The 115,343-nt window shown below is 66.4% G+C and carries 85 protein-coding genes, 2 tRNA genes and 3 rRNA genes (1 of these 90 running past the window's edge); 71 read left to right on the forward strand and 19 right to left on the reverse strand.

Translation table 11 applies throughout. The features are described from left to right. Nucleotides 1–357: 357 nt before the first annotated feature. From B5G20_RS05590 to B5G20_RS05635, 10 genes are all read left to right on the forward strand, one after another. A 16S ribosomal RNA gene (locus B5G20_RS05590) occupies nt 358–1,861 on the forward strand. 420 nt (nt 1,862–2,281) lie between these two features. Further along, nucleotides 2,282–5,255 (forward strand): 23S ribosomal RNA (locus B5G20_RS05595). A gap of 155 nt (nt 5,256–5,410) precedes the next feature. Continuing rightward, nucleotides 5,411–5,526, forward strand: a 5S ribosomal RNA gene (gene rrf / locus B5G20_RS05600). Together the 16S, 23S and 5S rRNA genes form the textbook arrangement of a ribosomal RNA operon. A 128-nt stretch (nt 5,527–5,654) precedes the next feature. Beyond that, nucleotides 5,655–6,299, forward strand: a complete 645-nt coding sequence (gene coaE / locus B5G20_RS05605; protein ID WP_087355823.1) for a dephospho-CoA kinase — start codon at nt 5,655–5,657, stop codon at nt 6,297–6,299. Continuing rightward, entirely contained in the window at nt 6,292–6,879 is a 588-nt protein-coding gene (locus tag B5G20_RS05610) for a lytic transglycosylase domain-containing protein (protein ID WP_087355824.1), read from the forward strand. The genes coaE and B5G20_RS05610 overlap by 8 nt, the downstream gene beginning before the upstream one ends. Nucleotides 6,880–7,027: 148 nt before the next feature. Further along, entirely contained in the window at nt 7,028–9,283 is a 2,256-nt protein-coding gene (uvrB, locus tag B5G20_RS05615) for an excinuclease ABC subunit UvrB (protein ID WP_087355825.1), read from the forward strand. A gap of 198 nt (nt 9,284–9,481) precedes the next feature. Beyond that, nucleotides 9,482–10,138, forward strand: coding sequence for a hypothetical protein (locus B5G20_RS05620; RefSeq protein ID WP_087355826.1), 657 nt, complete (start codon nt 9,482–9,484; stop codon nt 10,136–10,138). Nucleotides 10,139–10,227: 89 nt separating this feature from the next. Further along, nucleotides 10,228–11,076: an Mrp/NBP35 family ATP-binding protein gene (locus B5G20_RS05625; RefSeq protein WP_087355827.1), complete on the forward strand. Its 849-nt coding sequence runs from the start codon at nt 10,228–10,230 to the stop codon at nt 11,074–11,076. A 60-nt stretch (nt 11,077–11,136) separates the two neighbouring features. Next, on the forward strand, nt 11,137–12,441 hold the full coding sequence (locus B5G20_RS05630; RefSeq protein ID WP_087355828.1) for an FAD-dependent oxidoreductase: 1,305 nt from the start codon (nt 11,137–11,139) through the stop codon (nt 12,439–12,441). Between the two features lie 206 nt (nt 12,442–12,647). Beyond that, nucleotides 12,648–14,342: an FAD-dependent protein gene (locus B5G20_RS05635; protein WP_087355829.1), complete on the forward strand. Its 1,695-nt coding sequence runs from the start codon at nt 12,648–12,650 to the stop codon at nt 14,340–14,342. 68 nt (nt 14,343–14,410) lie between these two features. Here B5G20_RS05635 and B5G20_RS10340 read toward each other — a convergent pair whose 3' ends face one another. After that, nucleotides 14,411–14,566, reverse strand: coding sequence for a hypothetical protein (locus B5G20_RS10340; protein ID WP_158094401.1), 156 nt, complete (start codon nt 14,564–14,566; stop codon nt 14,411–14,413). 173 nt (nt 14,567–14,739) lie between these two features. Continuing rightward, complete coding sequence (locus tag B5G20_RS05640) at nt 14,740–17,334, reverse strand: FAD-dependent oxidoreductase (protein ID WP_087355830.1); 2,595 nt, start codon at nt 17,332–17,334, stop codon at nt 14,740–14,742. A gap of 285 nt (nt 17,335–17,619) precedes the next feature. Between B5G20_RS05640 and B5G20_RS05645 the strand changes: the two genes are divergently transcribed. The 33 genes from B5G20_RS05645 (at nt 17,620) to B5G20_RS05805 (ending at nt 64,753) form a co-directional block, all read left to right on the forward strand. After that, nucleotides 17,620–18,171: an NAD(P)H-dependent oxidoreductase gene (locus B5G20_RS05645; protein ID WP_087355831.1), complete on the forward strand. Its 552-nt coding sequence runs from the start codon at nt 17,620–17,622 to the stop codon at nt 18,169–18,171. A 204-nt stretch (nt 18,172–18,375) separates the two neighbouring features. Next, complete coding sequence (locus tag B5G20_RS05650; RefSeq protein ID WP_087355832.1) at nt 18,376–18,906, forward strand: flavin reductase family protein; 531 nt, start codon at nt 18,376–18,378, stop codon at nt 18,904–18,906. A gap of 172 nt (nt 18,907–19,078) precedes the next feature. Next, the gene (locus tag B5G20_RS05655) at nt 19,079–20,557 is read left to right on the forward strand and encodes an APC family permease (protein ID WP_158094402.1); all 1,479 of its coding nucleotides are present in this window, start codon (nt 19,079–19,081) and stop codon (nt 20,555–20,557) included. A gap of 3 nt (nt 20,558–20,560) precedes the next feature. Next, nucleotides 20,561–22,114 (forward strand): sirohydrochlorin cobaltochelatase, encoded by a 1,554-nt coding sequence (locus tag B5G20_RS05660; RefSeq protein ID WP_087355834.1) that lies wholly within the window; start codon nt 20,561–20,563, stop codon nt 22,112–22,114. Between the two features lie 79 nt (nt 22,115–22,193). Continuing rightward, entirely contained in the window at nt 22,194–23,222 is a 1,029-nt protein-coding gene (locus B5G20_RS05665) for a hydroxymethylbilane synthase (RefSeq protein WP_158094403.1), read from the forward strand. Nucleotides 23,223–23,406: 184 nt separating this feature from the next. Continuing rightward, nucleotides 23,407–25,008, forward strand: coding sequence for a uroporphyrinogen-III C-methyltransferase (gene cobA, locus B5G20_RS05670; RefSeq protein ID WP_204207684.1), 1,602 nt, complete (start codon nt 23,407–23,409; stop codon nt 25,006–25,008). 173 nt (nt 25,009–25,181) lie between these two features. Continuing rightward, on the forward strand, nt 25,182–28,052 hold the full coding sequence (gene uvrA, locus B5G20_RS05675) for an excinuclease ABC subunit UvrA (RefSeq protein ID WP_087355836.1): 2,871 nt from the start codon (nt 25,182–25,184) through the stop codon (nt 28,050–28,052). A gap of 561 nt (nt 28,053–28,613) precedes the next feature. Then, nucleotides 28,614–29,876 carry a C40 family peptidase gene (locus B5G20_RS05680; RefSeq protein ID WP_158094404.1) on the forward strand — a complete coding sequence of 421 codons (1,263 nt, stop codon included), beginning with the start codon at nt 28,614–28,616 and terminating at the stop codon, nt 29,874–29,876. Between the two features lie 10 nt (nt 29,877–29,886). Then, on the forward strand, nt 29,887–30,378 hold the full coding sequence (ybaK, locus tag B5G20_RS05685; protein ID WP_087355838.1) for a Cys-tRNA(Pro) deacylase: 492 nt from the start codon (nt 29,887–29,889) through the stop codon (nt 30,376–30,378). 2 nt (nt 30,379–30,380) lie between these two features. Continuing rightward, nucleotides 30,381–32,504, forward strand: coding sequence for a lipid II flippase MurJ (locus B5G20_RS05690; RefSeq protein ID WP_239286891.1), 2,124 nt, complete (start codon nt 30,381–30,383; stop codon nt 32,502–32,504). A 4-nt stretch (nt 32,505–32,508) separates the two neighbouring features. Continuing rightward, nucleotides 32,509–34,491 (forward strand): excinuclease ABC subunit UvrC, encoded by a 1,983-nt coding sequence (gene uvrC / locus B5G20_RS05695; RefSeq protein ID WP_087355839.1) that lies wholly within the window; start codon nt 32,509–32,511, stop codon nt 34,489–34,491. Nucleotides 34,492–34,696: 205 nt separating this feature from the next. Beyond that, nucleotides 34,697–35,632, forward strand: a complete 936-nt coding sequence (gene rapZ / locus B5G20_RS05700) for an RNase adapter RapZ (RefSeq protein WP_087355840.1) — start codon at nt 34,697–34,699, stop codon at nt 35,630–35,632. A gap of 75 nt (nt 35,633–35,707) precedes the next feature. Further along, nucleotides 35,708–36,634: a DNA-binding protein WhiA gene (gene whiA / locus B5G20_RS05705; protein WP_087355841.1), complete on the forward strand. Its 927-nt coding sequence runs from the start codon at nt 35,708–35,710 to the stop codon at nt 36,632–36,634. 197 nt (nt 36,635–36,831) lie between these two features. Continuing rightward, nucleotides 36,832–37,857 (forward strand): type I glyceraldehyde-3-phosphate dehydrogenase, encoded by a 1,026-nt coding sequence (gene gap, locus B5G20_RS05710; protein WP_087355842.1) that lies wholly within the window; start codon nt 36,832–36,834, stop codon nt 37,855–37,857. A 168-nt stretch (nt 37,858–38,025) separates the two neighbouring features. Further along, nucleotides 38,026–39,222: a phosphoglycerate kinase gene (locus tag B5G20_RS05715; RefSeq protein ID WP_087355843.1), complete on the forward strand. Its 1,197-nt coding sequence runs from the start codon at nt 38,026–38,028 to the stop codon at nt 39,220–39,222. After that, nucleotides 39,212–39,979 (forward strand): triose-phosphate isomerase, encoded by a 768-nt coding sequence (tpiA, locus tag B5G20_RS05720; protein WP_087355844.1) that lies wholly within the window; start codon nt 39,212–39,214, stop codon nt 39,977–39,979. Before B5G20_RS05715 ends, tpiA begins: the two co-directional genes overlap by 11 nt. Continuing rightward, nucleotides 39,979–41,547, forward strand: a complete 1,569-nt coding sequence (gene gpmI / locus B5G20_RS05725; protein WP_087355845.1) for a 2,3-bisphosphoglycerate-independent phosphoglycerate mutase — start codon at nt 39,979–39,981, stop codon at nt 41,545–41,547. Before tpiA ends, gpmI begins: the two co-directional genes overlap by 1 nt. Before the next feature lie 225 nt (nt 41,548–41,772). Beyond that, nucleotides 41,773–42,027: a preprotein translocase subunit SecG gene (secG, locus tag B5G20_RS05730; RefSeq protein WP_087355846.1), complete on the forward strand. Its 255-nt coding sequence runs from the start codon at nt 41,773–41,775 to the stop codon at nt 42,025–42,027. 451 nt (nt 42,028–42,478) lie between these two features. After that, entirely contained in the window at nt 42,479–44,143 is a 1,665-nt protein-coding gene (locus tag B5G20_RS05735) for an ABC transporter substrate-binding protein (RefSeq protein WP_087355847.1), read from the forward strand. A 301-nt stretch (nt 44,144–44,444) separates the two neighbouring features. Then, nucleotides 44,445–45,482 (forward strand): ABC transporter permease, encoded by a 1,038-nt coding sequence (locus B5G20_RS05740; protein ID WP_087355848.1) that lies wholly within the window; start codon nt 44,445–44,447, stop codon nt 45,480–45,482. A 12-nt stretch (nt 45,483–45,494) separates the two neighbouring features. Continuing rightward, entirely contained in the window at nt 45,495–46,445 is a 951-nt protein-coding gene (locus B5G20_RS05745) for an ABC transporter permease (RefSeq protein WP_087355849.1), read from the forward strand. Then, nucleotides 46,445–47,581 (forward strand): ABC transporter ATP-binding protein, encoded by a 1,137-nt coding sequence (locus B5G20_RS05750; protein WP_087355850.1) that lies wholly within the window; start codon nt 46,445–46,447, stop codon nt 47,579–47,581. Before B5G20_RS05745 ends, B5G20_RS05750 begins: the two co-directional genes overlap by 1 nt. After that, entirely contained in the window at nt 47,582–48,601 is a 1,020-nt protein-coding gene (locus B5G20_RS05755; protein ID WP_087355851.1) for a dipeptide ABC transporter ATP-binding protein, read from the forward strand. A 376-nt stretch (nt 48,602–48,977) separates the two neighbouring features. Next, nucleotides 48,978–50,666, forward strand: coding sequence for an ABC transporter substrate-binding protein (locus B5G20_RS05760; protein ID WP_158094405.1), 1,689 nt, complete (start codon nt 48,978–48,980; stop codon nt 50,664–50,666). A 405-nt stretch (nt 50,667–51,071) separates the two neighbouring features. Next, nucleotides 51,072–51,162 (forward strand) — tRNA-Leu (locus B5G20_RS05765). A gap of 101 nt (nt 51,163–51,263) precedes the next feature. Beyond that, complete coding sequence (locus B5G20_RS05770; RefSeq protein ID WP_087355853.1) at nt 51,264–53,675, forward strand: SpoIIE family protein phosphatase; 2,412 nt, start codon at nt 51,264–51,266, stop codon at nt 53,673–53,675. A 196-nt stretch (nt 53,676–53,871) separates the two neighbouring features. Next, nucleotides 53,872–54,555, forward strand: a complete 684-nt coding sequence (locus B5G20_RS05775) for a copper homeostasis protein CutC (protein ID WP_087355854.1) — start codon at nt 53,872–53,874, stop codon at nt 54,553–54,555. A gap of 3 nt (nt 54,556–54,558) precedes the next feature. Continuing rightward, nucleotides 54,559–55,842: a GNAT family N-acetyltransferase gene (locus B5G20_RS05780; protein WP_087355855.1), complete on the forward strand. Its 1,284-nt coding sequence runs from the start codon at nt 54,559–54,561 to the stop codon at nt 55,840–55,842. Between the two features lie 536 nt (nt 55,843–56,378). Further along, nucleotides 56,379–59,750: a single-stranded-DNA-specific exonuclease RecJ gene (recJ, locus tag B5G20_RS05785; protein WP_087355856.1), complete on the forward strand. Its 3,372-nt coding sequence runs from the start codon at nt 56,379–56,381 to the stop codon at nt 59,748–59,750. A gap of 30 nt (nt 59,751–59,780) precedes the next feature. Then, nucleotides 59,781–62,174, forward strand: coding sequence for a bifunctional (p)ppGpp synthetase/guanosine-3',5'-bis(diphosphate) 3'-pyrophosphohydrolase (locus B5G20_RS05790; protein ID WP_087355857.1), 2,394 nt, complete (start codon nt 59,781–59,783; stop codon nt 62,172–62,174). 371 nt (nt 62,175–62,545) lie between these two features. Next, the gene (locus B5G20_RS05795; RefSeq protein WP_087355858.1) at nt 62,546–63,223 is read left to right on the forward strand and encodes an MBL fold metallo-hydrolase; all 678 of its coding nucleotides are present in this window, start codon (nt 62,546–62,548) and stop codon (nt 63,221–63,223) included. Nucleotides 63,224–63,409: 186 nt separating this feature from the next. Further along, nucleotides 63,410–64,276 carry a class II fructose-1,6-bisphosphate aldolase gene (gene fba, locus B5G20_RS05800; RefSeq protein WP_087355859.1) on the forward strand — a complete coding sequence of 289 codons (867 nt, stop codon included), beginning with the start codon at nt 63,410–63,412 and terminating at the stop codon, nt 64,274–64,276. Between the two features lie 391 nt (nt 64,277–64,667). Beyond that, a tRNA-Leu gene (locus tag B5G20_RS05805) sits at nt 64,668–64,753 on the forward strand. Between the two features lie 116 nt (nt 64,754–64,869). Here the strand turns inward: B5G20_RS05805 and B5G20_RS05810 are convergent. Then, the gene (locus tag B5G20_RS05810; RefSeq protein WP_087355860.1) at nt 64,870–65,784 is read right to left on the reverse strand and encodes a diacylglycerol kinase family protein; all 915 of its coding nucleotides are present in this window, start codon (nt 65,782–65,784) and stop codon (nt 64,870–64,872) included. Nucleotides 65,785–65,875: 91 nt separating this feature from the next. On the opposite strand from B5G20_RS05810, the gene rnd reads away from it, so the two are divergent. The 6 genes from rnd (at nt 65,876) to B5G20_RS05840 (ending at nt 72,371) form a co-directional block, all read left to right on the forward strand. Beyond that, the gene (gene rnd, locus B5G20_RS05815; RefSeq protein ID WP_087355861.1) at nt 65,876–67,012 is read left to right on the forward strand and encodes a ribonuclease D; all 1,137 of its coding nucleotides are present in this window, start codon (nt 65,876–65,878) and stop codon (nt 67,010–67,012) included. A gap of 283 nt (nt 67,013–67,295) precedes the next feature. Then, nucleotides 67,296–68,819 carry an exodeoxyribonuclease VII large subunit gene (gene xseA / locus B5G20_RS05820; protein ID WP_239286892.1) on the forward strand — a complete coding sequence of 508 codons (1,524 nt, stop codon included), beginning with the start codon at nt 67,296–67,298 and terminating at the stop codon, nt 68,817–68,819. Between the two features lie 114 nt (nt 68,820–68,933). Beyond that, nucleotides 68,934–69,197: an exodeoxyribonuclease VII small subunit gene (xseB, locus tag B5G20_RS05825; RefSeq protein ID WP_087355863.1), complete on the forward strand. Its 264-nt coding sequence runs from the start codon at nt 68,934–68,936 to the stop codon at nt 69,195–69,197. 27 nt (nt 69,198–69,224) lie between these two features. Then, a complete protein-coding gene (locus B5G20_RS05830) occupies nt 69,225–69,560 on the forward strand; it encodes a histidine triad nucleotide-binding protein (protein ID WP_087355864.1) in 336 nt (111 codons plus the stop codon). A 291-nt stretch (nt 69,561–69,851) separates the two neighbouring features. After that, nucleotides 69,852–71,024 (forward strand): acetate kinase, encoded by a 1,173-nt coding sequence (locus B5G20_RS05835; RefSeq protein WP_087355865.1) that lies wholly within the window; start codon nt 69,852–69,854, stop codon nt 71,022–71,024. Nucleotides 71,025–71,192: 168 nt separating this feature from the next. Continuing rightward, entirely contained in the window at nt 71,193–72,371 is a 1,179-nt protein-coding gene (locus B5G20_RS05840) for an acetate kinase (RefSeq protein ID WP_087355866.1), read from the forward strand. Nucleotides 72,372–72,606: 235 nt separating this feature from the next. On the opposite strand, the gene pta is transcribed toward B5G20_RS05840, so the two are convergent. Then, nucleotides 72,607–73,590, reverse strand: a complete 984-nt coding sequence (gene pta / locus B5G20_RS05845; protein ID WP_087355867.1) for a phosphate acetyltransferase — start codon at nt 73,588–73,590, stop codon at nt 72,607–72,609. 225 nt (nt 73,591–73,815) lie between these two features. Here pta and glf point away from each other — a divergent pair, with 225 nt between their 5' ends. Both glf and B5G20_RS05855 read left to right on the forward strand, forming a co-directional pair. Next, entirely contained in the window at nt 73,816–75,018 is a 1,203-nt protein-coding gene (gene glf, locus B5G20_RS05850) for a UDP-galactopyranose mutase (protein WP_087355868.1), read from the forward strand. 67 nt (nt 75,019–75,085) lie between these two features. Next, complete coding sequence (locus B5G20_RS05855; RefSeq protein ID WP_087355869.1) at nt 75,086–76,117, forward strand: glycosyltransferase family 2 protein; 1,032 nt, start codon at nt 75,086–75,088, stop codon at nt 76,115–76,117. 595 nt (nt 76,118–76,712) lie between these two features. Here the strand turns inward: B5G20_RS05855 and B5G20_RS05860 are convergent. The 5 genes from B5G20_RS05860 to ppk1 form a co-directional block, all read right to left on the reverse strand. Then, on the reverse strand, nt 76,713–77,717 hold the full coding sequence (locus B5G20_RS05860; protein ID WP_087355870.1) for a P1 family peptidase: 1,005 nt from the start codon (nt 77,715–77,717) through the stop codon (nt 76,713–76,715). Nucleotides 77,718–77,836: 119 nt separating this feature from the next. Beyond that, nucleotides 77,837–78,433 (reverse strand): Maf family protein, encoded by a 597-nt coding sequence (locus B5G20_RS05865; RefSeq protein ID WP_087355871.1) that lies wholly within the window; start codon nt 78,431–78,433, stop codon nt 77,837–77,839. Nucleotides 78,434–78,445: 12 nt separating this feature from the next. Further along, entirely contained in the window at nt 78,446–78,991 is a 546-nt protein-coding gene (locus B5G20_RS05870) for a DJ-1 family glyoxalase III (protein WP_087355872.1), read from the reverse strand. A 247-nt stretch (nt 78,992–79,238) separates the two neighbouring features. Continuing rightward, on the reverse strand, nt 79,239–80,582 hold the full coding sequence (gene rlmD / locus B5G20_RS05875; protein WP_343283990.1) for a 23S rRNA (uracil(1939)-C(5))-methyltransferase RlmD: 1,344 nt from the start codon (nt 80,580–80,582) through the stop codon (nt 79,239–79,241). Nucleotides 80,583–81,142: 560 nt separating this feature from the next. Further along, the gene (ppk1, locus tag B5G20_RS05880; RefSeq protein ID WP_087355874.1) at nt 81,143–83,860 is read right to left on the reverse strand and encodes a polyphosphate kinase 1; all 2,718 of its coding nucleotides are present in this window, start codon (nt 83,858–83,860) and stop codon (nt 81,143–81,145) included. 310 nt (nt 83,861–84,170) lie between these two features. On the opposite strand from ppk1, the gene argF reads away from it, so the two are divergent. Then, nucleotides 84,171–85,166, forward strand: a complete 996-nt coding sequence (gene argF, locus B5G20_RS05885) for an ornithine carbamoyltransferase (protein WP_087355875.1) — start codon at nt 84,171–84,173, stop codon at nt 85,164–85,166. A 169-nt stretch (nt 85,167–85,335) separates the two neighbouring features. On the opposite strand, the gene B5G20_RS10345 is transcribed toward argF, so the two are convergent. Then, on the reverse strand, nt 85,336–85,491 hold the full coding sequence (locus tag B5G20_RS10345; protein ID WP_158094406.1) for an Ada metal-binding domain-containing protein: 156 nt from the start codon (nt 85,489–85,491) through the stop codon (nt 85,336–85,338). Between the two features lie 42 nt (nt 85,492–85,533). Between B5G20_RS10345 and B5G20_RS05890 the strand changes: the two genes are divergently transcribed. After that, nucleotides 85,534–85,761, forward strand: coding sequence for a hypothetical protein (locus B5G20_RS05890; protein WP_087355876.1), 228 nt, complete (start codon nt 85,534–85,536; stop codon nt 85,759–85,761). A 4-nt stretch (nt 85,762–85,765) separates the two neighbouring features. On the opposite strand, the gene B5G20_RS05895 is transcribed toward B5G20_RS05890, so the two are convergent. After that, entirely contained in the window at nt 85,766–86,101 is a 336-nt protein-coding gene (locus B5G20_RS05895; RefSeq protein ID WP_087355877.1) for a helix-turn-helix domain-containing protein, read from the reverse strand. Between the two features lie 155 nt (nt 86,102–86,256). On the opposite strand from B5G20_RS05895, the gene B5G20_RS05900 reads away from it, so the two are divergent. From B5G20_RS05900 to B5G20_RS10555, 4 genes are all read left to right on the forward strand, one after another. After that, complete coding sequence (locus tag B5G20_RS05900; RefSeq protein WP_087355878.1) at nt 86,257–86,817, forward strand: flavin reductase family protein; 561 nt, start codon at nt 86,257–86,259, stop codon at nt 86,815–86,817. Nucleotides 86,818–86,935: 118 nt separating this feature from the next. Then, the gene (locus B5G20_RS10550) at nt 86,936–87,109 is read left to right on the forward strand and encodes a helix-turn-helix domain-containing protein (RefSeq protein WP_239286893.1); all 174 of its coding nucleotides are present in this window, start codon (nt 86,936–86,938) and stop codon (nt 87,107–87,109) included. Nucleotides 87,110–87,349: 240 nt separating this feature from the next. Beyond that, nucleotides 87,350–88,333, forward strand: a complete 984-nt coding sequence (locus B5G20_RS05910; protein WP_239286894.1) for a phage terminase large subunit — start codon at nt 87,350–87,352, stop codon at nt 88,331–88,333. An 87-nt stretch (nt 88,334–88,420) separates the two neighbouring features. Next, entirely contained in the window at nt 88,421–88,627 is a 207-nt protein-coding gene (locus tag B5G20_RS10555; RefSeq protein ID WP_239286895.1) for a hypothetical protein, read from the forward strand. Between the two features lie 75 nt (nt 88,628–88,702). Here the strand turns inward: B5G20_RS10555 and B5G20_RS05915 are convergent, their stop codons facing one another. Next, nucleotides 88,703–89,440, reverse strand: a complete 738-nt coding sequence (locus B5G20_RS05915) for an alpha/beta hydrolase (RefSeq protein WP_087355879.1) — start codon at nt 89,438–89,440, stop codon at nt 88,703–88,705. A 381-nt stretch (nt 89,441–89,821) separates the two neighbouring features. Between B5G20_RS05915 and B5G20_RS05920 the strand changes: the two genes are divergently transcribed. Further along, complete coding sequence (locus B5G20_RS05920) at nt 89,822–91,336, forward strand: hypothetical protein (protein ID WP_239286896.1); 1,515 nt, start codon at nt 89,822–89,824, stop codon at nt 91,334–91,336. Between the two features lie 132 nt (nt 91,337–91,468). Here B5G20_RS05920 and B5G20_RS05925 read toward each other — a convergent pair whose 3' ends face one another. The 6 genes from B5G20_RS05925 to B5G20_RS05945 form a co-directional block, all read right to left on the reverse strand. Next, nucleotides 91,469–92,713 carry a hypothetical protein gene (locus B5G20_RS05925; RefSeq protein WP_087355880.1) on the reverse strand — a complete coding sequence of 415 codons (1,245 nt, stop codon included), beginning with the start codon at nt 92,711–92,713 and terminating at the stop codon, nt 91,469–91,471. A gap of 399 nt (nt 92,714–93,112) precedes the next feature. Next, a complete protein-coding gene (locus B5G20_RS05930; RefSeq protein WP_087355881.1) occupies nt 93,113–93,781 on the reverse strand; it encodes an SIMPL domain-containing protein in 669 nt (222 codons plus the stop codon). 25 nt (nt 93,782–93,806) lie between these two features. Next, on the reverse strand, nt 93,807–96,629 hold the full coding sequence (locus tag B5G20_RS05935) for a DEAD/DEAH box helicase family protein (protein WP_087355882.1): 2,823 nt from the start codon (nt 96,627–96,629) through the stop codon (nt 93,807–93,809). Between the two features lie 3 nt (nt 96,630–96,632). After that, nucleotides 96,633–98,786 carry a DNA methyltransferase gene (locus tag B5G20_RS05940; RefSeq protein ID WP_087355883.1) on the reverse strand — a complete coding sequence of 718 codons (2,154 nt, stop codon included), beginning with the start codon at nt 98,784–98,786 and terminating at the stop codon, nt 96,633–96,635. A gap of 2 nt (nt 98,787–98,788) precedes the next feature. Next, entirely contained in the window at nt 98,789–98,944 is a 156-nt protein-coding gene (locus tag B5G20_RS10350; protein WP_158094407.1) for a hypothetical protein, read from the reverse strand. A gap of 129 nt (nt 98,945–99,073) precedes the next feature. After that, on the reverse strand, nt 99,074–99,694 hold the full coding sequence (locus B5G20_RS05945; protein ID WP_087355884.1) for an SOS response-associated peptidase family protein: 621 nt from the start codon (nt 99,692–99,694) through the stop codon (nt 99,074–99,076). A 121-nt stretch (nt 99,695–99,815) separates the two neighbouring features. Between B5G20_RS05945 and B5G20_RS05950 the strand changes: the two genes are divergently transcribed. From B5G20_RS05950 to B5G20_RS05995, 10 genes are all read left to right on the forward strand, one after another. Further along, a complete protein-coding gene (locus tag B5G20_RS05950; RefSeq protein ID WP_087355885.1) occupies nt 99,816–100,331 on the forward strand; it encodes a hypothetical protein in 516 nt (171 codons plus the stop codon). Between the two features lie 3 nt (nt 100,332–100,334). Next, nucleotides 100,335–100,697 carry a hypothetical protein gene (locus tag B5G20_RS05955; protein WP_087355886.1) on the forward strand — a complete coding sequence of 121 codons (363 nt, stop codon included), beginning with the start codon at nt 100,335–100,337 and terminating at the stop codon, nt 100,695–100,697. 161 nt (nt 100,698–100,858) lie between these two features. Beyond that, nucleotides 100,859–101,872, forward strand: a complete 1,014-nt coding sequence (locus tag B5G20_RS05960) for an Abi family protein (protein ID WP_143750233.1) — start codon at nt 100,859–100,861, stop codon at nt 101,870–101,872. 323 nt (nt 101,873–102,195) lie between these two features. Further along, nucleotides 102,196–102,723, forward strand: coding sequence for a DUF4352 domain-containing protein (locus B5G20_RS05965; RefSeq protein WP_087355888.1), 528 nt, complete (start codon nt 102,196–102,198; stop codon nt 102,721–102,723). A gap of 60 nt (nt 102,724–102,783) precedes the next feature. After that, entirely contained in the window at nt 102,784–103,158 is a 375-nt protein-coding gene (locus tag B5G20_RS05970) for a hypothetical protein (protein WP_087355889.1), read from the forward strand. 143 nt (nt 103,159–103,301) lie between these two features. After that, nucleotides 103,302–103,913, forward strand: a complete 612-nt coding sequence (locus tag B5G20_RS05975; protein WP_239286897.1) for a hypothetical protein — start codon at nt 103,302–103,304, stop codon at nt 103,911–103,913. A gap of 144 nt (nt 103,914–104,057) precedes the next feature. Then, nucleotides 104,058–105,434: a protein kinase gene (locus tag B5G20_RS05980; protein WP_204207686.1), complete on the forward strand. Its 1,377-nt coding sequence runs from the start codon at nt 104,058–104,060 to the stop codon at nt 105,432–105,434. A gap of 173 nt (nt 105,435–105,607) precedes the next feature. Beyond that, nucleotides 105,608–106,606, forward strand: a complete 999-nt coding sequence (locus B5G20_RS05985; RefSeq protein ID WP_239286898.1) for an acyl-CoA dehydratase activase-related protein — start codon at nt 105,608–105,610, stop codon at nt 106,604–106,606. After that, nucleotides 106,599–107,816: a hypothetical protein gene (locus B5G20_RS05990; RefSeq protein ID WP_087355890.1), complete on the forward strand. Its 1,218-nt coding sequence runs from the start codon at nt 106,599–106,601 to the stop codon at nt 107,814–107,816. Before B5G20_RS05985 ends, B5G20_RS05990 begins: the two co-directional genes overlap by 8 nt. Beyond that, nucleotides 107,813–108,769 carry an acyl-CoA dehydratase activase gene (locus B5G20_RS05995; RefSeq protein ID WP_087355891.1) on the forward strand — a complete coding sequence of 319 codons (957 nt, stop codon included), beginning with the start codon at nt 107,813–107,815 and terminating at the stop codon, nt 108,767–108,769. The genes B5G20_RS05990 and B5G20_RS05995 overlap by 4 nt, the downstream gene beginning before the upstream one ends. A 196-nt stretch (nt 108,770–108,965) precedes the next feature. On the opposite strand, the gene B5G20_RS06000 is transcribed toward B5G20_RS05995, so the two are convergent. Continuing rightward, the gene (locus B5G20_RS06000; protein ID WP_204207688.1) at nt 108,966–110,099 is read right to left on the reverse strand and encodes a glucosaminidase domain-containing protein; all 1,134 of its coding nucleotides are present in this window, start codon (nt 110,097–110,099) and stop codon (nt 108,966–108,968) included. 492 nt (nt 110,100–110,591) lie between these two features. Here B5G20_RS06000 and B5G20_RS06005 point away from each other — a divergent pair, with 492 nt between their 5' ends. The 3 genes from B5G20_RS06005 to B5G20_RS06015 form a co-directional block, all read left to right on the forward strand. Further along, the gene (locus B5G20_RS06005; protein WP_087355892.1) at nt 110,592–111,845 is read left to right on the forward strand and encodes an ATP-grasp domain-containing protein; all 1,254 of its coding nucleotides are present in this window, start codon (nt 110,592–110,594) and stop codon (nt 111,843–111,845) included. Nucleotides 111,846–111,962: 117 nt separating this feature from the next. Further along, the gene (locus tag B5G20_RS06010; protein ID WP_087355893.1) at nt 111,963–112,715 is read left to right on the forward strand and encodes an aspartate/glutamate racemase family protein; all 753 of its coding nucleotides are present in this window, start codon (nt 111,963–111,965) and stop codon (nt 112,713–112,715) included. A gap of 384 nt (nt 112,716–113,099) precedes the next feature. Beyond that, on the forward strand, nt 113,100–115,343 hold the start of the coding sequence (locus tag B5G20_RS06015; protein WP_143750234.1) for a DUF4430 domain-containing protein. Its footprint extends 3,342 nt past the window's final position; 2,244 of the gene's 5,586 nt are visible here — the first part of the coding sequence; the start codon lies at nt 113,100–113,102; its stop codon lies off the right edge, out of view.

Raw genomic sequence — 115,343 nt, forward strand, 5'->3', positions numbered from 1 at the left:
AATTGTGTAGGAACTATGGAGCCCCGGATTCCCCCTTGCGCCCCGGGGGGAGGGCTGGCAATATATCTCCTTGCCGCGCGGCCCGGAGCCGAGAGCGAGGGGACGCGGCGGGCACCTTGAGAACCGGATATCGCGGGGGACACGGCCTCAGAGCAGGCCAGAGAGTGTCCCACAGGATGAGAGAAGAAGAACCATCTTCCAGACAGCAGTATAGCAGAGTGGTGAGGTTTTACCCAGATCCGCTCAGGCAGTCACGCGAACGATGGATCCGAGAGAGCACCGGCTTCAGGCCGGGCCACGGGCGGGCTCCCGCGCCGATAGGAACAGCAGCCGACCCTCGGGGTCGGCGGTCGATATTGGACGGAGAGTTCGATCCTGGCTCAGGATGAACGCTGGCGGCGCGCCTAACACATGCAAGTCGAACGGCACCCACCTCCGGGTGGAAGCGAGTGGCGAACGGCTGAGTAACACGTGGAGAACCCGCCCCCTCCACCGGGATAGCCCGGGGAAACCCGGGGTAATACCGGATGAGCCGGGAGGCCGCATGGCCCCCCGGTGAAAGCCCAGGCGGGAGGGGATGGCTCCGCGGCCCATCAGGTAGACGGCGGGGTGACGGCCCACCGTGCCGACGACGGGTAGCCGGGTTGAGAGACCGACCGGCCAGATTGGGACTGAGACACGGCCCAGACTCCTACGGGAGGCAGCAGTGGGGAATCTTGCGCAATGGGGGCAACCCTGACGCAGCGACGCCGCGTGCGGGATGGAGGCCTTCGGGTCGTAAACCGCTTTCAGCAGGGACGAGTCAAGACGGTACCTGCAGAAGAAGCCCCGGCTAACTACGTGCCAGCAGCCGCGGTAATACGTAGGGGGCGAGCGTTATCCGGATTCATTGGGCGTAAAGCGCGCGTAGGCGGCCGGGCAGGCGGGGCGTCAAATGGCGGGGCTCAACCCCGTCCCGCGCCCCGAACCGCCCGGCTCGGGTCCGGCAGGGGAGGGTGGAACGCCCGGTGTAGCGGTGGAATGCGCAGATATCGGGCGGAACACCGGTGGCGAAGGCGGCCCTCTGGGCCGGCACCGACGCTGAGGCGCGAAAGCTGGGGGAGCGAACAGGATTAGATACCCTGGTAGTCCCAGCCGTAAACGATGGACGCTAGGTGTGGGGGGACGATCCCCCCGTGCCGCAGCCAACGCATTAAGCGTCCCGCCTGGGGAGTACGGCCGCAAGGCTAAAACTCAAAGGAATTGACGGGGGCCCGCACAAGCAGCGGAGCATGTGGCTTAATTCGAAGCAACGCGAAGAACCTTACCCGCGCTTGACATGACCGTGAAGCCGCGGAGACGCGGTGGCCGAGAGGAGCGGTCACAGGTGGTGCATGGCTGTCGTCAGCTCGTGTCGTGAGATGTTGGGTTAAGTCCCGCAACGAGCGCAACCCCCGCCGCGTGTTGCCATCGGGTGATGCCGGGAACCCACGCGGGACCGCCGCCGCCAAGGCGGAGGAGGGCGGGGACGACGTCAAGTCATCATGCCCCTTATGCGCGGGGCTGCACACGTGCTACAATGGCCGGTACAGAGGGAGGCGACCCCGCGAGGGGGAGCGGATCCCGAAAGCCGGCCCCAGTTCGGATCGGGGGCTGCAACCCGCCCCCGTGAAGTCGGAGTTGCTAGTAATCGCGGATCAGCATGCCGCGGTGAATGCGTACCCGGGCCTTGTACACACCGCCCGTCACACCACCCGAGTCGTCTGCACCCGAAGCCGCCGGCCCAACCGCGAGGGGGGAGGCGTCGAAGGTGTGGAGGGCGAGGGGGGTGAAGTCGTAACAAGGTAGCCGTACGGGAACGTGCGGCTGGATCACCTCCTTTCTAGGGAGACACCTGGAGAGCTATGACTTTCAAACTTTGATATCCGGTTCGACCGGACCCCGGCGCGGAGCATCGAGCCCGCCCGACTCGAACCCTGTGGGCACCCCCTCCCCCGCGGTACCCGGTCCCCGGGGTTCGCCCCGCGTACCTTGAGAGCCGCATAGCGAGAAGGAGGCAGGAGCCCTTCGGCTCCTGTCGAGAGGAACGATTGAATTCGATTCTCCATCTACGACATCTTTTTTGTTGACGATTTATCTTTCCGATCCGATATACGCGGATATTGAGACAGATACCGAACGAGAGTGAACGTTCGGGGAGTACGACGGTGTCCCCCGCGTGGGGCGCGTCTCACTCCCGATCGCGACACCAACTTGTTAGAAGCACGGATTTACACGCATGGCGCCCCGCCCCGGGAGGGCGGGGGAAGATATGCAGGGCGCACGGCGGATGCCTTGGCGCAGGGAGACGACGAAGGGCGCGGCAAGCCGCGATAGTCCCTGGGGAGGCGCACACGGCCTGAGATCCAGGGGTACCCGAATGGGAGAACCCGGCGGGAGCAGTCCCGTCATCCCCCCTCTGAACTCATAGGAGGGGGGAGGGCAACCCGGGGAACTGAAACATCTAAGTACCCGGAGGAAGAGAAATCAACATCGAGATCCCCCGAGTAGCGGCGAGCGAAAGGGGGCCTAGGGCAAACCGGTGAGCGCACGCGGGCGGCAGCCTTCGCGCCACCGGGGTTGCGGGGCGGACCATCCGGGACCTGCCGGTCCCGGCGGCCGTCCGGCGAGGCGAGCGGAACGGCATGGGAAGGCCGGCCGCAGCGGGTTAGAGCCCCGTACGCGAAGCCTCGACCGGAGACCGGCGTCCGTTCCCCGAGTAGGGCCGGGCACGGGGTACCCGGTCCGAAGCTGGGTGGACCACCATCCAACCCTGAACACTCCCCTGCGACCGATAGCGCACTAGTACCGTGAGGGAAAGGTGAAAAGCACCCCGGGAGGGGAGTGAAACAGCACCTGAAACCGTGCGCCCGCGAGCAGTCGGAGCAGACTTGTTCTGTGACGGCGTGCCTTTTGTAGAATGAGCCAGCGAGCCACCGGTGCGGGGCGAGGTTAAGCTTGGAAGCGAGCCGCAGCGAAAGCGAGTCCGAACAGGGCGACGAGTCCCGCGCCGTGGGCGCGAAGCCGGGTGAGCTATCCCTGGGCAGGCTGAAGCGGGGGTAAGACCCCGTGGAGGGCCGAACGCACGTCGGTTGAAAACGGCGGCGATGACCTGGGGATAGGGGTGAAAGGCCAATCAAACCCGGAGATATCTCGTTCTCCCCGAAATAGCTTTAGGGCTAGCGTCGGGGGTTCACCGCAGGAGGTAGAGCACCGGACAGGTGAGGGGGCTTCGCCGCCTACCGATCCCGACCGAACTCCGAATGCCTGCGGCCCACACCCCGGCAGTCAGAGCATGTGGGCTAAGCTGTGTGCTCGAGAGGGGAACAGCCCAGACCGCCCTCTAAGGCCCCCAAGTCCATGTTGAGTGGCAAAGGATGTCCGTCTGCGCAGACAGCCAGGAGGTTGGCTTAGAAGCAGCCACCCCTTCAAAGAGTGCGTAACAGCTCACTGGCCGAGTGGACGGGCGCCGACAATACACGGGGCTAAACATGGCGCCGAAGAGGCGGATTCGCGCAGCACTGCGCGTCTGGTAGGGGAGCGTCCCGCGCGGGGCGAAGCGGAAGGGCGACCTTCCGTGGACCGCGCGGGAGCGAGGATGCTGGCATGAGTAGCGAGAGACGAGAGAGTAACTCGTCCGCCGTGAACCCGAGGTTTCCTGGGCGAGGCTAATCCCCCCAGGGTCAGTCGGGGGCTAAGGCGAGGCCGGCAGGCGTAGCCGAAGCGCAGCAGGTGGACATTCCTGCACCGCAGATGAGCGTCACGACCGACGCGGCGACGGATGGGGGTGGCTCGGCGGGGTTCTGGACGTCCCCGTGATGGAGCGCGGCCCGCAGGGGAGGGAAGTCCCCCCTGCACGAGGGTTAGGCTCCGGACGAAGCGACTGAGCGAAGCGAGTGAGCCCGAGGTCCCTAGAAAAACCGCTAGGCAGCGATTCTGCGCCCGTACCGCAAACCGACACAGGTGGGTGGGTAGAACATACCGAGGCGATCGGGTCAACCATGGTCAAGGAACTCGGCACAATGGCCCCGTAACCTAGGGAGAAGGGGTGCCCGCGCGTACGTGAACCGGCTTGCCCGGGGAGCGGAGGCGGGCCGCAGTGAAGAGGCCCAAGCGACTGTTTACCAAAAACACAGGACTCTGCAGAAGCCGCAAGGCGACGTATAGGGTCTGACGCCTGCCCGGTGCCGGAAGGTCACGGGGAGGGGTTAGCTTTCCGCGAAGCCCCGAACCCAAGCCCCGGTAAACGGCGGCCGTAACTATAACGGTCCTAAGGTAGCGAAATTCCTTGTCGGGTAAGTTCCGACCTGCACGAAAGGCGCAACGACTTGGGCGCTGTCTCGACCGTGGACCCGGTGAAATTGCACTGGTCGTGAAGATGCGACCTACCCGCGGGAGGACGGAAAGACCCCGTGAACCTTCACTGCAGCTTGGCATTGGCCGCTGCTCGGGAGTGTAGAGGATAGGCGGGAGGCTGCGATGCCGGGGCGCCAGCCCCGGCGGAGCCGACCTTGGAATACCGCCCTCTCCCGTGCGGCGTCCTAACCCCCGGCCGTGAGCCGGCGGGGGGACCGTGCCAGGCGGGCAGTTTGACTGGGGCGGTCGCCTCCTAAAGGGTAACGGAGGCGCGCGAAGGTCCGCTCGGGACGGTCGGCAACCGTCCTCAATGAGTGCAAGAGCGTAAGCGGGCTTGACTGCGAGGCCCACAAGCCGAGCAGGTGCGAAAGCAGGCTCTAGTGATCCGGCGGCTCCGCGTGGGCGGGCCGTCGCTCAACGGATAAAAGGTACTCCGGGGATAACAGGCTGATCTTGCCCAAGAGTCCACATCGACGGCAAGGTTTGGCACCTCGATGTCGGCTCATCGCATCCTGGGGCTGGAGCAGGTCCCAAGGGTACGGCTGTTCGCCGTTTAAAGCGGTACGCGAGCTGGGTTCAGAACGTCGTGAGACAGTTCGGTCCCTATCCCCCGCGGGCGCAGGAGAATCGAGGGAGGCTGCCCCTAGTACGAGAGGACCGGGGTGGACGGACCTCCGGTGCACCGGTTGTCGACCAACGGCATGGCCGGGTAGCCGCGTCCGGCGCGGATAACCGCTGAAGGCATCTAAGCGGGAAGCCGTTCCCGAGATCAGTTCTCCTTCCGGTAAGGGCCCAGGTAGAACACCTGGTCGACGGGCCGCAGGTGCAAGCCCCGCGAGGGGTTCAGCCGAGCGGTTCCGATAGCCCGAGCTCTTACCCACGCCATCCCGGACCGGGCGCCCTGCCCGTGCGGGTGGCGCGAGACGGAGAGAGACGAAGCGCCCCGTATCGAGACACCGTCCCCTCTCACCCCCTCCTTCCGCTGTGCGGCCCTCAGGGCACGCGGTCCCCCGGGGCCGGCGGGCGCCGCCCACCGGTCAGCGGCCAGAGCAGGGGTGGCACGCCCGGACCCGTTCCGAACCCGGAAGCTAAGACCCCTCGCGCCGATGGTACTGCGGGGTGAGCCCGTGGGAGAGCAGGGCGCCGCTGACCGGTGGACGGCACCGAGCCGTCCAATCGATTGCTAAGACCCTCTGTTTATCAGAGGGTCTTTTGCTATGTATTGAGTGTCTAACGTATGCTGGTATGTGTCTTTGAATCATGTCGCCAGGAGGTGGGTCGTGTTTACGCTCTTTGTGATTGGCAATCTTGCGTCTGGCAAGAGCACTGCCACACGCTACCTTGCCTCTCGTGGTGCTCGTCGGATCGACCTTGATCAGCTTGCGAAGGACCTCTATGTCCCTGGCTCTGACGTTGTTGCAGCACTTGCGGACGCTTTTGGTTCCGACATTCTCGATGAGAATGGCGCGGTGCGTCCCCGTGTTTTGGCTGAGCGGGCTTTTGCAACGCCGGAACAGACCCGCGCGCTGAACGACATTGTGCTGCCGCTTGTGTATGAGCGTCTCAACAATATGCTGCTTCCCTGTGCCTGCATGGCAACCGAGCGCAGCCTGCCCGCGTTAACTGTGGTTGAGGTCTCACTTGCGCGCGAGTTCTCGTATGCGTTCCCTCTCGCTGACGAGATTATGGCCATTACCGCTCCTCTTGAGGTGCGTATTGCGCGCGCCGTTGAGCGTGGGATGAGCGAGGACGATGCTGAGAATCGTGCCGCTCTGCAGCCTTCTGAAGAAGAGCTCTGTGGCCTGGCCAACACCGTGTTCGATAACACGGCAGGTGATGATTCGCTCTTCTTGGCTCTTGATGAATGGCTTGCCTGCCATGGGTTCGATAACCGACAGATGGCCTTGGAGTCTCTTGATGCGTAAGGGTCTGAGGCTCTTTGCCTGGTATCGGGTGGTGCCGATTGCGCTCATGTTTGCTGTCGGCGCCGTCTCGTTTGTCTACAGCTATGCTCCTGCGCCGCTTTTTGGCTTACTGTATCCTCTCGACTACGAGGATTACATTACGGATTCGAGCGAGCGTCATACCGTAGACCCGTTTCTCGTCGCCGCGGTGATCGAGACGGAGTCGAATTGGAACGCACAAGCGGTTTCCTCTAAAGAGGCCCAGGGTCTTATGCAGCTACTCCCCGAGACGGCGGAGGACATGGTCAAGATGGGCCTTGTCGATGGTGCGCGCTTTGATCCGGATGAGCTTGACGACCCTCGCACCAACATCGAGTTTGGCTGCGCCTACCTGTCGTACCTCATCGACTATTTCAACGGCTCGACCGATCGGGCCATCGCGGCGTATAATGCCGGTCTTTCGAACGTAAACGACTGGGCATCGGCAGATACGGTGCTGCATAACGCCATCACCTTCCCCGAGACACAGGCGTATCTTGTGCGGGTGAACAATGCATGGGCGCGCTATAAGGAGCTGTATTTGGACGCGTTCCTTGAGTAGCTAGGATCTCCTCGTGTGGCGGGAAGGTTGTGGGCTTTTCTGCAGCGTAGCGATCTCCCGCATCGCTTGTGCTGCCACCGCGTCCTTTTGGGTATAGGGCAGAGCGTGGGCTGATGGCGAGCGCACCGCGCCGATTGAGGAGGATGACGTGGAGAAGTTTGAAGTCGAGCGCGTCGGCGGCGAGCTCAAGCTCTTTGGCGTCGCGGGCGATCCGGTTGCCTTTGAGGTTGTCTCGCCTTTTGAGCCCGCGGGCGACCAGCCCCAGGCTATCGCCTCCCTCGTCCAAGGGGTTAAGGATGGGGACCGCTATCAGGTGCTGCTTGGCGTAACGGGCTCTGGCAAGACCTACACCATGGCAAAGACCATCGAGGCTCTGGGTAAGCCAACGCTCGTCATGGCGCCCAACAAGACGCTCGCCGCACAGCTTGCGAGCGAGCTCAAGGAGTTTTTCCCCCATAACGCAGTGGTGTACTTCGTCTCGTACTACGACTACTACCAGCCCGAGGCGTACGTGCCGCAGTCGGACACCTACATCGAGAAGGACGCCTCCATCAACGAGGAAGTCGAGATGCTGCGGCACCAGGCAACGGCCTCGCTGCTCAGCCGCCGGGACGTGATCGTGGTCGCCTCTGTCTCGTGCATCTACGGTATCGGTTCGCCCGAGGACTATGCCGGGCTCGCCCCCAACGTGGACAAGAAGGAGCCACTCGAGCGCGACGACTTTATCCACACGCTTATCGACATCCAATACGACCGCAACGACTTTGATCTGGCGCGTGGCACGTTCCGCGTGCGCGGCGACGTGGTGGATGTCTATCCGCCCTATGCGGAGCACCCGCTGCGCTTTGAGTTCTTTGGCGACGAGGTGGAGCTCATCGCCGAGACTGATGAGGTGACGGGCGAGATTCTGCGCGAGTACGACGCGATCCCCGTGTGGCCGGCCTCGCATTACGTGACCGAGAAACCCAAGGTCACCGCGGCCCTCAAGACCATCGAGGAGGAGCTGGAGCATCGCGTGGGCGAGCTCAAGGCGGCCGACAAACTGCTCGAGGCGCAGCGCTTGCAGCAGCGCACCGATTACGACCTCGAGATGCTCGAGACCATGGGCTACTGCAACGGCATCGAGAACTACTCGCGCCACCTCGACGGGCGCAAGCCGGGCGAGCCGCCCTTTACGCTCATCGACTACTTCCCCAAAGACATGCTCTGCATCATCGACGAGAGCCACGTTACCGTGCCGCAGATCCGCGGCATGCACGAGGGCGACCGCTCACGCAAGGTGACCCTCGTGGAGCACGGGTTTCGCCTGCCCTCGGCGCTGGACAACCGCCCGCTGCGCTTTGACGAGTTTGAGGCGCGGATTCCGCAGTTTATCTATGTGAGCGCCACCCCGGGCGACTACGAGTTGCGCGTGTCGCAGAACAACGTGGAGCAGATCATTCGCCCCACCGGTCTGTTGGACCCCAAGATCGACGTGCGCCCGGTGCGCGGGCAGATCGACGACCTCTTGGACGAGATCCGCGAGCGCACGGAACGCCACGAGCGTGTGCTGGTGACGACGCTCACCAAGCGCATGGCCGAGGACCTGACCGACCACCTGCTCGATGCGGGCGTGAAGGTCAACTACATGCACTCCGACACGGCCACGATGGACCGCGTGGATATCCTGCGCGACCTGCGCCAGGGAAAGATTGACGTGCTGGTGGGCATCAACCTGCTGCGCGAGGGCTTGGACCTGCCTGAGGTGTCGCTCGTGGCGATCCTCGACGCCGACAAAGAGGGCTTTTTGCGCAACCGCCGTTCGCTCATCCAGACAATCGGTCGCGCCGCGCGCAACGCCGACGGCGCGGTGGTGATGTACGCCGACACGATCACCGACTCCATGCGCGAGGCCATCGACGAGACGAACCGCCGCCGTGCGATCCAGATGAAGTTCAATGAGGAACATGGCATCGAACCGCGGACGGTGCGCAAGGCAATCAACGACATCTCGAGTTTTATCGCCGAGGCGGAGGAGAACGTGGGCAAGCGCGACCGCAGCCGTGGCGACTCGCTCGGGCACGGCGCGTTCTTTACCCCGGCAGGCACCGAGGGTGCCGACGAGGCGCCCGGCGTGGAGGTCTCCGACGGCCAGCAGCTTGCCGAGGAGCTGGCAAACCTGCCCAAGGACGAGCTCGCGCGCATCGTGGCCACCATGGAGGAGGACATGCGGAGCGCCTCGGAGGCGATGGACTTTGAGGAGGCCGCCCGCCTGCGCGACGCCATCGTGCACCTGCGCGCCGTCGCCGAGGGCACAAGCGAGGACGAGGTTATCGAGCTGCTGCGCCGCGATGCGCGAAAGGGGAGCGTATTCGCCGCAGGCCGCAAACGCCAGGGCACCCGAGCAAAACGCGCAAAGCACTAGGAGCGAGACCTGGTACGGCCCGGAGGCACCGTGGGGCGCGAGCCCAGGACTGTCTGAAGTTGGAATCCCGCGCCCCGCGGCCCGGTCAAGCGAGCCCTCAACATCGTCAGTGCGTAGTGGCGTATCCGTTGACGATGGTATACTCATGGGTTGAGGGAAGTCGCGGCCCATGAGGCTGCTGGTTTTTGAGGGGTTGCCATGACTGACGAGTACATGCTCGAGTATCGCCCGGTTGACGGGAAAGCGCTGCTGGCAAAGCTGGCGCGGGTTAAGTGGAGCTTCGTCATCATGGCGGTGCTCTGCTTCTTCTGGGCGGTCTACATGTATGTGACGGCGCCTCAGGGCGGTGCGGGCGGTCTGCTGCCCACGCCGGTCGAGGGCCCGGCGGGTCTTGTGGGGCTGCTGCCGTGGTGCGGCATCGTGGGCGGCCTCCTCGGGTTTGTGGGGACCGTCGTCTCGCGCTCGCCGTGGGCACTCGGCTGGGTCGAGCCGCTCGTGAGCATCGTGATGCTCCTCGCGGGCCTCTGGGGCATCTACTCGATCCCCGAGCTCGGGACGTTTGGCCAGACCTACACGCTCGCGGGCGTCTTTCTTGCACTCTATGTGGCCGTGATTGCGCTCGAGCTTTATCGTCGCGACGCGAGCTATTGGTACGTTGAGATGCTCGTCGCCGCGGCGGTTCTCGCAATCTCGCTCGCCGGCGGCGTCAACATGGCCTCCGATGCCGCGCTCGTGGGCTTCTACAGCCTTGCCTTCTTTGTGGCGGCGTGGGGCTTTGTCTACGGTGCCCTCAAGCTCGGTGGCTCCGACAAGGGCGCTGAGGCGTGCGAGACGGTAGTGGCTGCTGCCGAGTAGCCGACGCGCCCCGCGGGGGTATTATCAGAAACGGTGGCAATCGGTCGAGAGCGCTCGCGGGCGCTCTCGACGTGTATGAAAGGAAAACCATGGCAACGTGCGAGCATGCGCAGGCGGCAGGCGGGCAGACCGCGCCGCAGCAGTTTGAGGAGAACAACCTCTCGGAGGCCAAGCGAGTCATCGCCATCCTCTCGGGCAAGGGCGGCGTGGGCAAGTCGCTCGTCACCGGCTCGCTTGCGGTGGAGCTTGCCCGCCGCGGCAACAAGGTCGGCATTCTCGACGCGGACATCACCGGCCCCTCCATCCCCAAGATGCTCGGCATGAGCGGACGGCACGCCTCGGGTCTGGGCAACCTGCTGCTGCCCGAGATCTCGCAGACGGGGATCAAGGTCATGTCGTCCAACCTGCTGCTTGCCAACGAGACCGACCCCGTGCTCTGGCGCGGTCCGGTGATCGCCGGGGCCATCCGACAGTTCTGGAGCGATACCTCATGGGGCCCACTCGACTATCTGCTCGTGGACATGCCCCCGGGCACGGGCGACGTGGCGCTCACCGTATTCCAGTCGCTGCCGGTGGACGGTATCGTGGTCGTCACGAGTCCGCAGGACCTCGTGTCGATGATCGTGGCCAAGGCCGTCAACATGGCCGACAAGATGAACGTCCCGGTGCTTGGCATCGTGGAGAACATGAGCTACGTGACTTGCCCCGACTGCGGCAAGAAGATCGAGGTCTTTGGTCCGAGTAAGCTCGACGACGTGGCGGCAGAGTACGGTGTGAAGGTGCTCGGGCGCCTGCCGATCGACCCGACGCTCGCCGCCGCCTGCGATGCGGGCGCCCTCGAGGAGGCGCTGCCCGAGGGCTTTCTGCCCGAGGCACTCGCGGCTTGCGAGGCCGTGGCGCCACGCGAGGGCGAAGGCGCGCCTGACTCGGCTGAGTAGGTCTGCCTACGGGCTTGCGGTAGGGCGATGCGACGGAAGGCCACCGGCGAGGGAGGCGCTATGAAGGCTGCGGCGACTGCATACGACGTTGCCGTGATCGGCGGCGGGGCCTCGGGCCTTGCCGCCGCGTTTGCCGCCGCGTGGACAGGGGCTCGGGTCGTGGTGCTCGAGCGCGACGTGGCCTGCGGGCTTTCCATCCTCGCTACGGGGAACGGTCGCTGCAACCTCTCCAACGAGCGGCTGGACCCTGCGCGCTATCGGCACCCCGCAGCGGCCCGGGTCGTGATGGGCGAGGAGCCCGAGCGCTCCGTCGCTGCGTTCTTTGACCGCGTGGGTGTGTGGACCGCCGCCGAGGACGAGGGGAGGCTCTATCCCTACAGCCGTCGAGCCGCGTCGGTGCGCGACGCGCTTCTTGGTGCGTGTCTCCGTGCGGGGGTGGAGCTTCGCTGTGGCTGCACGCTAACTGCCGCACATGCGGACGCCGATGCCGCGGGCTGGGAGCTTGCACTGCGTGGGCCCGAGCGCCCCGTCCGCCTGCGCGGCGGGCGCGACGAGAAAGCTGCGCTCCGGGCGGCACGGCGGGCCCTCTCGGATGTCGCCCAGTGCGATGGGCGGCTGCACGCTCGTGCCGTGGTCCTGGCGCCCGGGGGGCGCTCCGAGGGCATCTGCGGTATCTTTGGGCTCCCGCACGTGCCGGAGCGGCCCGTTCTCTGCCCGATTGCGTGCGCGGTGCGCGACCTGCCCAAAGCAACGGCTGCGCTCGACGGCGTGCGGGTTCATGCCGCGCTTACGCTCCGGGGTCCTGATGGTCCGGCGTGGCGCGAGGCGGGGGAGGCTCTCTTTCGCCCATATGGCATCTCGGGCATCGCGGCCTTTAACCTGTCGCGTCGCATTCGCCCCGGCGACGAGATCGTGCTCGATCTTTTCCCCGAGATGGATGAGGAAAAGCTTGCGGCGGCGTTTGAGCGGCGTGCGGATTTGCGCGGCGACCTCGCGGGTGCGAAAGATGCGGACGCCTGGTTTGACGGAGTCCTCGACCGACGGGTTGGCAGCCTCGTGCGTGAGGTGGCGGAGCGGACGTCTGCCCGGGTTACGCCAGAGACACTTGCCCGCGCCGCAAAGGGCATTGAGCTTACGGTTGCCGGTACGGCGGGCGAACAAGCGGCGCAGGTGCGGCAGGGCGGTATCCCGTTTGATGCCGTCGACCTCGAGACGCTTGAGCTTGCGGGCGCTGGGGCACCGGGCGTCTTTGCGTGCGGCGAGGCGCTCGATATGGACGCCGACTGTGGTGGCTTTAACTTGGCGTGGGCATGGCTCTCGGGTCTGCGCGCGGGGTCGTCTGCCGCTGCGGCGGCGCGGAGGTAGCTGGATGCGCACGGCGGCGGCAGAGCAGGTGTGGGAGCGCATCTATGCCGGTACGGCTTACGTTTGATGTACGGTGGCCCGCGACGAGCCTTCACGTGGCACCATCGTGGACCAAGACGCATCAAAGGCTGAGGGGGAGAGGGCGCGCCTTGCCGAACGGCGGCGGGCGGCGGGCGGTGGCGGAGACGACTCGATGGGAGGGCGATATGCTCGAGATTTCCAACCTGCGGATTGCGCTCGATGACGGCGTGGACGAGAAAAACTGTCTTGCGGCCGCTCGGCGTGTCGCCGCAAAGCTGCTCCGCTGCGCCCCTTCTGAGCTTTCGGACTTGGAGCTCCGTCGGCGTTCGATCGATGCGCGCAAGAAGCGCGACGTGCACCTGGTCTGTACGGTCCGAGCGGGGGTGGGCGGTCCGTCTCGCGAGCGGGAGCTCATCGAGCGTCTCGCCCCGCAGGCGCGCCGCAACGTGCGCTCGGTCGAACCCGAGCGGGTGGCGTTTCCGAGCCCCGTGCCCTCAAAACTCCCGCACCGCCCCGTGGTTGTGGGCGCGGGTTGCGCCGGCCTCTTTGCGGCGCTCGCCCTTGCCGAGGCCGGGCTCGAGCCGCTTCTCATCGAGCGCGGCGACAACGCCACGCGCCGCGCCGACGCCATCGACCGCTTTGAGCGCACGCGCGCGCTCGATCCCGAGAGCAACATCCAGTTTGGCTTGGGCGGAGCGGGGACGTTCTCGGACGGCAAGCTCACCACGGGCACCAAGAATCCGGCGCACCGGCTCATCCTCGAGACCTTTGTGGCCGCAGGGGCGCCGCGCGCGATCCTTTGGGACGCCAAGCCGCATATCGGGTCGGATATCCTGCCGCGCGTGGTCACCTGGATTGTGGCGCGCATCCGCGAGCTGGGCGGCGAGGTGCGTTTTCGCACGAGGCTCGTCGACATCGAGCGCGATGGTGCAGGCGCCGTACGGGGGATAGAGATCGAGGCCACGGGGCCCGATGGCGAGCCGGCGCAGGACCAGGAGGGCTCCAGCGCAACAGCGGCACCGCGCGTCTCGCGCATCGCGTGCGAGCGGCTTGTCCTTGCCTGTGGGCACTCGGCACGCGATGTCTTTGAGCTGCTGGAACGGCGTGGGTTTGCCCTTGCCCGCAAGACCTTTGCCATGGGAGTGCGCATCGAGCACCGGCAGGCAATGATCGACCGGGCGCAGTACGGCCCCGCAGCCGGCCACCCTGCGCTCGGCGCGGCGCCCTACAAGCTCGTGGCGCATCCGCGCGATGCCCGCGCGGTCTTTAGCTTCTGCATGTGCCCGGGCGGTACGGTTGTGGCGGCAACGTCGGAGGAGGGCTGCGTCGTCACCAACGGGGCGAGCGAGCACGTCCGGGCGGGTGAGAACGCCAACGCGGCGCTCCTCGTCAACGTGCTGCCGGACGACCTGCCCGGCACCTCGCCCCTGGCGGGCGTGGAGCTTCAGCGCCAATGCGAGCGCGCTGCCTTTGCGGCGGGCGGCGGCGACTACCGCGCTCCGGCGCAGCTGCTCGGCGACTTCCTTGCCGGCAGGCCGAGCACGGGGCCCGGTGCGGTGCGGCCGACCTACCCGCTTGGCGTAACGTGGACGGCGCTCGACGCTCTGCTGCCCTGTTATGTCACCGAGGGGCTCCTGGCCGGTATTCCGCTCATGGAGCGCCAGCTCAGGGGCTTTACGGTGCCCGACGCGGTGCTCACCGGCGTGGAGACCCGCTCAAGCTCGCCTGTGACCGTCCGCCGCAGCCGCGCATGCGAGGCCGAGGGCGCGCCCGGTGTCTTTCCCTGCGGCGAGGGCGCGGGCTATGCGGGCGGCATCATGAGCGCCGCCACCGACGGCATCCGCTGCGCCGAGGCGCTGATCGCGAGCCTTGCGGACTAAAGCATCGCCGCCATGTGTCAAAGAAACCTGTCCCCACGGTCACGTGACAATGGGGACAGGTTTCTTTGTTACGCCGTGGGCGGTTGCCCGGGCGCGGTGAGCGGCAAGATGAGCGGCGCACCGCCCGCGGCGATGACGGCGTCGGCGTAGTTGGCTGCGAGGCGGATATCGCCCACGGCGGGCAGGTGCGTCGGCGCGATGCCGATGATGGGGCGCGTGCTCATAAGGGGAGTCTCCTGGGTATGCTCGATGCTCGGCTACATGCGGGGCGTTCTACCGAGGTTCTTCGCCGGAGCACCCCCCGCTGTTCAGAAAACGCGGTGCCCGGCGTGGGGCCCCGCAGCGCGTCGGCGGGCAACACACGCCGCCCGCCGACGTCAACCGGTCCAAAAGACGGCTAGCAGGTGGCGCCGCCCTTGACCTCCTTCTTGAGGATGGCCTCCTTATCGATGGGGGCCGTGAGGAGCTTCTCCTCCACGTAGTCAAAGCCGAGGCGCGCGATGGTGTCAGAGAAGCGCTCGCCGCTCAGCCCCTCGTCGCGGAAGAACAGGATGGCGCGCTCGACCACGTCCATGACCTCGTCCTCGTTGGTAAAGAGCTTGCCGAGCGGGATGCCGTGCGCCGTCTTCTTGCCCCAGCGCCCTCCGATGTAGACCTTGTAGCCCACCTGGTCCTCGGTCACCGCGCCAAAGGGGCAGGTGCCGATGCAGCGCCCGCAGCGATTGCAGACCTCCTCGTCGATGGCGATGCGGCCGTTCTCGGCAATGTGCGCGTCACCGAGCGGGCATGCCTCGACCACCTGGCAGACCTTGCAGCCGCGGCACTTGGCGGGGTCGATGGCGGGTACGCGCTGGCCCACGATGCCAAGGTCGTTGAGGTCGGGCTTGACGCACATGTTGGGGCAGCCGCCCACGGCGATTTTGAATTTGTGCGGCAGCTCGACGCCGTGGTAGCCCACGTAGAAGCGCTCGTGCAGCTTCTCGGAGAGAGCGAAGGTGTCGATGAGACCGTACTGGCAGGTCGTGCCCTTGCACGAGACTACGGGGCGCACCTTGGAGCCGGTGCCGCCCGCGTCGAGGCCCGCCTCCTGCAGATAGGCGATGCAGGGCTCGATCTGCCCGTAGTGCACGCCCTGGATCTCGAGCGTGAGGCGGGTCGTCATGGTCACCTCGCCCGAGCCGAACTTCTCGGCCGCCTCGGCAACCGTCTTCTGCTCGGCGGCGGTGAGCTTGCCGTTGCGGGTGATCACGCGCACGTTAAAGACGTCGTCGTAGCGCTTGTCCTGAAGGCATCCGAGGCCCTTCAGGCGCTTGATCTCGGCGGCGGGGAGCTTGTTGCCGGCCTTGCGCGGCACGTGCACCTCGTTAAAGGTCATGCCGCCCTCGAGCACGCGCGTGGCGGTGTAGCCCGCGGCCTTGAGACGGTTCTGCGTAAAGTAGCCGCGCTTGCCCTTGGCGCACACAAGCAGGAGCTTCTCGTCGCGTGCGTGCCCGGCGATGCCCTCCGGCCCCACTTGGGCGAGGTCCACCCACTCCGCGCCGGGGATGGTGGGCTCGGGCAGCACGTCGATCACGGTGTAGTCGCGCGCCTCACCCGCGGTGTATTGGGCGGGGGTGATGGTCTCGAGCTTGCCGTCGAGTTTGTTCTCGAGGATGTAGCAGGCCGTCACGAGTGGGTGGATGGCGGTGGAGAAGGGCGGCGCATAGGCAAAGTCCATGAGGTCAAGGTCGTCGACGGTGAGCTTCTGGTAGAGGGCCGCAACGGCGATATCGACCACCTTGTCGACTGCGCCCGCGCCAAAGACCTGCGCGCCGAGGAGCCGGCGCGTGGGGCGGTCGGCGATGAGCTTGAGGTAGAAGCTCGAGGCGCCGGGGTAGTAATGGGCCTTGTCGTCCACGATGCAGACGATGCTCTCGGGCTCAAAGCCGGCAGCGCGCGCCGCGGCCTCGGTCAGGCCGGTGCGCCCGCCGTTGAGGGAGGAGGTGAGCTTGACCACGCCGGTGCCGAGCACGCCGGGGTAGGGCGTCGGCGTGCCGGTAAGGGTCTTGGCGAGCGCGCGGGCGGCGATGTTGGCCGTCGAACCCATGGCGCTCCACTGGGGCGCCCCCGTGAGGGCGTTGCTCACCTCGGCGCAGTCGCCGGCGGCGTAGACGTCGGGCAGGTTGGTCGCGAGGTACTCGTCTACGAGGATGCAGCCCTTGAGTGTCTCGATGCCCGAGCCCTCGAGCCAGGCGGTGGCGGGGCGGATGCCGATGGCGAGCACCACGAGGTCGGCGGGGATGCTGCCGGTGGGCGTGGCGACGGCGCCGGCGCGGTCTGCGGCATCGCCCGTACCGGCGGTGATGCCCTCGAGCGGCGTGGAGAGGCGCACGCGCATCCCGGCGGCCTTGAGCTGACGGGTGGCCCAAGCGGCCATCTCGGGGTCAAAAACGTTGGGCATGATCTGGTCGGCCGCGTCGATCACGGTCACGTCGAGCCCGCGGGCGAGCAGGTTCTCGGCAACCTCGAGTCCGATAAAGCCGGCACCCACTACCACCGCGCGCCGGCAATCGCGGCGCTCGGCCCAGGCGCGGATGCCCTCGGCGTCGTCGGGCGTGCGCACGCAGAAGACGCCCTCGAGGTCGGTGCCGGGCACGGGCGGCACAAAGGGCGCGGCACCCGTGGCAATCACGAGCTTGTCGTAGGACTCGGTGTCCGTCGTGCCGTCGGAGCGGCGGACAGAGACCGTGTGCGCCGCGGCGTCGAGTCCGGTGGCCTCCACACCCGTCTCCACATGGACGCCGGTCAGGCCCTCGTACTTCTCGGGCGTGTTGACGATGAGCTCGTCGCGCGACTCGATGCCCCCGCCGATGTAGTAGGGCAGGCCGCAGCCGGCATAGGAGATGTCGGCATCGCGCGTGATGACGCGCACCTCGGCCGTGCGGTCGCAGCGCTTGATCTTGGCTGCCGCCTTGGTGCCGGCGGCCACACCGCCCACGATGAGAAAGCGCATAGGTCCCCTTTCGCTTGGATGACACACTCCATCATAGGTCGTTTTGACGGCGGCGACACGGAGGTGGTGCGCGCCGCGGGCGAGCGGTCGGCGCGTTGGGGCTGGCGGGTGGGCTGGATCGTCTGCCGCCCGCGCCGGTTCCCTCGGGGCGTTGTTGGCCCATACGACGTTGGCGTGGTTTTGCGCGGGCGCGCCTACTCCCGCTCTCGCGGGGACTGCGGTGTCCGCAGGGTGGGGTACCATGGAAAAAACGGGCGCGTTGCGCCTCAGACGAGAGGGGCCGATATGGCTAAGGTGCTCATCATCGCGGGATCGCTCCGCGAGAAGTCGTTCAACCGGCAGCTCGCTCGCGCGGCAGAGGCGCGCCTCGCCGGCCGCGCGGAGACCGAGATGCTCGAGTATGCAGATGTGCCATTCATGAATCAAGATGTGGAGTTTCCGCCGCCGGAGGCGGTCGAGCGCGTGCGCGCCGCCGTTCGTGCGGCCGATGCGCTCTGGATCTTTACGCCCGAGTACAACTACAGCTACCCCGGGGTGCTCAAGAACCTGCTCGATTGGCTGAGTCGCCCGGTCGTCCCCGGTGAGCGCGCCACGGCCGTCACGGCGGGCAAGCCCGTTGCCGTGAGCTCCTGCGCGGGTCGGTCCGCCGGTGCCGGGTCGCGCGCCAAGCTCACGGAGCTTTTGCGCGCCATGCAGGCGGTCCCGCTCGAGGAGCTACAAGTGGGCGTGAGCCTTGACGGCGCGGCGTTTGCGTCGGATGAGCTCCCCCTCACCGATGAGATACTCGCCGGGCTCGATGCGGAGGCGAGTGCGCTGCTCGCCGCGGTCGCGGCGTGACGCGGCACGGGGACGGTGCATTTGGGTGCATTTGGGGACGGGGTCGTTTTGACCCATTGCTGCTTGCGGGCGGCTCTCCCACGGGGTAGTTTGCGGAATACTGCCCCGGCCCGCGCCCGGCCTGCGCAAAAATGACCTGTAGATGGGGCGGTGCGCCGTGGCGCTGCCCGGAGGGCGGGCCGTTGACGGCGGAAAGGGGAGCGTATGAGAGAACATATCGACGTCATCGAGCGGGCGGGCGCCATCTTGGGCGCGCTGACGCCCGGGGCGCTGGTTACGGTCAAGGCGAACGGGCGCGTGAACCCCATGACGATCGGCTGGGGCATGCTCGGCATCGAATGGCGCCGGCCGATCTTTATCGCCTACGTCCGCTGCGACCGCTACACGCACGAGCTGCTTGAGGATGCTGACTGCTTTACCGTGAACGTTCCCGTGCCGACGGGCGACGCCGAGGCGGACCGCCGCGCGCGCCATGCGCTCGGTTTCTGCGGTTCCCACAGCGGCCGCGACGGCGATAAGGTGGCCGAGCTCGGCCTCACGCTCGTCCCGGGAGAGGAGGTCGACGCCCCGGCCATCCGCGAGTTGCCGCTCACCCTCGAGTGCCGGATCATCTACCGGCATGACCAGGACACCGCGCTCATGCCCGAGGAGCTCCGCGCGGGCACCTACGGCGACGCGCCCGTCTATCACACCGCCTACTACGGGGAGGTCGTGAGCGCCTACCTGCTGCGGTAAGGGCGCTGATATTCGGTCGATGCGCGTTCGGGGGTGCCCGGCATCCCCGAACGATCGGTGCAAAGGGGCAGGGCTTTGCGCCGGGGAGGGCCACGCCGCCCGAGTGCGCCGCCGCGCTGCCTCCTGTCGTACCATAGGGCGATGCAACGGACGACATCGACGAGAGGGCGGCATGGCTCAGGACGACAGCACAGACAAGGGGCGCACCGCACGGCGGGCGGGCTCCACCGAGCTCAAGCGCAACGCCCTGGGCGCGCCGAGCCTCGTCTTCATCGTCATCGCTGCCATCGCCCCGCTGGCGGCGTGCGCGGCCAACATCCCCCTCATCATCGGGCATGGCAACGGTATCGCTGCGCCCCTCGATTTTGTGCTCATGGGGGTCGTGCTCGCGCTCTTCTCCTGCGGCTACACTGCCATGAGCGAGCACATGGTCAACGCCGGCGCCTTCTGGGCCTACGTCTCCGAGGGTCTCGGGCGCGTCGCGGGCGCGGCGGCGGGCTACCTCGCGCTCGTGTCGTACAACGTGCTCACCGTATGCACCTCCGCCATGGGAGGCTACATCGTCTCGCGCAACCTCGGCTTTGAGCTGGGGATCGACCTGCCCTGGTGGGCGGTGTCCGCCGTGCTCTGGGTGGTCGTGTGGCTCCTCGGCGCCGCGGGGGTGGACGTGGGCGCGCGCTTTCTCGGGGTCTGCCTCGTCCTCGAGCTCGTCATCATCGTCGCGGCGGTGGGTGCGGTCGTGCTCGGTGAGGGGCTGGCGGCGTTTCTGGCGGCGTCGTTTGCGCCCGAGAGCTTCGTGCGCGGCTCGCCGGGGCTCGGGCTCGTCTTTGCCTTTGCGTGCTATCTGGGGTTTGAGGCCACGGCCGAGTACAGCGAGGAGGCGCGCGATGCCCGGCGCACCGTCCCGCGCGCGACCTTTGCCGCGCTGGCGCTCGTGGGCGCGCTTTTTGTAGCCGCGGCGTGGGCGATGCTCGCCGCGCTCGGGCCGGAGGCGGTGCGCCTCGCGCAGGGGGAGGATGCGGGGACGATCCTCTACCGCATCGTGGCGGCGCGCCTCGGCGCGGGCTTTGGTCACGTGTACAACTGGTTCTACATGCTGAGCTCGATTGCGTGCTGGGTGAGCGCGCACAACGCCGCCACGCGCTACCTGTACGCCTTCGGGCGCGCGGGGCTGCTCCCGCGGGTGCTCGCCCGCACGCACCCGCGGCGTCGGAGCCCCTACGTCGCCGGCCTCGCGCAGGCGGCCTTCGGTGGCGGGGTGCTCGCGCTGGCCGCGGCGGCGGGGCTCTCGCCCTACGCGCAGATCGGGGCGACGGCTTCGGCGCTCGCCTGCGTGGGCGTGATGCTGCTCGAGCTGCTGGCGTCGGTCGCCGCCTTCTGCTATCTGCGGCGGCATGCGGGCGAGCCGGGTTTTGAGTACGGGTTCTTGAGGGCTCGCGTTGCGCCGGTGCTCGCGGCGGTGGCGCTCGGCGCGGTGAGCGTACTCGTGATGGCGAACCTTTCCGCCCTGACCGAGCAGGAGTCGTTTGCGGTGAATCTGGTGCTCGGCTGCCTCATGCCGGCGGTGCTCGGCGCGGGCTGGCTGGTGGCGGCCCGCCGTGCGCGCCGGGGGACGCTCCCCGATCCCGCGGGCATCTCGGTGGAGGGCTGAGGCGTGGGCGAGGCGAGGGCCGGGGCGGTCCGCGGCCAAAATGCGCGCTACGGCCTGGTGGTCGCCTGCTACGGTGCGTCCGACCCGGCGTTTGTCGAGGGGTGGGCGGTACCGCTCATGTGGGAGGCTCGCGACGCCCTGACGGTGGCACGGGGCGTCTCGGCGGACGACCTTGCCTGCCGTATCGCCTTTACGAGCCCTGGGGTCCGCACTGCGCTTGCGGCGCGTGGTGTTGCCGTTGCAGACGTTGCCGGGGCGCTCGACGACCTCGCCCGCGCCGGGGTGTGCGAGGTGGCGGTGGCGTCGGCACATCTGGTGGCGGGCGGCTCGTACCGCGCGCTTGCGGATGCCGCGTCTTGGGCGGAGGCGCGCGGTTGCGCCGTGCGCGTGGCGGCGCCGCTGCTGGCAGATGCGGACGATGCGATCTGTCTGGCCCGGGCGCTGACGGACCGCTATCCCGCCGAGCCCGGCCGCGCCGTGGTGCTCGTGGGGCACGGCGCGGCCGGGGCGGCGCAGCTCTCCTACGCCGCGCTCCAGGCCTACCTTGCCGCGCAGGGCCGTGCCGATGTGCTGGTGGGTACGCTCCGCGGGCGACCGGGCGCGGAAGAGGTTATGGCCGAGCTCGCCGCCCTCGGGTGCCGACGCGTGCTGCTCGCGCCCCTCATGCTCGTGACGGGCGTGCACGCCGCGCGCGATATCGGCGGGACGGGAGCGGGAAGTTGGTGCGTGCGCCTTGCGGCGGCGGGTTATGAAGTGACGGTGGCGCCGGAAGGTCTGGCGGAGCTCCCCGCGGTGCGCGAGCTCGCGGTGCGCCATGTGCTGGCGGCCGTGTCGCAGCCGGCGGAGGACGCCGCGGACGTGCGGCCGCAGCTGCCGCCGCGGCACGCGGCGGGGGATGCGGTTGCGGGCTTCGGTGTGTCCCCGGGAGCGCGCTCGGAGGGTGCTGCCCGCCCGCCGCGCTTCCCGCTCTTCGTCTCGCTGGCGGGTGCGCGCTGCCTCGTTGCGGGATTTGGAGCGGTGGGGGAGCGCCGCGCTCGGGCGCTTGCGCGGTTTGGCGCGGAGGTGCTCGTCGTGGACCCACGCGGGGCGGCGTCCGTGGGTGCAGAGGCGGATGCGCCGCATGTCAACGACGCTGCAGGCGATGTCGGGCTCGCGGCAAAGGCCTCCCACGCCTCACGCGTTGCCGGGGGCGCGCCGCATGAGCCCGCTGCCGCGTGCGACGAGGGCGATGCGCCGTCGCGCCTCGTGCTCCCGGCATCTGGTGGCGGGCGCATCGTCGTGGCCGCGCGCGCCTACCGGGAGGGCGACGAGGAGGGCTGCGCGCTCGTCGTGGCGGCCACCAGCGACCGGGCCGTCAACCGCCACATCGGCGCGCGCTGCCGCGAGCGGGGCATCCCGGTCTCCGTTGCGGACGCCCCGGAGGAGGGCACGTTCTTCTTCCCGGCGCTTTGCGAGGGTGAGCGGCTCGTTGCGGGCATCGTCTCGCGCGACGGTGCGCACGCCGATCACGCGCTCGTTGCCCGGGCGGCACGCGACGTGCGCAGCATCCTGCCATAGCGTCCGCCCATCCGTGCGTGCTAGCATGTCGGGACGGTCAGCGCCGCCCTGCGGCGCGTTTTTGAGCAAAGGGGGTCCCATGGCGGAGCGGGTTCTGGTGCGCATCGGCACGCGGCGCTCCGTCCTTGCGCGGGAGCAGGCGCGCATCGTGGGCGCAGGTCTTGCGGCTGTGGCGCGCGCGGAGGGCATCGAGCTCACCTTTGAGCTCGTGGGCATCACCACCGCGGGCGACCGCATCCTGGACCGCCCGCTCGAGCAGATCGGCGGCAAGGGGCTCTTCATTCGCGAGCTGGACAGCGAGATGACCGAGGGGCGCATCGACATCGCCGTCCACAGCTGCAAAGACCTTCCCGTCGAGCTCGACCCGCGCGTCCGCATCGCGGCGATTCCCGCCCGCGGCGACGTGCGCGACGTGCTCGTGCTGCCCGTGCCGGGCGGTGAAGGTGCCGCAGTCGCGGACGTCCCGACGCCCGGCAGGAGCGCAGAGCCTTGCAGCGACCTTGCGGAGCTGGGTGCCCGCCTGGTGGCGACGGGGCTCCCCATCGGCTGCTCGAGCGCCCGACGTCGCGTGCAGCTGGGTGAGCTCTTTCCCGGTGTTCCCGTGGCGTCGATCCGCGGCAACGTGAACACGCGGCTCGAGAAGCTCGACGCGGGCTCGTATGCGGCGCTCACGCTCGTCGTGGCGGGCCTTGAGCGCCTTGGCTTAACTTCACGCCTCAGCCGCGTGTTCGAACCGCACGAGATGCTCCCCGCAGCGGGGCAGGGTGCGCTTGCGGTCACGGCGCTGCGCCGCGGCGGCACTCCCGACGGGCGGGTCGCGCTCATCGATCGGCTCCTCGAGCGCTATCACGATGTGCAGACGGGCCTGTGCGTTACGGCCGAGCGCGCCTTTACCCGCGCGCTCGGAGCCGATTGCGCCACACCCTGCGGGGCGTATGCGTGCGCAACGGACTCCGGTGCCATCGAGCTCGAAGGCCTTTTTGCGCCACCCGGCTGCGCGCCGCGACGCGGCAAGACGGTGGTCGAGCTTGCGGACGCCTCTGCCGACGTTGCGACCGCACGACTCACGGCTGCAGCGTCGAGCCTTGCGGAGCGGCTACTTGCGTGATGGCGGTTTTTGGTGCTGAAACCGGTGGTTTTCCGCGCAGTACACGACCTGCGGAAACAGAGCGTTTGAGCAGGTAGACGGCACATCCTCCTGAGGGGAAGAAGCATTAGATTTTGGCACGTAATCTGGGGACGGCGGAGTATAGGCCGCGGTGGGGCGGCGGCAAACGGGCAAGGAGGCGGCTATGGAAGACCAGGGGCAGCTAGCTGGGGGCCATATGGACGATCCAGCGACCTCGCGCGGGGTGCGCGCCGAGGGTGCTGCTCGCGTGGCGCTTGTGGGCGCGGGTCCGGGTGCGCCGGACCTCATCACGGTGCGCGGTCGGGAGTTCCTCGCGCGCGCCAACACCGTCTTGTACGACCGGCTCATCAGCCATGAGCTGCTCGGCCTCTGCCGTCCCGACGCCAAGCTCATCAACGTGGGCAAGCACGCGGGCGTGCATTCCGTACCACAGCAAGAGATTAACCGCCTGCTCATGGAGGAGGCGCTCTGCGTTGGGGCGGGCGGGCTCGTCGTGCGTCTCAAGGGCGGCGACCCGTACGTCTTTGGCCGTGGTGGCGAGGAGGCGTCGGCGCTTGCGGCGGCGGACATCCCCTTTGAGGTGGTGCCCGGGGTCTCGAGTGCTGTTGCGGCGCCGGCGTGGGCGGGCATCCCCGTCACCGATCGGCGCTTCGCATCGTCCTGTACTGTGGTGACGGGCCATCGCCGCACCGACGGCACGCTCGACATCGACTACGACGCGCTCGTGCGCACGCGCGGCACACTCGTCTTTCTGATGGGGGTCGCTACGATGCCCCAGATCTGCGCGGGGCTTCTTGCCGCCGGTGCTGCCGCTGACCTGCCGGCGGCCGTGGTCGAGCGGGGAACGAGCGCATCTCAGCGCCGCATCGACGGCACCCTTGGCGGTATCGCCGAGCGTGCCCGGGCGGTGGGCGTGGAGAGTCCGGCCGTGCTCGTGGTGGGGGCGGTGTGCGCGCTCGCGCCGGAGCTCGACTGGTACGACCGGCTGCCCCTGCGCGGCACCCGTGTGCTCGTGACGCGCCCGGTGGACCGCGCGGCGGGGCTTGTGCGGGCGCTCGCGGGCGAGGGCGCGGCGGTGGAGGAGTTTCCGTGCATCGAGACGCGTCCGCTCCCGTCTGCCGCCAAGATGCTCGGCCGCCTGCGAAACTTCACCTGGCTTGTGCTCACGAGCACGTTTGGCGTGCGCTGCCTTATGGACGTGATTGCGGCGGGCCCGCTCGACCTGCGGTGCCTCGGGCATCTGCGCATCGCGGCCATCGGCTCCGCCACTGCCGCGGCGCTCGCGGCCCATAGGATCACGGCCGATTACGTGCCCGAGGTCTACGACGGCGCGCACCTGGGAGCGGGGCTTGTCGAGCGCGCCGACGCAGCGTGCGACCGAGTGCTCATCTTTCGGGCGCGCGACTCGCTCACCGACCTGCCGGAGGCGCTCGAGCGCGCGGGCGTGCCCTTTGAGGACGTTGCCGCGTACGAGACCGTGCTCGCCCCCGTCTCGCCTGCGCCCGATCTTGCCCGGCGGCTTGCGGCGGGGGAGTTTGACGCCGTTACCTTTACGAGCGCGTCGACTGCGCGCGGGTTCGCCCGGGCGTTCCCGGATGTTGCACCGCGGGCCTTTACGGCGGTCTGCCTTGGCGAGACCACACGCCGCGCCGCCGCGGCGCTCGGCTATCGGTGCGTCGTCTCGCGCGCGGCTACGATTGAGAGCCTCGTCGAGCGGACCGTCGAGGCCATAGGGCGGGAGCGTGGCGCTCAGGGCGGAGCCTGAGCGGACGGCGCGGCGCAAGGGGCGCGCGGACAGCGGTACGGCGGCATCGAACAAAGCTTGAATATCCCGTGATGGCCGCACGCTCCGAACATATGTGCGCAGACGGCGCGCTACACTACCGTTGCCGGAGTATCATCAGCCGGCTGTTCACCTTCGGTCAGATTGGGATACCCATGTCCGATTCTTCCATCGTCATCCGCGGGGCGCGCGAGCACAACCTCAAGGATATCGACGTTACCATTCCGCGCGACAAGCTCGTGGTCATCACGGGCCTCTCGGGCTCGGGCAAGTCGAGCCTTGCCTTCGATACCATCTACGCCGAGGGCCAGCGCCGCTACGTGGAGAGCCTCTCGAGCTATGCGCGGCAGTTTCTCGGGCAGATGGACAAGCCCGACCTTGACTCCATCGACGGCCTCTCACCGGCCGTCTCCATCGACCAGAAGACGACCTCCAAAAACCCGCGCTCCACGGTGGGCACGGTGACCGAGATTTACGACTACCTGCGTCTGCTTTTTGCCCGCATCGGCACGCCGCACTGCCCCGAGTGCGGGCGCGAGATCGAGCGCCAGACAACCGACCAGGTTGCCGACAAGATCCTCGAGGCGGGGGAGGGCCGGCGCGCCTACATGCTCGCCCCCGTGGTGACCGACCGCAAGGGTGAGTTTGCCAAGCTCCTCGACGACCTGCGCCGCGAGGGCTTCAGCCGCGTGCGTATCGACGGCGAGGTGCGCTCGCTCGACGACCCCATCGAGCTCGACAAGAAGTTCCGCCATACCATCGAGGTCGTGGTAGACCGCATCGTCATCCGCGAGGGCTCGGTGGGGCGCATCGCCGAGGCGGTGGAGCAGGCCACCAAGCTTGCGCACGGGCGCGTGGGCGTGTACCTCCTGCCCGACCGCGACGCGCCGGAGGGCACGGAGGGTGAGCTTCTCATGTACTCGCTCGCGCTCGCCTGCCCCGAGCACGGACACTCCATCGACGACCTGCAGCCGCGCGATTTCTCGTTCAACGCGCCCTACGGAGCCTGCCCCGAGTGCGACGGCCTCGGCTTTAAGAAGGTCGTGGACGCCGAGGCGCTTATCGAGGACCCGTCGCTCTCCATCGAGGACGGGGTCTTCGGTAGCTTCTTTGGGCGGTCGAACTACTACCCGCAGATTTTCAGGGCGCTCTGCCGCCACCTCAAGGTGGACCCGACGACCCCGTGGCGCGACCTGCCGGCCCGCGCCCGCAAGGTGTTTCTCGACGGTCTGGGCGACAAGAAGATGCGTGTGGACTACCACACCCAGGACGGGCGCGACACGCATTGGTTTACCAAGTACTCGGGTGTGCGCAACATCCTCTACGAGCGCTACACCGAGACCACCAACGAGAACACCAGGGCACGTCTCGAGAAGTACATTCGCGAGGAGCCCTGCCGCGCTTGCCACGGCGCGCGCCTGCGTCCCGAGATGCTGGCCGTTACCGTGGGCGGCAAGTCCATCTACGACGTGTGCTGCCTTTCGTGCCGCGAGTCGCTCGAGTTCTTTGAGCACCTCGAGCTCAACGAGCGCCAGGAGTTCATCGGTGGGCGCATCGTAAAGGAGATCCTCGAGCGTCTCCGTTTTTTGGTGGACGTGGGCCTGGACTACCTCACGCTCGACCGCGCCTCGGCCACGCTCTCGGGCGGCGAGGCACAGCGCATCCGTCTTGCCACGCAGATCGGCGCGGGCCTCATGGGCGTGCTCTACATCTTGGACGAGCCCTCGATCGGTCTGCATCAGCGTGATAACGAGCGGCTCATCGGTACCCTTGAGCGCCTGCGCGATCTCGGCAACACGGTGATCGTGGTCGAGCATGACGAGGACACCATCCGTGCTGCCGATTACGTGGTCGACATGGGGCCGGGCGCGGGCGAGCACGGCGGCGAGGTGGTGTGCGCCGGCACCCCGGCAGAGATCATGGCCTGCCCTGACTCGCTCACCGGCCAGTACCTCACCGGTGCGCGCATGGTGCGTCTGCCCGACGAGCGGCGCCACCCCGGGCGCGGCTGCCTCACCATCACGGGGGCGCGCGCCAACAATCTCAAGAACGTGACGGCCAAGATCGAGTTCGGCACCTTTACGGTGGTGACGGGCGTGTCGGGCTCGGGCAAGTCGAGCCTGGTGACCGACACCATCGCGCCGGCGCTCGCCAACGCCGTCCACCATTCGGCGCGCCCCGTGGGGCCGTACCGCAAGATCGAGGGGCTCGACCAGATCGACAAGGTCATCGATATCGACCAGTCGCCTATCGGCCGCACCCCGCGCTCCAACCCCGCAACCTACATCGGCCTCTGGGACGACCTGCGCGCGCTCTTTGCGAGCGTGCCGGAGTCCAAGGCGCGCGGCTACTCGCCGGGGCGCTTCTCGTTCAACGTGTCGGGCGGCCGCTGCGAGGCGTGCAAGGGCGACGGCCAGATCAAGATCGAGATGCACTTCTTGCCCGATATCTACGTGCCGTGCGAGGTCTGCGGCGGCAAGCGCTACAACCGCGAGACGCTCGAGGTAACCTACCGCGGCAAGTCCATCGCCGACGTGCTCGACATGAGCGTGACCGAGGCGCTGGCCTTCTTTGGCAACATCCCGCAGATCAAGCGCAAGCTCCAGACGCTCTACGATGTGGGCCTGGGCTACGTGCGCCTGGGACAGCCCGCCACGACGCTCTCGGGCGGCGAGGCGCAGCGCGTCAAGCTCGCCAAGGAGCTGCACCGCAAGCAGACGGGCAAGACCTTCTACATCTTGGACGAGCCCACGACGGGTCTGCACTTTGAGGACGTGCGCCAGCTCATCGATGTGCTTCAGCGTCTGGTGGACGCAGGCAACACCGTGCTCGTGATCGAGCACAACCTCGACGTGATCAAGGTGGCCGACCGCATCATCGACCTCGGCCCCGAGGGCGGCTCGGGCGGCGGGCGCATCGTGGTCTCGGGCACCCCCGAGCAGGTGGCCGCCTGCCCCGAGAGCTATACCGGGCGCTTCCTCGGGCCCATCTTGGAGCGCGACCGCGCGCGCCAGGCCGCGGAGTAGCAAGTTTGCAAGATGCACGACCGGGGGCGGGCCGTTTTGCCGGGGGCGCGCGGCGCTTCCAGCAAGGCGACCCGCCTCCGGTTGCTTTGGTTGTGCTTCGGGCCGAGGGCGCGGCAACCGGCTCGCCGCGCTCGTCGGCGCCGCATTCGAGCTTGGCACGTCCGCCTGCTCCGCGGTCGGGCCCGGTCGGCACCCGGCCCGGGGCTCAGTCCGGGACTCGGTGGCCAGCTTGACGCGCGCATCGGCATCGAACTCCCAAAACGCGGTTCACTCATCGTTTGCGCATGTTCTCGTCCTAAAACGCCCAATAGGTGAGTGAACGACAAAACCAGAATGCACAAAAGGTGAGTGAACCGCAAAGTGCGGTTTCCGTCTGGCCCGCCGTCGGCTGCTGTGCGCGGGGCGGTCTCTGGTCGGGACCCACCGTCGGCCATCGGGCGGAACTCCCCGCCCTCAAGCCCGTCTGTCCCCCGTGTGGAGTGTTTCGAGGGCGATGCGCGCGCCTCCGGGCGGGCTGGTATGATGGTGACCATGCCTATCGAATCACCGGGAGGGCGCACCATGAAGCTCAACCATACCGTCGCATCCCCCGTGCACGCGCTCCGCGGCAGGCGCGCCGCGGTGGCCGCGCTGGCGCTCGCGCTCGCTGCCGGGCCGGCACTCGCGCCGGTTGCGACGTTTGCCGCAGAATCTGATGACCTTTCCAGCCAGCTCGCCGCAGCGCAGCAGGAGCTTGCCGACCTTACCAGCGAGCTCGAGCGTGCTCAGGCCGAGGTTGATACCACCGCTTTTGAGCTTGCCGACACGCAGGATCGCATCGCCACACTCGAGACGCAGGTCGCCGAGACCTCCGAGAAGCTCGCGAGCGCGCAGGAGGAGCTCTCGAGCCAGGCCGCGCAGACCTACAAGGCGGGGAGCGTCACGCTCTTTGATATCATCCTCTCCTCGTCGAGCTTTGACGAGCTGGCGAGCCGCTTCTACTACGCCAACAAGGTTGCCGACGCCGAGAGCTCGCAGGTAGAGAACGTTCGCGAGCTGCAGGAGAGTCTGAACGCCCAGCAGAGCGAGCTTACTACGCGCGAGGAGGAGCTGACCGGGCTCCTCGACCAGCAGACGGCGAGCGCCGACGCCCTCGCTTCGGCCCAAAGCGAGGCCTCAAGCTACGTGAACGGCCTCTCTTCCGAGCTGCAGGAGGCGCTTGCCGCCGAGCGTGCGGCAGCGGCTGCGGCCGCCGCCCAGCAGCAGCCCGCCACCGATACGGGCGCTACGGACAACGGTAACCAGGGCACGGCGGACACCACGCCCGCGCCGGAGACCCCTTCGGGCGGCAACAACACCCAGCAGCAGCCCTCTGCCCCCAGCGGCGGCGGCTCGACGAGCAACCCCTCGACCCCGTCGGGTGGCGGATCGGGCTCGGGCGGCTCCGCAAGCTCGGGCAACCTCTCGCAGTCCCAGCGCTCGACCATCGTCTCCACCGCGCGGAGCCAGCTCGGCTGCGCCTACAGCTGGGGCGCGTGCTCGCCGGGCGTGGCCTTTGACTGCTCGGGTCTTACCATGTACGCCTACCGCGCCGCGGGCATCTCGCTTTCGCACAGCTCGGCCGCTCAGTACCGCACCGTCAAGAACGCCGGCAACCTCAAGACCAACGCGAGTGACCTCGTGGCGGGCGACCTCGTCTTCTACCAGTCGGGCGGCGTGGTGGGCCACGTGGCCATCTACATCGGCGGCGGTCAGGTGATTCACGCGAGCGACTACAGTACGGGCGTCATCACCTCGAGCCTCTACTACAGTTCGGGCTTCTGCGGCGGCGGCAGCCCGGTGTAGGGCGGCGCGTATGGCCTCCGCACCCAAGAAGACTAACGCGATGCGCGAGCTCGAGCGCGCGGGCATCGCCTACTGCACGCACGTCTACGAGCACGTCGAGGGTGATTTCTCGGGCGTGCACGTGGCCGAGCAGCTCGGCGAGGACCCGGACCAGGTCTTTAAGACGCTTGTGACTGTGGCGCCAACGGGTGAGCACGTGGTGTGCTGCATCCCGGTGCGCTGCGAGCTCGACCTCAAGCGCGCGGCAAAGGCGGCGGGCGTCAAGTCACTTTCGATGTTGCATCTCCGCGACCTCACGGCCGTGACTGGTTATGTGCGAGGCGGCTGCTCGCCGGTGGGCATGAAGCGCGTCTTTCCAACGGTGATTGACGAGACCTGCCAGCTCTTCGACACCATCATGATCTCGGGCGGGCGGCGCGGTCTGCAGCTGGAGCTCGACCCGGCGGAGCTTGTGTCGTTCTGCCACGCTGCGCTCGCCGATATCGTTCAAGAGGGGATATGAGCATGACCGAAACGTACGGGGAACACCCCCGCGGCAAGCACTTCAAGGCCCCTGCGCCCGAGGCGCCCGGCGTGGCGCGCCCGGACGAGACGGCCGTTTTCATCACGGCGGCCGAGCGTGCGCGCGTGACCCCGCACCCCCGTACCAGTGCAGACGAGACCTCGGTCTTCCTCGCGATGGCCGAGCAGTCGGTGAACGCAACACCCGCACGCCCCGCCGTCACCGCCCCGACCCCCTCTCATCCTTTTTCTTCCATCAGCGAGGGCCCAGGCTCGACCGGCAACCTAGCAGCCGCCCAAGGCGGAGAGACGGGGCTCTTCCCGCCCCTCTACAACGGTGCGTCGGGCAGTTCCTCCGTGCCGGGCGCGGGCATCCCTTCGGACGTGGTCCTCGTGAATTCGAGCTCTTGCTCGAATTCCCTGCGGGAAACGTCCTGCGGGATGCCCGCGCCCGGCACGGAGGAACTGCCCGACGGCTCGGCTGCCGAGGCCGACGATGACGACTTCTCCGCCTCGGGCGACTACGAGAGCGTCGGCCGCTCGGCGGGCCTTATGACCTTGCTGATCGTCATCTCGCGCCTCACCGGCTTTGCCCGAACCTGGTTCATGGGCCTGGCCTTCGGCGTGTCGCTCCTCGCCTCGTCCTACAACATCGCCAACAACCTGCCCAACATGCTCTACGAGCTCGTGATGGGCGGCATGCTTGTCACGGCGTTTCTGCCCGTCTACATGGACGCGCGCCGGCTCGGCGGCAAGGAGGGCGCCAACGCCTACGTGGGGAACCTTCTCTCGATCCTGCTCGTCGTGCTCGGCGTGGCGTCGGTCGCGGCGTGCGTCTTTGCCCCGGCGCTCATCTGGACGCAGTCGTTCATGAGCTCGGGCGAGGAGATGGAGACGGCGGTCTACTTCTTCCGCATCTTTGCGTTCCAGATTCTGTTCTACGGGCTCGGCTCGGTCTTCTCGGGCGTGCTCAACGCGCACCGCGACTACTTCTGGAGCAACGTCGGCCCCATCCTCAACAACGTGGTCGTTATCGCGAGCTTTGTGGCATTTCCCTTCCTGCAGCAGGTGAGCGACGCCGTGGCCATCACCGTGCTCGCCGTGGGCACCACCGCGGGCGTGTTCGTGCAGATGGCCTGCCAGATTCCGGCGCTCGGACGCCATGGGATCCACCCGCGCCTGCACATCGACCTGCGCGACCCGCTTCTGCGCAAGACGGTCTCGCTCGGCGTGCCCACCATCATTGCCACCCTCTGCACGCTCGTCACGAGCTCGGTCATGAACTCCACCGCGCTCGCCGTGCAGCCCGGCACCGGCTCGTCTGTTATCGCCTACGCGCGCCTGTGGTACACACTGCCCTACGCGCTTCTGGCCGTTTCGCTCAACACGGCGCTCTACACCGAGCTCGCGCGCGACGCCACCCGCGGCGACGACGACGCGGTGCGCGCCGGCCTCTCGCGCGGCATTGCCCAGCAGTTCTTTGTGCTCATCCCCTTTGCGCTCTACCTCATGGTCTTCAGCTTCCCGCTCAACATGATCTACTGTGCGGGCAAGTTCGACCTCGAGGGCGTGGGGCTCGTTGCCGAGTACCTGCGCTTCCTGGCGCCGTCGCTGCCGCTCTACGGCGTGTGCATGCTCATGCAGAAGGGCTGCTCGGCGCTGCGCAACATGCACCCCTATGCCGCCTTTATCTTGGCGGGCGCCGTGGCCGAGATCGCCTGGTCGGTCACCTTTGCGCTCGGCCTCGGCGGCGGGATGCCCTTCATCGCGCTCTCCATGACGGCGAGCTACCTCGTCTCTGACATCGGCGCCTTCTGGTGGATGCGCCGTCGCCTGCACGGTCTCAGGGCCAAGCAGATTGTCCACGGCATTTTGGCGGGCCTCTTGCTCGGCGGCCTTGGAGCGGCGGCGGGCGCAGGTGTGCTCGCGCTGCTGGAGACCTTCGTGGCGCCGCTCGTCACCTACCTGCCCGACGGCACCGCCCAGACGGCCGGCATGCTCCAGACCGTCGCCTACCTGGCGGTGGCGGGTATCGTCTCGCTCGTGGTGACCTTTGGCCCGGCCATTGCGCTCAAGTTCCCCGAGGCCGATATGTTCCGCTCGATCCTCCGCCGCGTGAGGCGCTAGCCCTATGGCCGATACGCAGTGGCACGATGCCCCGGGTGATACCGACCGCACGGAGCACATCGACGAGACCCTCATCGCGCCGGCGCCGGGCATTGCCCCGAGCCTCGCCGAGCAGGTGGCGCGCGTTCCCACGAGCCCGGGGTGCTATCTCTGGAAGGACGCGGCCGGTACCGTTATCTACGTGGGCAAGGCCAAGAACCTGCGCGCCCGCATGCGCCAGTACGTGCAGCTCACCGATGAGCGGCAGAAGATTCCGCTCATGATGCAGCTCGTGGCGTCGTTTGACTATCTCGTGGTGGAGAGCGAGCACGAGGCGCTCGTGCTGGAGCGCAACCTCATCGGCCAATACCACCCCTACTTCAACGTCGACTTCAAGGACGACAAAAGCTATCCCTTTATCGCCCTCACCAAAGGGGACCTCTTTCCGGCCATCAAGTACACGCGCGAGCGGCACCGTCCGGGGACGCGCTATTTTGGACCCTATACCGACAGCCGCGCCGCCCGCGACACCATCGACACCATCCGTAAGGTCATCCCCATCTGCATCGCCAACTGCGCGGAGTGGAAACGCTGCCGACGCCTTGCCGAGGCGCACAAGGGCGACGAGGACATCCTCGGGCTCATCATGGCCGAGAAGGGGCGGCCCTGCTTTGACTACCACGTGGGCCGCGGCCCCGGGGCGTGCGTGGGCGCCATCACCCCCGAGGACTACGCCAAGAACGTCCGGCGCGTAGAGCGCTTTCTCTCGGGCAAGCGCAGCGAGGTGACGGGCGAGCTCAGGGCTGAGATGGCCGAGGCCGCCGCCGACCTCGACTTTGAGCGGGCGGCGCGCCTCAAGCGTCGGCTCGAGGTGATCGACGGGCTCGATGACCGCCAGCAGGTGGTCTTTCCCTCCCGCGTGGACCTCGACGTCATCGGGTTTTACCGCGAGGAGACGATTGCCGGTGCTTGCGTCTTTGCCGTGCGCGAGGGGCGCACGGTCAGAAGCTGCGAGTTCATTCTCGACAAGGGGCTCGACGTGGACGAGGAGGAGCTCGTCTCGGGCTTTGTGAAGCGCTACTACGACGAGACGGCCGATATCCCCGCCGAGGTCGACGTGGCGGTTGAGCTTGCCGACGCCGAGGTGCTGGGGGAGTGGCTCACCGAGAAGCGCGGGCACATCTGCCGACTGCATCGCCCGCAGCGCGGCGAGAAGCGCCACCTGCTCGAGACCTGCGAACGCAACGCCCGCCACGCCCTCATGCGCTACATGATGCGCACGGGCTACGCGGACGACCGGACCAACCAGGCGCTTCTTGAGCTCGAGAGCGCGCTGGCGCTGCCCGCGCCGCCACTGCGTATCGAGTGCTTCGATATCTCGACCATCCACGGACGCTTTACCGTGGCTTCGATGGTGGTCTTTACCAACGGGCGGCCCGACAAGAGCCAGTACCGGCGCTTCCGCGTGCGGAGCGTTACGGGGGAGGCCAACGACTTTCTCTCGATGCAGGAGGTGTTGGGCCGTCGTTACGCCTCGGAGCGCATGGCCGACGAGCGGTTTGGCAGCCGTCCCGACCTGCTCGTGGTCGACGGCGGCAAGCCGCAGCTCACCGCCGCGCTCACCCAGCTCTCGGAGCTCGGGCTCGACATCCCGGTCTGCGGCCTCGCCAAGGCCGACGAGGAGGTCTTTGTGCCCTGGGACGACACGCCCGTGGTGCTGCCCAACGGCTCGGCCTCGCTCTACCTCATCAAGCAGGTCCGCGACGAGGCGCACCGCTTTGCCATCACCTTCCACCGCGAGCTGCGCGACAAGGCCATGACCGTGAGTGTGCTCGACGAGGTGGAGGGCGTGGGCCCCACGCGCAAGAAGGCCATCATGCGGCACTTTGGCTCGATGAAGCGCCTGCGCGCGGCAAGTGTGGACGACATCGCAGCGGTCAAGGGCGTCCCGCGCCAGGTGGCCGAGGCGGTGTACGAGACGCTGCGGGCCTGGGAGAACGCCGACTAACTCTGCCGGCCCACTGCAGCACGACCTCGGCCCTCAATCGTCGGTCGCCGCGCGCAGGTCATTTGGGGACGTGTTCCGTTTGACCCATTTTCACGGGGCAGAGGGACAGGGGCTTTGTCCTACGAGGGGCGCGCGACCAAGTGTCTGTCCCCACCGCCGCACGGTTATACTTATCCACAGGCTTAACGTGTTGAGGAGGTAGACCATGCCGAGCGACGAGGCGATCCATAGCAAGGAGAACGCCGAGCGCGTGCCCGATATCGTGGTCATCACCGGTATGTCCGGTTCGGGCCGCACGCAGGCGATGCACGTCTTTGAGGACATGGGCTACTTCTGCATCGACAACCTGCCGCCCCGCCTCATCCAGCAGCTCGCCGAGCTCGTGGGCATCAACTCGGGCGTGGGGAGGCATCTCGCCGTTACCTGCGACCTGCGCAGTCAGGGTCTCTTTGACGAGCTTGTCGACGTGATCGAGGCGCTCGAGGAGCACGAGATGTCGGTCGAGGTCGTCTACCTCGAGGCGTCGGACGAGGTCCTCATGCGCCGCTATAACGAGAACCGCCGTCGGCACCCGCTCGCTGCCCCCGGTGAGAGCACCTCCGGCGCCATCGCGCGCGAGCGCCGGCAGCTCGCCGTGGTGCGCGACCGCGCCGACATGATCATCGACACCTCGCACCTCGCCACCTCCGCGCTGCGTGCCCGCCTGCGAGCTGCCTTCTCCGAGCTCACCGACCAGCAGCTCATGGAGGTGCACGTCTTCTCCTTCGGCTTTAAGCACGGCCTGCCCGCTGAGGCGGACATCATGATCGACGTGCGCTTTCTGCCCAACCCCTTCTACGACCCCGAGATGCGCAAGCTCACCGGCAAGGACGAGAAGGTCGCCTCCTTTGTGCTCGACCACCCCAAGACCCAGCAGTTCTGGCGCGCCTGGTGCCAGCTGCTCGATGCGGTCATGCCCGGGTACGTGGCCGAGGGCAAGCCGCAGCTCTCTATCGCGGTGGGGTGCACGGGCGGTCAGCACCGCTCGGTTGCGATCGCCGAGGCCACAGGGCGCTACCTCGCGGGGCAGCAGTACCACGTGACGGTCTCGCACCGCGATCTTGCCCGCGCCAACCGCACGGCCGAGGGCGAGATCCACTGAGCGTGCCGGGCGCGTGCGCGTGTCCGCGCGGCGTGAGGCGCCCCGCCCCAACCCGGCTCACAGGAGAGGAGGAGCATGTCGTTTACGGCCGAGGTGCGCGACGAGCTGTCGCGCTGTGAGCCCGTCTGCGAATACTGCAACCTGGCGACACTTGCGGCGCTCGTGCGCGTGACGGGCACGCTCTCGATTGCGGGCTCGGGCCGCCGGCTCACGGTGGCAACCGAGACGGGCGCGGTGGCGCGCACCATGATCAACCTCACCCACACGGTGCTCAAGCTCAAGACCGAGCTCACCCCGCGCCGCTCGGTGCTCCACAAGGTGCGCAACTACCTCATCACCCTCCCCGAGCAGCCGGGGCTCGACAAAGCGCTCGTGCTGCTCGGCGTGCTCGACCGCAAGGGCAACCTCGTGGCGGGGGTGCCCCGGCATGTGGTGGCTCGCCCGTGCTGCCGGCTCGCCTACTTGCGCGGCGCGCTCATCGCCGGGGGCTTTGTGGCCGACCCGCGGGGCGACTTTCACCTCGAGATCGCGGTCTCGGGCGAGGAGTTTGCCCGCGGGCTCGCAAAGCTCATCGAGCAGGAGGGGGTGCGCGCCCGCGTAAACCCGCGCCGCGGGGCCTACGCTGTCTACGTCAAGAGCGCCGAGGATATCTGCCGGCTCCTCACGGAGCTCGGTGCGACCCGGAGCGTGGCGGGGATCGAGGACGCGCGCGCGATGAAGCTCGTCAAGAACAACGTCAACCGCAAGGTCAACGCCGAGCTTGCCAACCAGACGCGCACCGCCGACGCCGCCCAGCACCAGGTTGAGCTCATCCGCCGTGTGGTGGACGAGGGGCTCTACGACACCCTGCCCGGGGCGCTGCGCACCTTCTGCGACCTGCGCCTGGCGCATCCGGACCTGTCGCTGAGGGACCTCGGGGCCCTCGCCGACCCGCCGCTCAGCAAGTCGGCGCTCTACCACCGGGTCCTGCGGCTCGAGAAGCTGGTAGGGGAGCGCGAATAGCGGCGGCAGGTCGGTTCTCGGGTGCTTGATGCGGGCCCGCGTGGATTTTGAGACCCACCGTCAACATCAGCGTTCGGTCAAAAAGTCCGTAATGACGCGACTGAGATTTTGAAAAAAAGGTATATTGGTTGAGTGGTTTGTTTGTGGGCCTCGACAGCGGGCACCCGCCCGCGGGGGTCTAACGAAAGGAGACACGCATGGCAGTAAAGGTTGCTATCAACGGCTTCGGTCGCATCGGCCGCCTGGCGTTCCGTCAGATGTTCGGTCACGAGGGCTCCGAGATCGTCGCCATTAACGACCTCACCTCCCCGGACATGCTCGCTTACCTGCTGAAGTACGACACCACGCAGGGCAACTACGCTCGCGACCACAAGGTCGAGGCCGGCGAGGACTCCATCACCGTCGACGGCAAGAAGATCACCATCTACAAGGAGGCCGACGCTAACAACCTCCCGTGGGGCGAGCTCGGCGTTGACGTCGTCCTCGAGTGCACCGGCTTCTACACCAGCAAGGAGAAGGCTCAGGCCCACATCAACGCTGGCGCCAAGAAGGTCGTCATCTCCGCTCCTGCGGGCAACGACCTCCCCACGATCGTCTACAACGTGAACCATGAGCAGCTCACGGCTGAGGACAACATCATCTCCGCCGCTTCCTGCACCACCAACTGCCTCGCCCCGATGGCCAAGGGTCTCAACGACTTCGCGCCCATCGTGTCCGGCATCATGACCACCATTCACGCCTACACCGGCGACCAGATGCCGCTCGACGGCCCGCAGCGCAAGGGCAACAAGCGCCGCAGCCGCGCTTGCGCTCAGAACATCGTCCCCAACAGCACCGGTGCCGCCAAGGCCATCGGTCTGGTGCTCCCCGAGCTCAACGGCAAGCTCATCGGTGCCGCCCAGCGCGTCCCGACCCCGACCGGCTCGATCACCAACCTCTACTGCGTGGTTGACAAGACCGTGACCGTCGACGAGGTCAACGCCGCCATGAAGGCCTACGCCGAGACCATCCCCGAGACCTTCGGCTACAACACCGACGACATCGTCTCCTCCGACATCATCGGCGAGACCCACGGCTCGATCTTCGACGCCACCCAGACCATGGTCCAGGACCTCGGCAACGGCCAGAGCCTCGTTCAGGTCACCTCTTGGTACGACAACGAGAACTCCTACACCTCGCAGATGGTCCGCACCATCAAGTACTTCGAGAAGTTCGTCGCCTAAGTGCCGACGCACGACTCTAAGCGCTTTTAGCGTCTGACAGGGGCGCGGCCTTTGGGTTTGGGCCCAGAAGCCGCGCCCCTTTTTCGATGGGCGCCCGGGAGGCGAGCCCGCTCGACCCGCGCCCTCGACAGATGGAAGTCCCACCAACCCGACGAAAGGCAGATGCACATGGCTTTCACCAAGAAGACCGTCCGCGACATCGATGTCGACGGCAAGCGCGTCCTCATGCGCGTTGACTTCAACGTGCCGCTCAAGGACGGCGTGGTGACCGATGACACGCGCGTGCGCGCCGCCATCCCCACCATCCAGTACCTCAAGGACCACAACGCCAAGATCATCCTCATGAGCCACCTCGGTCGCCCCAAGGGCGACGGCCCCGAGCCCGAGCTCTCGCTCAAGCCGGCCGCCGACAAGCTCGCCGAGCTCACCGGCTATGAGGTCAAGTTCGTCGACGATACCTATGGCGAGAAGGCCAAGGCTGCGGTCGACGCCCTCGAGCCGGGCGAGATCCTCGTGCTCGAGAACGTCCGCTTTGACAAGCGCGAGAAGAAGAACGACCCCGAGATTGCCAAGACCCTCGCTTCTTACGGCGACATCTTCGTGCTCGACGCCTTTGGCACCGCACACCGTGCTCAGGGCTCCGTGGTGGGCCCGGCCGAGTACCTGCCGGCCGTTGCGGGCTTCCTGCTCGAGAAGGAGGTCGACACCCTGACCAGCATCTTCGCTGAGCCGGCCCGTCCGTTTGTGGCCATCGTGGGCGGCTCCAAGGTGTCCTCCAAGATCGGCGTGCTCGATCACCTCATCGATTCCGCCGACACCCTCATCATCGGTGGCGGCATGGCCTACACCTTCTTCCTCGCCAAGGGCTACACCGTCGGTACCTCCCTCAAGGAGGAGGACTGGGTCGAGCGCGCGGGCGAGATGCTCAAGAAAGCCGAGGAGAAGGGCGTCAAGATCCTGCTCCCCGTCGACAACGTCGTGGCCGATCACTTTGGCGAGGACGCTGTGGGCGAGGTCGTCGACTCCGACAAGATCCCCGATGACCGCATGGGCATGGACATCGGCCCCAAGACCGAGAAGCTCTACGCCGACGCCATCGCTGGCGCCAAGACCATCTTCTGGAACGGCCCCATGGGCGTCTTTGAGATGGATCAGTTCGCGCACGGCACGCAGGCCGTCGCCGAGGCCGTGGCCGCCAACACCGACTGCACCTCCATCATCGGCGGTGGCGACTCCGTGGCCGCTGTGAACAAGTTCAACCTGGCCGACAAGATGTCCTGGATCTCCACGGGTGGCGGCGCCTCCATGGAGCTCGTCGAGGGCAAGGCCCTTCCTGGAGTGGAGGCTCTGAACGATGCCGAGTAAGCGCACCCGCCTCATCGCAGGCAACTGGAAGATGAACAACGACGTCCCGGCCGCTAAGGAGCTGGCCGAGGCGCTCGTGGAGAAGGTTCCGGCCTCCGATAGCGTCGAGGTGGTCATCTGCCCGCCGACGATCGATTTGGCCTGCACCTCGCACAAGATCGCCGAGTCCGCCATCAAGCTCGGTGGCCAGAACGTGTACTGGGAGGAGAAGGGCGCCTACACCGGCGAGACCTCCTGCGGCATGCTCAAGTCGGTGAACGCCGAGTACTGCATCATCGGTCACTCCGAGCGTCGCGACTACTTCCACGAGACCGACGAGGACATCAACAAGAAGGCCAAGGCGCTGATGGCCGCGGGCATCACCCCGATCAGCTGCTGCGGCGAGTCGCTCGAGGTCCGCGAGGCCGGCACGCACGTTGCCTTCGTGGTCGACCAGATCAAGAAGGACACCGAGGGCCTCACCATCACCGATCCCTCCAAGTACGTTGTGGCCTATGAGCCCATCTGGGCCATCGGCACCGGCAAGACCGCCACGGCCGCTGACGCCCAGGAGGTCTGCGGCGCCATCCGCGCGACCCTCGCCGAGATTTTCGGCCAGGAGACCGCCGACGGCATCCGCATCCTTTACGGTGGCTCCGCCAAGCCCGAGAACATCGCCGGCTTCCTCGCCGAGGAGGACGTGGACGGTGCCCTCGTGGGCGGCGCTTCGCTCAAGGCCGATGACTTTGCGGCCATGGTTGAGAAGGCGGCTGAGTAATGGCAGAGAACAAGCGCCATCTTCCGGCGCTCCTCGTGATCATGGACGGCTTTGGCCTGGCTCCGGCCGGCGACAACAACGCCGTCTTTAAGGCCGAGAAGCCCTATCTCGACAAGCTCTGGAACGAGTATCCGCACACCACGCTCGGCGCTTCGGGCGAGGACGTGGGCCTGCCTGCGGGTCAGATGGGCAACTCCGAGGTCGGGCACCTCAACATCGGTGCCGGCCGCATCGTGTTCCAAGAGCTCAGCCGCATCAACAACTCCATCATCGACGGCTCGATCGAGGAGAACCCCACGCTCGCCAAGGCGATGGAGGACACCGGCCGCCACGGCGGCACCGTCCACCTGCTCGGTCTTGTCTCGCCCGGTGGCGTGCACTCCATGCAGCGCCACGGCGAGGTCCTGTCGGTGCTCGCTGCCATGCACGGCGTGGAGAAGATTCGCTTCCACTGCTTCATGGACGGCCGCGACGTCGATCCGCACTCCGGCGCGGGTTACATCAAGACCCTCAAGGAGAACCTCGAGGCGCTCTCCAAGTACACCGGCGTCGACGCCCGCATCGCCACGGTCTCCGGCCGCTACTGGGCCATGGACCGCGACAACCGCTGGGAGCGCGTCGAGCGCGCCTACGACGTCATCACCCTGCCCCAGGAGGGCCCGGATGTCGATCCGGTCGAGGGTGTCGAGGCCTACTACGAGCGCGACGAGCGCGGCGACGAGTTCGTTGAGCCCTTCGCCTGCCATAACGAGGGCGTGCACGACGGCGACGCGATGGTGTTCTTCAACTTCCGTCCCGATCGCGCCCGCGAGATGACGCGCGCCTTTACCGAGCCCGATTTTGACGGCTTTGAGCGCAAGGTTGCCCCCAAGCTCTCGCACTTCGTCACCATGACGGAGTACGACGATACGTTCAAGAACGTCGAGGTGGCCTTCCCCAAGACGTTCCCCGAGAACGTGCTGGCCGACGTCATCGCGCAGAACGGCCTCAAGCAGCTGCACACCGCAGAGACCGAGAAGTACGCCCACGTGACGTTCTTCCTCAACGGCGGCGTCGAGGAGCCCAAGGAGGGGGAGGAGCGCGTGCTCGTTCCCTCGCCGAAGGTTGCCACCTACGACCTGCAGCCCGAGATGTCGGAGCCCGAGGTCACCGAGAAGCTCGTTGCCGCCATCGAGAACGATGAGGCCGACTTCTACATCGTGAACTATGCCAACTGCGACATGGTGGGTCACACCGGCGTCTTTGACGCTGCCGTCAAGGCCGTTGAGGCCGTGGACGATGGCCTCTCCAAGGTGATTCCCGCGATTCTCGCCAAGGGCGGTTTTGCGCTCATCACCGCCGACCACGGCAACGCCGACCACATGTACGACGTGGACGATGCAGGCGAGAAGCACCCCTTCACCGCCCATACCACCAACCGCGTGCCGTTTATCGTGGTCGACCCCAAGGCCAAGCTCACCGGGATCGAGAGCGGGCGCCTGTCGGACATCGCGCCGACGCTGCTCACTCTTGCCGGGCTCAAGCCCTCAGCCGAGATGACCGGTCGCGTCCTCGCCACCGAGGAGTAACCTGACTCATTTTGGGACGGGGTAATTTTCGTTCATAGGGAGGGCCGCCGCAGCCACCAGGTTGCGGCGGCCCTCCTTTTTGGGTCACGTGGGTCATTTGGGGACGTGTTCCATCTGACCCATTTTGGGAAGAAAAATGGGTCAGATGGAACACGTCCCCAACTGCACCAAACGGTGTGGTAGCATATTGAACGTTCTAGCAAGACACCGAAGGAGTCGTAACCTATGGGTCCGTTCCAGATCGTTATCTTTGCCGTGTGGGCGCTCTCCACGCTCGCGCTCATCGCGCTCGTGCTCATGCACTCCGGTAAGGGCACCGGCGTGTCCGACATGATCGCTAGCTCGCTCTATAACGCGAGCGCTGCGACCGGCGTTATGGAGAAGAACCTCGACCGTCTCACCATCATCGTCTCGGTGGTCTTTGCCGTGTGCGTGGTGCTCTGCATGTTCTTCTTCCCGCAGGGAATCGTGGGCATTTAAGCTGCGTTTAAAACTGCGCTCGAGCACTGCTCCCGGGGAGCCGCACGACCGCAAGCGCTAAAGCCCGCACCCCAGCGTAAGCCAAATCCAGCCGTATCGAGGGGCCGCTCGTAAGGGCGGCCCTCTTGTATACAGGCGCTTCGCACCCCGCTCTTCGCGATTCCCACACAAAGCTTGAGGTCCGAGTCAGCCTGAAGAAACAGCTTGGAAACAATCCGTTCACCGACCGCTCACGGCGGGCGGGCGAAACCAAAAATAGTGCAGATAAAGGAGCATATACTCCACTAAACCAGAGAGGGCCCAGCACGTTTGCCGAAAAACCATCCCGGATGCACGGTGAATCGGGTAAGGTAATCTGCAATGCCTTGATGCTGCCACCCTTGTGCGTGGCGTGCGTCACGGTTGCGTAAGGGGTGTGCAAAGAGCGCACCTAGCCTAAAGGAGGAAATGCATGGCACAGATCAACCTGAATCGTCGCCAGTTCGTGGGCAGCGCCCTTGCTGCGAGCGCGCTTGCCGCGCTGGCCGGCTGCACCAGCAACGGCGGCACCACCGCCGGTTCCGCGGGCAGCGCTCCGGCTGCGGCCCCCGAGGTCGGCGAGAACTATATCAGCTTCTACCTCTCCGAGCCGGCGTACATCGACCCGTACAACGCGCAGGAGAACCAGGGTACCGCGGTTGTCCGCGCTACCTTTGACGGCCTTGTGACTTGGGACTGGGCCGCCAACGACGTTGTGCCGCTGGCCGCCGCCGAGCTCCCGACCGTCTCCGAGGACGGCCTCACCTACACCTTCAAGCTGCGCGAGGGCATGAAGTTCCACAACGGCGACCCCGTGGACGCCGCTTCCTTCAAGCGCGGCTGGGAGCGCCTGGCCGACTCGACCATGAAGTCCCCGTCCGAGATCGGCTACCACCTCGCCCCCGTGGCCGGTTACGCCGAGATGGCCGCCGGCGACGCCGACGAGATTTCCGGCCTCGTCGCCGTTGACGACCTCACCTTCCAGGTGACCCTCACCGACCCGATGGCCGACTTCACCGCCGTGTGCTGCCACCCGGGCCTCGTGCCCGTTCCGCAGGCCGCCCTCGACGACCCGGCGGCGTTCCTCGAGCAGCCCATCGGCAACGGCCCCTTCAAGCTTGACGAGGCTTGGCAGCACAACCAGTACATCATCGCCTCCAAGTTTGAGGACTACTACGGTGAGGCCCCCAAGATCGATGGTGTGTACTTCTCCATCCAGGCCGACCCCGACACCGCCTACCGTGAGCTGCAGGCCGGTTCCATCGACTTTGCGATGATCCCGACCGGACAGATCCAGGAGGCCGTGGACCAGTACGGTCTCTCCGACGACGGCTTTACCGTCACCCCGGGCAAGCAGGTCCTCACGGGCACCGAGCTCTCGACCTACTACCTCGTCGTCAACCTCAACGACCCGGCGCTCTCCGATGTCAACGTGCGTCGCGCCATCTCGCTGGCCATCGACCGCCAGGCTATCGTCGATACCCTCTACGAGGGCTATCGTGAGCCGGCCACCTCGATCATGCCGCTCTCCATCGACGACAACGAGGAGAACGTCTGGGAGTACTGCAAGTACGACCCCGAGCAGGCCAAGCAGATTCTGGCCGACGCCGGCTACGCCGACGGCGACATCAAGGTGAGCCTGAGCTACAACGGCGACGGCGGCCACGAGGACCTCATGTCCAAGGTGCAGCAGGACCTCGAGGCGGTGGGCATCACCGTGACCCAGGACACCACCGAATGGGCCACCTACCTCAACAACCTGTCCGACGGTAACTATCAGCTCGCCCGCCTCGGCTGGACCGCTGACTACCCGACCATGGACAACTTCCTCTACCCGAACTTCTTCTCCACGGCCGACAACAACTACGGTGGTTACAACAACCCCGACGTTGACGCCGCTATGCTGGCCGCCCGCCAGATCCAGGACGAGGAGGAGCGCAAGGCTGCTTACCGTCAGATCTGCCACCAGGTGGGCGAGGACATGCCGGTCATCCCGATTATGTACTATGCGCACAACTATGTGGGCACCGATCGTCTCGCGAGCTTCTACTACGACTCGCAGACCATCCCGCACTTCGAGACCGCTGAACTCGCGTAAGGTACGGGTTTGCCGCATAACGGCTCGGTAGGGTCGTAGCCCAAGGGGCGTCGCTCGCGCGGCGCCCCTTTGCATGCGGGGCGCGGCGCGGCAGGGCGTCCTGGCCCGCGGCGCGCCGGGACCGTGCTCCCACAAAAATGTTGACAGTGTGTTACCGCGATATGGTGAAACGCATGAAATGGGGTGGGTGCATCTCGCTCATTCGCATATTTTTGATGAGGTACCGTGTTTTCCGGTATACTCACACTTTACGGCTCTAAAGCGCCGTAGTCGTATAAGCCAGACAAGGGAGGGTATCGCCGTGGTCAAGTACATTGCCAAGCGAATCCTACAGTTCATCCCTGTCTTCCTTGGCGTGACGCTGATCCTCTTCATCATGCAGAACGTGGTGCCGGGCGATCCCATCAAGCTGATCGCCGGCGAAAGGAAGCTCGACCCGCAGGTTGAACTGAATCTCCGTGCGACACACGGGTTCATCGAGACGGATGCCGACGGCAAGATCATCTACGATGAGAACGGCGACACGATCGAGACGCCGATGTGGAAGCGCTACGTCACCTATCTGTCGGACTTGCTCCACGGAGATCTCGGCACGTCGTACCAGCGCGGCACCCCGGTGTCTGAGATCATCGCGCAGAAGTACCCCTACACCGTTCAGCTCGCCTTGGTGGCCATTGTGATTGAGGCCGTGGTGGGTATCGGCGCGGGCATCATCTCGGCAATCAAGCGCTACTCGTTCTGGGATATCCTCGTTACCCTTGTGACCTCGCTTCTGGTGGCCATGCCGGCGTTCTGGTTCGGCATGCTCCTCCAGCTCATCTTTGGCGTGTGGCTCAAGGACCTCACCGGTGGCGCCCTGTCGCTGCCCATCTCCGGCGTGGCCGGCCCCATCGCCAAGTACCCCGCGTGGATGTACTACATCCTCCCGGCCGTGACCCTCGCCGCGGTTTCGACCGCCTACACCGCGCGCATCATGCGCTCGCAGCTTCTGGACGTTATGAACCAGGACTACATCCGTACCGCCAAGGCTAAGGGCCTCTCCAAGAGCGCGATCATCCGCAAGCACGCGCTCAAGAACGCGCTCATCCCCGTGGTGACCTACGTGGGTATGGACTTTGGCGCCATGCTCGCCGGCGCCATCCTGACCGAGACGGTCTTTAGCTGGCCCGGCATCGGTCGCGAGACCTATATCGCCATCACCCAGCGCGACTGGCCCATCGTTATGGGCACCGTGACGGTGATCGTGGTCGTGGTCATGATCATCAACCTTATCGTCGACGTGAGCTACGCCTTCCTCGACCCGCGCATCAGGCTCGGCAGCTCCAAGAACGAGGGCTAGGGGAGGAGCAGCATGAAATATCCTCACGCAATTCCTGCCGACGCGCACATCCAGACGCCCGCGCATGCCGCGAGCTCGAGCGACAGCGCTGCGTCGCGTACGCTCTGGGGCGACGCCTGGGGCCGTCTTAAGAAGAACAAGCTCGCCATCATCGCGGCGATCTGGATCGTGTTCATCGTGATCGTTGCCCTTTCGGCCGACTTGTGGGTGCCGCAGGTCCTCGGCGACCCCAACGCCACCGCTGCCGGCGTGAGCATGGCCGACGCCTCGCGCCTGCCGCCGTCGCTCCAGCACCCCTTCGGTACCGACACGCTCGGCCGTGACGTGCTCTCGCGCGTCATCTACGGTGCGCGCGTCTCGCTCACCGTCGGTGTGGTGGCCACGGGCATCTCCACGGCCATCGGTCTGGTGATGGGCGCCCTCGCTGCGTACTACGGCGGCATCTGGGACACCATCATCATGCGCCTTGCTGACATCTTCTTGGCGTTCCCCTACACGCTCTTTGTCATTGCCATGATCGCCGTGATCGGCAACGGCATCCAGAACGTGTTCATCGCCATCGGCATCCTCGGATGGCCGAGCATCGCCCGCGTCTTCCGCTCGGCGATCCTCTCGGTCAAGCAGAACGACTACGTGGACGCCGCACGCGCCATGGGTGCTTCCGACGCGCGCATCATCGTGCGCCACATCTTCCCTAACTCCGTGGCCTCCATCGTGGTCTACGCCACGATGAACATCGGCGGCGCCATCCTCACCGAGAGCGCTCTGTCGTTCCTCGGCATGGGCGTCGTGCCGCCCGATCCCTCGTGGGGCACGCTCATCCAGGACGGTCAGCAGTACCTGCAGACCCAGCCCTGGCTCATGATCCTGCCGGGTCTCGCGATCCTCTCCACGGTGCTCGCGTTCACCCTGCTGGGTGACGGTCTGCGCGACGCGCTCGACGTTAAGATGAAGGATGCATAATGGCTAAGCGTAACTCCAGCTACGTCGACCTTAAGGAGCAGCCCATTCCCGAGGGCTCGCACCTGCTCGAGGTCGACAACCTCAAGATGTACTTCCACACGCAGGACGGTATCGTGCATGCGGTCGACGGCGTGAGCTACACGCTCGACCGCGGCGAGACCCTCGGTGTGGTGGGCGAATCGGGCTCCGGCAAGTCGGTGACCCACATGACCATCATGGGCCTTATCGAGATGCCCCCGGGCAAGATCGAGGGCGGCGACATCCGCTACCGCGGTCACTCCATTTTGGAGATGACCGAGGAGGAGATGCAGCACATCCGCGGCAACGACATCGCCATGATCTTCCAGGACCCCATGACCTCCCTGAACCCGGTCTATAAGATCGGGCGCCAGGTGGGCGAGGGCCTGCGCCTGCACCGCGGCTACTCCAAGCAGGAGGCGCTCAAGCGCGCCACCGAGCTTCTGGACCTCGTGGGCATCCCCGAGCCCGAGAAGCGCGTGAACGAGTACCCGCACCAGTTTTCGGGCGGTATGCGCCAGCGCGTGATGATCGCCATGGCGCTCGCCTGCGACCCCGACATCCTCATCGCCGACGAGCCCACTACGGCTCTCGACGTAACGATCCAGGCGCAGATCATCGAGCTCATGCAGGAGATGCAGGAGAAGAACGGCAACGCGATCATCATGATCACGCACGACCTCGGCGTCGTGGCCGACATGGCCGATAAGATCATGGTCATGTACGCCGGCCGCCCCGTTGAGTTCGGTACGGCCGAGGAGATCTTCTACGAGCCGCGCCACCCCTACACCTGGGGCCTCATCCGCTCCATCCCCGAGCACGGGCTCGACGAGAAGAAGGAGCTCACGCCGATCGCGGGCAACCCGCCCTCGCTCGTGAACCTGCCCTCTGGCTGCCCGTTTGCCCCGCGCTGCCCGTACGCCGTGGACATCTGCCATGAGCAGGCGCCCGAGTACCTCACCACCGAGACGGGCCACTACGCGGCGTGCCACTTTGCCGACGACCCGGCGTTCCTTGCGGCAGCACCCGAGAACTCCCGTACCCGCGCCAAGCTCGACCAGCGCCGCGCCGCGGCCAAGGCCGAGCAGGCACCCTCGACCGAGACGAAGGAGGCATAAATGGCAGAGAACACCCCCCTGCTCAAGGTCGAGCACCTCTCCAAGGAGTTCCCGGCGGAGTCCGGCGTCTTTGCGAGCCGCTTTGCCAAGAAGGTCTCGGCTGTTAACGACGTGAGCTTTGAGATCAACGCGGGCGAGACCCTCGGCCTGGTGGGCGAGTCCGGTTGCGGCAAGTCCACGACGGGTCGCTCCATCATGCGCCTCACGCGCCCGACCGCCGGCCACGTATACTTTGAGGGCCGCGACGTTGCCAAGATGAACAAGAAGGAGCTCAAGGACCTTCGCCGCCAAATGCAGTTCATCTTCCAGGATCCGTACGCGAGCTTGAACCCGCGTATGACCATCGGCGAGATCATCTCGGAGCCGCTGCAGATCCATGGTGACGGCCGCAGCCAGGGCGAGCGCATGAAGTACGTGCGCGAGCTCCTCGACGTGGTGGGTCTTAACCCCGAGCACATCAACCGCTATCCGCACGAGTTCTCGGGCGGTCAGCGCCAGCGCATCGGTATCGCGCGCGCCTTTGCCCTGCACCCCAAGCTCATCATCTGCGACGAGCCGGTGTCGGCCCTCGACGTGTCGATCCAGGCGCAGGTGCTGAACCTCCTCAAGGAGCTGCAGAAGCAGTTTGGCACGGCCTATCTCTTCATCGCGCACGACCTCTCCGTCGTTCAGCACATCTCGGACCGCGTGGCCGTGATGTACCTCGGCAAGATCGTGGAGCTCTCCGACTGGAAGAGCCTCTACGCTCAGCCGAACCACCCTTACACGCAGTCTCTGCTCTCGGCCGCGCCCATTCCGGACCCGGACCTGCAGAAGAGCCGTCGACGCATCATCCTCGCCGGCGATCCGCCCTCGCCGCTCGACCCGCCGAGCGGGTGCCGCTTCCATACGCGCTGCCCGATCGCGCAGGCCAAGTGCGCCGAGGAGCAGCCGGAGTTCCGCGAGGTCGAGCCTGGGCACTTCTGCGCGTGCCACTTTGCGCAGCCGTTCCCGATCAAGGAATCGCATATTGACCTGTAGGTGAGGTGCTCCCGGCGGCGGGTGGGCTTGCCGTGTTTCCCTCTGGCGTGGTCCTCGTCCTTTGCGCGTCCGCGCGCAAAGGACTGCGGGAAACGCCGTCGGGAAACACGGCAAGCCCACCCGCCTGCGCGCCTGTGCCTACGAGGTTGAGAGTCTTGGGTTGAGGCTCTTACGTGGGGAGGGACCTCGTCCTGGTTGGGACGGGGTCCCTTCTTGCTGCAAAGGCGTGGTGCGCGCGATCTGTGGCAGTGTCCGCCGGGTTGTTGCGTTGGGCTGCAGATTCCGGGCTATCGGGCTTGCGTCTGTGGACGTTGTGGTGCGCATGCCCTATCGTCTTGGAGAGCAGGACCGACCGCACGTGCTTGTGAGGATGCCCATGGATCGCCGTAACCCCAACTTTGCCCCGCTCGTCTCTCGTCGCGCCCTTGTGGGTGGCGCGCTTGGCGCGGTAGCTCTCGCGGCGCTCTCGGGCTGCTCGGCTCCGGGTTCCTCTGCAGACGGCAGTGCGGCTGACGAGAGCTTTGGCGTCGCCATCTTGCGTCCCAAGAGCATCGACCCCTTTCTTGCAAGCGACGAGGCGGGTCTGCAGATCGTCCGGCAGGTGTTTGAGCCCCTGACGGGCTTTGATTACGAGACCGGCGAGCTCGTGGGCCGCGCGGCGCAGCGTTTTGAGGTCTCGGACGATGCCCTCACGATTACGTTTTACCTGCGCGATCGGATGTTCCACAGTGGTGAGCCCGTAACGGCTGCGAGCTTTAAGCGCGCATGGGAGCGCCTGCTCAACCCCTCGAGCGCGGCAAGCGCCGCCTACGGGGTCTCGCCCCATGCCTACCTTCTGGCGCTCGTGGCGGGTGCGGCCGAGCTTCGCGCGGGCGAGGCCGATGGGCTCAGCGGCGTATCCTGCCCCGACGACCGGACGCTCGTGGTTACGCTCACCGAGCCGTACGCGGACTTTCCGTACGTTGCGGCGCATCTGGCGCTCTCGCCGGTGCCCGAGGCGGCGGAGGCGGACGTGGCGGCCTTTGGCTCTGCGCCGGTGGGCAACGGCCCCTTTATGCTCGACGGCTCGTGGGGCAAGAACTCGGCTGCCATCAAGCTCAAGCGCTATGACGATTATGCGGGCACGGTTCCGGCGATCGAGCGGGTGCGCTTTCCCTTTGAGTCCGACACGGCGAGTGGGTTTCAGGATTTTCTGACGGGGGCGGTCGATGTGGCCTCGTGTCCGGTGGACGAGCTCGAAGGGGCAGGCGCGCGCTATGGCCGGGCGGTCGACGGGCTCGTGGCGGGGCCGGGCGAGCACCTCGTCTATGCGGCCGACCTCGCCACGAGTTACCTCGTCTGTAATACCGCGGTCGCCCCCTGCAACAATGCCGACTTCCGCCGTGCGCTCTCGCTCGCCTTTGACCGCACGGGCCTTTGCGAGCGCATCTACCGCGAGATGCACCTTGCTGCGGATAGCATTGTTCCGCCGGTCGTTCCCGGGTACCGCGAGGGCGCCTGGGCGTATACGGCGCACGACCCGGCCCGTGCCGAGGAGCTGCTCGACGGACTGTACCCGCTGCTCGACTCCGATGAGCGCGCGGTTGCCGTGAGTATCATCTACGCCACGCGCGGTGGGAGCGAGTCCGCCATGGAGGAGCTTGCCGAGCAGCTCAAAGCCGTGGGCGTGCCCTGCGAGGTTGAGGGGCTGGAATACGACGTATTCTACGATCGACTTGCCGCGGGCGACTTTACCCTTGCGCGCCTTGACGTTCAGACCGAGGAGCCCACGCTCGAGAGTATCCTCTTTCCGCTCTTCCACACCCGGTCGCTCGGCGGCGCAAATGTGAGCGGCTACACCAACGAGGAGGCGAGTGCGCTCATGACCGAGGCGCGCGCCACCAAAGATGCCGGTCACCGCATGGCGCTCCTGCAGCAGGCGGAGGATCTGATCGCCGAGGACATGCCGGTGATTCCGCTCACCTACCCGGCGCACGCCGTGGCGACCTCCAACCGCGTGGAGACGCTCGTGGTCGAGCCCACGGGCGCGCTCGACCTGGCGGGGGCGGTGCTCGCCGAGGAGTAGGGGAGGGGCGTGGCCTTTCGGAAGCTGCGCCGTTGCCACAGCCTGTCTCCCTCGTGCCGTCGCGCACGAGCACCCCCTCGACTCGTTGGTGCCGTTGCCGCGGGCTTTCTTTGCTTCGTTGGTGCCGTTGCCCGGTGGTGCCCTTCTTCGCTTCGCCCGTGGGGCCCTGCCGCGCTGTCGCGTCGCCCGTAGGGCCCTCTACCGCGTTTACGCGTTGCCCGCAGGTTCCCTCCGCCTCGCCGCCGTTGGGCGCCCTGTCCCGTCTGGTGCTTCTACCTGCCCATGTGATGAATGAAACTCCCCAGCGGGACCTGCCCGCTCCCGCTTTGAACCCTCCGCACAAACTTTTTTAAAATTCCCCCTTGCGCACTCCTAGGGGCTTGGGTATTATTCTCTTTGCTGCTTGTCGGAGTGGCGGAATTGGCAGACGCGCTAGCTTGAGGTGCTAGTGACCATACCAACGGTCATGCGGGTTCAAGTCCCGCCTCCGACACCATCGAATCTTCGGGGCCTCTTCGGAGGCTCTTTTCATATCGAGGCACGGCCGGGCAAGCGCCCCACCCAACGCCCGGGGTGGGCGCAGATGGGAGGAGCGGCATGGCGAGCGACGCCCACGACGAACTTCCAAAGATCTCGCAGCTGGTGGAGCTTACGAGCGACGCCGTCGTCGTCTGCGGCCATGACGGCACCATCGCCCACGCCAACAGCCGCTTTTTGGAGCTTTCGGGCAAGACCCGCTCCGATGCGGTGGGTGCCGACATCAAAGACCTGCTCTTTAGCGATGCCTTTGAGCGCGCCGTCAACCACGGCCTGCCCTTCCCGATCAACGGCGACCCGGTGGCGCTCAAGCTCAAGCTGGCCGACGGCTCGTTTGTTCCCGTTGAGGCGCGCGCCATCCCCATCGGCCACCGCACCGTCGAGCTCCGTAAGAAGTTCTCGCTCAGTCTCAAGGCCCGCGACCGCGTGCTCGTGGTCATCCGCAGCCTTGCCGAGCAGTACGCGCGCGACCGTCAGATGCGCCGCGTGCTCTCGGAGCTTCAGGCGGCAAACAAGCGCCTCTCGGGCACGCTCGCGGTCATTATGGCGACGGTCGGCGCCGACAACCTTCCCGAGATGCTCGACTCGGTGCTCAACAAGCTCGTGGACGCCCTCGACGCCGACGGCTCCACCATGTACTTTGCCGAGAACGGCGGCTTTAAGCTCCGGGCGATCTCGCGCTCGCTCGAGCGCTCCTTTGTGCCGGAGTTCATCCCTTACGGCGCGGGCATTCCCACCTATGTGCTGCGCGAGGCCCGGGCCTGCCGTATCTCGGTGGTGCCGGCAGGGGAGGGCACGGCATCGAGCGGCGTCTTCTACGACCTCGACCGTCGCCGGACGCGCCCGCTGCGCGTGCAGGACGCCCCCTCCTTTAAGACGCTCATCGCCGTGCCGGTCTTTTTTGGCCAGCAGGTCATGGGCGTGATGGAGCTCGGCTGGAAGCGCCCTTGCATGCCGCGAGCCTACGACGTGAGCGTGCTCGAGGTGATCTGCGACTACCTCTCCATCGAACTCGTGAGCCTCATCGCGAGCATGCGTTCGCGCCGTGCCGCCGAGCTCACGCGCTCGCTCAATACCGTCCGCGACACAATTTTCTCGCTCGAGGACGACCGCAACTCAGCCTGGGCAGAGGTTGTGGCCGAAGTGAAGCGCGTGCTCAGCTGTCACATCTGCCCGGTGGTCTTTGATGCCGGCCGCGGCTGCTACGTGCTCGATTACGAGGGCGGCAGCCAGGTGGCGCTGCCGGGCGGCATCGAGTGGCTCACCTCCTCCACCACCGCGCCCGCCGCGCAGGTGGCGCCCGGTGTGGCCGACTACTTTGCGCACGAGCGGACGGGCCTTACCGCCGATGGTGACGATTTTGACAATGCCCGGGTGACGCGCATCGATCGGCTATCGCGCGCGGGCGAGTGGCTGCTTGCACACGACCTGCCCAACCAGGGCGTTTTCGTGGAGCTAGGGCTCCACGCGGACGAGGAGGGCACTCAGGACCCGAGGGCGGCGTTTGCTGCCAATCCCGCCGCCGGTGCGCTCATCACCCACGGGGACGCCGAGCGCCTGGCGCAGTGCCGCTCGGTGCTCTTTCTGCGCGACAACACCCAGGAGCCCATCGACGACGTGGAATACGACTATGTCGTCCGCATCACGCGCGAGTACGAGATGCTCTTCCGCCGCGTGGAGCAGAAGGAGGCCGACCGACGGATCGCCCAGACGCTCCAGAGCGGCATGCAGAGCTCGCTCGGCCGCGTGCCGGGTATAACCTCCGACGCGCTCTACTCGTCCGCCACGCGCCAGGCCCTCGTGGGCGGCGACTTCTACACGCTCATCCGCCTGCCGGACGACCGCGCCGTCATGATCTTGGGCGACGTGTCGGGCAAGGGCGTGGAGGCGGCGTCGATGTCGGCGCTCGTTAAGACCGCGCTCTCAGCCTACGCGTGGGAGGGGGCGAGCCCGGTGCACATGGTGCGCTCGCTCAACAGCATGCTCATGAGTTTCTCGCGCGTGGAGACCTTTGCCACCATGTTCGTGGCCAAGATCGACCTGCGCCGGCGGAGCGCCCTCTACTGCTCGGCGGGGCATCCGCCCTCGATGCTGCTGCGCCGTCGTGCACTGGCAAGCTCGGGTGCTGCCGTACCGGACGACGGCGAGGAGCCCGCAGGGCCCCAGACGACCGAGATCGAGCTTTTGAGCCGCCAGTCGGGCGTGGTGGGCGCCTTTGAGGGGATGGCCTTTAACAGCGGGTCGTTCACCTTTGCTCCGGGCGACATGCTCTTTATGTATACCGACGGCGCCATCGAGGGCCGAAACGCTGCCGGCGAGTTTTTTGGCGAGCAACGTCTGCGCGACGTGCTGCTCGCGCGCGCGGGTGAGGGGGTCGAGGGGCTCTGTCAGAAGGTGCTCGACGAGCTCGACGCGTTTACCGACTCTGCCCTCGAGGACGATATCGCGCTTGTGGCGCTGCGGTTTGACTAGGGAGCCGCCGGTCGGGTCGTTTCGTGGCTCGGGTTGCCGCGTGAATGGGTCAAACGGAACACGTCCCCAAATGACCCATTTCGTTGCGCTGCGTCCACGCCTCGCCCCGTCCCTACGCAGCTCGCGACATCCGCCCGAGGGGTCGTTGTGGCAGAATGGACCGAGCAGGCGTTTCCAGCGAGGGCGGGAGGTCCCCATGTCCGATTTCATCCGTGAGTTCTGCGCCGAGAACTTTACCGACGTGCCGGCGGCAGTCGAGGCGGGTGCGCGCCGCATTGAGCTCTGCGACAACTTGGCGGTGGGCGGCACCTCGCCCTCGACGGGCGTAATCGAGGCGACGGTGGCCTACGCGCACGACTTCGGCGCTCGCGTGATGGCGATGGTGCGCCCGCGCGGCGGCGACTTTGTCTACACGCCCGAGGAGCTCGGCATGATGGAGGCCGACGCACGCGTGGCGCTCGCGCTCGGCGTGGACGGCATCGTCTTTGGGTGCCTCGCGCCGGACGCGTCGGGCGAGCTCGACCTCGACCACGATGCGATCGAGCGGCTCATGCATATCGTGCACGAGGCGGAGGCCGAGCGCGACGACAAGGTGGACGTGACCTTCCACATGGCCTTTGACGTTCTGCCCGAGGACCGTCAGCTCGCCGCCATCGACGCCATCGCCGAGGCGGGCGCGACGCGCATCCTCACGCACGGCGGCGTGGCGGGAACGCCCATCGCGGACAACCTCGACCGCCTGCGCACCTACATCGAGCGCGCTGCCGGGCGCATCATCATCCTGCCGGGCGCGGGCATTACCTACCAGAACGTGGACGAGATCGTGGCGGCGCTCGGCGTGCACGAGGCGCACGGCACCAAGATCGTAAAGCTCGCGTAGCAGATGGCGGGAGAGATGCGGATGCGCGGGGCGATCGAGACCGAGCGGCTGCGTCTGCGCCCGTGGACGGACGCGGACGCACCGGCGCTCTTTGAGCTCGCGCGCGAGCCGGAGCTCGGCTACGGGGCGGGCTGGCAGCCGCACCGGAGCGTCGAGGAGAGCCTGACGGTTATCCAGACCGTGCTCGGCGCTCCCCATACCTACGCCGTGGAGCTGCGCGTGCCGAGTGCGGATGGCGAGCCGGCCGGGACGCTTGTGGGCGCGGTTGGGCTCATGGGACCGGACGCGAGTGACCTTGCGTTTGACGCGGGCGAGTACGAGATCGGCTATTGGACGGGCAAGCCGTTCTGGGGCCGCGGCTACGCGCCCGAGGCTGCCGGCGCGCTCATGGGTGCCGCGCAGCGGGAGCTCGGTGCCCGGGCGATCTGGCTCGGGTATTACGCGGGCAACGAGCGTTCAGCGCACGTGGCTAAGAAGCTGGGCTTTCGTGCGGTCCGGGTGCGGCGCGGGGTCGACGTGCCGCTTTTGGGCGAGCGCCGCGACGAGGTGGATAACCTGCTCGCGCTCCTCTCGCCCGAGGGGCGCCGTGCGCTCGTGCTGCTTGCGGCGCGGGACGACCCGGCGCGCCACCTGTGCACGAGCGAGTCCGTGCGTCTTGGCCGCGCGGACGTGCTTATGGCGGACGAGCAGCTGGGCGTGCTCGCGCGCTTTGCCGGCAAGGGTGCCTATCTCGCTTCGCCCTTCTCTGCGGCGGGCGCCCGGGCGATGGGGGAGCGCATCGAGCCCGGTGCCGTGGTGAGCCTCGACGACGCCGCGCTCGCTGGGGAGCTTGCGCCGGGTGCGGAGGTCTGGCCCTACGATGGTTGGGTCTACGAGGCCGCTGAGCCCCCTGCCGAGGTGGGCGCTCCGCTCGAGATGCGCCCGCTCACGGTGGAGGACACCGATGCGGTGGACGCGCAGTACGCGCTCATGGACCGTGACGGGGTGGAGGACCATCTGCGCCGCGGCTGGGTTATCGGCGGCTACGACGGCGAGGGTCGGCTCGTGGGCTTTATCGGCGAGCACCACGAGGCCTCGATGGGCATGCTCGAGGTCTTTCCCTGGGCCCGCCGCCACGGCTACGCAACCACGATCGAGGCCGCCCAGATCCGCGCAATGCTCGAGGCGGACCGCATCCCCTTCTGCCAGGTGGCCCCTGACAACGAGGCGTCCCAGGCGCTGCAGCGCAGACTGGGCCTTCGTCGCATAGGCCAGACGCAATGCTGGCTCCACAAGCCGGAGACGTAGCGGCGCGCGGGGTGCGGCCCGCGCGGTGAGCCCGACCGCCGCGCTCCCGCTAATCGCCCCGACCCCAAAGGCGCGCGATTTGCCGGCCAAGGGCCGGCAAGAGCGACCCATTCCATAGTCCCTATGCAAAGGTCCCGCCGGGGCATCCACCGGCGGAAGGCGGCAAAGCCGCCAACCGCCGTCCCCGCGTGCCAACGTCACCCCACCATGCCAACCCAGGCGCACGAAGCCAGCGCCTACCTCAGCCAAGGGGCCGGTGCACTTCATTTCCCTCTCTCGTCTGTGGTGAGCCCGCCCTCCTGCGGGCGGGTCGGGGCGCTCCTCCGGGGCGAGTCGCGAAGCGAGCCCGCAGGGCGCCGAGCCCCGGAGGAGCGCTCCGACCCACCTCGCCCAAAGAGCGCATCAGCCCCATAGTCATCGCCCCGCTCCACCCCGCTATCACCCAAGCCAAAACCGTGTCCGCACGAAGCGCGTATAATGGATGCGTTCAACAGCCCGGCCCGCCGCAGCGGGCCTCATCACAAGGACGTCTTTCCATGGCTTCGCTCAAAACGAGCCACCGTTGGGTGGTAGCTCCCGAGAACCCCGAGCTCGCGCAAGAGCTCTCCTCCGGGCTCAACGTCGCGCCGCTCGTGGCGCGCATCATGGTCGCGCACGGCATCGCCTCTGTCGAGGAGGGCAGGCTCTTCCTCACACCCTCGCTCGAGCGCGACTGGGCCGACCCGCTCACCATTCCCGGCATGTACGAGGTCGCAACGCGCGTGGAGCGGGCGCTCGACGCGCACGAGACCATCGCGATCTTTGGCGACTTCGATGTGGACGGCATCACCTCGACCTGCCTGCTCACCGAGGCTCTGCGCGCGCTCGGGGGCGACGTGCACCCCTTCATCCCGCACCGCTTTGACGAAGGGTACGGCCTCAGTCAGGCGGCGCTCGACCGCGTGATCGGGGATTGCGCGCCGAGCGTGGTGGTTACGGTCGACAACGGCATCGCCGCGCGCGACGAGGTGGCCTACCTGCGCGAACGCGGCATCGATCTCGTGGTGACCGACCACCACGAGCCCTCCGACATGGTGCCGCGCGGCGTGCCGCTCACCGACCCTAAGCTCGCGCCGACGGGCCCCTCGCGCGAGCTTGCGGGAGCGGGCGTGGCGCTCAAGCTCGTGCAGGTGCTGGGCGAGCACCGCGGCAAGCCCGACCTGTGGCGCACGCTCACCGAGGTCGCGGCGCTCGGCACCGTGTCGGACATGATGCCCCTCACGCCCGAGAACCGCGCACTCGTGGCCGACGGCATCGCGCAGATGCGCGCCACGGCGCGTCCGGGCTACATCGCGCTCGCCGCGCTCACCCGCACCGACCTCTCCACCATCACCGCCGACGCGCTCTCGTTCTCGCTCATCCCGCGCCTCAACGCCGCCGGGCGCATGGCAGACCCCACGCTCGCCCTCAACCTGCTGCTCGAGCGCGACCCGGTCGAGGCCGGCCGGCTCGCCGCTGAGCTCGAGGCCATCAACCAGGAGCGCCGCGACATCGAGGCCGAACTCACAGCCGACGCGCTCGCCAAGGTCGAGGAGACCTACACGGGTGGCCGCTGCGTAGTGGTGGGCGGCGAGGGCTGGCACGAGGGCGTCAAGGGCATCGTGGCGAGCCGCATCGTCAACCGCTATCACGTGCCGGCGCTCCTCTTCTCCATCGAGGGCGACGTGGCGCGGGGCTCCGGCCGCTCGGTGGGCACCGTCAACCTCTTTGACGCGGTGGAGCGCTGCGCCGATCTGCTCACGCGCTTTGGCGGCCACGCGGGCGCCGTGGGCGTGACGCTCCCCGCGGCAAACCTGCCCGCGCTGCGCGAGCGGCTCGACGCCGTGCTCTCGGAGCTGCCGGCGGAGGCCTTTGAAGACAAGGGTGAGGTGGCGGCCACCGTTACGCTCGGCGAGCTCACCATAGAGAACATCGAGCAGATCGGGCTGCTGGAGCCCTTTGGCCAGGGCAACCGCGTGCCGCTCTTGGCGGCGACGGGCGTGACCATGGCCGACCGCTCCTGCGTGGGGCGGACGGGCGACCACATGCGCTTCACCGCGACGGACGGGATCTCGAGCGTGGCGGCCATCATGTTCCGCGCGCCCGACCCCGACGTCCTCTGCTCGTGCGATAGCGTGGTCGACCTGGTTTTTGAGGCGGTGGCGGAGCACTGGCAGGGCCGCGTGAAGCCCAAGCTCATGGTGAAGGACATCCTGCGCCACGACCGCGCGGACGGTGCGGGGGGCGGTGTCGCGCCCGTCACTGCAGGTGATGTCGCGGCAGACGACGCGGGTACGACAGAGGTGGCCTGGGGCGCAGCCGATGCCGACCCGGACGAGCCCACCACCCATGCACGGGCGGCTACCCCCGATGGCCGCGCCCGCCGCGCCACGCTCGAGCGCCTCCCCTACGACGAGCTCACGCGCACATTGCTGCACGCGCTCATCGGCGGGGCCGCGCCACATCCCGCCCAGCGCGAGGCGCTCGATGTCCTCGGCCGCGGCGAGAGCGCGCTTGCCATCATGGGCACGGGGCGCGGCAAGTCCCTCGTCTTTCAGGTGCACGCCGCGCGCGAGGCCGTGCTCAACCACCATGCGAGCATCTTCGTCTATCCGCTCCGCGCCCTCATCGCCGACCAGGCCTTCCACCTGGTCGAGCTCCTCGGCGGCTACGGCGTGTCGGTGGGCGTCCTCACGGGCGAGACCACCGAGGCCGCGCGCGACCGGATCTTCCATGGCATCGCCACGGGCAACGTGGACGTGGTGCTCACCACGCCGGAGTTTCTCGCCATCCACCGGGCCCGCTTTGCCGAGAGCCGCCGCGTGGGCTTTGTCGCGGTGGACGAGGCTCATCACATCGCGGCCGCGCCGGGCGGCGACCGCAGTGCCTACCTCGAGCTCCCCGAGGTGCTCACGGCGCTCGGCCACCCGACGGTTCTCGCCGTCACGGCCACGGCCGACGCGCGCACGGCCGGGCAGATCATGCGGCTCCTCGGCATCTCGCGGCAGATCGTGGACGATGCCGACCGCCCCAACCTCCACCTTGAGGACGACCGCAATCTCGCGAGCCGCGAGAACCGCCTTGTCTCCATCGTGGCGACGGGGGAGAAGTGCGTGGTCTACGTCAACTCGCGTGAGCAGACGGTCGCGCTCGCCCGCACGCTCCGCCAGCGCGTGCCCGAGCTCGGCGGGGCGATCGCCTTCTACAACGGCGGCCTTGCGCGCGAGGCACGCTCCCGCGTGGAGGAGGCCTTCCGTGCCGGTGAGCTCACCTGCATCGTCTCGACCTCGGCCTTTGGCGAGGGAGTCAACCTCCCCGACATCCGGCACGTGGTGCTCTACCACATGCCCTTCTCGGCCACGGCCTTTAACCAGATGAGCGGCCGGGCCGGGCGCGACGGCGAGCCGGCGCTCATCCACGTCATGTACTCCGCGCGCGATGCCCGCATCAACGAGCGCCTGCTCGATGCCGCCGCCCCCGAGCGCGGTGAGCTCGTGACGCTCTACCGGGCGCTCCAGACCATATGGCGCCGCCACCGGGGCACCACGGGCGAGCGCACCTTTCAGGCGAGCGACCTCGACATCGTGAGCATGTGCCGCGCCATCGACGCCCGCGAGACGGTTGACGAGCGGAGCGTGGCGAGCGGCATCCAGATCTTTGAGGAGCTCGGCTTTGCCCGCGTGACGGGCATTGCCGACGGCCGGCGTATCGAGATGCGCGAGCAGCCGGGGCACATGGCGCTCACCGAGTCGATCCGCTATCTTGAGGGCCTGCGCGCCCGTTCGGCCTTTGCTACGTTTCGGAGCTGGGCGCTCGACGCCTCGCCTCGTGATATGCTTAACCGAATAACCCGTCCCATCACCCCGGGGCGCGGCGACACCCCGGCGTAGCCAGACGCCGCAACCGTGTGAGGAGGCCCCATGGATGCCGCAACGCGTGCCGCGCACGACGCGACGCTCACCTCATCGTCGAAGATGGTGCACTACACCCATGCCGACGACCTCCCGCCCGAGATCTGCGCCGACGACTACGACGAGCTCGCCGGGCTCTGCCGCAAGTACATGAGCGACGAGGACTGCGCGCTCATGGAGCATGCCTACTGCTTCGCGGCCGAGAAGCACGCCGCCCAGCGCCGCCGCTCGGGCGAGCCCTACATCAACCACCCCGTTGAGGTTGCGATCATCCTGGCCGAGCTCAAGATGGACTGCGACGTGATCTGCGCGGCGCTTTTGCACGACACGGTGGAGGACACCGAGGTTTCGCTCGCCGACGTGCGCGACATCTTTGGCGAGACGGTGGCCGGCCTCGTGGACGGCGTCACCAAGCTCACCAACATCGAGGTCGACAGCATGGACGAGAAGCAGGCCCTCAACCTGCGCAAGATGTTTCTCGCCATGTCGAAGGACATCCGTGTGATCATCGTCAAGCTGGCCGACCGCCTGCACAACATGCGGACGCTCGCCGCGCTGCGCGAGGACCGCCGTCTCTTTAAGGCGCGCGAGACCATGGACGTCTATGCGCCGCTCGCCGACCGCCTGGGCATGAGCTCCATCAAGTGGGAGCTCGAGGACCTCTCGTTCTTCTATCTGGAGCCCGAGGCCTACCAGCGCATCGCCCGCATGGTGGCCGAGAGCCGCGAGGTGCGCGAGCGCTACCTCGCCGAGACCATCAAGACCCTCACCGACGAGCTGCACGACGCCGGGCTCGAGGGGTTTCAGATCAACGGGCGCTCCAAGCACTACTGGTCGATCTACCAGAAGATGAAGCGCAAGGGCAAGGAGTTCTCCGAGATCTACGACCTCGTGGCCATGCGCGTCATCTGTCACACGGTGGGCGACTGCTACTCGGCGCTCGGCGCGGTGCACGCCCTGTGGCACCCCATGCCGGGGCGCTTCAAGGACTACATCGCCAACCCAAAGCTCAACAACTACCAGTCGCTCCACACCACGGTCATCGGGCCCACGGCGCGCCCGCTCGAGATCCAGATCCGTACCTACGAGATGCACGAGCAGGCCGAGTACGGCATCGCCGCGCACTGGCTCTACAAGCGCTCGGGCGGCTCGTCGGCCACCAAGTCGGTCGACGCCCAGCGCCTTGACGAGCAGATCAACATGCTCAAGCACACGCTCGACTGGGCGGCCTCCGACGACATCGACGACCCCAAGGAGTTTTTGCACTCGCTCAAGGTCGACCTCTACGACCAGGAGATCTTTGTCTTTACCCCCAAGGGCGAGATCATGAGCTTGCGCGCGGGCTCCACGCCGCTCGACTTTGCCTACGCCGTGCACACCGAGGTGGGAAACCACTGCGTGGGCGCCAAGGTCAACGGCGTGGTGGCGCCGCTCACGCACGAGCTCGAGATGGGCGACCGGGTGGAGATCCTTACCAACAAGAACTCCAAACCCTCGCGCGACTGGCTGACCATCGTAAAGACCCCGAGTGCCCGCTCCAAGATCCGCCGGTACTTTGCCGCGGCGACCAAGGACGAGGACGCTGCCGCCGGGCGCGAGATTCTGGCCAAGGACCTGCGCAAACGCGGCTACGGCATCTCCACGCCGCGCTCCACGCGCGCGCTCACCGCCGTGTGCGAGCAGCTGAATTACCGCCATCTCGAGGACCTCTTCGCCGCCATCGGCTCGGGCAAGGTGGCGCCGCGCCTCGTGGGCAACCGCGTGCAGCAGATCTTGGACCCCAAGCCCGAGATTCCCGCGGTGCCCCTTGCGGGGGACGGCTCGGCTGCCGGCGCTACGGGCGCGGCGGGCGAACGCCCGGCGCGGGGGAGCAACCGCCGGCCGCGCTCCGGCGGCTCGGGGCACGGCTCCAAGGGGAGCTCCGGCGTGGTGGTCAAGGGTTCGTCCGACTCCGGGCTGCTCGTGCGCCTTGCGCATTGCTGCAACCCTGTGATGGGCGACGACATCGTGGGCTTTGTGACCCGCGGCCGCGGCGTCTCGGTCCACCGGGCCGACTGCCCCAACGTCAAGGGGCTCATGGAGCACCCCGAGCGCATGATCGACGTGGCATGGGACACGCGTGCCGACGCCGCCTTTAGGGTCGAGATCGTGGTCGAGTGCCTCGACCGCATGGGGCTCCTCAAGGACGTGACCATCGCCATTGGCGAGGCCGGGGCGAACATTCTCTCGGCGGCGACCTCCACCAACCGCGATGGCGTTGCCGTGCTGCGCTTCTTGGTGGAGATCTCCGACGCGAGCGGGCTCGATCCGCTGCTGGCCGCCATCAGCCGGGTGGAGAGCGTCTACGACGCGCGCCGCCTCAAGCCGGGAGAGGGCGCGCTGCAGATGAAGAGAAGGGGGTAACGCGGCCCCGCGGTCTCCCGTAGCACCCGATTTGGGTCCTCAATCGTCGGTCGGCGCCCTTAGGCGTCCTCCCTCCTCTTTTGGGCAACCTCGGGCACTACGGAAGGCCGTACCCGGCCCGCTGAGGCACGCCACCTTGCCGTTCAAGATTTCGGGCATGGCCCTAAGGCCTATCCCAAAGTCTTTCGCGGCAATCTGGCGCACTTCAGCGGGCCGTATGCTGTTGTCGATGGGTCAGTTGGGGACGTGTTCCATTTGACCCATTTCGGGACAATGGGGCAGGGGCTTTGTCCCGCCAGCCCCCTGCCCTCATCTACGCCCGGCTGGGTACAATCGTCTCAATTGATTACGTGCATTGTTGAGGAGGCGTCATGGCTGATAGCTTTACGCTCGATACGACCCCCTGCGGGACGGTTGAGGTTGCGTATGTGGTCAACGGTCCGATTGAGACCAACACGTACTTTGTCATCTCGGGTGACGAGGCGGTGGTGATCGACCCGGCGTGGGACGGGGAGGAGCTGGCGCGTTCGTTTGCGGCGGCGCACCCCGGAGTGAGAATCCGGGCCATCGTGTGCACGCACGGTCACGCCGACCACGTGGGTGGCGTGGCGGGTCTTCGCAAGGCGCTCCCCGAGATTGAGTACCTGCTTCCCGCCGAGGATGTCGCAACTGTGGAGACCAATATCGCGCGCCAGCGCACCTGGGGCATCGAGACGCCGGATCCGGGTGAGCCGACCCGCTTGGTGCACGAGGGCGACGTCATCACGGTCGGGTCGGCCCGGCTGCAGGCGATTGCAACCCCAGGGCACACACCGGGCGGCATGGTGTACTTCTGCGCGATCGACCAGGGGCCCATCGCCTTTGTGGGCGACACACTCTTTCCGGGGAGCCACGGTCGCACCGACCTCGCAGGTGGCGACGAGGTTGCCATCATCCGCTCGCTCCGGCGTCTGGGGCAGCTGCTCCCGTCTGCGACCAGCTGCCTTGTGGGCCACGGCCCCTCGACCACCATCGAACGCGAGCTCGCCACGAACCCGTTTATGCGCTAGGGGTGGCTGCCCGAGCGGGGCGGTGCCGATGGTGCGGACACCGCACCGAAACCGGCTGCCCGCGCCCTGCTCGCACCGGAGCCGTTGGGCTCGACGTCTGCCTCCCCGCGTATCGAGCGTCTACGCCCACGGCGCGCGTGGTACACTAAGAGCGTCATTGGGCAACCCGTCTATTGGGAGGTTTCTATGCTCGTCAATGCAGCTGACATGCTCAAGAAGGCCGAGGCCGGCAAGTACGCCCTCGGTGCCTTCAACACCAACAACCTGGAGTGGACGCTCGCTATTCTCCAGGCTGCCGAGGAGGCCAAGAGCCCGCTGATCATCCAGTGCACCGCCGGTGCCGCCAAGTGGATGGGCGGCTTCAAGGTCTGCGCCGACATGGTCAAGGCCGCCGTCGAGGCGACCGGCGTGACCGTCCCCGTTGCGCTGCACCTCGACCATGGTTCGTATGAGGACTGCTTCAAGGCTATCGATGCCGGCTTTACCTCCATCATGTACGACGGCTCCCACGAGGAGACCTTCCAGCTCAACCTCGACCGCACCAAGGAGCTCGTGGAGCTCGCCCATGCCAAGGGCCTCTCCATCGAGGCTGAGGTCGGCGGCATCGGCGGCACCGAGGACGGCGTGACCTCCTCCGGCGAGCTCGCCGATCCGGCCGAGTGCAAGCAGATCGCCGATCTGGGCGTCGACTTCCTCGCCTGCGGCATCGGCAACATCCACGGCGTGTACCCCGAGGATTGGGCCGGCCTTTCGTTCGAGCGCCTCGGCGAGATCAAGGAGCAGGTCGGCGACCTGCCGCTCGTCCTCCATGGCGGCTCGGGCATCCCGGTGGACCAGATCCAGAAGGCCATCTCGCTCGGCGTCTCCAAGATCAACGTCAACACCGACCTCCAGCTCGTGTTTGCGGCCGCTACCCGCAAGTACGTCGAGGCGGGCAAGGATCTCGAGGGCAAGGGCTTCGACCCGCGCAAGCTCCTGAAGCCCGGTCGCGACGCCATCGTCGAGAAGACCAAGGCCCTCATGGAGGAGTTCGGCTCCGTCAACAAGGCGTAAGTGCCACAGCGTGAGCAGCTTTTGAGCTTGGGCGAGGCCCGGCTTCCGCATGGGAGCCGGGCCTCGTTGCGTCTGAGGGCTGCGTAGACCGCCACGCGCGGAAATACCTCTGCAGTTTGTCAAACGATGGGGCCGAGACGCCGTTTTGTTTGAAACGGTGCAGCAGAATTGCGCTGGGCGCCGGAATTCTGCTGCAACTTGTCAAACAAGTGCCGGGAAAGCGGGTGCGGTTTGACGAACTGCTGTGGAGTGCGGCGAGACCTGGGATTCAGTGGCGGTTGGTCAATCGGGCGCGCCGCTCGCGCGGTCGTAACGGTTCCGACGCCATTCGATCGACGCGGTGCGGTCGTCTGTCGCCCGGGTGGGGCAGTTGTGGTACCATGGCTCGTGCGCCTGAGTGGCGGAACGGCAGACGCAGGGGACTCAAAATCCTCCGGTGGTGACACCGTGAGAGTTCGAATCTCTCCTCAGGCACCAATGCGCATCTAAGGGTCCCTCGGGACCCTTTTTGCGTTGTGGAGATGGTTCCCGGTGCCTGCGCGCCTGTGTGCTACGGGCTATTTGCCGCGCGCCGGCATCCCTGTTCTCAGCCCCTATGCCAGCGGCGAGTACTCGTCGATGATGATGTCGAGGCACTGCGGCAGCACGCGTGCGCCAAAGACCCCCGTGTTGCTGGAGATGAGCTCGCCGTCAAACTGCATGCCGAGCGAGGGGGTACAGGTCACCTTGACCTCGCGGGCCTGGATCATCTTGAACTGCGGACGTCCGAGCCCCTTGCCCGCCGGGTCGATGACCGCGGCGAGTGCCGTGGGCAGCAGCTGCACGAGCCCTACCGGTTCGATAACCGCGATGTCGAGCAGGCCGTCGTTCATGCGGCAGTCGGGGAAGAGGTTGATGCCGTTTTGGATGACGGCGGTGTTGCCCAGCATACACGAGATGCCGTCGAGCTCGTCCACCTTGCCGTCGTGCTCGATGGTAAAGTGAGCCACATCGGGCTCGAGGGTAGAGAGCGCCGAGAGAAAGTAGGCCACCTCGCCCATGTCCTTCTTGGCAGGGGCGGCCTTCTCCATGATGGTGGCGTCAAACCCCGATCCGGCGATGATGGTGAATCCGTGGCGCTCGATGGCGCCGGAGTCGTTCTTCCAGAATAGCTCGCCCATATCGACCTTGGCGGTGCGCCCGGCGCGGCACGCGGCGGCAAGGGCGGCGATCTCGGTGCCGTTGCCGATGTTATTAAAGAAGAGGTTGGCCGTGCCCGAGGGAAAGACCAGCGTGGGGACGTGCGTGTCGCGCAGGCAGTCGAGCACGTTGGAGATGGTGCCGTCGCCGCCCGAGACCACCACGCGGTCAAAGCTGCGCGCGTCGGCCGTGGCATCGGCGGGCTCCGTCCCGCCACCGATGAAGCGCATCACCACTTCGTCGCCCGCCCGGACGAGCGCGTGCTCAAAGGCGAAGATCTCGTCGGAGCGCGGTCCCGAGGCGAGGTTGTGGATGATGAGGCAACGCATGCAGGTTCTTCCGTTCTGGGCTAAAGCGCGTATAGTTACATTGTCGTATCCTACCCCCGCGCCCGTGGGGGATATCAAGGCACGGGAGAGCATGATTATATCCACAGAGAGCGAACTCGCCGAATTCTGCGCGCGCGCCGCGAGCTTTGATGCGGTCGCCGTCGACACGGAGTTTCTGCGCGAGCGGACATTCCATCCGCGCCTGTGCCTGATCCAGGTGGGGACGCCCGAGGAGTCGGTGGCGATCGATCCACTGGCGCTCAAGGGGCACCTGGACCCCTTGGCCGCGCTCCTCACCGACCAGTCCACCATCAAGGTCTTCCACGCCTGCACGCAGGACATGGAGGTCATCCTCCACGCGCTCGGGGTGCTGCCCGAGCCCATCTTTGACACGCAGGTAGCCGCCGCCTTTTTGGGCGAGCGCCTGCAGGTGGCCTACAACGGGGTGGTGCAGGCGTTCTGCGGGGTGACGCTCCCTAAGACCGAGTCGCTCACCGACTGGTCGCGCCGGCCGCTCACCGCAGAGCAGCTCGAGTACGCCCTCGATGACGTGCGCTACCTCATCCGAGCCTACGCGGTGATGCGCGAGCGCTTGGAGGCGGAGGGGCGTCTGTGGTGGGTGCTCGACGAGCTGCGCCCCCTGGTCGAGCGCTCGCATTACGAGATCGACCGTCGGCAAGCCTACAAGCGGGTGAAGCGCGTGAACTCGTGCACGCGCAAGCAGATGGCGATCGCCCGCGAGCTCGCCGCGTGGCGCGAGGGACGGGCCGAGAAGCTCGACATTCCGCGCAAATGGGTCATGTCGGACGAAGTGCTCGTGGCGCTCGTAAAGCGCGCTCCCCATACGGTGGAGGATGTGCGGGGCGTGCGCGGGACCGAGCAGCTCTCTGAGGGCGATGTGGCGGCGATTCTGGTTGCCGTGGACCGCGGGCGCCGCTGCCCGCCCGACCGCCTGCCGCCCGCGCAGCACGCGCGCAAGGCGCCTTCGGGCGAGCTCGAGAGCGTGGTGGACCTTATGTACGCGCTGCTGCGGCTTGTGGCGGAGCGCGCCGGCGTGGCAACGGCGATGATCGCCTCGCGCGACGACCTGGTGGACTACGTGGACCATCCCGAGCGGAGCCGCCTGCGCGAAGGGTGGCGCTTTGAGCTGGTGGGCACGCGTCTGGACGACCTGCTCGCCGGGCGGATGGGACTGACGGTCAAAGACCGCCGAATTGAGCTCCTCTAGGCCGGCCTCCCGTAGCACCCGATCTTGGCCCTCAATCGTCGGTCGGCGCACGCAAGGCGTCCTCCCTCCTCTTTCAGGCCGATCTGGCGCACCTCGATGGGCAGGGTTCGTTGTCGATGGGTCATTTGGGGACGTGTTCCGTTTGACCCATTTTTGTGACAGTGGGGGCAGGTTATGTTGTCACGTGACAACATAACCTGCCCCCACTGTCACATTTTGAAGCGGTTCTCAGATTCTCATCAAAACCTTGTCCGCACGGGACGCTAGACTGGTTTCAATTGACATGAGCGATGGAGACGAGGAGCACATGAGCGGTTGGAATCTAACGGGAATCTCGGCCGCGCCGTGGGAGCACCCCGGCGCCGCCCCCAGTGCGGGCGCCGCAGCCGAGGACGACCCCAACATCCTCTCGGTTACCCAGGCGGTCAAGCTCGCGGGCGCCACGCTCGACGAGCTCCCGCCCATCACGGTGCTCGGCGAGGTATCGGGCTTTCGCGGGCCGTACGGGGCACGCGGGCACTGCTACTTTCAGATTAAGGACGAGTCGAGTTCGCTCGAGTGCATCATCTGGGGAGGCGTTTACAAGGCGAGCCCCTACGAGCTCAAAAACGGCCTCAAGATGCGCTTTACCGGCAAGTTTGAGGTCTACGCCCGTACGGGCAAGATGAGTTTTACCATCTCGCGCTTTGAGCCGGTGGGGGAGGGCCTGCTCCGCCAGCAGGTGGCGGCCCTTGCCGAGAAGCTCCGTCGCGAGGGTCTTATGGACGAGGCGCGCAAGCGCCCCATCCCGGCCTTCTGCACGCGCGTGGCGGTGGTAACCTCGCTCTCGGGTGCCGTTATCGACGACGTCAAACGCACGCTCCGGCGCCGGAACCCCCTTGTTGAGCTTATCTGCGTCGGGTCGCGCGTGCAGGGCGAGGGTGCCGAGGCGGAGCTTATCGAGGCTCTGGGAAGGGCCGCCGCGATTGAGCCCGCGCCCGATTGCATTCTGCTCGTGCGCGGCGGCGGCTCCTTTGAGGACCTCATGACCTTTAACGACGAGGCGCTCGCCCGCGCTGTGGCCGCCTCGCCCGTTCCCGTGGTGACGGGCATCGGCCACGAGCCCGATACCTCGATCTGCGACATGGTGAGCGACCGCCGCTGCTCCACGCCCACGGCGGCGGCGGAGTCGGTGGCCCCGGCAGCAACGGAGCTTGCCGAGCTCCTTCGCACGCGCGAGCATCGGCTTGCCACTGCGATGGCGAGCGCCACGGGTGAGGCGGCATCCGAGCTTGCCCGCGCATCTGAGCGGGCGACCCACGCGATCGAGGCCCGGCTCTCGCGCGAGGCCCTCGCGCTCCGTGTGCTAGCCGAGCGGCCCTGCCTGCGTCGTCCCGACGAGACGGTGCTCAGGCGCGCCTCCGAGCTCGAGCAGAGCGCCGACCGGCTCGAGGCTGCCATGGCGCGCGGGCAGGAGCGGCTGCGGTCCTCGCTCGAGCGGCTGCTCGTGCGCTTCCCTGCGGGGGAGAGCCTGCTTGCCACGCCCCGGGCCGACCTTGCCCGTGCGAGTGAGCGGCTGGTGCGGGCCGGCCGGGGCGTCTGCGACGCGCGCAGCTCCGAGCTGGCGCGCCAGGCGGCATCGCTCGATGCGCTCTCGCCGCTCAAGGTTCTCGCGCGCGGCTACGCCATCGCCTACGACGGAGAGGGGGTCGCCACGAGCGCGGGCTCCTTTGCGCCGGGCGACGCGCTCCGGGTGCGCTTTGCCGACGGCGAGGTGTCGGGAACGGTCTCGGCAGTAGCCCCCGCAGCGGCAAGTGCGGGCGCGTAGTCCCGCGGCGACCCGCAAGCGCTCCGCCTCTGGGGGGCGGAGCCAGCGCCCGAGGCGCGCGGACCACATACAGGTAACAACGGGCCACGCGGCCCGAGGACAGAAAGGACGAACATGGCTGACACCAAGATCGAGGACCTCAGCTACAAGGAGGCCTCCCAGGAGCTTGAGCGCATCATCCGCGCGCTGGAGTCGGGCGACATGGAGCTCGAGCAGTCGCTCGAGAGCTACACGCGCGGCGTGGCGCTCGTCAAGAGCCTGCGCGAGCGGCTCGACAACGCCGAACAGCAGGTCAAGATCCTCGTAAAGGATATGGACGGCTCGGACACGCTCGTGGCGGGCGAGGCCGCCTCGACCGATGACGCGCTCAGCATCTAACCCAGGTACCGACCGAAAGGACCCATCATGGCCGACTGCATCTTCTGCAAGCTCGCGAACCACGAGATTCCCACCACCATTGTTTACGAGGATGACCTGGTGGCCGCCTTTGACGACGCCAATCCGCAGGCTCCGGTGCACACGCTCGTGGTGCCCAAGGGGCATTACGAGAACATCGTGGACGGTGTGCCGGGCGAGGTGCTCGAGCACATGGCTCTCGCCGTTAAGAAGGTGGCCGAGGCCAAGGGCCTCACCGACGGCTTCCGCGTGATCGCCAACACCGGTGCGGCGGCGGGCCAGACGGTCATGCACCTGCACTGGCATGTGCTTGGCGGTACGGACCTGGGCGAGAACCTGGTATAGGCAGCCCGGGCAGGACGGCGGAAGCGGGCTGCTCGACCAACCGCGGACAAGGGAATGAAATCTGCGGGGAGCACGGCACCCCTGGGAAGCTTTGGGCGCAAGGGGCTAGGCCGCGCGGCATTTCTTCCCTGACGTGCCTAAGCGGATCGTACCGTACGCAGGGGGGTCAGCCGATCCCCCAAACCGCTGCCGGCACGCCCTTCCGCACGACACCCCGCCGCGCATTTGGCGGTATCATAGGGGGACCGATTGGTCCTGTGGCGCCACGTGCGCCCCAAGAGAGGGAGACTCATGAACGTTCTCGTTGTCAACGCCGGTAGCTCTACGCTCAAGTACCAGCTCATCGATACCAAGACGCATAAGGTGTCCGCCAAGGGCTCCTGCGAGCGCGTTGGGTTCTCGGGCGGCACCTTCACCCACACCGCCAACGGCGAGCCCAAGGTTACCGACAGCGTCGAGTTCCCCGATCACAAGGCCGCCATCGAGGTCGTGCTCAAGGACCTCGAGGCCCACAACGTCAAGATCGACGGCATCGGCCACCGCATCGTGCAGGGTGGTTGGTACTTTGGCGACTCCACGCTCGTTGACGCCGACATCCTCGCCAAGATCCGCGAGGTCGCCCCGCTGGCGCCGCTCCACAACAACCCCGAGGCCAACGTCATCGAGTTCTGCCTCGAGCAGTACCCCGAGCTCCCCAACGTCACGGTCTACGACACCGCTTTCCACTTTGACATGCCCAAGGTGGCCCAGACCTACGCCCTGCCGCAGGACGTGTGCGAGAAGCTGCACATCCGCAAGTACGGCGCGCACGGCACGAGCTACCGCTACATCTCGCAGAAGGTTGCCGAGATGACGAACGGCGCCGCGCACAAGGTCGTGGTGTGCCACATCGGCTCCGGCGCCTCGCTCTGCGCGATCGAGGACGGCAAGTGCATGGACACCACCATGGGCCTGACCCCGCTCGACGGCGTGATGATGGGCACCCGCTGCGGCTCCATCGACCCGGCCACGGTCTGCTACCTCCAGCGCGAGGGCGGCTACACCTTTGACGAGGTCGACGACATGATGAACAAGAAGTCGGGCCTCCTCGCCATCTCGGGCACCAATGACGTGCGCGACGTTGAGGAGGGTGCGGCCGCCGGCGACGAGGGTTGCGCGCTCGCCTTTGACATGTTCGTCTACAAGATCGCGACCAAGGTCGCCGAGATGGCCACCGCCATGTGCGGCATGGACACGCTCGTCTTTACCGCCGGCATCGGCGAGCACGCCCCGGCCGTCCGCGCCGGCGTGGCCGACCGCCTCGCTTGGATGGGCGTGCACATGGATCACGCCAAGAACGCGCTGCGTGCCGAGGGCGCCTGGTGCCTCTCCACGCCCGATTCGCCCGTGGCTGTCTATGTGATCCCCACCGACGAGGAGTACATGATCGCCTCCGACGTGGAGCGCATCGTCGGCAGCAAGTAGCGCCATCTGCGCCAACAGGTTGCGTGCGGCGCGTCGGAGCTGGGTGCCCCGGCGCGCCGTCTGCCCTAGGAGCGGGCCCGTTTTGCGATTGACGCCCCGGCCGGTACGGCGGGGTGCTAGCGTAAAGGGGTGGCGCATACGGCGCCGCCCGATAGTTAAAGGAGAGCCATGAACGTACTCGTTGTCAACGCCGGCAGCTCGAGCCTCAAGTACCAGCTCCTCGATACCGAGACGCGTCAGATCAGCGCCAAGGGCAACTGCGAGCGCATCGGGCTCGACCGGGGCATCTTTACCCACACGGGCCGCGACGGCGTCAAGACGAGCGAGGACGCGCTCTTTCCCGATCACCGCTCGGCCATCGCGCGCGTGCTCTCGGTGCTCGCCGAGGGCGATTACGAGTTTGACGGCATCGGCCACCGCATCGTGCAGGGCGGCTGGTACTTTGACGACTCGGCTCTCGTGGACGACGATGTGATGGCCAAGATCCTTGAGGTGGCTCCTCTTGCGCCCCTGCACAACTACGGGGAGGCCGCGGCAATCGGGTATTGCCGTGAGAAGTACCCCGACCTCCCCAACGTGGCGGTTTTTGACACGTCGTTCCACATGTCGATGCCCGAGGTCGCCTACACCTACGCTCTCCCCAAGGACGTGCGCGAGCGCTACCACATCCGCAAGTACGGCGCGCATGGCACGAGCCACCGCTATGAGTGGATGGTCGCCAAGGAGATGCTCGGCGACTTCTGCCACCGGCTGCTCTCGTGCCACCTGGGCAACGGCGCGTCGCTCTGCGCCATCGAGGACGGCGTGTGCCGCGACACCACGATGGGCCTGACCCCGCTCGACGGCCTCATGATGGGCACCCGCTGCGGCTCCATCGACCCGGCGACGGTGTGCTACCTCCAGCGCGAGGGCGGCTACACCTATGACGAGGTCGACGAGATGATGAACAAGCAGTCGGGCCTCTTGGCCATCTCGGGCATCTCGAGCGACGCGCGCGACATCCGCAACGGCGCCAACCAAGGTGACGAGAACTGCCTGCTCGCCTTTGACATGTTTGCCTACAAGGCGATGCTCCAGGCCGGTGCCATGATCGCGTCGATGGCCGGTGTGGACACCATCACCTTTACGGCCGGCATCGGCGAGAACGACTGGACCATCCGCCAGGCGTTCTGCGAGTGCTTTGACTGGCTGGGCGTGCGCATCGACCGCGAGCGCAACCAGGCGGCCGTGGGCAACGGGGCGCAGGTCATCTCGGCGGCGGGTTCGCCGGTTACCGTGATGGTGATTCCCACCGACGAGGAGTACATGATCGCGCTTGATGTTAAGCGGCTGGTAGAGGGCTGCTAGCGCAAGGTTGACTTTGGGGTCGTGGCGGTGACGGGGCGCGAGGGGAATCGCGCTCCGCGCTCTGCGGTCCTCAGGCGGCTCGTGCGCTGCACGAGGCGCCCCGCGGAAGACTTCGCTTAGAAACGCGATTCCCCTCGCGTCGGGGCAGCAAAAAGCCGGCCCGCTCTCCTTCGTGCTCCATGGAGCGCAAGGAGAGCGGGCCGGCACGTTTGGTTGCGACCTGTGCGTTAGCGCGCTACGCCATCTGGGCCTGGACGGCGGTGATGGCCACGACGCCCACGATGTCGTCGGCGGAGCAGCCGCGCGAGAGGTCGTTCACCGGCTTGGCGATGCCCTGCAGGATGGGGCCGTACGCCTCGGCGCGACCGAAGCGCTGGACGAGCTTGTAGCCGATGTTGCCCGTCTCGAGGTTGGGGAAGACGAGCACGTTTGCGCTGCCGGCGACGGTGGACTCGGGAGCCTTGAGCTGGGCGACCTCGGGAACGATGGCGGCGTCGAGCTGCAGGTCGCCATCGATGGCGAGCTCGGGGGCCTTCTCCTTGGCAAACGCCGTGGCCTCCTGGACCTTCTTGGCGGTGTCGCCGCCGGCGGAGCCCATGGTGGAGTAGGAGAGCATGGCCACGCGCGGCTCCACGTCGCCCATGAAGGTCTTGAAGGAGTTCGCGGAGGCGATGGCGATCTCGGAGAGCTCGTCGGAGGTCGGGTCGATGTTAAGGCCGCAGTCGGCGAAGACGAGCGTGCCGTCGGCGCCGAACTCGGGGGTCTGGGTGCACATGACCATGAAGGCGCTGACGAGCTTGGTGCCCGGGGCGGTCTTCAGGATCTGGAGCGCCGGGCGCAGGGTGTTCGCGGTGGAGTGGCACGCGCCGGAGACCAGACCGTCGGCATCGCCCATCTTGACCATCATGGTGCCGTAGTAGGTGGCGTCCATCATCTGGGCGCGCGCCTGCTCGATGGTCACGCCCTTCTTGGCGCGGAGCTCGGCGAACTTCTGCGCATAGGCCTCGTGCTTGGGAGCGGTGGGGGAGGTGGGGTCGATGACGGTGACGCCCTCGACGTCGATCTTGGCCGGGTCGCCCAGGATGATGAGCTCGGCGAGCCCCTCCTCAACGATGGTCTTGGCCGCCGCAATGGTGCGCGGGTCCTCGCCCTCGGGCAGGACGATCCGCTTCTTGTCGGCCCGCGCAGCCTCTTTCATGCGGTTTAGAAAGTCGCTCATGTACGCTCCTCAAAAAAACGCGCCCAGCACCGTGTGCGCCCCGTGAGCTGCAAAGACAACAAAAACAACAGACGGCGCCCGCGTGTTGAGCTTTCCTTGTGTGGCATCTCCTATTATAGGCGGCGCGCGCTATAATCTCCTCTGATTATTCGGCCCTCTGTTCGCCCAAAATCGGGGCGGGCCATGAGGGAGGCGCCGATCACCGGCATCTCGTGAGGAGCATCGATGGACATCACTTCTGGGCTACCCGAGTCGTTCAACCCCGGTTCGTACGACATGATCGTGGTCGGCGCGGGATACGCCGGATCGGTCTGCGCGCGCCGGCTGGCTGAGAGCGCGGGCTTCCGCGTGGCGGTGCTCGAGCGCCGCGACCATATCGCGGGCAACGCCTACGACCGCCTCGACGACGCGGGCATCCTCGTTCACGAGTACGGTCCGCACATTTATCACACCTTTGACGAGCGCGTGCACAACTTCCTGTCGCGCTTTACCAAGTGGACCGACTACCAGCACAAGGTGCTTGCCAACATCCACGGCACGCTCATGCCCGTGCCCTTTAACCACACCTCGCTCAAGCTCGCCTTTGGCGAGGAGCGCGGCGAGGCCCTCTATCAGAAGCTCGTGGAGACCTTCGGCGAGAACAAGAAGGTCCCCATCATGGAGCTCCGCAAGAAGAACGACCCCGATCTGCAGGAGGTCGCCGACTATGTCTATGAGAACGTCTTTCTCCACTACACCATGAAGCAGTGGGGTCAGACGCCCGACCAGATCGACCCGTCCGTGACGGGGCGCGTGCCGATCTTTATCGGTGACGACGATCGGTATTTCCCGCAGGCCCCCTACCAGGGCATGCCCGCCGAGGGCTATACCAAGCTCTTTGAGCACATGCTCGACCACGACCTCATCGACGTCTTTGTGAACGTCGACGCGCGCGACATCCTCGAGATCGGCGAGACCAACGTGAGCGTGTGCGGCAAGGTCTACGGCGGTGAGATCATCTACACCGGCCCGCTCGACGAGCTCTTTAACCTCGACCTGGGCGCGCTGCCGTACCGCACGCTCGACATGGTGTTTGAGACGATCGACGTCGACCAGTTCCAGCCGGTGGGCACCGTCAACTACACCACGAGTGAGGACTACACGCGCATCACGGAGTTTAAGAACATGACCGGCCAGGTGGTGCCGGGCAAGACCACCATCATGAAGGAGTACAGCCACGCCTACGAGCCGGGCAGCGGCCAGACTCCCTACTACGCGATCATCGCGCCCGAGAATCAGGAGCTCTACGAGCGCTACCTGGAGCGCGTGCAGAACCTTACGAACTTCCACCCGGTAGGGCGCCTTGCCGAGTACCGCTACTACGACATGGACGCGGTGACGGCCTCGGCGCTCGACCTGTCCGACGAGATTATCTCCTGCCATGCATAGTTCGACCCCATTGACCGAGACACAGACGACGGCACCCGTCGAGGCGTCGGGAGAACCGATTCGCACGATGTTCAAGATCGTGACGTTCGGCATTCCGTGCTATAACTCCGCGTCCGACATGGACCGGAGTATCACCTCGATTCTTGAGGGGAGCGGCTACGCCCCCGATGTCGAGATCATCATCGTGGACGACGGCTCCGTGGACGAGACGCCCGCCAAGGCGGACGACTGGGCCCGCCGTTACCCCGGGCTCATCCGTGTGGTGCACCAGGAGAACGGCGGCCACGGCACGGCGGTGCTCTCGGGCCTGCGCGAGGCGACGGGTGTGTACTACAAGGTTGTGGACTCTGACGACTGGCTCGACGGCCAGGCGCTCGCCACGATGCTCTCGATCCTGCGCGGCTTTGTGGAGCGCGATACGCGCGTGGACCTCTTTATCTCGAACTACGTGTACGAGAAGGTCCACGAGGGCACGCACACCACCATCGACTACCGGTTCGCCATCCCGCGCAAGAAGATCCTCACCTGGAACGACGTGGGACACTTCCGTCCCGATCAGCACCTGCTCATGCACAGTCTGTGCTACCGCACCGATGTGCTGCGCGCAGGCGACCTGCCGCTGCCGCCGCACACGTTCTACGTGGACAACATCTACGCGTACGTGCCGCTTCCGCGCTGCAAGACGCTCTATTACGCCGACATCGACCTCTACCGGTACTTTATCGGTCGCGAGGGGCAGAGCGTAAACGAGAGCACGATGATTAAGCGCATCGACCAGCAGTTCCGCATCACGCGCATCATGATGAAGGCCTACCATCTCTACGACGACATCGAGGAGAAACCGCTCGCGTCGTGCATGATGGGCTACTTCACCATGATGATGGTCGTGTGCTCGATCTTCTCTAAGCTGGCCAACGACAAGAGCAAGGTGGACGAGGTCATCAAGATCTGGGCCGAGCTCAAGGCGTTCGACAAGAAGATGTACAACCATGCCCGCTGGGGGCTTTTGGGCTTTTGGACCAACCTGCCGACGCCCGTGGGCGAGAAGGTGTCCGTGGGGCTCTACCGCGCGGCGCAGAAGATCTTCAAATTCAATTAGAAGTGCACAGGGGGTGCGCTCCCACCGGTCGGGGGACGCCGCTGCTCCTCGCGACTTCAAACAATCCTGACTCGCACGAAGGCCCCACTGGGGCCTTCGGCTCATGCGGAACTCGTCGCGAGGAGCAGCGGCGTCCCCCACCTGCGTTTACCCTCTGTGTGGAAGAGGGCAAAGGCGCGTGGGATACGTGGTTGCGGGCGGGGATGTTCGCAGAACCAAAGTGCACGGGGACGTTCTCGGGGAGGCCCGGTAGGTTGCACGCCAGCCAGACGAGTGGAATGAGCGAGAGCGCCACGGTGACGATGTTGATGACGCGCTGCGTGCGTGGAGACATGGGATCACCTGACCTTGCTGCTTGGTAGGCGGGGCGTGCGCGTGGCGGCTGTTCCGTTCGCAGGTCTTTAACGCATGATAGGCCGTCCAGATGGACAAAATCCCGAGAAATCAACGATTGCCGAAACAGAGAATCGTTGATTTCTCGGGATTTTGTCCACGCTGCTAGCAAAAGCGCAGGATTGCGATCTGCTCGGTTGGCCTGGCTCCACGCGAATCGTTGAATTCTCGGGATTTTGGCCAGTTTGGAGCTCTATGAGGGCTATATGAGGTCCCGCGCGGCGGGGAGGTCGTGGAGCGCGGTGGCCTCGGTGGCGCCGGCAACGAGTGCGGCCTCGAGCGTGCGCGTGGCAACAAGGCCGATGAGGTCGAGCGGGGGCGTGGGGCCCTCGAGTTCGCCGGTGGCCAGCACGTAGATGGTGTCGCCGTCGTTGGTGGTGTGCGTGGGGCGGATAACGTGCGCGTAGGCGTCGGCAGCCATCTGGGCGACCTTGGTGGCCTCGGCCTTGGTAAGGCGCGCGTTGGTCACAAGGCACGAGATGGTGGTGTTGGTGCGGTCGAGCGGCATCTCCATCTGGGCACCGGCGGCGAGCATGGCGTCTTCCATGTTGTCAAGCTGGAGCGAGTCGGGCGCGGCGCGCATGCCGGCAATGGTGTGTCCGGTTGCGGGGTCCACGATATCGCCGCAGGCGTTGACCACGGCGATCGCGCCCATGCGGAGCCCCCCGAGCTTAAAGGCGCGGGCACCGAGTCCGCTTTTCATGGCGCGGTCCGGTCCGTTGAGCTTGCCAACGGTCGCTCCCGTGCCGGCGCCCACGCACCCTTCGGCAAGCGGGATGTCCGGGTCGCTGTCGAGCGCGGCGCGCGTGGCGGAGATTCCCGCGTCCACGCCCGGTCGCACCGTGGCGCTGCCAAAGGCGAGGTCGAAGATGCAGCTCGAGCAGACGATGGGCACGCATGCCACGCCCACGTCGAGACCGATGCCGCGTGCCTCGAGCTCGCGCGCCACGCCGGAGGCTGCCTCGAGCCCATAGGCCGAGCCGCCTGATAGACAGATAGCGTGCACTTCCTGGACGGTGTTCTCAGGCTTGAGCAGGTCGGTCTCGCGCGAGGCGGGGGCGCCGCCGCGCACGTCCACGGCACCTGTGGCCCCATGGGGCGCCACGATGACGGTGCAACCCGTACCCGCCTCGACGTCGGTCCAGTGGCCAAAGCGCAGCGCTCCCACGGCGGCGAGAGGAATGGGGGAGAGGCTTGAGGCTGTCATAGGGTTCCTTTCGAGGATGGCTGCGTGCTCATCAGAGAATATGGCTCTCACATGGCGCGTTAGTTCAGCGTTTTGTGCACAAATCAGCGTTATGTGAGAGCCAAACCAACGGCGTTGGTTCAATTCAGCAAGCGCATGTGGCGGACGACCTCGGCAATGGGCAGGCCGACAACGTTATAGAAGTCGCCGTTGATGCCGCGCACCAACAGACGGCCGCCGGTGCCCTGGATACCGTACGCACCCGCTTTGTCGGCGGGTTCGCCGGTTGCCACGTAGGCGTCAATCTCGGCATCGGCAAGATCGTAGAAGGTCACGTCGGTCACCACGGTAAAGACGTCGCGCGTCGCCGGCCGCTCGGGGGAGCCGGGCTCGCTGCCCTCGCACGCCGCACGCAGCAGGCAGACGCCCGTAGCCACCTGGTGGGTGCGGCCCGAGAGGCGCCGCAGCATGGCTCGCGCGTCGGTCTCGTCGGCGGGCTTGCCGAGCGCCTCGCCGTCGATGGCCACGATCGTGTCCGCCGCAAGCACGAGCTCGCCGGGCTCGGCGCTCTCTGCCGCTACCGCCTCGGCTTTTGTGGCGGCCAGCCGTTCGACCAGCTCAAAAGGCGGCTCGCCCGCACGCGGGGTCTCGTCCACGTCGGCGGGGATGACCCGCACGTCAAAACCCGCCTCGCGCATCAGCTCGATGCGGCGCGGCGACTGGGAGGCAAGAATCATGCGACGTGCCTCCTAGAGCTGGATGCTCTCGCGCACCTTGGCAACGGCTGCCTCACCCGCGATATCGCCGAGCACGGCGAGCGCAAAGGGAAGCGCCTGCCCCATGCCGGAGGCGGTGATGATGTTGCCGTCCACAACGACGGTCTTGCCGCCTGCGTAGGTGCCCGCGGGAAGGGTCTTCACAAAATCGGGGAAGCACGTGGCGCGGCGCCCGACGAGGAGCCCCAGCTCACCCAAGATGGAGGGCGCGGCGCAGATGGCGGCGACGTGCTTGGTGGCTGCAAACTCCGTTACCAGGTCGCAGACGCGCTGGTCCTGGCGCAGGTGGGTGGTGCCGGGCAGGCCGCCGGGGAGCACCACGTAGTCGTACTCGTCAAAGTTGGCCTCGTCAAACGTGAGGTCGCAGGTGATGTCGATCTGCTGGGAGCTCACAGCGTCGCGCGTGGACATGATCGAGACGAGTGAGACGCGCACACCGCCCCTCCGCAGCACATCGACGATCGTGAGGCACTCGATGGTCTCGAATCCATCGGCAACGAGTACGGCAACGGCAGACATGGGCGTTCCTTTCGACGTGGGCGCGCGGCCCCGGCAAATCATCAGGCATCTTGTACCCGCTTTGCCCCCGAGCCGGCGCTTCGCAGTTAGATAAATCGTCGGCGGTTCACGTGCTTAAGGTACGTTGACACTGCGGGCGAGGGTGTTCGATCGGCTCGGGGGCGTGAGGTGTGCCGTGTTGCCCTGAAAGAGGAGGGAATAGGCCTTTGCGCCATGACTGACAATTGAGGGGGCAAGACGGTGCGCCTCACGCCCTCGAGAGGTGCACGACGGTCTCGCAGTGGAAGGTCTGCGGGAAAAGATCGACCGGGGTTGCGCGGACGGGGGAGAAGATGCCCTGCTCGCGGAAGCGCTTGAGGTCGCGCGCAAGCGTGGCCGGATCGCACGACACGTAGGCTACGTCGCGCGCCGAGGTCTCGGCGATGAGCTCGATGGCCTCGGGCGCGAGGCCGGCGCGGGGCGGGTCGACCACGAGCACGTCGGCGTCCGCATCGGGGAACTCGCGCACCGCGTCGCCGCCGATGACGTCGACGTTGTCGAGCCCGGCACGCTCGAGATTCCGGCGCAGGTCGCGCACGGCGGGGCCGTACGACTCCACCGCCGAGACGTAGTCCGCCCGGCGCGCGAGCGGCAGGGTAAAGGTGCCCGCTCCGCAGTAGAGGTCCATGGCGAGCTCGTCAGGCCGGGGCTTGAGCGCGTCGAGCACGAGGTCGATGAGAATCTCTGCCGCGCCGGTGTTCACCTGGAAGAACGACGGCGCCGAGATGAGCATCTCCTCCTCGCCGATCTGCTCGTTCCAGCAGCTCCTCCCGGCGAGCACCTCGGTGGCGCTCACGCGGCGTGCCTTCTTCTCGCCCTTGCTCATCACGCGTACCACGCCGGCACGGTCGGATACGGCGTCGGCCAGCACACGGGCCACCTGCGCCCGCGGGAACCCGCCCGTGGGCGTCCACAGGGCGATCTCGAGCGCGCCGGTGCGGCGGCTCGCGCGGATGCCCACGCGCTCGAGTCCGAGGTCGCGCGAGTTGCCAAGGTAGGCGAGCGCTCCGGCAACGGCCTTGACTACCTTGGGGAACTTCTTCTCAAAGAGCGGGCAACGGTCCACACGGATGATCTGGCGGGGGTCGCGCCCGTGCATACCGAGGAACATCTTGCCGCCGGCGCCCGTGGTGGGTGCGAGCTCGATCTTGTTGCGGTAACCCCAGACGTCCTTGCTGGAGCGCAGCGGTGCAACGAGCTCCTCGACCTCCGCACGCTCAAAGCCGCCGATGCGCTCGAGCGCGCTTTTGAGGTTCTCCTCCTTGGCGGCGCGCTGCGCGGTGCGCGAGAGGCCGCCCCACGGGCAGCCGCCGCAGACGCCAACGAAGGGGCATGGCGTGTCGACGCGCTCGGGGGAGGGCTCCACGATGCGGTCGGCCACGGCGCGGACGAGCGACTTTTCCTCGCTCACAACGTGCGCCTCGACGGTGTCGCCGGCGAGTGCGCCCGCCACAAAGACCGTCTTGCCTTCCGGCGTGTGCGCCAGGCCGTCCGGTCCGTATACCATGCGTTCGATGGTGAGCTGCATCGTTCCTCCTCGTTGTCTCGGCATCTCAGTGTAGGCGATGACCTCGGGTGCGGAGGTGGCGCGCCCGCAAGTGCGGCAAAATCGCACGGGCGGGGGCGGGTAGGAGAGGCGTGGTGCTGTGGGGGCGCGTTGATTGTGCGCTGGATATAGGTGGGCCGGGCGCTTGGGTGCCGGGTACGCTCAGCGGGGCAGGTGCGCGCCGCCGGGCGCTTGTGGGTTGGGTGCGTGAAGCGGGGTGCGTGGTGAGTGGGCGTTTGGGCCCAGGAGCGCGAGGCCGGACCTTCTGGGTGCTCGGAGCAGAAACGCCGTTCAGGTGGGCGTTGTGCATTTTGGTATTGTCGTTCACTCATCCAACCAGCGTTTTCTGGCATCAAAATGTTGTTTGGATGAGTAAACGACGTTTATTGCAAAAAAACGGCGCGCCGGTCTGCCCGACGCGCCGTGTGCGCTGAACGTGTTGCAGCACCGTTTGCTGCTCGTCCGCCACGTTATTGCTGGTCATAGTACAGCTTGCCGGGCAACGGTCGGCGCGTGAGGCGTCTGCCGAGACCTCGATTGGCGGCGGCCCGGCCGCAGGAGTCCGGCTACCGGGTCTTGGTCCCTCGGATGAGCGTCTTTACGCCGAGGCCGATGAGCGCAAGGCCCGTGCGCAGGCGTCCGGCAGGGCGCTTGGCGAGCGTTCGCTGCGTGTCCGTGGCGGGGGAGGACTCGTTGTCGCCGGCGGTTGATCCGCTGGCCACCTGTCCCGCTCCGGCGGGCTCGGGCTCGATGAGCTCGGCCGCAACCGGTGCCTGTGCCGTGCGGTCGCGCTCGGCAGAAGCTGCGGAGGCTGTGGCGGCATCGGGCGCTGCCGGCGCAGCGGGGGTTTCCGCCGTCCCCGCGCCAACCTTGGCAGCCCCGGCGCCCACCCGCGTCGCAGCGGCGATCCGCCGCTGGGCAACCTCGGCCGCCTGGGCGCGCGCCTCCGTCTCGGAGAGCGCCGTCTCGAGCGCGGCGCGGGCTGCCTCGTCGGGCGAGGGCGCCTCGGGTTCGGGCACGATCTCCGGTGCAGAGGCGGCGGCAGCGCCCGCTCCATCAGCAGCCTCGACACCCGTACCCTCAGCCTCACCGGCCCCCGTGCCCAGAATCTCCGCGCGGGCGCGCTTGGGGTGCGCGGCGCGCTCGTAGGCCTGCGCGAGCAGGAACTCCTGCGCGTTGAAGGGCTCCTCGCCCGTGCCGCGCGCCACGTGCTCCCAGGCGCCCGCAGGCGAGAGCGCGCGGGCCTTCACGTTGTCGCGCAGCTGCGCCTGCATGTAGTCCTCCACAAGCGCGCGGCAGATGGGGTCGAGCACGGGGTAGGCGATCTCTACACGGTGCTCGGTGTTGCGGGTCATCATGTCGGCCGACGAGAGGTAGACGATGTCGTTCTCGACGCCAAACGCGTAGACGCGCGCGTGCTCCAAAAAGCGCCCCACGATCGAGCGGATGTGCACGTTCTCGGTCTTGCCCGGCACGCCCGGCAGTAGGCACGAGATGCCGCGGATGATCATGTCCACCACCACGCCCGCCTGCGACGCCTCGGCGATTTTGTCGATGATCTCGCGGTCGGTGAGGGAGTTCATCTTAAAGAAGACGCGTGCGGGCTCGCCGGCAAGGGCGCGCTCGATCTCGCGGTTGAGGCCGTTCATGATGAGCGGCTTGAGCCCCGTGGGCGCCACGCCGAGGTAGCGGTAGTCGCCGTGGAGGTTGCCGAGCGCGAGGTTGCGGAAGAACGCGTTGGCGTCCTCGCCGATGCCCGGGTGCGCCGTCATGAGCATGAAGTCGGAGTAGAGGCGCGCCGTCTTCTCGTTGAAGTTGCCCGTGCCGAGCAGCGTGATGCGCGTGATGGCCATGCCCTCGCGGTAGGTGATCTGGCAGATCTTGGAGTGCACCTTAAAGCCCTCGGCGCCGTAGATCACGGTGCAGCCGGCCTCCTCGAGCCGCTCGGCCCACTCGATGTTGTTCTGCTCGTCAAAGCGGGCGCGCAGCTCCATGAGCACGGTGACCTCTTTGCCGTTCTCGGCCGCGTCGATGAGCGCCTCGCACAGGCGGCTCTGCTTGGCCACGCGGTAGAGGGTGATCTTCATCGAGATGCAGTCGGGGTCAAAGGCGGCCTCGTGCATGAGGTCGAGCAGCGGGTTCATCGACTCATAGGGGTAGAAGAGCAGCTTGTCGCCCTCGATGACCTGCTTGCGCATCGAGCGGCCCGGCTCGATGAGCGGATTTGCCTGCGGACGGAACGGCTGAAAGACGAGCTCCGACTTGGCGGGCTCGGGCAGGTGCCCCTCGATGCCGTAGACGTAGTCGAGGTCGAGCGGGGTGGTGTAGGTGAGAACGGCGCGCGACGCCAGGCCGAGCGACTTGCGGATGCTCTTGAGCGTCGCGGGCTCGAGCCGGCCCTCAACCTGCAGCGCCACGGGCTGCAGGCGCAGGCGCTTCTTGAGGATCTTCTTCATGTGCTGGCGGTAGTCCTCGTCCTCCTCGACGCCCTCGCCGTCGGGGTCGATGTCGGCGTTGCGCGTGACGCGCACCACCGCGCGGTCGAGCGGCGCGTAGGAGCCAAAGCAGCTGCCCAGGCAGGTGAGGATCACGTCCTCGAGGAGGATATAGCGGTAGCTCCCCGCCTCGGAGGGGAGCGCCACCACGCGGTTCATGGAGGCGGGCACCTCGATGAGGCCGATGAGGTTCTCCTCGTCGACGCTCTCGAGCGCGCACACGAGGTAGAGTGCGCCGTTGCGGAGGTTGGGGAAGGGGTGGCGCGGGTCGATGACGAGCGGCGAGATAACGGGCGAGACGTAGCTCTGGAAGTAGCGCTCCACAAAGGTGCGCTCGGTGCCCGCGAGGTCGTCGGTCGTGAGCCGGAAGACCCCGTGCGCCTCGAGGTCGGCCTCGATGGAGGCCACCACAGCGTTCTGGCGTTTTACAAGGGGCGGCAGCGCCTGAAAGACGCGGTCGATCTGCTCGCTCGGCGTGAGGTTGCTCTTGTTGTCGACTGGCTGGCGCTTGAGGGTGGCGAGGTCGGAGAGACCGCCGATGCGGATCATAAAGAACTCGTCGAGGTTCGACTGGAAGATCGCCGCGAACTTGAGCCGCTCGAAGAGCGGGACGGTCTCGTCAAAGGCCTCGTCGAGCACGCGGTTGTCAAAGCGCAGCCAGCTGATCTCGCGGTTTTGCGTGTAGGTAAAGTCAAAGCGCTCAGAGCGGGCGAGCTCGCCGAGCGGCGCCTTTGTCTTCTTAGCCTTGGACTTCTTCTCTTTCTGGTCCTTGTCCTGCTTCGATGTCATGGTTCCCACCTTGATACTCTCGCGCCCGCGGGGCGCGTTCGATGCTACCCCTCTATCTTACTCATCGGCCTGCCTCGCGTGCCAAGGCTTTAGTAAGCCTTTACATTGGGGAAGGGGATTGCGCGGGTGCGTGGCTGGCGGGGAGGCATGACGGTTGGCACGCGGCCGGCGGACAAGGAAGGGGCGCTCGCCCCGGCCCTCACGTTACCGTTTGACGAACGCCCCGCCGTCTTGCGCGGGCGGCGCGCACCGCGTGGCATACTGAGGGCTTCAGCCCGCGACGGCGGGCGCGACCTCGAAAGGAACCGCAATGGGCGTCAACCTCTCTGGACGGAGCTTCCTCAAGCTCCTCGATTTTTCTACGGCCGAGATCGAGTACTTGCTCGCCCTCTCCCGTAACTTCAAGGATCTCAAGCGCACGGGTACGCCGCATCGCTATCTCGAGGGCAAGAATATCGTGCTGCTCTTTCAGAAGACCTCGACGCGCACGCGCTGCGCCTTTGAGGTGGCGGGGCACGACCTCGGCATGGGCGTGACCTACCTCGACCCGTCGGGCTCGCAGATGGGGCACAAGGAGTCGATTGCCGATACCGCGCGCGTGCTCGGGCGGATGTTTGACGGCATCGAGTTCCGCGGGTTTGCGCACGCCGACGTGGAGGAGCTCGCGGCGCAGGCCGGGGTGCCCGTGTGGAACGGCCTCACCGACCTGTGGCACCCCACGCAGATGCTCGCTGACGTGCTCACCATGCAGGAGAACTTTAACTACGACCTGCGCGGCAAGACGGTGACCTTTATGGGCGACGCCAAGAACAACGTGGCGCGCTCGCTCATGGTGGTCTGCGCCAAGCTCGGCATCAACTTCCGCGCGTGCGGCCCGGCCGAGCGCATGCCCGACGACGACGTGCTCGAGGCGTGCCGCCCCATCGCCGAGGCCAACGGCTGCACTATCACACTGACGTCCGACCCGGCGGCCGGTGCTGAGGGCGCGCACGTGCTCTACACCGACGTGTGGGTCTCGCTCGGCGAGCCCTCCGAGGTCTGGGCCGAGCGCATCGGGCTCCTTGAGCCCTACCGGGTGACGCCTGAGCTCATGGCCCTCGCGGACCCGCAGGCGATCTTTATGCACTGCCTGCCGGCCTTCCACGACACCAAGACCACGACGGGCGCGCGCATTGCCGAGGAGTTTGGCATCTCCGAGATGGAGGTCTCCGATGAGGTCTTTGAGGGGCCGCGCTCGCGGGTCTTTGACGAGGCCGAGAACCGCCTGCACACCATCAAGGCCGTGATGTACGCAACGCTGAAGTAGGGCGATGCAACGGGCGGGCGTGGGGTGGTGACCCTGCGGCCGTTCTGCTTTTTCTAGGGTGTCGGCTTGTGGAATGGGTCAGTTGGGGACGTGTTCGTTTCGACCCATTTTGGATGGGCTGAAGCGTGTGCGTCCCCAACCGACCCATCGAGTAAGTTGGCGCCTGGGGCTAGGGATTGCAGTTGCCGCAGGGGCGGAATCCCGCGGCGGTAACCTCCTTGCGCGCGCCGGTGAACTCCTGCTTGTTGTGCTCGGACATCCGATTGACCGAGCCGCAGCCGGGTAGGTGAAACACGTCGGTGTTGGTGTTGAGAATATACGTCATCTGGGTCGAGCCGCTCCCTGCGGGCTCGGGCGATGCGGGGCTGTGGGCGTGAAGATCAACCGGCAGACGGGGATGTGCCCGCTGTGCACCGAGCGCTACCACCTGGAGCAGGAACGCGCCTTCAACGAGCAGCTGGAGCGAGAGCGGGCGGCGTGCGAGGAGTCCGCCGAGCTCGAGGAGGTTCGGCGCGAGCGGGACATGATGCGGCAGCGCAATTCGCGGCTGTGCAGGAAGTATGGGCTCAAGGGGAGGCGGGAGCGGAAGTGCTGACGCCTCAATCGCCTGGCCGGTTCCTCTCGCCCCAGACGCACAGGAGGTCGAGGACCTCCATGAGCGACGCGCCTCGCTCCGTGAGCGAGTACTCGACGCGCGGCGGGATTTGGGGGTACTCCCTGCGCGCGACGAGCCCGTCGGCCTCGAGCTCCTTGAGGCTCCGCGAGAGCGTGCGGTCGGATACCCCGCCGAGGTAGCGGCGCATCTCGTTGAAGCGGACGGGCTGGTACTCCATGAGGCAGTAAAGGATTGACATCTTGTGCTTGCCCCGGATGAGCGAGAGCGTGTAGCTGTACCCCGTGCCCTCGAACGACGCGCCCTCTATGCCCCGCCCCATGTCGCACCCCCTCCGTGAAGCTCCCGTCGCATGCGCTTTACCAAATGATAGCACCTGACATTAATGCCGGTACTTAACAGAATGAGGACGCAGGGAGATACTCGAGGCAGGATGGCGCGGCCTGGTGCGGCCGCTCGAGCAGAGGAGGAGAGGCCATGAAAAAGAATCTCGGCGTGGCGGGCGAGCTGTTTCCCCAGTCGGTCTTCATCGTCGCGAGCTACGGGGAGGACGGGACGCCAAACGCCATGAACGTCGCGTGGGGCGGCGAGTGCACCCGCACGCAGGTGGCGATCAACATCGGCGACCACAAGACGACCGACAACATCCTGGCGCGCGGGGCGTTCACGGTTGCGCCCGCCGACGCGGCGCACGTCGCCGAGGCGGACTACTTCGGTATCGCCACCGGGCGCAGGGTCAACAAGGCCGAGGGGTCGGGGCTCACCTTCACGCGTTCCGAGTTCGTCGACGCGCCGGTCATCGAGGAGTTCCCCCTCACCATGGAGTGTCGCGTGGTTTCCGTCGAGGACTGGGCCGGCGAGAAGCGCTTCGTTGGGGAGATCGTCAACACCCGCGTCGACGAGGCGGTGCTCGACGGAGAGGGGCGCGTCGACTTCTCCCGGATGCGCCCGATCGTGTACGACTCGACGCGTCGCGTCTACCGGGCCGTCGGGGAGGAGGTCGGCGGCGCCTGGAGCGCGGGGAAGGCCTTGATGTAGGCTCCACCCAGCAGCGGGCGGAGGGCTTGTCCGGGCGCCCGGAGGGGCGCCCCTCTTTGTGACGCGCCACGAGAATCCACCGTGAGGGAATCTATCGACCTTTCACGGGGGTGATTGCATGGCGAGGCGGGCGAAGCTGACGCAGGAGATGGTCGACGAGGCGATCCGCCTCAAGGCGGACGGCCTTTCCAACGGCGACATCGTCTGCGCCCTGGGGATCCACGAGTCCACGTTCTACCGCTGGATCGGCGACCCCAAGAACAGGCTGCAGCGCGCGTTAAGCGAGGGCTAAAAAAGGAGGAGAGCGCGTTCAAGCGGACGCTGCTCACGACCATCCGCTCGGCGGCGCTGGCGAGAAACCAGTACTGGACGGCCGCCGCGTGGCTGCTGGAGCGCAAGTACCCGGACGAGTTCGGCAAGGCGGATCGCCAGCGCGATGACACCAACGCCGACGCCACGCCGAAGATCGTGCTCGGCGTGGTGGCGCAGCCGGTGCAGGAGACGCTGCCCGGCCTCGACGGGGGCGGCGCCGATGGTTGACGCGTCCTCGCTCGTGATTCCGGCCTTCCACGACGTGCTCGGCGACGTGATGGCCCACGGCCACACGCACTACTGGCTGCACGGCGGGCGCGGCTCCACGAAGTCGAGCTTCATCAGCCTGTGCGTCGTCCTCCTCGTCCTCATGCACCCCGAGGCGAACGCGGTGGTGGTGCGGCGCTTCTCGAACACGCTGCGCGACTCCGTGTTCTTGCAGATGACGTGGGCGATCGCGGCGCTGGGGCTCGACGCGTGGTTCCGGGCCCGCATCTCGCCGATGGAGCTCACCTACCTGCCGACCGGGCAGCGCATCGTGTTCTGCGGCGTGGACGACCCGCTGAAGCTCAAGGGCGTGAAGTTCTCGCGCGGGTACGCCGCCGTGATCTGGTTCGAGGAGCTGGACCAGTTCGACGGCATCGACGCGATGCGGAGCATCCTGAACTCGCTTCGGCGCGGCGGCGAGGACTTTTGGATCTTCTACAGCTACAACCCGCCGCGCACGCTGTGGAGCTGGGTGAACCGCGAGAAGCTGGAGCGGGAGCGCAGGGCTGACACGCTCGTGCGGCAGAGCTCGTACCTCGACGTCGTCGAGAGCCACCCGGAGTGGCTGGGCGGACCCTTCGTCGAGGAGGCCGAGTACCTGCGCGAGGTCGACGAGCGGGCGTGGCGCTCGGAGTACCTGAGAGAGGTCACGGGCACGGGCGGCTCGGTCTTCAACAACGTGGTCTCGATGCGTCTGTCCGACGCGGCGTGCCGGGGCTTCTCGCGCACGCGTTGCGGCGTGGGCTGGGGGTGGTTCCCGGACCCGTGGCGGTTCGTGCGCTGCGGCTGGGAGCCCGGCGAGCGGCGGCTCACGATCTTCGGGGAGCTCTCGGCGAACAGGAAGACGCCCTCGGAGACGGCGGCGATGGTGGTCTCGGCGCTCACCTACGCTGACGAGCCCGGCGAAGATCCCTATCTTCATGATGAATTGATCTGATGCGACGACACTCCGGACGGCAAGCAGAGCATGGCCGTGTGGCGGCGCGAGGCGGGGCTTCGTGTTCGGCCCGCGAGGAAGAGCAACATGCGGCGGCTCAGCTACGAGTGGCTGGCGGGGCTGCGCGAGATCTGCATCGACCCGGAGCGGGCGCCGCTCGCCTACGAGGAGTTCCGCCTCAAGGAGTACGAGCGCGACCGCGACGGCACGTGGGTGGACGATATCCCGGACGGCAACGACCACTCCATCGACGCGGTGCGCTACGCGATGATGGACGACGTGCTGAGGGGATAGCGGTGCGGGCGTCCTTCTCGTCCTATTTTGATACGCAACGCCATGCATCTGCCGTAGCGGTGCTCGGGCGCTTGCTTATAGGCGACCCTCGAGCGCCTCGAGATAGACCCCGGGATGCCACAAACTCGCCTCGCCGTGCCGCCAGCCAGGGTGCTCGACAAGCGTGCTGCCCGGCATGGCCTTAGCCAGGGCGCGCGCCGAGCGCACCATGATACGGGGCTCCTTCCCGCCGACAAGGATGGTGGCCCGCGCCCCGCAGCCCGCGAGCTCGGGTCTCAACCGGTAGGAACTGTTCGCCCGCATAAAGGCGATCATGTCCCGCTTTGATATGGCGCAGCTGTCACGGTAATAGGACTCGTAGAGCTCCTCGGGGAGATGGAGGCTCGCGAACTGCGCCCGCGCGAACCAGGGACGCCGCACGAGCGGGTAGCTCAGGGCGACGGCGGGCGCGACGAGGGCGCGGGCAGCACGCATGGGGAGCACGAGCGCGCTCTCGATGACGGCGCGCCCCGCGATCCGCGGCTGCTGCGCAAGGGCCTCGAGGGCGACCTGCGCCCCGAGGGAGACGCCGCCGAGCGCGTCGACGCGCCCGCCGAGCTCGCGGTCGATGAGGGCAACGAGCTCGGAGGCGTTTTCCTCGATCGAGGTGAACGGTCGGTCCGAGCCGGCGTGCCCGTCGAGCACGGGTAGCACGACACGGTACCCGTTGGCGGCGAGCAGGTCGGCGACTGCCCGGTAGTTCCACCACGAGAGGCCGCCCCCGTGCAGGAGCACCGCCGTCCGCGTGCCCGAGCCGAGCGTGTGAGTGATCATCTGGGTCCTTTCGACGGGGACATTGCCCGGGCGGCGCCGTTGGAGGCGGGCGCGCGCTTTGGTCGGCGCATGGTCGCTCGGCTCTTCTCGCCCCGTGCGGACATTATACGGGGCGCATGCGGGAGTTTTCCACATTGGGGCCTCCGGGCGCTCTTCTCGGCGTGAGACGCTTTGGAACGCTGGGCAACGGAACGCGCGGAGCGCTGGGAGGTTATCGACAAGTTCTCGCGGGAATGTGCAAAACCGCTGGTGGCGGTGCGTGCCTGGGCGTTCTTCTCGCCTAGAGCGCAATTCAGTTGGCTACTGAATCTCGGACGTCCTTCTCGGCCTTTGTGACGGGCGGGTTCAATGGGCGTGTTCGGACGAGGCGGGAGGTGCGCTGTGCAGGGGCTGGATGACGAGTACTGGGTGCCGGAGCATGTGAGGGAGTGGCTGAGGTCGCTCGGGTTCTCGCTGCCGCTGGAGGACATGGAGCCCCACATTCGCTCCTGGGATAGGTGGATGCGGGCGCTCGGGGACTTCTACGACTATCGGGACACGGACGGCGTGGGGCGCGTGTACGAGGTGCACCGGCGCTCGATCCACCCCGCGATGCGGGTGTGCCGCGAGTGGGGGTCGCTGCTGCTGAACGACCGGACGCAGGTGGCGTGCGAGGAGCAGGCGTGCACGGACTGGCTCACGCGGTTCATCGCGGACACGGGGTTCCTGCCGGCGGCGCAGGCGACGGTGGTGCGCGCGTTCGGCCTGGGGACCGGGGCGTGGGCGCTCTGGGTGGACGCGGGCGCGGGCGAGGTGCGCGTGAGGAGATACGACGCGCGGATGGTGGTGCCGCTCACGTGGGACGAGGAGGGCGTGACGGAGTGCGCGTTCGTGACGCGGGCGTTCTGGAGGGGCAGGGCCATCGACCAGGTGCAGCTGCATCTGAGGGGCGCTGACGGCACGTTCTTCTTGCCAAGCGAATCATCTGGAGGGGCTGTGGCGGCAGGTTCTTCTCGCCCAAGCTTTTCTCCCCTTGAAAGCGGCGCACGTGAGGAAACCTATCGGATTGTAACCGCCTGCTTCGACCGTGACGGGAACCGCGTCGAGCCCGAGGGCGTGTGCCCGGTGTACGACACGGGCTCGGCGTGGCCGACTTTCGCGCTCGTGAAGCCGGCTATCGACAACACGCGGGTGGACATGAGCCCCTACGGGCGGTCGGTGTTCGCGGACGCGGTGGACGCGATCCAGGCGGTCGACCTCTGCTACGACGCGATGATGGGCGAGATCGACAACGGGAAGATGCGCGTGTTCCTCTCGGACGTGATGTTCGACGTCGAGCGCGACGGCAAGGGCGGGCGCGTCTCCATCCCCTTCGGGCGCCAGGACTGCACGGTGTTCCGCAAGGTCATGAGCACGGAGGACACGATCCACGAGTTCGCGCCGACGCTGCGCACTGAGGCGCAGGCGCGGGCGTTCCGCGTGGCGCTGCAGACGCTCGGGGACCTCTGCGGCTTCGGCATCAACTACTTCGACCTCGAGAACGTCGGGTACGTGAAGACGGCCACGGAGGTGTCGACGGACAACTCGGCGCTGATGCGCAACATTCGCCGGCACGAGCGCGCGCTCGAGGGCGCGCTCGCGGGCATCTGCCGCGCGCTGCTCGCGGCCGAGCGCAGGCTCGGGGTGGAGCTGCCCGACGAGGGGCTCGTGCGCGTCACGTTCGACGACAGCATCATCACGGACACGACGGCGGAGAAGCGCCAGGACATGGACGAGGTCGCCGCTGGGCTCCTGGAGCCGTGGGAATACCGGGCCAAGTGGCGCGGCGAGGACGAGGCGACCGCTCGCAGGGCGTCGGCGGGACGCGCGCTCCAGGGTACACCGACTCCGGCAACCCTCTCCACCGCCCCTGCCTGACGCGGGCGAGCGGGATTGTGCAGCCCCGCGCCCGGCGGCGGCGCGGACGCCCCGTGCGCGCAACCGGAGCGGCGACGGGCGCGGGGCGGACGGGCGCTGGTTGGCAGCGTCGGGCGGGGGCGGTGGAGGGGCTTAGCCTTCGTCCTTCTCGCCCGCCCTTGTCGACACCGCTCGGATGACGTCCCCGTCGATGACGATGGCGTCGGCCTCGTTGAAGGCGAAGCGAAGGGTCTCGAGCTCGCTCTCGGTCCTCTCGGCGATAGCCCTCACGACGTTCTCGGACCCCATGGCGTCCCGCAGATCGGCCTTCTCGGCGGCGAGGTTATCCTTCGCGGCGCTTCTCGCCCGCACGGGGCTTATGCGCGACGCCTGTCTCCGCACCGCGTCGAACGCGGCGGCGGCACCCTTGGCCCCCTCGTTCGCCTCGACGGGGTCGGCGAGCGCCAGCGGCGCACCCTTGAGGGAGGATATGCGCCTCTCGACCTGCTCGCGCGCGGCGTTCCGGGCGCTCGTCAGCTCCTTTGACGCCTTCCCGACCATAGAGAGCTCCTTCTCGATGCGCTCGCCCGTGTAGTCGCACTCGAGGCGCATGCCGATCTCGCGCGCGGCGACGAGGAGCTGGAAGGCCGCCGCGGCGTGCGCCTCCGACCTTCGGAGGCCCCCTATCGCGCGCTCGACGTCCGCCCGGGACATCCTCCCCTTGGCGGTCTTCGATGCGATCCCCCGCATGGCGTCCGCTTCGTAGTGGCACGCATCCTGCGCCTCGACGGTGGCGTCCTCGATCGCCTGGAGCGCGACGGTGCGCTTGTCGGAGTCGGCGCCGCTCTCGTCGAACATGAGGGCCACGCGCTCGAGCGCGTCGAACCGGGCCTTGAGCCTGCACTCGCGGCTGCGCTCCATGGCGCGCTGGATCTCGGCGACGCCCTCGGATATGCCCTCGAGCTTGTCGTTGATCTGGGTCATGTATGCCTGGCCGACGAGCACCGCCGCGCCCTGGAGCGCGAGGTTGGCGACGACGGTCGGCTGGAGCCCCGCCTGCTTGATTGTCGCCATCTCGTTGAACTTGCCGTCCTTCATGTTGGAGAGCAGGTTCCAGCCGTCGCTCTTACACACGCAGAGGTCCGCCCAGCCGACGCCCTCGGGGAACTTGACCACCGCCATGCCGTAGGACTGTGCCGCCTGCGCCGCGTTCGCGGCGGCGGGTATGAGTGCGTCGGCGAAGGATGCCGCCCGCTCGCCCGCGGCAACGACCACGGTGCGCGTAATGGTCTCTTCGATCGGCGCGAGCTCGCAGTCGCCCGCGAGGGTGATGGATGGCTCCGGGTCGCGGTCGTCCTCGGGTTGGTTTCTGTTGAAGATGCGGTCGAGGAAGGACATCGCAGCCTCCTGTGGATCAAGTTCGTGCGTCTCGCTCTTGCGTATTGTCTCACGATTGAGGGGCGAAGCCGCCCGCGCCTTGGCGCGGGCCAGTCTGGTGTGGCTCGGTCATGGGCGGATGGCGCCTTCCGGTGGCGTCGGGTCGCTGCCGCACGCCCGCCCCGCCGCCCCGCTGCCGCCCGGGGGCGACGCGGGACGGGCGAGCGCGCGGGTGCGGGCGGAGCTTGGAGCGGATGGCCCGGGACGAGTAGCACGCGGCGGCTCCGGGCGTCCCCGAGGCGGCGGGGCGGGCACATCCATTGCCATCAAGACGCAAAGACCCAAAGCAACTACGCCGCAACATTTCCCGAGACAGGACAGGTAAGCCCAGTGACCAACTCCGATGAATATCCGAGAAGGTTAGTGGCTTGCAGTGTTCGCAAGCCACCAGTCAACGTCCACATGGCATTCAATGTTAATGGGCTCTGGTGAGAAGTCGGGCATTGAAGAGTCGCCAAGTGGACTCGAAGGCGGGGCTGCGTCGAAGCAGATCGTGCCGAATCCATCGTTATCGCGCCGGTAGCGGATTTCTTTGACGCCCCCGAGCACCATTCCCGCTGCCTCTGCAAGCGTTTCCGCACTGCTTCGGGCGCGCTCGACCGCCTGCCTGATGAGGGCGTCCTCAGATGCGTGCACGTCTTTCAGCTCATAATGCAGCCCAATCGATGCCGACGTTCCGCACTCCGCAAGCGCCTGCCAAATCGCGCCCACGTCGTTGTTCTTGCGGGTGACTTCCAAGCTCCCGTAGCAGACATAGTCATAGCCGTCGATCGTGCCCCTCTTGCCCGTGCGGTGGGCATAGGATGCGTATCCTGACGTCTTGAAATCATCGACCACGCCGAACCGTTCGAGCGCGACCTTCACCTTCTGTTGCTCTGAGGCGAAATCTGTTGCGCAGGCGTCCTGAGCCTTGCAGCGTCGTCCGAACCTGATGCCGAATATCGCGATGTCGGGCTCAATCGACGCCTCCGCAGTCGCTCCCACCTTCACTACCGGGGCCTGCGTACGCATAATCTCCTCGCCTGTCATGTTGAACTTCCCTTGTTTAGCCGACTTACTCGTACTTGTGGGACAGCGGGCCACGGTAAAGCTCTTCTGCCATGTCGCCGTCGAATCCTATGATTGCATCCTGCACCTTGGGGTCGAGCAGGTTGAGCGACCGATACTTGTCGTGCCCCTCGCTCATGGAACTGATAGAGAGCACTTGGACGAATGTGTCGGGATACTCGCGCAGGTACTCTACGTAGCCCTTGAGCTTCGGAACGGCGTCAGCGAGGTACGAGCCGTGCGGATCGATGATCGAGGGCCGGATTGTCCCCTCCGCATCACGTACGAAGAAGATGAAGTCGGGATGTACTGCCTTGCGGCCGACGGGTGAGGTGTACGGAATGGAGAAGGCGAGGGGTGACATGCTTTCCGCCGGATTACGATAGAAGGCCACGGTTCGGGGCCGCTCAAGCTCTCGGCTCACTACGTAGGTTTCATCGTCGTTGAGGTCGAGCGGGCAGAGGCCGTCCTCCTCCTGGACGATGTGCTTGGGCCAGCGCGTCTCTGCCGCCTTGACGTTCACGGTTTCCGGCCACTGCATGTGCGTAGTGAGCTTGCTCCCCGTCTCGCTCTCCAGTTCACGGTAACGCTGCTTGTGCTTGTCGCTCAAAAGGTCGTACTCCGTGGAGCCCTTGTCGAAGAGGCCCACGCGTTCGGTCTTCGCCCACTCACTCAGCGCCGTTACGACAGATGCTGTGCGACATGCCGCGGCGAGGTCGAGGTCCATTTGTCTGCGAGTCTTTCCCTCAAAGAGGAGGCGCTTGCGATAGGCGTTGGTGAGCTCGCGTCCCCCGAAGACGGCGTCGGCTTCGCGCGCTGCCTTGGCAATCCCCTCGTCATCAACGACGACCTCTTCGCCGCGCTCGGTCACCTCATTGCCGTGACGCTTGTCGATACGGATGAGCTTGGTATTGGTGGTCTCGATTTCGGTGCGAACGGGCTCGACCTCGTCTTCGCAGCTGACGAGCGCCCCCGCGAGGTTGCGGGCGAAGTCCTCGTTGACGCGCCTGCCGGCGTCGCGGTCTATCCCTGTGTCCATGAAGAGGGTGGCTGTTCTGAGGAGGCTCACGAACTCGTTGCGCGCCTTCTTGGGATTGCGGCGCACCTCGATGCTCTCGAAGGCCGCCCGTATCCCGTCCCACTCTTCATGAGTAAACGAACCATCTCGAGGGCTTAGCGGCTTCGGAGGCGCCATGGGCGTAGGCTTCACCACGCTGTCATACTCGATGTTTACAGTAGCACCCTGCTGCGGATGATTGCCATCGGATCCCTCGGTTGGTGGAGTCGATACGAAATCAATCTTTGTCTGGACATTCTCCGGGTTTTCGCCGAGTTCGAACTGATAGCCCGGCTTATTCTTTTCCGCCTCGCGTCGGGCTGCCTCAGCCCTTTCATAGGCGATCTGCTCCCGTTCGTAATCCTCCTGCGTGCGGGGAGCCGCCGCGCGTACTGTTACGGGCTGAACGGTAACCTTCGCCACTGCGGTGCCGCCCATCTCGTCCGTCTTGCCAGTGAGGTAGTCGACCACTCCTTGCGTGGCATCTCTGTTGAACTGAGGCAGATAGCATGCTATTGAGTTGAGCAGATCGTCAGCCTCGACTCGACGCGCGAGCGGCGTACGGACCATGCGGCCGATGAGCTGCGCAATGTAGGTGGGATCCTTGCGATTGCGCTGGGAGAAGATAACCTCGGCTCTGGGGCAGTCCCATCCGTTGGAAATCGCTTCCTTGGCGAAGAGCACCTGGATGTGGGGGCTCGCCTGCACGAGCTCGGGTCTGACGTAGGGGATGAGGTACTTGCCCGCGGCAAGGTCCTTGTGGTCTCCGAACACGTTGGCGAACGACGCGGCCTCATTGAGCCCGGGCACGATTTTGCAAATCTGGTCGCACATCTCCTTGATGCTCTCGGTGGACTGCTTGTCCTTGACCTGCACAATCATGAGCGGCCAGACGAACTGCTCGCCCTGCTCACGGCAGTACGTGTCCCAGTGCTCCCGGCAGAGCTGGAAGCGCTCGGCTGCCATGGTGAGGTATTGGTGCTCAACGGGGTCGTCGCTCTCGGGAACGCGCAGCTCGATTGTGTCCTTAATGAGGCCGGACTCTTGGACATCTGTCGGCGACACGCTGACCCGTGCCTTGCGGTCGCGGTCCCGCATGCCGTCCATGCGGGCCTCGAATCTCTCCGGGGTCGCCGAGACGCCCACGACCATGGGCATGGGCGCCCTGTCCTCGTAGCCGTTCACGATGTTGCCGTATATGGTCTCCGTCGACTTACCGCCAGAGGCGTTTGTGCCGAATCCGCGATGCGCCTCATCGATGAAGAGGTAGAGGTTCACAGCTGGGTCCTTGATTGTGCGGTCGAGCACGTCCCAGAACACGCGGCCGGAATTCTCCTCGCCTCCCTTCACGAGCTTGTTGCCGCGTCCGAGAAGGTCCTTTGAGAGGAAGTAGACATGGCGTGGGTCGAGTACCTCATGAGCAGCGCAGAACGTGTTGCCCACGTCCTCCAGGCAGCGTGTGTCGCCCGGCCAGTCGGCGAGCTTGTCGGAGCAGGATACGAATCGCGCATGGGTCTGCTCGTTCAGGCTCGGGGAGTCGGAGACCCAGAGCACGGTGGCGCGCTCGTCGGGTAAAAGACCGAGCTCGTCGTTGCCGAAGAACAGCGCTTCGATAACGGCGGCGCACATGACCGTTTTGCCTGATCCCGTGATCGAGGAGAGGCAGACACTCGACAGGGCACCGTCTCGTTCGTATGCGGAGCGCATCTGGCGAAGGCGATCGTAGAGCGTAACGACCGCATTTGTTTGGAAGTCTTTGAGCTCGACTCTCATCTCTTACCTCACTGCATCCTCGGCGGCGATCTTGAACGATCGCAGGTAGCTTTCGTACAGTCTCACGCACTCGAGGTCCCCGAGCTCAGCTTTTACGCTGGCGAAACGCCCGGCGTCATCTGTCACGATGAAGACGCATGAGAGCGCAGGCTTTGAGCGCACGGAGCCGACAAACTCGCGCACGCAGCTGTAGTCGAAGAGGACGGCGTAGGTGTCTGCGACGGCGAAGCCTCTCTCTTCGTGTCCGATCATTCTCCCACGGGCGCCTGCCCTGAGCCAGAGCAGGGGCGCGACCTCCTCGAAAGCGGCTCCCAGCTCCACGGCGTCGGGATTCTGGTAGGTGAGGTCGAAGAAGACTGCGTTCTCCTCGAAACCGTCCGCCATGGGAAACTCGTCGGTAAACTTGTAGTCGCCCTTTATGGGATCTCCGTCCGGAGTGCGCCCAGTGATAGCGGCCCTGATGCGAGGCTTGGTTATATACTCGCAGATGCCGAAGTGCTCCCACTCGGGGTCACCATGGCGATAGCCCTGCTTCGTAAGCTCCTTTTCCTCCACCTCTGAGACCTCGTTGTTCGTCACGCAGATGCAGCGTCGATGGCCGCCGTCCTGGTGGTTGAGACGCATAACCGCGTGGGCAGTGGTACCGGAACCAGAAAAGAAGTCAAGCACGAGAGCATTAGGGTTGTTTCTGATCACGAAAGAGAGCGCATCTTCAACTGCATACAATGATTTTGGATAAGAGAATTTCCTCTCGGGCAGTAGCGCCCCGATTAAGAGAGAGCCATGTGTCTCTGCATTATGGGATTTCTTGTTCCATACGCGTTTCGGAATAACCCCTTTTTCAACTCTATAGCTGCATATTACGGATCCGTCTTCATTTCGCCCAACAATGCGAATGGACCCTGATTCTATGGCGTTAACAGTACCCTCCGGTAAATATTTAATTGTGATGTTGCGCATTCCCTTCCGTTGGGTAACGCTGGATCGGATATACCCTTTCGATAAATCTCTTCTTGCAGTAGAAGGGGTTATTCCCCAAATCCCCTCTGTGCCGTTTTTCCTTAAAGGCCAAACGGCGTCGCATCCTTCAGGACACGGCACGGAATTTCTTTCCACATTGTCCGCAATTGAATCTCCGATTGATTTTATGAACCCTGTTTCAGAGTCAACAAAAACCGGATAGAACTGGTCTTTTCGCGCACCACGCACCGCACTTGGTTCACGCCGACGCATCCCCAGCCAATCAACATCTTTACCTAACTTCTCTTTAGAATTGCGGGTATTATCAAGCATGTTGTCTGCGCCTAAGCCAATTTCGGCTTCGCCAATTCGGACAAAAAAGAGATACTCTTCAACCCGAGAAAACTGTCCCGCACGCGCTACTCCCTTTGCGCTTATAACGGTGGTGATCATCTCGCTGCCGCAAGACGGGAACAATTGCTCCAACAGCAATCCAAGCCGCAGATATTCTTTTTCATCAATTGCCACAATTAGAACTGAGCTAGCTGGATTGAGCAACTTCTTCGCGAGCTTGAGGCGACGCTCCATCATGGCGAGCCATTTGGAGTGACGGTACTCGTCGCTGCCATCAACGTAGTCGTTGTTGTATTTCCAATCCTTCGCGCCTGAGTTGTAGGGCGGATCAATATAGATGCAGTCAACCTTGCCTGCGTAGCAGAAGAGCAGGCTCTCGAGTGCGTGGTAGTTCTCACCGTTGATGACGACCTGATAGGGCTTGTCGCCGCCGCGCTCCACGCGCCCAGTTTCGCGGAGACCTGCATAGATAGGCTGGTCGTACTCCGCGACCGCCACGAGGTCGTCAACATTCGCCTGTCGCGGTTCTTCGTCGTTTTCGTTGTAGCTGTTGGTACGATAAGCGGTGAGGCTGGCAGTGCTCCCGCAGATGGCGTCGACGAGCCAGAGCAGCTTGGAAGCGGCACCCTCTTTCTTTCCACGCTCAGGGAGCACTTGGACCACGTCGCCGGCAGACACGGCCTTTCCGTAGAGCCTCATACGCTCCGGGCGGTTGTGCTCGAAGACGAGACCGAATTGCCGCGAGGCGGCGAACGCCCTGATTTCCGAGGCGAGCACATCGTCTCCGAGGCGAGAGGCGCGCTCAATCATGTCCTGTATTTGAGCTTGCGCTGTCTGTGCCATGGCTAACCCTCCGCTGCGCTCTGGGCGCGGCGCCTGCGCTCTTCGCCCATCATCTGCCTGAACAAATCGATCTTTTTCATACCGGACCTCTGGGCCCAGCGCTCGAACTCCTCGTACTCCTTCGTCGTCGTGTTGAGGAGCAGGCAGGTGTGGTCCATCGGGGTGGGGCCCGGATTTTTTCTTTCCTGAGACACGCTCTGACCTCCCGTTTATCTATATTCCATATATTTATTATATGGGATATAGGAAGACCGAGGAAGAGCGCCCTCGCCTTTTCGACGTGAGGATTACTTTTCAGCTAGGGAACTGAGCTGGAGTTTGTTGCGATCTACGAGTAATGCGAAATCCGGACTGAGCCACATGCTCGACTCTCCCGGTCCGAGGACGAGAGGCATGCGGTCGTGGATGGGAGCAACGCTCGCGTTGGGCGTGGTGGTCACGATAGAGAAGTGGCCCTCCTCCTGGATGGCGGCGAGCAGGAATGCCCGGGCGCTGGGGAGGCGGAAGCGGTACTGGCGGCGGACGGGCTTGCCTGTCTGCTCGCTTATGACCTTCTCTGTGGCGCTGGACTCGTAGAAGGCGCGCACCGGCACGAGGCAGCGGCCGTGCGCGATGGCCTTAGCCCACATGCCGCGCCTCCCACGTCGGAACTGCTCGAGTGCGGACTCTATGCGGGTGTTGAAGACGGCGTGCGGCTTGCCGTCCAGCGGAAAGCCCCACTCGAGCTTTGCCACAGTGAGGGCGCCGTCCTCCTTGGGGACGTAGACGGCGACGGTGGAGCCGGGATGCGCGTCGTGCATGGCATCGAATTGCCAGTCGTCGTCAAGCGCGTGGCCGCGCCCGCTATCGCGGGCGTCGAGCACTGCCTGGGCCTCCTCCACTGTGAGCGGGCTGAACCGAACGCACATCTCTCCTCCTTCCGTTGCGGACATTATCCCCCGGCAACACCCCTTTGTGACACGCCCGTACCCTGACCGAGACGTTAGGGTGCGGGCTTTCTCTTTGCCCGCCTTACGGAAAGGACGGGACATGGATGGCTTGCAGGACGGGACGCAGCAGGTCGACGAGGGCGCGGCGCAGCAGCCGGAGCCGCAGGGCGACCAGGCGCAGCAGGCGCCGGCGCAGGTAGGGTCGGGCGACGCCGCGAGGGCGCGCGCGGACTACGAGGCGGCGCTCAAGGAACGCGACGCGAGAATCGCGGAGCTCGAGGGCGAGATCGCCGAGGCCGCGAAGACGGCCGAGAGCGCGGAGAAGCTGCGCGCCGAGATGGACGAGCTGCGGCGCCAGGGCGACGAGCAGCGAATCGGCTTCGAGCTGCAGCTCGCCGGCGTGCGCAACGTCAAGGCCGCCCGCGCCCTTCTCGCCGACTACGACAACGACGTGGAGAAGCTCAAGGCCGCCGAGCCGTGGCTGTTCGGTGCGGGTGCGGCCTCTCCGGCGCCTGCGGGCGCCACCGGGCTCCCCAACGCGGGAGCCGCGGCCGACGAGGGTTCGCAGATGAGGCGCTGGCGCAGGATCGCCGGCATCGAGGACGACAGGGAGTAGAGCATGCCGAGCTCAATCGCATACACGAGGAACTACACGAGCATCCTGGACGAGGTCTACAAGCGCGCGGCGTGCTCGACGTGCGTGAACAGCCCGCGCCGCATGGCGCGCGCGGGGCGCAACGCCAAGGAGATCATGGTCCCGAAGATCGAGGTGTCGGGCCTCGGCGACTACACGCGCAACATGGGCTACAAGACGGGATCCATCACCTACGGGTTCGAGACCAAGACGTTCAACTACGACCGCGGCATCAAGCTCGTGGCCGACGTGGTGGACGCGGGGGAGGCCGACGCCCTCGGCCGTTTCGTCGCCGCCGGCCCCGAGCTGCAGCGCACGCCGCCATCTTTTTACTGCCAGTGGCGGTAAAAAGATGGAGGTAAAAGCAGGCACCACTGGCCCACGAGGAGTTCCACCCTAACTTGTCAGTTCGCAAGACGAGTTCATTAAGATGACCGTGCTGCCATCTGACTTCATGACGGCGCTCATCGCTCGATCCCGTTGCCGAGAACCGCGAGGACTCGCCTTGCTTGAAATTGGCCGATGGTGGTATAAACCATATCGACAGTACCCCACACGCGAGCGGCAACGCAGCGAACCAGGCGGGGTCATCTTTTTCTCCGCTTCCAGAAGCAACGACCTACGTCGAGCAGCTCTCCAAAATGAAGGGGCGAGGCCTCGCCGTTGCCGACGAGGGGCTTGCCATCGCCCGGCTGCGCGACCTGAACTACTATCGGCTCCGCGGCTACTGGCTCACGCTCGAGCGGGACGGTTCCTTCATCGAGGGCGCGAGTTTCGATGACATTTGGGAGATCTACCAGCTCGATCGTGGACTTCGCACGTGGCTCTGGCGCGCGATAGCACCCGTCGAGATTAAGCTGAGGACCCAGTTCGCCTACTACTTCGCCCATCTGTGCGGCGCCGACGCTTATCTCAATGTCGAAAACTACAGGAGTGCCTCCGGGTTCCAGAAGGCCGTCTCGAACTTCGAGCGAGAGAGGGACAGGGCCTACAGCCAAGGCGTGCCCTGCGTGGTTCATAACATGGATAAGTACGGAAAGCTGTCGGTTTGGGCAGCGGTGGAGTGCATGTCGCTTGGCACGCTCTCGATGCTCTATGGGAACCTCGACCCCGACACGGGCACCAGCGACAGCTCGAGAGGGGTTCAGGCGGAGGTCGCGGAAGCCTTTGGCACAAAGCCGTACTACCTGAGAAGCTGGATGCACCATCTGACCACGGTCCGCAATATTGCCGCCCACCACGACCGCTTCTACAACCGCGTGATGACCATCCGTCCCGCTCTCCTGAAGAGGGACGAGAAGTGCGTCAGACGACGCGACATGAGCAAGCAGTTCCCGACCTTCCTCGTGATTCGCAGAATATACGAGAAGTCTTGGCCTGAGGAATGGGAGTCGCTCCTGGATGAGCTTGCCTCCTGCATCGAACAACATCCTTCCGTCAGCCTTATCCCCATGGGTTTCCCGAAGGACTGGATGAGCAGGATGGGCGCGGCTACGTCCAGGGCGATCATCCCGAGGACGTAGGGGCAGTTCCAGCGCGAGAGCGGAGCCTCGTCGCCGCGGATTCCCGTTGCGCGCGAGGGCTATGCGGACGACCCCCGACGGCTCGCGGAGAGCTACGTCCTGCTCATCGGCGGACTGTTCGCATGAGGGCGCGCCGACCGCGCCTCTCGACACTTCGCAAAGGGGCGCACGAGGACGACCTCGCACCCCGTTGCCTGAATGCGGGCCGCCCGTACCGAGCCGGTCCGTACTGCCTAAATTAGCTCGGAGCTAATGAAACCATCCCCTCGAATCCCTATGCTGGGGCCTACGTTGCGTTCCCTCGAGAGAAATGGGTGATAGGGATGGGCAAGAGCGTTTGGGTTGGAAAGAGCTTTGGGCGTCGTGCGGTTGTTGCGGGTCTTGCGGCGGCGCCTTGCATCGCGCCAGTGGCCCTCACGGGCTGCGGCGACGATGCGTCGAGCGGCGGGGACGCACCCGCGCAGGAGCAGGAGGCGCCGAGCACGCTCGACCTTGCCGTGGGCACCTCTGCCGAGCTCGATAACGGCCTCACCATCACGGTCGACTCGGTGGACACGAGCCTCGTCGACTACGACGGGTCGGCCATCGTCGGCGTGCACGTCACCTACGTCAACGGCAGCGAGGACACTGCCAACTATAACCCCTACGACTGGAAGGGCGAGGACGCCAACGGTGCCCAGGAATCCACGGTTATTTACGTAGATGCCGTCGACCAGCTGAACTCGGGGTCGCTCGCCGCGGGCGGTACGGTCTCGGGCAACATGTACTTCAAGGGCGGTACGCAGAAGCTTCTCTACTTTGCCAACACCCTGCTTGACGACGAGCCCACGGCGAGCTGGAACCTCGCCTAGCCGTCGAGCGCGATCCGGTCTGCCCGATGGGCCTGCCCAGTGTGGAACAAGGGGGATTTCATGAAAGAGAAGAAGAACATTCCGCTCATCATCGCCATGGTGATCGGCGTTGCCTACGCGCTCTACTCGCTCTGGTATTGGATGGCCGGCGGTGCCGCGGCGCAGGCGGGCACAGATTCCGCTGCGCAGCTTGGTGGGGCGATGGCCGCGGCGATCGTGATGCCGCACGTGATGGTCGAGCTCATCGCCGCCGTCTTTAACGTGCTGGGCGTCGTCTTTGGCAAACCGGCTTTTGCGCTCACCGCGGGCATTCTCTATGCGGTCGCGATGGTGCTCTTTCCGATGTACTTTATGTTCGTCATCGTCGAGATGGTGCTCTGCTTTGTTGCCTTTGCCCAGATGCGCAAGGCACGGCGCGCATCGTCCGGGCAGTAGCCGCTCGCACGACGCCAAGGCAAACGCAACCGATGGCAGGGAGCGGGCACAAGCCGCTGCACCCTCGCAATGAGGACCGGGGACGCGACCGGGCCCGTGAGACGCGGGCCCGGTCGCGCGTTCGGCGGCGGGCGCAGCATGGTATGGTGCAGAGGGAGGCGACAACGGGCTCGGAGGGGTGCTGGAAGATGTTTGCGAGTGGTGCGGATCGTGGCGGGCGGCGCGCTGTGGCGGCCGAGGGCACGCGCGGCGGGGAGCCGACCTGCGCTGCGGCGTCGGCGGCTACTCAGGCGGACGCCGAGCCGGGCACTCCCGGTGCCGTGAACCCGCTGGTAGAGGAGCCCCTTACCGAGGAGCTCCTCGACGAGCTCCTTGCCGCGCCGAGCCCCGTGGCCTTTACCGAGGCGCACGGCATCGCTCACCGGACCCTCGCCGAGTACCTCAACCAGCTTCTTGCCGAGAAGGGCCTCAAGCGCGCACAGGTGGTGCGCGAGGCGGGCCTCAACGAGACCTTTGGCTACCAGATCTTCAAGGGGCAGCGCGGCGCCGGGCGCGACAAGGTACTGTGCCTTGCGCTCGCCATGGGCTGCGACCTTGTGGAGACGCGGCGCCTGCTCAAGACGGCCGGCGTAAACGAGCTCTACTGCAAAGATCGGCGCGACGCCATCATCATCTTCTGCATCGACCGCGGCTTTACCCTGCAGCAGGTGGACGACGAACTCTACCGGTTTGGCGAGAAGACGCTAGGGGAGTGAGACCGGCGGGCGCGGAGCGGGTGTTCTTGCCCGGCGGATGCCCTCGTCCCGTGCCTGGCCCTCGACATGCGGGCCCCGTCGGTTCGGCCGCCCGTTCCACCTCCGTTTTGTCGACCTCCTTGGCCCCGTGCTACCATGTGCCCCATGGATACCCAGACACAGCAACCCGATGACCTCGAGCTCTACCTTGCCGCCGTGGCGCGGGAGGGTTCCTACGCTGTGGAGCGCCCGCTGGGCTCGGGCGATAGCGCGGGCAGCACTGAACTCGTGATGTTTCGTGGGGTGGACGGCGCCGCGCTCGGGCCCTTTGTGCGCAAACGGATCGACCTCGCCACCGGCGTGGGCGGCGCGTACGAGGCGCTGTGGGCCGCCGAGCGCGCGGGGCGGCGCTTTAGGCATCTGCCGCGTGTGGCCGAGTGCTATAAGACCGGTTATGAGCTTGTAGTTGTTGCGGAATATGTGCCCGGGCGCACGCTCGAGGAGGAGGTTGCGGTGTGCGGCGCCTCGCCTGAGCTCGCCCGGCGCATCTTTCCGGCGCTTTGCGAGGCGGTGGGCGAGCTCCACGAACTCTTTGACCCGCCGCTCATCCACCGCGACCTCAAGCCCCAAAACGTCATCGTGGCGCCCGAGGGGCTCTTTCTCATCGACCTTGGCATAGCACGGCGCTTCCACGAGGGGGCGGGCGCCGACACTGTGCGCTTTGGCACCCGAGCCTACGCGCCGCCCGAGCAGTACGGCTTTGGCCAGACCGACGTGCGGAGCGATGTCTACGCGCTCGGCATGCTCCTGTGGTACTGCCTGGTGGGCGAGGAACCGCCCGTGCCCTTTGGGGAGGCTGCGCTCGCGCAGGTCGGGCGCACCTATGCGGAGGTCATCGCACGGGCGACGGCCTTTGACCCCGAGGCGCGCTACGCAAGCGTGCGCGAGCTGGGGGAGGCGTTTGCCCGGGCAAGCGGCGGCGCTCGTGTTCCGCGCGGCGACGGCCGGCCGGGTGAGGGCGAGCGTGCGAAGGCGGCTGAAGCCGCGCTCACGCCCGCGCCTGCATCTGCGCCCGCGCCCGCCGCCCCAGAGCCCGTGCAGCCCGCAGATCCGTACGAGCCGGGCGAGCAAGCCGCGTCCCCGCGCCGTCCGGAGCGCCAAGGAGGCTTCTTCCGTCGAATTGCCGCCTGGCCCCGTCGCATCGCCGCCTGGGCCAACCGGCTACCCGCCCCGCTCGGTATCGCGTGGAACGTGTTCGTGCTCCTTATCTACCTGCTGCTCGCCTCGTCGTGCGTCTCGGCGGTCGTGCAGCCCACCGAGGCCGATCGCGCCTACCCCGTGTGGTTTCTTGCGCTCGAGTACCTCGGCATGACGCTCTCGTGGGCTAGCGTCTTGGCCTACCTGGTGCTCGACAAGCGGCGCCTCCGCCGGCGCATCCCCCGGCTCGCCCGGCGCACGTGGCGCCAGGACGCCCGCCTCGCGCTCATCGTGGTCATGGCCACGCTCACGGTGACGGTTGTCGCCCGTATGACCCTCGGCTAGGGCGGTAAAAATGGGTCAGTTGGGGACGTGTTCCGTTTGACCCATTTTTAGCCCTCATCTGCCACTGCCACGGTGCCATTCTTCTTTTTACGTGTTAAGAACAGCACCGCCCGCCGCCCCGCCTCTTGACAGGGTGCATAATAGCCATTTGCCTTATCCGAAGGGAGGATTCCGTGCAATCTGTTTTCGGCCAGCGTGCGCCCTTTGCCGACGTGCGGCGCGTCGGCATTCCGCGCGCGTTGCTCTACTACCGCTACGGCATTGCCTGGCGCACCTTTTTTGAGCAGCTCGGCCGCGAGGTCGTGCTCGACAGCCCGTCCGACCGCGGTACGCTCGAGGTGGGCGACCGTCTCTCCGTTGACGAGTGCTGCCTGGCCTCCAAGCTCTTCTTAGGCCATGTGGCGGCGCTCGCCGGCCGCTGCGACGCCGTCTTTATCCCGAGCCTCATGGGCTACGGGCGCTTTGAGACCTTCTGCACCAAGTTCCAGGCGCTGCCCGACCTCGCCGAGAACGCCTTTGCGGTGGCGGGGGAGAGCCTGCGCGTCATCTCGATGCGCGTGGAGGAGCCGCGCGGCACCTCCGAGGAGGACGCCTACCTGGGCGTGGCGGCGGAGCTCGGCGCCACGCGCAAGGAGGGACGCCGCGCCTACCGGGCGGCCATCGCCGCGCAGCGCGCTTACGACGAGCGCATGGCGCGCGAGCAGGAGCAGCTCGTCAAGAGCCTCGCCAAGCTGCCCGCCGAGGAGCGCCCACTCACCATCCTCGTGGCGGCGCACCCCTACGTGAGCCACGATCCCTTTGTGGGCGGCGTGGTAGAGGACGCCCTGCGCGAGCAGGGAGCGTGCGTGCTCTTTGCCGACGAGACCGACCGCGCCCGCACCCTCAAGAAGAGCTACGACTTTAGCCACTCCATCCCCTGGATCGTCAACCGCGAGCTCATCGGGTCGATCCTCATGCTCCACGAGTACGTGGACGGCATCGTGCTCATGAGCGCCTACCCCTGCGGTCCCGACTCCATGGCCGACGACGCCATCGAGCGCTGCATCCACGGCAAGCCCATCCTCACGCTCACCGTCGACGCGCAGGGCGGCACCGCCGGCGTGGAGACGCGCGTGGAGAGCTTTGTCGACATCCTCTCCTACCAAAAGAAGGGAGGCTATCTGCATGCCTAGCCTTTCATCCGGCCCCGAGCAGAGCGCCGGCGAGCCGCGGCGCCCCAAGCGCGCATCCGAGGAGCAGGGGCGCGTCGTGATGCAGCCGGGCCGCCCGCGTCCGCTCTTCTTTACGGGCAAGCGTCCCAAGCGCGACCGGCACTCTCGGCGCAAGGTGGCGTTCTTTCACTTTCGCAACTACGAGCCTGCCTTCAAGTTCTTTGTGGAGCAGGTGCTCGACGCCGACTTTATCCCGCTGCCGCCGCCCACGCGTCGCACGGTCAAGATCGGCGAGGAGCTCTCGAGCGACTACGTCTGCACACCCTTTAAGCACATCATGGGTGACTACGTGGAGGCGCTCGAGCGCGGCGCCGACGTGCTCGTGCAGGTTACGGGGTTCTGCCGCCTCAACTACTATGGCGAGCTCGCCCAGATGATTCTGCGCGACCGCGGCTACGCCGACTTCGATATGCTCAACTTCTCGGACGTGGGCACGGGCAAGGTCCGCGACTACGTGGCCTACTGCAAAAAGGTCGTAAACCCCAACCTCTCCATTCCGCACGGGGTCAAGGGCCTCTACGCGGCCTGGCGCATGGTGGAGCATATCGACGAGTTTCGTGATCTCTACCTGGCGCGCGCCGGGTTTGCGCAGGAGGCGGGCTCGTTTGAGCGGGTGCGCCGGAGCTTCATCGCGCGCATGAACGCCGCTACCACGCTCAGCGATATCGAGACGGGCTTTCGCCAGTCGGTGGACGAGCTCGAGGCGCTGCCGATCGATAAGCCGGCCGATCCGGTGCGCGTGGCGATTCTGGGCGAGTACTACACCGCTCAGGACCCGTCGAGCAACCTCGGGCTCGAGCAGAAGCTCCTCGACATGGGGGTCGAGCTCGTCAACTACATGTCGATCTCCAACTTCAACCTGCACTACAACGCCGATGCCACGCGGGCGAGCATCACCGAGTACAGTCGCTTTGACATGGGGCCGACCTCGAGCTTTAACATCGCCGCGGCCAAGCGTGCGGCCGAGGAGGGCTTTGACGGCATCGTGCACATCAAGAGCGCCGGCTGCACGCCCGAGATCGACGTCATGCCGCCGCTGCAGCGCATCAGCCGCGACTACCACGTGCCCGTGCTCTTTCTGACGTTTGACACGCAGACCTCCGACGCCGGACTCGACACCCGGCTCGAGGCCTTCTACGACATGATCGCAATGAGGAAGGTTCGCTCATGAAGGCATATCTGGGTATCGACACCGGCTCCATCTCCACCAAGGGCGTGGTGATTGACGAGGACCGCACGATCATCGCCCGCAGCTACCTCTGGACGGAGGGCGACCCGGCCGGCGCGGTGCGGCGCGTGGTGGACGACCTGCGCGGGCAGATCGACCTCAACGAGGTCGAGGTCATGTCCATCGGCACGACGGGCTCGGCGCGCCGTCTGGTGGGTGCCATGCTCGAGGCACAGATCGTCAAGAACGAGATCACCGCGCATGCGGTGGGTACGACCTTTCTGCACCCGGACGTGCGCACGATCCTCGAGATCGGCGGCCAGGACTCCAAGATCATCTGCATCGAGAACGGCATTGCCGTGGATTACGCCATGAACACGCTCTGCGCGGCGGGCACGGGCTCCTTTCTCTCGAGCCAGGCGCACCGCTTGGGTGTGGAGGTTGAGGATTTTGGACGCATCGCGCTCACGAGCGACAAGCCGGCCAACATCGCCGCGCGCTGCACGGTCTTTGCCGAGAGCGACCTGGTACACAAGCTCCAGGTGGGCTACGAGAAGAAGGACGTTATCGCCGGGCTCTGCCGCGCCGTGGCCACCAACTACCTCAACAACGTGGGCAAGGGCAAGAAGATCGAGAGCCCCGTGGTATTCCAAGGCGGCGTCTCTAAGAACGTGGGCGTGGTGGATGCGTTTGAGAAGGCGCTCGGCAAGAAGGTCATCGTAGACCCGGACGGGCACCTGATGGGCTGCTTTGGCGCAGCGCTGCTTGCCGCCGACGCGCCCAAGATGCGCGAGCAGCCCTTCCGCTTTGACATCGACGACTTTGATTTCCGCACGCGCGAGGTGGTCTGCGGCCACTGTGCCAACCATTGCGAGATCGTCTGCGTCTACCGCGACGACGAGCTCATCGATTCGTGGGGGAATAGGTGCGATCGCGGCGCCATTAAGGTTCACTAACCCGTCCGGTCTCCCGTAGCACCCGACCTTGGCCCTCAATCGTCGGTCGCCGCACGCGAGGCGTGCTCCCTCCTCTTTCGGGCCAACCTCGGGTGCTACGGGAGGCCGGCTCCGTGGCAGATGGGTCATTTGGGGACGTGTTCCGTTTGACCCATTTTGCGCGCGTATGAAAAAAGGCCCCAAACGGGGCCTTTTCTTAAATTCTGTTCATCTGTGCGGCGACCTTGTTGTACCAGTCCTGCCAGGTGGGAGGGCAGTACTTCTTGGCTGCGGCGACGGTGAGAGTCGGGCCGTAGACGCGCTTGAGGTAGGCCACATGCGCGGGGATGGACTGCTCCCAACTGCTGAAGCTCTGGCCCATCCAGCCCCAGGCGTTGTAGGGGCGGAAGCAATGCGCACCCTTGGTGCTCTCGATGCAGCTGATAGCGGGCGACCAGCGCGGGTCCACGCCGGAGTTCCACGCCGACTCCGCAAAGAGACGCCCGTAGCCCGCGAGAGGCGAGCCGGCCAGATAGGCGTCGATGCGCGAGGCCCACTGGTTAACGAAGTCCTCCTTGCTGAGGTTCCAGTTAACCCCGCCGGAGCTCACCGAGGTGTCAACGGACTGGCCCGGGGTGGTGGCGGTGTTGGAGCTGTTGCCCGAATCGGCGCCCTCACCCGTGGCCGGGGCGGTCGCCTCGACGCTCTGCTGCGCGGCAAGCTCAGCCAGGCGCGCAAGCTCGGCGGCGTCCTCCTCCTCCGCCTTCTTCTGGGCGGCGGAGCGGGCGGCCTGCGCCTCGGCGAGTGCGTTCTCGGCAGTGCGGCGCTCCTCCTCGAGCTGGGCCTTGGCCTGGTCGAGCTCGGTCTTCTGCTGCTCGAGCTCCTGCTCCTTGGCGTTGAGCTCCTCGATGGCGGCGTTGTTGGAGGCCTGGATCTGGTCCATGTAAACGACGTTGGTGATGAGGTCGTCGAGGGACTCAGACTTGAGCACAAAGCTCACGAGGGGGTTAGAGTTGCTCTGGTACTTGTAGGCGTCGCGCATCGCACGGCTCGCCTCGGCCTGGAGCTCGGGAAGCTCCTCCTCGATCTGGGCGATGTTGGCGGTGTTCTCGTCGATCTTAGCCTGGAGCTCGTTCAGCTTGGCCACGGCCTCGTCGTAGGCGGCGGCGTACTGGTCGACCTGGCTCTCGGCGGCATCGAGCTCAGCCTGCGTCTCGGCCGAGACGGCATAGGCCGCAACGGGGGAGAGCACGGGCGTCGCGGTAAAGGCCACGGCGAGGGCGGCGCAGGTGAGCGCGCGGGCCGGACGCCGGGCGATGATGCTGATGATCGAACGGTTGGAATCTCGCATTAGAAGTCCTCGTCCTCGAGATACGTCGTACCGAATCTACGTCGAGCAGTATACCCCGGGGTTTTTATTAAATAACCCCCTATACAATCCTTAAGGCTCAAGTTGAAGGTTTAAGATTGCGTCCGACCTGCGGGTTTAATGCCACGTTAAGAAACTGTGGAGTTTCAAGCTCACGTTTAAGGTTAAGGATGAACAGGGCGAAAAGCCTGCGGCAAGCGGTGCGTCTGAGGAGACGTTTGCGGCCTAAAGCAGGGAAAACGAGTGCGCGGGTGGGCAGAGGGGTCCGCAAGACGGGGGAGATGCCTCTGAGCGCCCCGCAAGATGGGGAACGCGTAGAAGCTGCCTCGCCTCCGCCGACTCCGAGCGCGCTCACGCTACACTAAAGAGCGTTTGCACCGTACGGCCGCCCCAAACCTCCGGGGCAGACAGCACGGCGCGCCGAGCGCCCCCTTGAGCGGCGCGCCCGGGCACATCCGGCGAGAGAGGGAGCACATGGCCCTTACCTTTACCGAGCGCGAGTTTATCCCCGTCCTTCTGGGCGGCGACATCAACGTCTACTCCGTGGCCCGCGCCTTTTACGAGGAGTATCAGGTCAAAAGCGTCGCCTTTGGCAAGTACCACACCGGCCCGGCGTTCCGGAGCCTCATGATCGACTATCGGCCCAACGAGCGCATCGATACCGACGAGGTCTTTCTGCCCACCGTCAACGCGTTTGCGCGCGAGCACGCCGATAAGAAGATCGTCCTCATGGGTTGCGGCGACGCCTACGTGGCGCTCATCGCCCGCGCGCAGGACGCCGGCGCCCTCGAGCCCAACATCATCGCGCCCTACGGCCCCTTTGAGCTCATGGACAGCTGCCAGAAGAAAGAGGTCTTCTACCAGCTCTGCGAGAAGCACGGTGTGCCCTATCCGCACACCTTCACCTTTACCGCGGCCATGGCTGCCGACCCGGGCACTATGGCCGAGGCGCTCGACGGGCTCGACTTTCCCTACCCGATGATTCTCAAGCCCTCCGACGGCATCGCCTATTGGGAGCACCCCTTTGCCACGCAGCAGAAGGCCTACACGATCGGCTCGCGCGAGGAGCTGGAGAGCGTCATCCGCGACGTCTACGCCTCGGGCTACACCGACGACCTCATCATCCAGGATCGCGTGCCGGGCAACGACGAGTACATGCGCGTGCTCACGAGCTACTCCGACCGCACGGGCAAGGTCCGCATGATGTGCCTCGGCCACGTGCTCCTCGAGGAGCACGGCCCGCATGCGCAGGGCAACCACGCCTGCATCATCACCGAGCCCAACGACGAGCTCATGGGCGGCGTGCGCGAGCTGCTGGAGGACCTGCACTTTGTGGGCTTCTCCAACTTCGACGTCAAGTACGACGAGCGCGACGGCTCCTTTAAGTTCTTTGACTTCAACACCCGCCAGGGGCGCAGCAACTACTACGTCACGGGTTCGGGCTTTAACGTGGCGCGCTACGTGGTTGAGGAGTACGTTTACGGACGCCCCTTCGACCCGGCGTTTGAGACGGCCCGCGAGGAGCACCTCTGGACTGTGGTGCCGCGCGGCGTGATCCGCCGCTACGTAAAGGATCCGGAGCTGCGCGCGCGGGCGCTCAGACTCATGCGCGAGGGGCGCTCGGTAAACCCGGTCTTTATGAAGGGCGACTTTACCTTCAACCGGTGGCTGCGCATGGTGCACACCACGCTCAGGCACTATAAGATCTTTAAGCAGTACTACCGGTAGCGGCGCGGCTGGCGGGTGGTGCGCGGCGGGGTGCGGCCCAGAAGCGGATGCGCGGGTGGCCTGCACGCAGTGCATGCCCGCCGGCAACAGGGCAAAGGCCCGCAGGAGGTGAGCGACATGGAGAAACTCGGTGTGATCGGCGGCATGGGCCCCGAGGCTACCTCGTACTTCTACGACCAGGTGGTGCGCCACACGGCGGCTACCTGCGATCAGGAACACCTCAACATGGTGATCCTCTCGTGCGCCTCCATGCCCGACCGCACCCGCGCGATCGAGACGGGCGACCACGCGGGCCTGCTCGCCGAGATGCGCGCGGCCACGGCGGCTCTCGAGGACCTTGGCTGCGGGCACATCGCCATTCCGTGCAACACCTCGCACTACTTCTACGACGCCATCCAGGCCATGACGAGCGTTCCTGTCATCCACATGCCGCGCGAGGCGGCGCGCTACGCGGTGGCCGGTGCCGTGGCGGGGGAGTGCGACTTTGACCCCGAGCGCAGCGGCGGGCTCTTTGAGCGTCCCATCCGGCGCATCGGCATTATGGGGACGGACGGTACGGTGGATTCCGGCGTGTATGCAGACGCTTGCGCGCTCGTGGGCGCCGAGGCGGTGGTGCCGAGCGCGCCACGGCAGCGCGACGTGATGTCGCTCATCTATGACGACGTCAAGGCGGGGCGCGAGCCGGACCTCGACAAGTTTGACCGGGTGCTTGCTGAGTTTGACGAGGGCGGTTGCGACCGCGTGATCCTGGCCTGCACGGAGCTCTCGGTCCTCGGGCGCTACCGCGCGATGCCGCCGCGTGTGCTCGACGCGATGGATGTGCTCGTGCGCGAGAGCATCGTGCGCTGCGGGGCCCCCTACCGGGCGTAAGCGCCTCGGGCCAGGCGTACTTCCCGCGCTCGACTCGGCGTGTGCGACGGGGAGCGTTCCCCTGTGGGCCCCCGGTGTGTCACCGGCTCCCTGCCGCGTTCCGCCGCGGGCCAACCTCTCATCCCGATGTGCTAGCATACGGGGCACATATACGTTGGCCTCGAGAGTGGTGCGGAGACGTACGGGCGCCAGGCGCCTAGGGGAAGAGGGGTGCGAGACCCCCGCTATACCAGTAACCGTGAATCGCGATGCCCGCCGGGTACTCGCGCCGCAGATCGGACGGCGCGCGGCGGGAAGGGCGGTGAGCCGGATCGCCTCCTCTCGATAGGCGCGCAGGCAACGCTTGGGTGCATGCGCGTCGGGCCCTGGGAGAGAGGTGCACCTATGAAGGTGAATCGGGACGCTGCACGGGCGCGGGAGGCGCTCGGCCGCGGCGGACGTTGGTGGCGCGCGGGCGCGCCCTGGCGCCGTGCGACCGCGCGGCGTGCAGTCGCCGTCGGACTTACGGGATTGCTGCTGTTTGGCCAGGTTCCCGCGGCAGCGTGGGCGGCGGAGGCAGAGGCCCTCGGGCACGTGGCCCAAAACGTGGTTGCGCTTGCGCAGAACGCAGGCGAGGGTATCGCTGCGACGGACGCGGTCGGTGCCGAGGGCACGGCGGCGGATGGGGCTGCCGGCGCCGGTGACACGGCGGCGGGCGCAGATTCTGCCGAGGGCACGATTGCCACAGACGCGGGGGATGGCGCGACATCCGCGGCAACAGACGATGCGTCCCCGGAGACGGCTGCGGACGCGGCGCCGGCACCGGATGCGCCCTCGACCGATGCGGCGGCGCCGTCTGCCGCCGATGGGACGACGGCGCCCGACGCCGCTTCGCAGGCGCATGCGGGGGCCGCGTACCTGCTGATTCAGGACGCAAAGGACGCAGCGTCGTCGGAGGGCCGCGTCGAGGGCGCCGTGAGCGCGGGCGCGACGCTCTGGGCCAACCTGTTCATCGGTGGGGAGGATGCCGATGGGGCCGATGCCGACGCGGCCGTGGCCGCGCAGGACGGCTGGACCTACCAGTGGTACGCCTGCGGCACCGCCTCCGCGCGCATAGACGACTACGAGCCCATCGCGGGCCAAACCGCGCAGAGCCTCGTTCTCACCGAAGACCTGGCAGAGCAGCTTGCGGGCAGCTATCTCGCCGTCGCGGTGACGGTCGACAGTGAGCGCCACGTGGGTCCTGCGGAGCGCTTTGGCACCGCGCAGGGCTCCCTCGATACCGTCGCGCCGGTCGGCCCCGTTGCGGCGCCCCCTGCGAGCGCGTCTACGGGGGCTGCGTCCACGGCGCCCGAGACGGCGGGCGCCTCCCATGCCGCTACCGCAGGAGCGGACGAATCGCCTGCGACCGACGAGGGCGTCGCGTCCCTCGCCGTGACGGCGGCGGCAGGCGACGCTGCGATCGCGGACGCCGCCGTGGGCGCCGCCCCTGCTAGGGACGCGGGGCGCTACACGCTCTCGGGCATCAAACTGTCCTCGAGCGGTCAGGCGGCGCAGGCGGGCAACGTCATCACCGCCACGGCGCAGGTGCGCCAGGGCTACTACGATGTGGCGGCTCCCGCGGACGCCGCCCTCGGCTTCATATGGGAGGTGCAGGACGAGGCGGGGTCGTGGCAACCGCTCGACGAACGCCTTGCCGCGAGCGGCAAGGGTGACCTCCTTTTGCTCGACGGCTACGTGGGCAAGACGCTTCGCGTGCGCGCCTCGGCGCTCGACAACGAGGTCGTCTCCGAGAGCTTCACCGTGCTCGCGGCGGGTACGTACGACCTGCTCCGCGTGACCACCTCGCCCCTTGTCTCCAGCTCGACCACGCAGCTCTTTACGGGCGATACCGTGACGGCGACGGTCCAGGCGCGCCGGCTCGGCGGGTCCGCGACCTACGGCGACAACGTGACCGACAGCGTTGCGGTCCAGTGGTATGCGGCAGACACCGCCGAGGGCCCCTTTGCGGCGATCGACGGGGCGGACGGGGCCTCGCTCACCATCGGCGCTGACCTCGCCGGCTTCTACCTCAAGGCGGTGGCGACCAGCGGTTCCTCCACGGTGGAGATCGCCGCGGCGAACCCCGTCATCGATGCGACGTCGCTTGCGGGCATCGCGGCCAAGCTCGCAGACGAGAGCTGGCGCCCCGAGCTCACCTACGGCGTGGACACCAACCTGAACGACGTGCTCCGGGCGAAGCTCGCGCGCATGGGCGCGGACGACGTCGCCGTGCGCACGGTCGCCGTCGAGGTCTCGCGGCCTGCCGAGGGCGCGGTGCTCGGCATCTCGACCGATGATGCCTCAAACGGCGCCATCACCTACTTTTTCATGGACCCCGACGACCTCACGGGTTGGGGCGGGTTCACCGGCTACCGCACGTTCACACCTACGTTCGAGCTTGCGCGCGACGGCGAGACCGTTCTGTTCACCCCCGAGCGCACGGCGACCATGCCGTGGGACGAGGCGCGCTTCGATGAGATGCTCGCATCCGATGCGGCGGCCGCCCTTGCCATCGGGTACACCGCAGGCGACGCGGCGGAATCCGTCACCCAGGACGTGACGCTGCCGCTCAAGCTGGCCGACAAGAGCTGGTCGACTGTCAGCTGG

Origin of the sequence: Collinsella sp. An7, from assembly GCF_002159335.1 — a bacterium.
Lineage (GTDB): Bacteria > Actinomycetota > Coriobacteriia > Coriobacteriales > Coriobacteriaceae > Coprousia.

Bases quoted from the DNA above. Each gene is read 5' to 3' on its own strand.
- B5G20_RS05610 (WP_087355824.1), top strand. From the start codon at position 6,292: ATGCGTAAGGGTCTGAGGCTCTTTGCCTGGTATCGGGTGGTGCCGATT.
- B5G20_RS05620 (WP_087355826.1), top strand. From the start codon at position 9,482: ATGACTGACGAGTACATGCTCGAGTATCGCCCGGTTGACGGGAAAGCG.
- B5G20_RS05625 (WP_087355827.1), top strand. From the start codon at position 10,228: ATGGCAACGTGCGAGCATGCGCAGGCGGCAGGCGGGCAGACCGCGCCG.
- B5G20_RS05630 (WP_087355828.1), top strand. From the start codon at position 11,137: ATGAAGGCTGCGGCGACTGCATACGACGTTGCCGTGATCGGCGGCGGG.
- B5G20_RS05635 (WP_087355829.1), top strand. From the start codon at position 12,648: ATGCTCGAGATTTCCAACCTGCGGATTGCGCTCGATGACGGCGTGGAC.
- B5G20_RS10340 (WP_158094401.1), bottom strand. From the start codon at position 14,566: ATGAGCACGCGCCCCATCATCGGCATCGCGCCGACGCACCTGCCCGCC.
- B5G20_RS05640 (WP_087355830.1), bottom strand. From the start codon at position 17,334: ATGCGCTTTCTCATCGTGGGCGGTGTGGCCGCCGGCACCAAGGCGGCA.
- B5G20_RS05645 (WP_087355831.1), top strand. From the start codon at position 17,620: ATGGCTAAGGTGCTCATCATCGCGGGATCGCTCCGCGAGAAGTCGTTC.
- B5G20_RS05650 (WP_087355832.1), top strand. From the start codon at position 18,376: ATGAGAGAACATATCGACGTCATCGAGCGGGCGGGCGCCATCTTGGGC.
- B5G20_RS05655 (WP_158094402.1), top strand. From the start codon at position 19,079: ATGGCTCAGGACGACAGCACAGACAAGGGGCGCACCGCACGGCGGGCG.
- B5G20_RS05665 (WP_158094403.1), top strand. From the start codon at position 22,194: ATGGCGGAGCGGGTTCTGGTGCGCATCGGCACGCGGCGCTCCGTCCTT.
- cobA (WP_204207684.1), top strand. From the start codon at position 23,407: ATGGAAGACCAGGGGCAGCTAGCTGGGGGCCATATGGACGATCCAGCG.
- uvrA (WP_087355836.1), top strand. From the start codon at position 25,182: ATGTCCGATTCTTCCATCGTCATCCGCGGGGCGCGCGAGCACAACCTC.
- B5G20_RS05680 (WP_158094404.1), top strand. From the start codon at position 28,614: ATGAAGCTCAACCATACCGTCGCATCCCCCGTGCACGCGCTCCGCGGC.
- ybaK (WP_087355838.1), top strand. From the start codon at position 29,887: ATGGCCTCCGCACCCAAGAAGACTAACGCGATGCGCGAGCTCGAGCGC.
- B5G20_RS05690 (WP_239286891.1), top strand. From the start codon at position 30,381: ATGACCGAAACGTACGGGGAACACCCCCGCGGCAAGCACTTCAAGGCC.
- uvrC (WP_087355839.1), top strand. From the start codon at position 32,509: ATGGCCGATACGCAGTGGCACGATGCCCCGGGTGATACCGACCGCACG.
- rapZ (WP_087355840.1), top strand. From the start codon at position 34,697: ATGCCGAGCGACGAGGCGATCCATAGCAAGGAGAACGCCGAGCGCGTG.
- whiA (WP_087355841.1), top strand. From the start codon at position 35,708: ATGTCGTTTACGGCCGAGGTGCGCGACGAGCTGTCGCGCTGTGAGCCC.
- gap (WP_087355842.1), top strand. From the start codon at position 36,832: ATGGCAGTAAAGGTTGCTATCAACGGCTTCGGTCGCATCGGCCGCCTG.
- B5G20_RS05715 (WP_087355843.1), top strand. From the start codon at position 38,026: ATGGCTTTCACCAAGAAGACCGTCCGCGACATCGATGTCGACGGCAAG.
- tpiA (WP_087355844.1), top strand. From the start codon at position 39,212: ATGCCGAGTAAGCGCACCCGCCTCATCGCAGGCAACTGGAAGATGAAC.
- gpmI (WP_087355845.1), top strand. From the start codon at position 39,979: ATGGCAGAGAACAAGCGCCATCTTCCGGCGCTCCTCGTGATCATGGAC.
- secG (WP_087355846.1), top strand. From the start codon at position 41,773: ATGGGTCCGTTCCAGATCGTTATCTTTGCCGTGTGGGCGCTCTCCACG.
- B5G20_RS05735 (WP_087355847.1), top strand. From the start codon at position 42,479: ATGGCACAGATCAACCTGAATCGTCGCCAGTTCGTGGGCAGCGCCCTT.
- B5G20_RS05745 (WP_087355849.1), top strand. From the start codon at position 45,495: ATGAAATATCCTCACGCAATTCCTGCCGACGCGCACATCCAGACGCCC.
- B5G20_RS05750 (WP_087355850.1), top strand. From the start codon at position 46,445: ATGGCTAAGCGTAACTCCAGCTACGTCGACCTTAAGGAGCAGCCCATT.
- B5G20_RS05755 (WP_087355851.1), top strand. From the start codon at position 47,582: ATGGCAGAGAACACCCCCCTGCTCAAGGTCGAGCACCTCTCCAAGGAG.
- B5G20_RS05760 (WP_158094405.1), top strand. From the start codon at position 48,978: ATGGATCGCCGTAACCCCAACTTTGCCCCGCTCGTCTCTCGTCGCGCC.
- B5G20_RS05770 (WP_087355853.1), top strand. From the start codon at position 51,264: ATGGCGAGCGACGCCCACGACGAACTTCCAAAGATCTCGCAGCTGGTG.
- B5G20_RS05775 (WP_087355854.1), top strand. From the start codon at position 53,872: ATGTCCGATTTCATCCGTGAGTTCTGCGCCGAGAACTTTACCGACGTG.
- B5G20_RS05780 (WP_087355855.1), top strand. From the start codon at position 54,559: ATGGCGGGAGAGATGCGGATGCGCGGGGCGATCGAGACCGAGCGGCTG.
- recJ (WP_087355856.1), top strand. From the start codon at position 56,379: ATGGCTTCGCTCAAAACGAGCCACCGTTGGGTGGTAGCTCCCGAGAAC.
- B5G20_RS05790 (WP_087355857.1), top strand. From the start codon at position 59,781: ATGGATGCCGCAACGCGTGCCGCGCACGACGCGACGCTCACCTCATCG.
- B5G20_RS05795 (WP_087355858.1), top strand. From the start codon at position 62,546: ATGGCTGATAGCTTTACGCTCGATACGACCCCCTGCGGGACGGTTGAG.
- fba (WP_087355859.1), top strand. From the start codon at position 63,410: ATGCTCGTCAATGCAGCTGACATGCTCAAGAAGGCCGAGGCCGGCAAG.
- B5G20_RS05810 (WP_087355860.1), bottom strand. From the start codon at position 65,784: ATGCGTTGCCTCATCATCCACAACCTCGCCTCGGGACCGCGCTCCGAC.
- rnd (WP_087355861.1), top strand. From the start codon at position 65,876: ATGATTATATCCACAGAGAGCGAACTCGCCGAATTCTGCGCGCGCGCC.
- xseA (WP_239286892.1), top strand. From the start codon at position 67,296: ATGAGCGATGGAGACGAGGAGCACATGAGCGGTTGGAATCTAACGGGA.
- xseB (WP_087355863.1), top strand. From the start codon at position 68,934: ATGGCTGACACCAAGATCGAGGACCTCAGCTACAAGGAGGCCTCCCAG.
- B5G20_RS05830 (WP_087355864.1), top strand. From the start codon at position 69,225: ATGGCCGACTGCATCTTCTGCAAGCTCGCGAACCACGAGATTCCCACC.
- B5G20_RS05835 (WP_087355865.1), top strand. From the start codon at position 69,852: ATGAACGTTCTCGTTGTCAACGCCGGTAGCTCTACGCTCAAGTACCAG.
- B5G20_RS05840 (WP_087355866.1), top strand. From the start codon at position 71,193: ATGAACGTACTCGTTGTCAACGCCGGCAGCTCGAGCCTCAAGTACCAG.
- pta (WP_087355867.1), bottom strand. From the start codon at position 73,590: ATGAGCGACTTTCTAAACCGCATGAAAGAGGCTGCGCGGGCCGACAAG.
- glf (WP_087355868.1), top strand. From the start codon at position 73,816: ATGGACATCACTTCTGGGCTACCCGAGTCGTTCAACCCCGGTTCGTAC.
- B5G20_RS05855 (WP_087355869.1), top strand. From the start codon at position 75,086: ATGTTCAAGATCGTGACGTTCGGCATTCCGTGCTATAACTCCGCGTCC.
- B5G20_RS05860 (WP_087355870.1), bottom strand. From the start codon at position 77,717: ATGACAGCCTCAAGCCTCTCCCCCATTCCTCTCGCCGCCGTGGGAGCG.
- B5G20_RS05865 (WP_087355871.1), bottom strand. From the start codon at position 78,433: ATGATTCTTGCCTCCCAGTCGCCGCGCCGCATCGAGCTGATGCGCGAG.
- B5G20_RS05870 (WP_087355872.1), bottom strand. From the start codon at position 78,991: ATGTCTGCCGTTGCCGTACTCGTTGCCGATGGATTCGAGACCATCGAG.
- rlmD (WP_343283990.1), bottom strand. From the start codon at position 80,582: ATGCCGAGACAACGAGGAGGAACGATGCAGCTCACCATCGAACGCATG.
- ppk1 (WP_087355874.1), bottom strand. From the start codon at position 83,860: ATGACATCGAAGCAGGACAAGGACCAGAAAGAGAAGAAGTCCAAGGCT.
- argF (WP_087355875.1), top strand. From the start codon at position 84,171: ATGGGCGTCAACCTCTCTGGACGGAGCTTCCTCAAGCTCCTCGATTTT.
- B5G20_RS10345 (WP_158094406.1), bottom strand. From the start codon at position 85,491: ATGACGTATATTCTCAACACCAACACCGACGTGTTTCACCTACCCGGC.
- B5G20_RS05895 (WP_087355877.1), bottom strand. From the start codon at position 86,101: ATGGGGCGGGGCATAGAGGGCGCGTCGTTCGAGGGCACGGGGTACAGC.
- B5G20_RS05900 (WP_087355878.1), top strand. From the start codon at position 86,257: ATGAAAAAGAATCTCGGCGTGGCGGGCGAGCTGTTTCCCCAGTCGGTC.
- B5G20_RS10550 (WP_239286893.1), top strand. From the start codon at position 86,936: ATGGCGAGGCGGGCGAAGCTGACGCAGGAGATGGTCGACGAGGCGATC.
- B5G20_RS05910 (WP_239286894.1), top strand. From the start codon at position 87,350: ATGGTTGACGCGTCCTCGCTCGTGATTCCGGCCTTCCACGACGTGCTC.
- B5G20_RS10555 (WP_239286895.1), top strand. From the start codon at position 88,421: ATGCGGCGGCTCAGCTACGAGTGGCTGGCGGGGCTGCGCGAGATCTGC.
- B5G20_RS05915 (WP_087355879.1), bottom strand. From the start codon at position 89,440: ATGATCACTCACACGCTCGGCTCGGGCACGCGGACGGCGGTGCTCCTG.
- B5G20_RS05925 (WP_087355880.1), bottom strand. From the start codon at position 92,713: ATGTCCTTCCTCGACCGCATCTTCAACAGAAACCAACCCGAGGACGAC.
- B5G20_RS05930 (WP_087355881.1), bottom strand. From the start codon at position 93,781: ATGACAGGCGAGGAGATTATGCGTACGCAGGCCCCGGTAGTGAAGGTG.
- B5G20_RS05935 (WP_087355882.1), bottom strand. From the start codon at position 96,629: ATGAGAGTCGAGCTCAAAGACTTCCAAACAAATGCGGTCGTTACGCTC.
- B5G20_RS05940 (WP_087355883.1), bottom strand. From the start codon at position 98,786: ATGGCACAGACAGCGCAAGCTCAAATACAGGACATGATTGAGCGCGCC.
- B5G20_RS10350 (WP_158094407.1), bottom strand. From the start codon at position 98,944: ATGGACCACACCTGCCTGCTCCTCAACACGACGACGAAGGAGTACGAG.
- B5G20_RS05945 (WP_087355884.1), bottom strand. From the start codon at position 99,694: ATGTGCGTTCGGTTCAGCCCGCTCACAGTGGAGGAGGCCCAGGCAGTG.
- B5G20_RS05950 (WP_087355885.1), top strand. From the start codon at position 99,816: ATGGATGGCTTGCAGGACGGGACGCAGCAGGTCGACGAGGGCGCGGCG.
- B5G20_RS05955 (WP_087355886.1), top strand. From the start codon at position 100,335: ATGCCGAGCTCAATCGCATACACGAGGAACTACACGAGCATCCTGGAC.
- B5G20_RS05965 (WP_087355888.1), top strand. From the start codon at position 102,196: ATGGGCAAGAGCGTTTGGGTTGGAAAGAGCTTTGGGCGTCGTGCGGTT.
- B5G20_RS05970 (WP_087355889.1), top strand. From the start codon at position 102,784: ATGAAAGAGAAGAAGAACATTCCGCTCATCATCGCCATGGTGATCGGC.
- B5G20_RS05975 (WP_239286897.1), top strand. From the start codon at position 103,302: ATGGTGCAGAGGGAGGCGACAACGGGCTCGGAGGGGTGCTGGAAGATG.
- B5G20_RS05980 (WP_204207686.1), top strand. From the start codon at position 104,058: ATGGATACCCAGACACAGCAACCCGATGACCTCGAGCTCTACCTTGCC.
- B5G20_RS05990 (WP_087355890.1), top strand. From the start codon at position 106,599: ATGCCTAGCCTTTCATCCGGCCCCGAGCAGAGCGCCGGCGAGCCGCGG.
- B5G20_RS05995 (WP_087355891.1), top strand. From the start codon at position 107,813: ATGAAGGCATATCTGGGTATCGACACCGGCTCCATCTCCACCAAGGGC.
- B5G20_RS06000 (WP_204207688.1), bottom strand. From the start codon at position 110,099: ATGCGAGATTCCAACCGTTCGATCATCAGCATCATCGCCCGGCGTCCG.
- B5G20_RS06005 (WP_087355892.1), top strand. From the start codon at position 110,592: ATGGCCCTTACCTTTACCGAGCGCGAGTTTATCCCCGTCCTTCTGGGC.
- B5G20_RS06010 (WP_087355893.1), top strand. From the start codon at position 111,963: ATGGAGAAACTCGGTGTGATCGGCGGCATGGGCCCCGAGGCTACCTCG.